The 115,343-nt window shown below is 62.3% G+C and carries 82 protein-coding genes, 1 tRNA gene and 2 pseudogenes (2 of these 85 cut by a window edge); 47 read left to right on the top strand and 38 right to left on the bottom strand.

Annotated features, from left to right (window positions below):
* The 3 genes and pseudogenes from BM338_RS07410 to BM338_RS07395 form a co-directional block, all read left to right on the top strand.
* A protein-coding gene (locus BM338_RS07410; protein ID WP_090450259.1) for a BamJ family beta-barrel-assembly machinery protein crosses the window boundary here: on the top strand, nt 1-291 show its final stretch. It extends 429 nt beyond the left edge of the window; 291 of the gene's 720 nt are visible here — the last part of the coding sequence; the start codon falls outside the window, past its left edge; it ends in the stop codon at nt 289-291.
* A 60-nt stretch (nt 292-351) separates the two neighbouring features.
* Nucleotides 352-1,151 (top strand): annotated as a pseudogene (locus tag BM338_RS07400) (DUF1289 domain-containing protein).
* Nucleotides 1,148-2,008: a sulfurtransferase gene (locus BM338_RS07395; protein WP_090450256.1), complete on the top strand. Its 861-nt coding sequence runs from the start codon at nt 1,148-1,150 to the stop codon at nt 2,006-2,008. The pseudogene BM338_RS07400 and the gene BM338_RS07395 overlap by 4 nt, the downstream one beginning before the upstream one ends.
* Before the next feature lie 4 nt (nt 2,009-2,012).
* Here BM338_RS07395 and BM338_RS07390 read toward each other — a convergent pair whose 3' ends face one another.
* The 5 genes from BM338_RS07390 to uvrA form a co-directional block, all read right to left on the bottom strand.
* Entirely contained in the window at nt 2,013-2,765 is a 753-nt protein-coding gene (locus BM338_RS07390) for an enoyl-CoA hydratase/isomerase family protein (RefSeq protein WP_090450255.1), read from the bottom strand.
* Between the two features lie 78 nt (nt 2,766-2,843).
* Nucleotides 2,844-4,277, bottom strand: coding sequence for a DUF4139 domain-containing protein (locus tag BM338_RS07385; protein WP_255367285.1), 1,434 nt, complete (start codon nt 4,275-4,277; stop codon nt 2,844-2,846).
* A gap of 154 nt (nt 4,278-4,431) precedes the next feature.
* Complete coding sequence (locus BM338_RS07380) at nt 4,432-5,442, bottom strand: asparaginase (protein WP_090450253.1); 1,011 nt, start codon at nt 5,440-5,442, stop codon at nt 4,432-4,434.
* A gap of 52 nt (nt 5,443-5,494) precedes the next feature.
* On the bottom strand, nt 5,495-5,998 hold the full coding sequence (locus BM338_RS07375) for an acyl-CoA thioesterase (RefSeq protein WP_090450252.1): 504 nt from the start codon (nt 5,996-5,998) through the stop codon (nt 5,495-5,497).
* Nucleotides 5,995-8,886, bottom strand: coding sequence for an excinuclease ABC subunit UvrA (uvrA, locus tag BM338_RS07370; RefSeq protein ID WP_090450251.1), 2,892 nt, complete (start codon nt 8,884-8,886; stop codon nt 5,995-5,997). The genes BM338_RS07375 and uvrA overlap by 4 nt, the downstream gene beginning before the upstream one ends.
* Nucleotides 8,887-9,052: 166 nt before the next feature.
* On the opposite strand from uvrA, the gene BM338_RS21690 reads away from it, so the two are divergent.
* From BM338_RS21690 to BM338_RS07330, 8 genes and pseudogenes are all read left to right on the top strand, one after another.
* On the top strand, nt 9,053-9,805 hold the full coding sequence (locus BM338_RS21690; protein ID WP_090450250.1) for a DUF2059 domain-containing protein: 753 nt from the start codon (nt 9,053-9,055) through the stop codon (nt 9,803-9,805).
* A gap of 116 nt (nt 9,806-9,921) precedes the next feature.
* Nucleotides 9,922-10,236 carry a 50S ribosomal protein L21 gene (rplU, locus tag BM338_RS07360; RefSeq protein ID WP_090450249.1) on the top strand — a complete coding sequence of 105 codons (315 nt, stop codon included), beginning with the start codon at nt 9,922-9,924 and terminating at the stop codon, nt 10,234-10,236.
* Nucleotides 10,237-10,261: 25 nt separating this feature from the next.
* Nucleotides 10,262-10,519 carry a 50S ribosomal protein L27 gene (gene rpmA / locus BM338_RS07355; RefSeq protein ID WP_090450248.1) on the top strand — a complete coding sequence of 86 codons (258 nt, stop codon included), beginning with the start codon at nt 10,262-10,264 and terminating at the stop codon, nt 10,517-10,519.
* Nucleotides 10,520-10,625: 106 nt separating this feature from the next.
* Nucleotides 10,626-11,705, top strand: a complete 1,080-nt coding sequence (gene cgtA / locus BM338_RS07350) for an Obg family GTPase CgtA (protein WP_090450247.1) — start codon at nt 10,626-10,628, stop codon at nt 11,703-11,705.
* Nucleotides 11,706-11,757: 52 nt separating this feature from the next.
* Nucleotides 11,758-13,227: a DUF3375 domain-containing protein gene (locus BM338_RS07345; RefSeq protein WP_090450246.1), complete on the top strand. Its 1,470-nt coding sequence runs from the start codon at nt 11,758-11,760 to the stop codon at nt 13,225-13,227.
* Complete coding sequence (locus tag BM338_RS07340; RefSeq protein ID WP_090450245.1) at nt 13,214-13,888, top strand: DUF4194 domain-containing protein; 675 nt, start codon at nt 13,214-13,216, stop codon at nt 13,886-13,888. The genes BM338_RS07345 and BM338_RS07340 overlap by 14 nt, the downstream gene beginning before the upstream one ends.
* 301 nt (nt 13,889-14,189) lie before the next feature.
* Nucleotides 14,190-17,516: pseudogene (locus BM338_RS07335) on the top strand (SbcC/MukB-like Walker B domain-containing protein); the annotation flags it as partial.
* 94 nt (nt 17,517-17,610) lie between these two features.
* Nucleotides 17,611-19,380, top strand: coding sequence for a hypothetical protein (locus BM338_RS07330; RefSeq protein WP_090450243.1), 1,770 nt, complete (start codon nt 17,611-17,613; stop codon nt 19,378-19,380).
* 163 nt (nt 19,381-19,543) lie between these two features.
* On the opposite strand, the gene rpsT is transcribed toward BM338_RS07330, so the two are convergent.
* Nucleotides 19,544-19,807 (bottom strand): 30S ribosomal protein S20, encoded by a 264-nt coding sequence (gene rpsT, locus BM338_RS07325; RefSeq protein ID WP_090450242.1) that lies wholly within the window; start codon nt 19,805-19,807, stop codon nt 19,544-19,546.
* 271 nt (nt 19,808-20,078) lie between these two features.
* Between rpsT and murJ the strand changes: the two genes are divergently transcribed.
* The 5 genes from murJ to ispH all read left to right on the top strand — a co-directional run bounded on the left by murJ (nt 20,079) and on the right by ispH (nt 27,216).
* The gene (murJ, locus tag BM338_RS07320; RefSeq protein WP_090451201.1) at nt 20,079-21,686 is read left to right on the top strand and encodes a murein biosynthesis integral membrane protein MurJ; all 1,608 of its coding nucleotides are present in this window, start codon (nt 20,079-20,081) and stop codon (nt 21,684-21,686) included.
* Nucleotides 21,687-21,732: 46 nt separating this feature from the next.
* Nucleotides 21,733-22,686, top strand: coding sequence for a bifunctional riboflavin kinase/FAD synthetase (locus BM338_RS07315; protein WP_090451200.1), 954 nt, complete (start codon nt 21,733-21,735; stop codon nt 22,684-22,686).
* A 114-nt stretch (nt 22,687-22,800) separates the two neighbouring features.
* Nucleotides 22,801-25,662, top strand: coding sequence for an isoleucine--tRNA ligase (gene ileS / locus BM338_RS07310; protein WP_090450241.1), 2,862 nt, complete (start codon nt 22,801-22,803; stop codon nt 25,660-25,662).
* A gap of 15 nt (nt 25,663-25,677) precedes the next feature.
* Nucleotides 25,678-26,178: a signal peptidase II gene (gene lspA / locus BM338_RS07305; protein ID WP_090451199.1), complete on the top strand. Its 501-nt coding sequence runs from the start codon at nt 25,678-25,680 to the stop codon at nt 26,176-26,178.
* Between the two features lie 75 nt (nt 26,179-26,253).
* Nucleotides 26,254-27,216, top strand: a complete 963-nt coding sequence (gene ispH / locus BM338_RS07300) for a 4-hydroxy-3-methylbut-2-enyl diphosphate reductase (protein WP_090450240.1) — start codon at nt 26,254-26,256, stop codon at nt 27,214-27,216.
* A 60-nt stretch (nt 27,217-27,276) separates the two neighbouring features.
* Here ispH and BM338_RS07295 read toward each other — a convergent pair.
* Nucleotides 27,277-27,352, bottom strand: a tRNA-Thr gene (locus BM338_RS07295).
* Nucleotides 27,353-27,689: 337 nt separating this feature from the next.
* On the opposite strand from BM338_RS07295, the gene BM338_RS07290 reads away from it, so the two are divergent.
* From BM338_RS07290 to BM338_RS07280, 3 genes are all read left to right on the top strand, one after another.
* Nucleotides 27,690-29,696 (top strand): response regulator, encoded by a 2,007-nt coding sequence (locus BM338_RS07290; RefSeq protein ID WP_177229267.1) that lies wholly within the window; start codon nt 27,690-27,692, stop codon nt 29,694-29,696.
* A 227-nt stretch (nt 29,697-29,923) separates the two neighbouring features.
* The gene (locus BM338_RS07285) at nt 29,924-30,562 is read left to right on the top strand and encodes a response regulator (RefSeq protein WP_177229266.1); all 639 of its coding nucleotides are present in this window, start codon (nt 29,924-29,926) and stop codon (nt 30,560-30,562) included.
* Between the two features lie 90 nt (nt 30,563-30,652).
* Nucleotides 30,653-31,282 carry a response regulator transcription factor gene (locus BM338_RS07280; protein WP_090450237.1) on the top strand — a complete coding sequence of 210 codons (630 nt, stop codon included), beginning with the start codon at nt 30,653-30,655 and terminating at the stop codon, nt 31,280-31,282.
* 17 nt (nt 31,283-31,299) lie between these two features.
* Here BM338_RS07280 and BM338_RS07275 read toward each other — a convergent pair whose 3' ends face one another.
* The 3 genes from BM338_RS07275 to BM338_RS07265 form a co-directional block, all read right to left on the bottom strand.
* Nucleotides 31,300-32,448 carry a CHASE2 domain-containing protein gene (locus tag BM338_RS07275; protein WP_255367228.1) on the bottom strand — a complete coding sequence of 383 codons (1,149 nt, stop codon included), beginning with the start codon at nt 32,446-32,448 and terminating at the stop codon, nt 31,300-31,302.
* Nucleotides 32,449-32,511: 63 nt separating this feature from the next.
* A complete protein-coding gene (locus BM338_RS07270; protein ID WP_090450235.1) occupies nt 32,512-34,182 on the bottom strand; it encodes a FecR family protein in 1,671 nt (556 codons plus the stop codon).
* A 136-nt stretch (nt 34,183-34,318) separates the two neighbouring features.
* Nucleotides 34,319-37,204 (bottom strand): hybrid sensor histidine kinase/response regulator, encoded by a 2,886-nt coding sequence (locus BM338_RS07265; RefSeq protein ID WP_090450234.1) that lies wholly within the window; start codon nt 37,202-37,204, stop codon nt 34,319-34,321.
* Between the two features lie 210 nt (nt 37,205-37,414).
* On the opposite strand from BM338_RS07265, the gene BM338_RS07260 reads away from it, so the two are divergent.
* From BM338_RS07260 to BM338_RS07245, 4 genes are all read left to right on the top strand, one after another.
* The gene (locus tag BM338_RS07260; RefSeq protein ID WP_090450233.1) at nt 37,415-38,047 is read left to right on the top strand and encodes a response regulator; all 633 of its coding nucleotides are present in this window, start codon (nt 37,415-37,417) and stop codon (nt 38,045-38,047) included.
* Between the two features lie 532 nt (nt 38,048-38,579).
* Nucleotides 38,580-49,226, top strand: coding sequence for an ESPR-type extended signal peptide-containing protein (locus tag BM338_RS07255; protein ID WP_090450232.1), 10,647 nt, complete (start codon nt 38,580-38,582; stop codon nt 49,224-49,226).
* Nucleotides 49,227-49,243: 17 nt separating this feature from the next.
* Nucleotides 49,244-50,101, top strand: a complete 858-nt coding sequence (locus BM338_RS07250; RefSeq protein WP_090450231.1) for an OmpA family protein — start codon at nt 49,244-49,246, stop codon at nt 50,099-50,101.
* Nucleotides 50,102-50,124: 23 nt separating this feature from the next.
* Nucleotides 50,125-50,487: a hypothetical protein gene (locus BM338_RS07245; RefSeq protein ID WP_143109270.1), complete on the top strand. Its 363-nt coding sequence runs from the start codon at nt 50,125-50,127 to the stop codon at nt 50,485-50,487.
* A gap of 43 nt (nt 50,488-50,530) precedes the next feature.
* On the opposite strand, the gene BM338_RS07240 is transcribed toward BM338_RS07245, so the two are convergent.
* From BM338_RS07240 to ald, 6 genes are all read right to left on the bottom strand, one after another.
* Complete coding sequence (locus BM338_RS07240; RefSeq protein WP_090450229.1) at nt 50,531-50,980, bottom strand: SRPBCC family protein; 450 nt, start codon at nt 50,978-50,980, stop codon at nt 50,531-50,533.
* Nucleotides 50,981-51,058: 78 nt separating this feature from the next.
* The gene (locus BM338_RS07235) at nt 51,059-51,271 is read right to left on the bottom strand and encodes a hypothetical protein (protein ID WP_143109268.1); all 213 of its coding nucleotides are present in this window, start codon (nt 51,269-51,271) and stop codon (nt 51,059-51,061) included.
* 73 nt (nt 51,272-51,344) lie between these two features.
* The gene (locus BM338_RS07230; RefSeq protein WP_090450227.1) at nt 51,345-51,599 is read right to left on the bottom strand and encodes a GlsB/YeaQ/YmgE family stress response membrane protein; all 255 of its coding nucleotides are present in this window, start codon (nt 51,597-51,599) and stop codon (nt 51,345-51,347) included.
* Between the two features lie 158 nt (nt 51,600-51,757).
* On the bottom strand, nt 51,758-61,672 hold the full coding sequence (locus tag BM338_RS07225) for an autotransporter-associated beta strand repeat-containing protein (protein ID WP_090450226.1): 9,915 nt from the start codon (nt 61,670-61,672) through the stop codon (nt 51,758-51,760).
* Nucleotides 61,673-62,098: 426 nt separating this feature from the next.
* Entirely contained in the window at nt 62,099-63,334 is a 1,236-nt protein-coding gene (locus BM338_RS07220; protein ID WP_090450225.1) for a YXWGXW repeat-containing protein, read from the bottom strand.
* A gap of 228 nt (nt 63,335-63,562) precedes the next feature.
* Nucleotides 63,563-64,681, bottom strand: a complete 1,119-nt coding sequence (gene ald / locus BM338_RS07215; protein ID WP_090450224.1) for an alanine dehydrogenase — start codon at nt 64,679-64,681, stop codon at nt 63,563-63,565.
* A gap of 165 nt (nt 64,682-64,846) precedes the next feature.
* Between ald and BM338_RS07210 the strand changes: the two genes are divergently transcribed.
* Nucleotides 64,847-65,320: an Lrp/AsnC family transcriptional regulator gene (locus BM338_RS07210; protein WP_090450223.1), complete on the top strand. Its 474-nt coding sequence runs from the start codon at nt 64,847-64,849 to the stop codon at nt 65,318-65,320.
* Nucleotides 65,321-65,359: 39 nt separating this feature from the next.
* Here the strand turns inward: BM338_RS07210 and BM338_RS07205 are convergent, their stop codons facing one another.
* Both BM338_RS07205 and BM338_RS07200 read right to left on the bottom strand, forming a co-directional pair.
* Nucleotides 65,360-65,710 carry a YkgJ family cysteine cluster protein gene (locus BM338_RS07205; protein WP_090451198.1) on the bottom strand — a complete coding sequence of 117 codons (351 nt, stop codon included), beginning with the start codon at nt 65,708-65,710 and terminating at the stop codon, nt 65,360-65,362.
* A 207-nt stretch (nt 65,711-65,917) separates the two neighbouring features.
* Complete coding sequence (locus BM338_RS07200) at nt 65,918-66,799, bottom strand: LysR family transcriptional regulator (RefSeq protein ID WP_090450222.1); 882 nt, start codon at nt 66,797-66,799, stop codon at nt 65,918-65,920.
* 112 nt (nt 66,800-66,911) lie between these two features.
* Here BM338_RS07200 and BM338_RS07195 point away from each other — a divergent pair, with 112 nt between their 5' ends.
* The 5 genes from BM338_RS07195 (at nt 66,912) to BM338_RS07175 (ending at nt 70,649) form a co-directional block, all read left to right on the top strand.
* Nucleotides 66,912-67,511: an NADPH-dependent F420 reductase gene (locus BM338_RS07195; RefSeq protein ID WP_090450221.1), complete on the top strand. Its 600-nt coding sequence runs from the start codon at nt 66,912-66,914 to the stop codon at nt 67,509-67,511.
* A 42-nt stretch (nt 67,512-67,553) separates the two neighbouring features.
* Nucleotides 67,554-68,048 carry an SRPBCC domain-containing protein gene (locus BM338_RS07190; RefSeq protein WP_090450220.1) on the top strand — a complete coding sequence of 165 codons (495 nt, stop codon included), beginning with the start codon at nt 67,554-67,556 and terminating at the stop codon, nt 68,046-68,048.
* Nucleotides 68,049-68,065: 17 nt separating this feature from the next.
* On the top strand, nt 68,066-68,560 hold the full coding sequence (locus tag BM338_RS07185) for an SRPBCC domain-containing protein (RefSeq protein WP_090450219.1): 495 nt from the start codon (nt 68,066-68,068) through the stop codon (nt 68,558-68,560).
* 228 nt (nt 68,561-68,788) lie between these two features.
* On the top strand, nt 68,789-69,583 hold the full coding sequence (locus BM338_RS07180; protein WP_090450218.1) for an SDR family NAD(P)-dependent oxidoreductase: 795 nt from the start codon (nt 68,789-68,791) through the stop codon (nt 69,581-69,583).
* 823 nt (nt 69,584-70,406) lie between these two features.
* On the top strand, nt 70,407-70,649 hold the full coding sequence (locus BM338_RS07175; RefSeq protein ID WP_090450217.1) for an XAC0095 family protein: 243 nt from the start codon (nt 70,407-70,409) through the stop codon (nt 70,647-70,649).
* A gap of 136 nt (nt 70,650-70,785) precedes the next feature.
* On the opposite strand, the gene BM338_RS07170 is transcribed toward BM338_RS07175, so the two are convergent.
* On the bottom strand, nt 70,786-72,597 hold the full coding sequence (locus tag BM338_RS07170) for an alkaline phosphatase family protein (RefSeq protein WP_177229265.1): 1,812 nt from the start codon (nt 72,595-72,597) through the stop codon (nt 70,786-70,788).
* 96 nt (nt 72,598-72,693) lie between these two features.
* On the opposite strand from BM338_RS07170, the gene BM338_RS07165 reads away from it, so the two are divergent.
* A complete protein-coding gene (locus BM338_RS07165) occupies nt 72,694-73,629 on the top strand; it encodes a helix-turn-helix domain-containing protein (RefSeq protein ID WP_255367226.1) in 936 nt (311 codons plus the stop codon).
* Between the two features lie 4 nt (nt 73,630-73,633).
* Here BM338_RS07165 and BM338_RS07160 read toward each other — a convergent pair whose 3' ends face one another.
* The 11 genes from BM338_RS07160 to BM338_RS07110 all read right to left on the bottom strand — a co-directional run bounded on the left by BM338_RS07160 (nt 73,634) and on the right by BM338_RS07110 (nt 85,137).
* Nucleotides 73,634-74,635 carry a VOC family protein gene (locus BM338_RS07160; RefSeq protein ID WP_090450214.1) on the bottom strand — a complete coding sequence of 334 codons (1,002 nt, stop codon included), beginning with the start codon at nt 74,633-74,635 and terminating at the stop codon, nt 73,634-73,636.
* 129 nt (nt 74,636-74,764) lie between these two features.
* On the bottom strand, nt 74,765-75,193 hold the full coding sequence (locus BM338_RS07155; protein ID WP_177229264.1) for a DUF302 domain-containing protein: 429 nt from the start codon (nt 75,191-75,193) through the stop codon (nt 74,765-74,767).
* A 43-nt stretch (nt 75,194-75,236) separates the two neighbouring features.
* Nucleotides 75,237-76,154: a pirin family protein gene (locus BM338_RS07150; protein ID WP_090450212.1), complete on the bottom strand. Its 918-nt coding sequence runs from the start codon at nt 76,152-76,154 to the stop codon at nt 75,237-75,239.
* A gap of 320 nt (nt 76,155-76,474) precedes the next feature.
* Nucleotides 76,475-77,263, bottom strand: coding sequence for a 3-keto-disaccharide hydrolase (locus BM338_RS07145; protein WP_090450211.1), 789 nt, complete (start codon nt 77,261-77,263; stop codon nt 76,475-76,477).
* 204 nt (nt 77,264-77,467) lie between these two features.
* Nucleotides 77,468-78,385, bottom strand: a complete 918-nt coding sequence (locus BM338_RS07140; RefSeq protein ID WP_090450210.1) for a hydroxypyruvate isomerase family protein — start codon at nt 78,383-78,385, stop codon at nt 77,468-77,470.
* A gap of 2 nt (nt 78,386-78,387) precedes the next feature.
* Nucleotides 78,388-79,443 carry a sugar phosphate isomerase/epimerase family protein gene (locus BM338_RS07135; RefSeq protein ID WP_090450209.1) on the bottom strand — a complete coding sequence of 352 codons (1,056 nt, stop codon included), beginning with the start codon at nt 79,441-79,443 and terminating at the stop codon, nt 78,388-78,390.
* A 3-nt stretch (nt 79,444-79,446) separates the two neighbouring features.
* On the bottom strand, nt 79,447-80,037 hold the full coding sequence (locus BM338_RS07130) for a gluconate 2-dehydrogenase subunit 3 family protein (RefSeq protein WP_090450208.1): 591 nt from the start codon (nt 80,035-80,037) through the stop codon (nt 79,447-79,449).
* Between the two features lie 11 nt (nt 80,038-80,048).
* Complete coding sequence (locus tag BM338_RS07125) at nt 80,049-81,743, bottom strand: GMC oxidoreductase (RefSeq protein ID WP_090450207.1); 1,695 nt, start codon at nt 81,741-81,743, stop codon at nt 80,049-80,051.
* Nucleotides 81,744-81,789: 46 nt separating this feature from the next.
* Nucleotides 81,790-82,683: a sugar phosphate isomerase/epimerase family protein gene (locus tag BM338_RS07120; RefSeq protein ID WP_255367225.1), complete on the bottom strand. Its 894-nt coding sequence runs from the start codon at nt 82,681-82,683 to the stop codon at nt 81,790-81,792.
* 46 nt (nt 82,684-82,729) lie between these two features.
* Nucleotides 82,730-83,932, bottom strand: a complete 1,203-nt coding sequence (locus BM338_RS07115) for a nucleoside permease (RefSeq protein WP_090450206.1) — start codon at nt 83,930-83,932, stop codon at nt 82,730-82,732.
* Nucleotides 83,929-85,137, bottom strand: coding sequence for a Gfo/Idh/MocA family protein (locus BM338_RS07110; RefSeq protein WP_090450205.1), 1,209 nt, complete (start codon nt 85,135-85,137; stop codon nt 83,929-83,931). The genes BM338_RS07115 and BM338_RS07110 overlap by 4 nt, the downstream gene beginning before the upstream one ends.
* Before the next feature lie 451 nt (nt 85,138-85,588).
* On the opposite strand from BM338_RS07110, the gene BM338_RS07105 reads away from it, so the two are divergent.
* Nucleotides 85,589-86,671 (top strand): LacI family DNA-binding transcriptional regulator, encoded by a 1,083-nt coding sequence (locus tag BM338_RS07105; protein ID WP_255367224.1) that lies wholly within the window; start codon nt 85,589-85,591, stop codon nt 86,669-86,671.
* A 70-nt stretch (nt 86,672-86,741) separates the two neighbouring features.
* Here BM338_RS07105 and BM338_RS07100 read toward each other — a convergent pair whose 3' ends face one another.
* From BM338_RS07100 to BM338_RS07090, 3 genes are all read right to left on the bottom strand, one after another.
* Entirely contained in the window at nt 86,742-90,101 is a 3,360-nt protein-coding gene (locus BM338_RS07100) for a polysaccharide deacetylase family protein (protein WP_255367223.1), read from the bottom strand.
* Nucleotides 90,102-90,357: 256 nt separating this feature from the next.
* Complete coding sequence (locus BM338_RS07095; RefSeq protein WP_090450203.1) at nt 90,358-91,725, bottom strand: hypothetical protein; 1,368 nt, start codon at nt 91,723-91,725, stop codon at nt 90,358-90,360.
* 1,286 nt (nt 91,726-93,011) lie between these two features.
* A complete protein-coding gene (locus BM338_RS07090; protein ID WP_090450202.1) occupies nt 93,012-93,536 on the bottom strand; it encodes a hypothetical protein in 525 nt (174 codons plus the stop codon).
* A gap of 563 nt (nt 93,537-94,099) precedes the next feature.
* On the opposite strand from BM338_RS07090, the gene BM338_RS07085 reads away from it, so the two are divergent.
* Nucleotides 94,100-94,534 (top strand): H-NS histone family protein, encoded by a 435-nt coding sequence (locus BM338_RS07085; RefSeq protein ID WP_090450201.1) that lies wholly within the window; start codon nt 94,100-94,102, stop codon nt 94,532-94,534.
* Between the two features lie 328 nt (nt 94,535-94,862).
* Here BM338_RS07085 and BM338_RS07080 read toward each other — a convergent pair whose 3' ends face one another.
* Complete coding sequence (locus BM338_RS07080) at nt 94,863-95,747, bottom strand: LysR family transcriptional regulator (protein WP_090450200.1); 885 nt, start codon at nt 95,745-95,747, stop codon at nt 94,863-94,865.
* A gap of 96 nt (nt 95,748-95,843) precedes the next feature.
* On the opposite strand from BM338_RS07080, the gene BM338_RS07075 reads away from it, so the two are divergent.
* Genes BM338_RS07075 through BM338_RS07065 form a run of 3 tightly spaced genes read left to right on the top strand, consistent with a single transcriptional unit; the run spans nt 95,844 to nt 97,851 of the window.
* The gene (locus BM338_RS07075; protein ID WP_090450199.1) at nt 95,844-96,716 is read left to right on the top strand and encodes a pirin family protein; all 873 of its coding nucleotides are present in this window, start codon (nt 95,844-95,846) and stop codon (nt 96,714-96,716) included.
* A gap of 48 nt (nt 96,717-96,764) precedes the next feature.
* A complete protein-coding gene (locus BM338_RS07070) occupies nt 96,765-97,211 on the top strand; it encodes a DoxX family protein (RefSeq protein WP_090450198.1) in 447 nt (148 codons plus the stop codon).
* 43 nt (nt 97,212-97,254) lie between these two features.
* Nucleotides 97,255-97,851: an NADPH-dependent F420 reductase gene (locus BM338_RS07065; protein ID WP_090450197.1), complete on the top strand. Its 597-nt coding sequence runs from the start codon at nt 97,255-97,257 to the stop codon at nt 97,849-97,851.
* A gap of 59 nt (nt 97,852-97,910) precedes the next feature.
* Here the strand turns inward: BM338_RS07065 and BM338_RS07060 are convergent, their stop codons facing one another.
* Nucleotides 97,911-100,955 (bottom strand): sensor histidine kinase, encoded by a 3,045-nt coding sequence (locus tag BM338_RS07060; RefSeq protein ID WP_090450196.1) that lies wholly within the window; start codon nt 100,953-100,955, stop codon nt 97,911-97,913.
* 183 nt (nt 100,956-101,138) lie between these two features.
* Between BM338_RS07060 and BM338_RS07055 the strand changes: the two genes are divergently transcribed.
* From BM338_RS07055 to BM338_RS07010, 10 genes are all read left to right on the top strand, one after another.
* Complete coding sequence (locus tag BM338_RS07055; RefSeq protein ID WP_090451195.1) at nt 101,139-101,771, top strand: response regulator transcription factor; 633 nt, start codon at nt 101,139-101,141, stop codon at nt 101,769-101,771.
* 350 nt (nt 101,772-102,121) lie between these two features.
* Nucleotides 102,122-102,775: a hydrolase gene (locus BM338_RS07050; protein ID WP_090450195.1), complete on the top strand. Its 654-nt coding sequence runs from the start codon at nt 102,122-102,124 to the stop codon at nt 102,773-102,775.
* Between the two features lie 62 nt (nt 102,776-102,837).
* Nucleotides 102,838-103,116: a XapX domain-containing protein gene (locus BM338_RS07045; protein ID WP_090450194.1), complete on the top strand. Its 279-nt coding sequence runs from the start codon at nt 102,838-102,840 to the stop codon at nt 103,114-103,116.
* Nucleotides 103,113-105,002, top strand: a complete 1,890-nt coding sequence (locus tag BM338_RS07040; protein WP_090450193.1) for an amidohydrolase — start codon at nt 103,113-103,115, stop codon at nt 105,000-105,002. Before BM338_RS07045 ends, BM338_RS07040 begins: the two co-directional genes overlap by 4 nt.
* A gap of 2 nt (nt 105,003-105,004) precedes the next feature.
* Nucleotides 105,005-105,409 (top strand): DoxX family protein, encoded by a 405-nt coding sequence (locus BM338_RS07035; protein WP_090451194.1) that lies wholly within the window; start codon nt 105,005-105,007, stop codon nt 105,407-105,409.
* Nucleotides 105,410-105,460: 51 nt separating this feature from the next.
* Nucleotides 105,461-106,372, top strand: a complete 912-nt coding sequence (locus tag BM338_RS07030; protein WP_177229263.1) for a glyoxalase — start codon at nt 105,461-105,463, stop codon at nt 106,370-106,372.
* Nucleotides 106,373-106,377: 5 nt separating this feature from the next.
* Nucleotides 106,378-107,772, top strand: coding sequence for an alginate export family protein (locus BM338_RS07025; protein ID WP_090450192.1), 1,395 nt, complete (start codon nt 106,378-106,380; stop codon nt 107,770-107,772).
* Nucleotides 107,773-107,799: 27 nt separating this feature from the next.
* Nucleotides 107,800-108,474 carry a YoaK family protein gene (locus tag BM338_RS07020; protein WP_090450191.1) on the top strand — a complete coding sequence of 225 codons (675 nt, stop codon included), beginning with the start codon at nt 107,800-107,802 and terminating at the stop codon, nt 108,472-108,474.
* A 41-nt stretch (nt 108,475-108,515) separates the two neighbouring features.
* A complete protein-coding gene (locus BM338_RS07015) occupies nt 108,516-109,034 on the top strand; it encodes a Dps family protein (RefSeq protein ID WP_090450190.1) in 519 nt (172 codons plus the stop codon).
* Between the two features lie 405 nt (nt 109,035-109,439).
* Nucleotides 109,440-110,261 (top strand): alpha/beta fold hydrolase, encoded by an 822-nt coding sequence (locus BM338_RS07010; RefSeq protein WP_090450189.1) that lies wholly within the window; start codon nt 109,440-109,442, stop codon nt 110,259-110,261.
* A 54-nt stretch (nt 110,262-110,315) separates the two neighbouring features.
* Here the strand turns inward: BM338_RS07010 and BM338_RS07005 are convergent, their stop codons facing one another.
* Together BM338_RS07005 and BM338_RS07000 are read right to left on the bottom strand one after the other, a co-directional pair.
* On the bottom strand, nt 110,316-110,804 hold the full coding sequence (locus BM338_RS07005) for a hypothetical protein (RefSeq protein WP_090450188.1): 489 nt from the start codon (nt 110,802-110,804) through the stop codon (nt 110,316-110,318).
* Nucleotides 110,805-110,933: 129 nt separating this feature from the next.
* Nucleotides 110,934-111,848, bottom strand: coding sequence for an AraC family transcriptional regulator (locus BM338_RS07000; RefSeq protein WP_090450187.1), 915 nt, complete (start codon nt 111,846-111,848; stop codon nt 110,934-110,936).
* A 100-nt stretch (nt 111,849-111,948) separates the two neighbouring features.
* Between BM338_RS07000 and BM338_RS06995 the strand changes: the two genes are divergently transcribed.
* Nucleotides 111,949-112,683, top strand: coding sequence for an SDR family oxidoreductase (locus BM338_RS06995; protein ID WP_090451192.1), 735 nt, complete (start codon nt 111,949-111,951; stop codon nt 112,681-112,683).
* 438 nt (nt 112,684-113,121) lie between these two features.
* On the opposite strand, the gene BM338_RS06990 is transcribed toward BM338_RS06995, so the two are convergent.
* Nucleotides 113,122-113,907 carry an alpha/beta hydrolase gene (locus tag BM338_RS06990; protein WP_090450186.1) on the bottom strand — a complete coding sequence of 262 codons (786 nt, stop codon included), beginning with the start codon at nt 113,905-113,907 and terminating at the stop codon, nt 113,122-113,124.
* A 179-nt stretch (nt 113,908-114,086) separates the two neighbouring features.
* Here BM338_RS06990 and BM338_RS06985 point away from each other — a divergent pair, with 179 nt between their 5' ends.
* On the top strand, nt 114,087-115,343 hold the 5' portion of the coding sequence (locus BM338_RS06985) for an HD domain-containing phosphohydrolase (protein WP_090450185.1). It continues 207 nt past the right edge of the window; 1,257 of the gene's 1,464 nt are visible here — the first part of the coding sequence; it begins with the start codon at nt 114,087-114,089; the stop codon falls past the right edge of the window.

The following is a 115,343-nucleotide window of genomic DNA, read 5'->3' as shown; positions in this document are numbered from 1 at the left end:
GGCAAAGACCAGCCCAGCGCCAACAGCACGGTGACGGTGAATTTCCGCGCCATGCTGATCGACGGCACCGAGTTCGACAGCTCGTGGGCGCACGGTTCGCCGGTGAGCTTCATCGTCAACAACAAGGTCATCCCCGGCTGGCAGGACGTGATCCAGCGCATGCACACCGGTGACAAATGGCGTGTGGTGATCCCGCCGGCACTGGCTTATGGCGAGCGCGGCGATCTGCCGCGTATCGGCCCGAATGAGGCGCTGGTGTTCGACATCGAATTGCTGGAAATCAAGCAGTAACAAGAAACGCGGCGGCAGCTTTTGAACAGGCTCCGCCGCTTCGGCTAGCATGTCGGTTCCATGCCGAACGATCCCGCCGCCGTTTACCTCGCTCCCATACTCAGCCCGTGCATCGGCATCTGCCGGCTGGACGCGCGTGGCTATTGTGAGGGCTGTTTCCGCACCGGCGACGAAATCGCCCGCTGGCGCGGCATGAGCGACGCAGAGCGTGCGCGCTATATGGACGAGGTCCTGCCCGGGCGCGAGTCGCCATGACCGACAGCGACCCGCTGTCGGTACTTTTCTCGGCCCTGCGGCCCCTGTCGTCCCCACCCGAAGGCCCAGGCTGGAACCATCGCGAGATGGCGGATCTGATCGGCGCGACGCCGCGTCGTCCTGCCGCTGTGCTGCTGGGGTGGCGCGAGGGTGTGCAGCCCCGGCTGGTACTCACCGTGCGCACCGACAATCTGCAGGCGCATGCCGGGCAGGTGGCGTTCCCTGGCGGGCGCACGGATCCGGAGGATGCGGATGCGGTCGCCACGGCGTTGCGCGAGAGCGAGGAAGAGGTCGGTCTCGATCGTTCACTGGTGACGCCGGTGGGCTTTCTGGACGGCTTTGAAACGATCAGCGGCTACCGCATTACGCCCGTCGTAGCGCGCATCGCACCGCAGGCGCGGCTGTATCCGGCGCCGGCCGAAGTGGCGGAAGTATTTGAAGTACCGCTGGGCTTTTTCCTGGATCCGGCCAATATGCGCCGCTACACCATGGAGTTTCGCGGCCATCGCCGCGAGATGGTGGAATTTGTGCATGGCGGGCATCGCATCTGGGGTGCCACCGCCGCGATGCTGTTCAATCTGTTGCAGAGAATGGGGCGCACATGAGCCTGCATACGACTTTGATCACTGTCGACGAACTGACCGCCTTGCCGGCGCAGGACGTCCTGATCGTGGACTGCCGCTTCGAGCTGGCGGCGCCGGGCAGGGACAGCACGAAAGGCGAACAGGATTATCGCGAGGGCCATATTCCCGGCGCGGTTTACGCCAGCCTGGATCGCGATCTCTCCGATCTGTCACGCCAGGCCGAAGGCCTCGGACGACATCCGCTACCGCTGGAACAAGCGTTCTCCGCGGTGCTGTCCCGCTGGGGCTGGCGCCCCGGTTTACAGGTGGTGTGCTACGACACCGCGGGCGGTGCACTGGCTGCCGCACGCCTGTGGTGGTTGTTGCGTCTGGTCGGCATAAGCGATGTCGCAGTGCTCGATGGTGGTTTCCAGGCATGGCAGGCGGCCGGTTTGCCGCTGGAGTCGGGCGACGTGCAGCGCGCCGCCACTGCTGTGTCTTTGCGCTATGACGCTTCACGATTCACTACCGACCATCAGGCGGTGTTCCAGCAACCGGCGCAGTTGCTGATCGACGCACGCGCCGCGCCGCGCTATCGCGGCGAGGTGGAACCGATCGATCGCGCCGGTGGCCACGTGCCGGGGGCGGTCAATCATCCGTTCTCCGAGAATCTCGATGCGCAAGGGCGCTTCAAATCACCTGACGAGTTGCGGCGCGATTTCACCGAGCTGCTGGGCGCATTCGCACCCGCGCAGGTCGTACATATGTGCGGGTCAGGCGTGACGGCTTGTCACAATCTGCTGGCGATGGAATACGCCGGCCTGAGCGGCTCGCGCCTGTATGCACCGTCGTGGAGCGGCTGGGTCAGCGACCCGGCGCGCCCCATCGAGAAGGCATAAACGCCTACTTCTTCTTCAGGCGCGCTACCAGCTGCTGCAAGACGGCCTGGGTTTCTTCGCTGAAGAACGCATCGACGAACTGGTCAATCGGTAATGCATCCGGGTCGGCCCAGGCCGAGGTGAGATCGGCGCGTGCCAGTTTGCGCGTCGCCAGCATGGCGCCCGGCGGCAAAGCGACCAGCTCGTTGATCCAGTGCAGTGCACGCGTGGTGACCTGATCCACGGCGGTCAGCTCATCCACGAAACCGTAGGCCAGTGCCTGCCGCGATTCGATCATGGCGCCGGCTACTAGCAGGCGCTCGGCGCGATAGGTGCCCACCACCCGGCGCAGTGCCAGCTGGATGCATTCCGGCACGATCAGCCCGACCTGCACTTCGTTGAGGCCGATGCGGAACGGACCTTCCGCCATCACCCGGTAATCGCAAAACAGCGACAGCACCGCGCCGCCTGCCGGCGCATGACCGGTGAGCGAGGCGACTACCGGCACAGGTGACATGGCAAGAGCGGAGCAGGTCGCAAAGAACGTACGCCAGTACTCGCGCACTCCAGCGCGATCCTGACCCAGCAGCGCCGGCACATCGACGCCCGCCGAGAACATGCCCGGCGCACCGGACAGCACGATGCCGCGGGCACCGTCCTTCACCGCCTGCGCGATGGCGCCCTGGATGGCGTGCAGCAAGTCTAGGTTGAGCGCGTTGACCGGCGGCCGTGCGAGGTTGATCTCGGTGATCGCATCATGGGTGACGAGGTTGAGCATGGCGCCGGCCTTCGGGGAAAAGAATGCCCGCGAGAGTATCAAACTCGCGGGCAGGTACAGGGGCCAACCGGGTAGGAATTACTGCGGCTGTTCGGCCTCGGACCAGCGATAGCGCACGGCGTAGTCGAGCACGGTTTTGCCGCCTGCAGGCACTTCGATGCGGAATTCCAGCAAGTCCGGTTTCTGTTCGCTCGGCTTGCTGGAGGACGACAGCAAGTTCCATTCGCGCCAGCGGCTGGGATGTTCGCGCACCGTCACGGTACGCGCCGTGTCGCCGGCGTTGGTCAGGGTGATGCGGAAGCCTTCTTCCATGCTGCGGCCCGCCTTGTCCAGCTTGAACTCGGTACGCTCGCGCGTCGCACGCAGATCAAATGCCGTACCCAGCGTGATGCTGGCATCGCTGCCCTTGGGCGTGTCAGCGATACGGCCCTCGCCGATGAACTGCGGTGTGCCGTTGCGATCGGCCGCGAGCACGCGCAGATAGCCGGCGGGCAGGCTGTCGAAGGCGCGCAGACGCAGCGTGCTGGTCACCGTGCTGCCGCCGCCCGGGCTCCAGTCGCGGCCGATCATTGGCTGCGGCGGCGTCCAGTTGCCGCCCGTTTCGTAAAGCAGGGTGCGTTCGCAATCGATGCTGTGAGTGGTGTAGAGCGGTACCTGGCTGACGCTGCCGTCGGGCAGGTCGACGGCGCCAGGCAAGGTGTAAGTGCGGTAGTCGGCGAGGCTGGACTGTTGCGGCATGTCGGCGCTTTCCGCCGCCTTACCGCGATAGCTTGCCGCCATCATCATCGGTCGCGGAGCGGAAGCTTTGGCAAACTGCGGCTCACCCGCGACCAGGGTGAGCTGGGTGTTGCTCCAGTCGCGCCCGCTGCGGTTGGCGATGCTGGCCCGCGATTCGAACTGCAGCTTGCAGCTGTTGCCCGGCTGCAGGGTGCCCACGTAGGCCGCCCGCCAGCCGAGGCCGGCCGTCGGGTAGCTGAGCGTTGCCCTGGCCGAGCCGGCGCGCACCGCATCCACGCGCAGCTCCAGGCTGGAGCCGGTGTTGAAATTGCCGTGCGCGCGCACCGCTGCGTATTCGCGGATCAAGGTGGTGTTGCCTGCCGCATCGCTGACCAGCAGGCCGTTGCCGGCACGCAGCAAGGTACCGCTCGCCAGCGGCTGGCCGTTGTTGCCGATGACATCGATCGGCTGGCCGACAAGGCTGCCGAGCGCGGCATCCTGTCCTTGCCCCAGCCGCAGGCGCTGCGACAGCACCTTGGCCGCGCCGCCATCGACGCTCAAGGCCAGCGCTTCGGTATCGAGATAGGCGGGCAGGCCGCCCAGGCTCAGGTCCTGCACGCCAGCCTTCAGCTCCAGGCGGCGTGGCTCGCGCGCAACGGCATAGCCGGCATCCACGCTGGCGCCGTCGCCAGCGTTGAACAGCGAGGCATCATCACTGCGATAGAGCGTGAGTTCGGTGCGCTCGCCGGAGGGCGCGGCGGCAACCGTAGTAACCATGGCAGCGGCACAGGCCATGGCGAGGGTGCTAAAGGGAAACTTGCTCACGGGCGAACTCCTTTCGTTAGGCGCTGCCGATCTTACGCACCTCGTATGAAGGCGCGGCATCCGTGGTCGCGCGGTCGTTAACCCCGAATACGCCAGGCCGCGTTCAAGCCGAAAAGCCTTCTACCTAGTGCGACTGGAAGTAGCTGCGCAGCGCGTTGATGTCACGCGTCTGCGTCAGCCCGAGCGCAAGCAGGATGCGCGCCTTCTGTGGCGTGAAATCCTCGCCGGGAATGTAGCCTGCGTCACGCAGATAACGCCGGTGCGCCACGCGACCCAGCGGAGCGCGCGTGCACTGGACCACGGCGATGCCGTTGTCGATGGCAGCTTCCAGTGCCAGCTTTTCCGTGCGGGTGGTGAGACCCGGCGCGAGTCCGGCGGAGACTAGGCCACGCGCGCCTTTCGCCAGTGCCGCCTCAATGAACGTGTCGTCGGCACCGACATACGAGTAGACGATGTCCACACGCGGCAGTTGCGTACCGTCAGGCAGGTGTTTGAACGCGCCATCGGGAGCGTGGCGCCGAGCCGGCAGGCGGTAGTACTGGATGCCATCGGGATCGATCACGCCCAGCGCGCCGAAATCTGCGGAGCGGAAGGTATCGAGCCGGAGATTGGAGACTTTCACTACATCGCGTGCGGCAAGGATCGCGTCGTTGAACGTCACCAGCACGCCGCGTCCACGGGAATCCGCCGAAGCCGCTACGCGGATGGCGCCGATCAGGTTCATCGGCGCATCGGAGCCGATGGCGCTGATCGGCCGTTGTGCACCCGTCAGCACGACGGTCTGCGGGATATCCAGAGTGAGGTTGAGGAAGAACGCCGTCTCTTCCAGCGTCGCCGTGCCGTGTAGGATCACGCAGCCAGCGAGGTCCGGCTGCTCACGCGACAGACGCGCCAGCGTTGCACGCAACTCGAACCAGTCCGCATACGTGATGTTGTTGCTGCCGATGGAGCGAAACGGCACGGCGACGAGTTCAGCGGCCATGGCGGCCTCCGGCACGCGTTCCAGAATCTGCTCGACGCTGAGCTTGGTGCCGTGTTCCGGGTAGTCCATCAGATCGAGGCTGGACGTACCCAATGAAGCGATGGTGCCGCCGCAGCCAATGATGGCGACGCGTGGCCGGGACGTTTGCGTCATGGATTCCAGTCTCCTTGCGTACGCGTTGGCTCGCCTGATGCAGCGGCCGGAATCAGGCAGCCTCGACGGCGTCGCGGATAGCCTGCGGCAGCGGCACTGGTTTGCCCGTGGCCGGATTCATCCACACCATCACCACGCGACCGTCGCTGTAAAGGCGCTCGGGTTGTTCGGCGTCGACGATCCGATGGCCGATGGTGATCGAGCTGTTGCCCAGGCGTTCGCAACTGAGTTCAACGTGCAACTGCGCTGGCCATTCGATCGGCATGCGGTAGTTGATGTCGCTGGCCGCCAGCACCGGCATTGACTGCTCGTCGAACCAGGGGCCTGGCACATGCCTGAGCCACTGCAGACGGGCCTCTTCCAGATAAGTGAGGTAGTTCGAGTTGTTGACGTGATTGAACGCGTCGAGATCGCGCCAGCGCACACCGATGGAGGCGACGAACAGCGGATGGATTTCCGCTGCCGGTGTTGGCGCGGAAACCGGCGTGACTTGCTCCGCACCGGCCGCCTTGTGGCGGCCCGGAGCAGCGGGTGTATCGGTGGTGCTGGAACTCATGCCGTCTTTTTCCGTGCCGCCGTTTTTTCGCGGTTGTTGTTCTTGGCGGCCTTGGCCGGTGCGATCTTGAGATGCGGTGCGAGGAAGCGGCCAGTATGGGAGCCAGGCGCTTGCGCGACGGTCTCCGGCGTGCCGGTGACCAGAATGCGCCCGCCGCCCGCGCCGCCCTCGGGTCCGAGGTCCACGATCCAGTCGGCGGTCTTGATCACATCGAGGTTGTGTTCGATCACCACCACGGTGTTGCCCTGGTCTACCAGCTGATGCAGTACGTCGAGCAGTTGCTCGATGTCATGGAAGTGCAGGCCGGTGGTGGGCTCGTCGAGGATGTACAGCGTGCGGCCGGTATCGCGCTTGGACAGCTCCTTGGAGAGCTTCACGCGCTGCGCTTCGCCACCGGACAGCGTGGTCGCGCTCTGGCCTAGCTTGATGTAGTCCAGGCCCACGGCGCGCAGCGTGTCGAGCTTGCGTGCGATGGTCGGCACGTTCTCGAACAGCTTCAGCGCATCCTCCACCGTCATGTTGAGCACGTCGGCGATGGTGTGGCCCTTGTACAGAATTTCCAGCGTCTCGCGGTTGTAGCGCTTGCCGTGGCAGACATCGCAAGGCACGTACACGTCCGGTAGAAAATGCATTTCTACCTTGATCATGCCGTCACCTTCGCAGGCCTCGCAGCGGCCGCCGCGCACATTGAAGCTGAAGCGGCCGGCGGTGTAGCCGCGCGAGCGTGCCTCGGGCACCTGCGCAAACAGTTCGCGTAGCGGCGTAAACAGGCCCGTATAGGTGGCCGGGTTGGAACGCGGCGTGCGGCCGATCGGCGACTGGTCGATATCGACCACTTTGTCGAACAGTTCCAGGCCTTCCACTGACTTGTGCGGCGCGGGTTGTTCGCTGGAGCCATTGAGTTCGGCGGCGGCAAGGCGGAACAGTGTGTCGTTGATCAACGTCGACTTGCCCGAGCCGGAGACGCCGGTGACGCAGGTAAACAGGCCGGCCGGAATCTCCAGGTCGACGTTTTTCAGGTTGTTACCGCTGGCGCCGCGCAGATGCAGCCACGAATCCTTGTCTTCCTGCTCGCGGCGCTCGGTCGGCACTTCGATGGCGCGCCTGCCGGAGAGGAACTGGCCCGTGACGGAGCGCTTCGACGCAAGGATGTCCTTGACCGTACCCTGCGCGACGATCTCGCCACCGTGCACGCCGGCACCGGGGCCGATATCCAGCACATGGTCGGCGAGACGGATGGCATCTTCGTCATGCTCCACCACGATCACGGTGTTGCCGAGGTCGCGCAGGCGCGTGAGTGTGCCCAGCAGGCGCTCGTTGTCGCGCTGGTGCAGGCCGATCGAAGGCTCGTCTAGCACATACATCACACCGACCAGACCCGCACCGATCTGCGAGGCAAGGCGGATGCGCTGCGCCTCACCGCCGGAGAGCGAGTCAGCCTGGCGATCGAGCGTGAGGTAATTAAGGCCTACGTCGTTGAGGAACGTCAGGCGCTCGCGGATTTCCTTGACGATCTTCACCGCGATCTCGCCGCGCCAGCCGGTGAGCGTCAGCGCTTCGAAGAAGGCGAGTGCATCGTCGATCGAGCGTGAGGTGAGCGAGGGCAGGGCGTGGTCGGCGACGAACACGTTGCGCGCCGAGCGATTCAGGCGCTGGCCGTGGCAATCGGGGCAGGGTTGGTCGCTGATGTACTTCGCCAGCTCTTCGCGCACGGCGGGTGATTCGGTTTCTTTGTAGCGACGCTCCAGGTTCGGCAGGATGCCTTCGAAGCTGTGCTCGCGCGTCACTTTGCCGCCGCGTTCGGTGAGGTAGCGGAACTGGATCTTCTCGTTACCGCTGCCCTGCAGGACGGCCTTCTGCACATTGGCGGGCAGCTTCTGCCAGGGTGTATCCACGTCGAAGCCGTAGTGCGCCGCCAGCGAGAGAATCAGTTGGAAGTAATGCGCGTTGCGCCGGTCCCAGCCGCGCACCGCGCCGCCGGAGAGCGGCAGCTCGGGATGACCAACCACGCGCGAGGCATCGAATACCTGCGTCACGCCCAGGCCGTCGCAGGTCGGGCAGGCGCCTACCGGGGAGTTGAAGGAGAACAGGCGTGGTTCCAACTCAGGTAGCGAGTAATCGCAGACCGGGCAGGAATAGCGTGAGGACAGCAATTGTTCCTGCGCTTTCGGGTCGTCCATGTCGACCACGATCACCAGACCATCGCCCAGACGCAGCGCGGTCTCGAACGACTCGGCCAGACGCTGCTTGATGTCATCGCGCGGACGGAAGCGGTCGATCACCGCTTCGATGGTGTGCTTCTGGCGCAGGGTCAGCGGCGGCACGGCGTCGAGGTCGTACACGGTGCCGTCGACGCGGGCACGCACGAAACCTTGCGCACGCAGCTGCTCGAACACCTGCACATGCTCGCCCTTGCGCTCGCGGATCACCGGGGCCAGCAGCATGAAGCGCTTTTCCGGATTCAGCGCCAGGGTGGCGTCCACCATCTGGCTCACTGTCTGTGCTTCGAGCGGAATGCCATGGTCCGGGCAGCGCGGCGTACCGACGCGCGCGTAAAGCAGGCGCAGATAGTCGTAGACCTCGGTGATGGTGCCTACGGTCGAGCGCGGGTTGTGCGAAGTGGACTTCTGTTCGATCGAGATCGCCGGCGACAGGCCTTCGATATGGTCGACGTCCGGCTTCTCCATCATGGAGAGGAATTGGCGGGCGTAGGCCGACAGCGATTCCACGTAGCGGCGCTGACCTTCCGCATAGATGGTGTCGAAAGCCAGCGACGACTTGCCGGAGCCGGACAGGCCGGTGATCACGATCAGCCGGTCGCGAGGCAGGTCCAGGTCGATGTTTTTGAGATTGTGCGTGCGCGCACCGCGTATGCGGATGGTGTCCATGACGCCGGGGGATTTGGGAAAAACTGCACTATACCAAACTAATCAGGTTAGTTATTGCCTGGCCCTATGGAAAACTCGGAGCGATGGGGCATCAAAGTGTTAACAGGCAGTTTGGCTAAATACCCGTTTTGGCCGTTTTCGGCCGATCCAGCGAGAGACACAACGAATGCACAAGTGGAAAGGATGGGGGGCCGTCCTGGCACTGGCGCTGTGTGTGGGCCCGGCGACGGCCGCCACCCAGCCCAGCGAAGAGCAGGTGCGCCAGCTGATGGAAGTGGTCGGGGTGGGCAAGATGCTCAGCCAGATGAACAGCCAGGCTGTCGGGGTGATGCAGCAGTCGTTGCCCTGTGTGCCGGCCAATTACTGGCAGAACTACATCGACGCCAATGGCACCCAGCAGTTCATCGGTCGCCTGGTGCCGATCTACCAGCGCCATTTCAGTGCCGATGAGATCGAGGGGATGCTGAAGTTCTATCGCTCCCCACTGGGCCAGAAAGTGATCACCGAGATGCCCACCACCATGGGCGAGGCCAACCAGGCCGGCCTGCAGTGGAGCAAGGAGCGCAGCGACCAGCTTATCGCCGAGCTGAAACAGAAGGGTAGCCTGGACGCCAACGGACGTTGCCCGGCCACCAATAAGGCCGGGCCGGCCATCGCCGGTGGCACCTCGGCTGCCGGTCTGGCTACCGGAGCAGCAGCCGGGGGTGATGATGAGGACGAGGCCCAGGACGCCGCGCCAGCTGCCAAGCCGGCGGTAAAGAAGGCGGCCACACACACCAAGGCCAAATCCAAAACGCCAGCCAAGAGCGCGACCAAGGGCAAGAAGGCGCCAGCTAAGACCCCTGCCGCGAAGCCGCAGGCTGACAGCAAGTCGAAGCCTGCCGCCCCAGCGCCAGCCAAGCCGGCCACCTCGTCCTGAGTGAGGGGTGGTTAGGAATTGACCAGTGGCGCGGCGGCTCGCTATAATTCCGAGTTCGCCGCCCCGGAAGGGGTCAGAGCGAAACCCAAGAGAATAACGACAGAAGGGATATTCCCATGAGTTATGCAGTCATCAAGACCGGTGGCAAGCAGTACCGCGTCCAGCAGGGCGATGTCCTGCGCGTGGAGCTGCTGAACGCCGAAGAAGGCGCCGCTGTGAATTTCGACCAGGTGCTGCTGGTCGGCGCCGGCGAGACCATCACCGTCGGTGCCCCGACCGTGGCAGGCGCCACCGTCAGCGCCACCGTGCGCAAGCACGGCCGCGCCGATAAAGTCCGCATCATCAAGTTCCGCCGCCGCAAGCACCACAAGAAGCAGCAGGGACATCGTCAGCACTTCACCGAAATCGAGATCACGGGCATCAACGCCTGATCCGCCAATTCTGGAGTAATCAGTCATGGCACATAAAAAAGGCGTAGGTTCGTCCCGCAACGGTCGCGATTCGAACCCGAAGTATCTCGGCGTGAAGGTGTACGGCGGCCAGGCCATCGAGGCCGGCAATATCATCGTGCGTCAGCGCGGCACCAAGTTCCATGCCGGCACCGGCGTGGGTCTGGGTCGTGACCACACCTTGTTCGCGCTGGTCGACGGTACCGTCGAGTTCAAGACCCGCGGCGAGAACAACCGCAAGTTCGTCAACGTCGTTAAGGGTTAATTCCCTTCGGCGTTGCAGCGAAGGCCCCGCTTCGGCGGGGCTTTTCGTTTGTGAGAATAGCCTCCGCTATCCTGCCCCCGATTCCACTCTGCTCGCCGGACTCCTTATGAAATTTGTCGACGAAGCCATCATCAAGGTCCTGGCCGGTGACGGCGGCAACGGATGCATCAGCTTCCGTCGCGAAAAATTCATCCCCTTTGGCGGCCCCGATGGCGGCGATGGCGGCAGTGGCGGTTCCGTGTGGCTGGTGGCCGACGAAGGCCTCAACACGCTGATCGACTTCCGTCATCAGCGCAGCTTCAAGGCGCAGCGCGGCCAGAACGGCATGGGCAGCGACATGTATGGCAAGGGAGGCGATGACACCGAGGTCCGCGTGCCGATTGGTACGGTGGTGACCAACGTCGACACCGACGAGATCATCGGTGACCTTACCGTGCATGGTCAGCGCCTGCTGGTGGCACAGGGCGGCAAGGGCGGCCTGGGCAATATCCATTTCAAGAGCTCAGTGAACCGCGCTCCGCGCAAATCGACACCGGGCACGCCGGGCGATGCGCGCGAGTTGAAGCTGGAGCTGAAGCTGCTTGCCGATGTGGGCCTGCTGGGCTTTCCCAACGCCGGCAAGTCCACCTTCATCCGCGCCGTCTCCGCGGCGACACCGCGCGTGGCTGATTACCCGTTCACCACGCTGCATCCCAACCTGGGCGTGGTCAGCCTGGGCACCGACCAGAGCTTCGTCATCGCAGATATTCCGGGCCTGATCGAGGGCGCCGCCGAAGGCACTGGCCTAGGTATCCAGTTCCTGCGCCATGTGTCGCGCACGCGTCTGTTGCTGCATCTGGTGGACATTGCGCCGATTGACGGTTCCGACGTGGTCGAGCAGGTGCATACCATCGAGCACGAACTGGAGAAGTTCGATCCCGAACTGCTGCAGCGTCCGCGCTGGCTGGTACTGAACAAGGCCGACGTGCTGCCGGAAGACGAGCGCCAGGCGGTGGCCGAAGACATCGTCAAGCGCCTCGGCTGGACTCAGCCTTGGTTCCTGGTCTCGGCTATTGCCCGTGACAACACCATGGCCGTGTGTCAGCAGGTGCAGCGCTTCTTTGAGTCGCAGCGCGCTGAGCGCGGAGGACGCAACGACATGTTGCCGGGTGATGTGCGCCTGCGTGGGGAAGCACCGCGCGATTGAGTTCGCGGTACGCCGTTCCTTCTTTCCCGTATCGCAGGAGCATCACCCACGCATGAAGCTGCAAGCACGCGTTGCCGGCTACCGTCAGCTGCGCGATCAAGCCCTGTGGCGGCTGCTGGCCGCCGACCATGCCCCTGAACTGATCGGCTTGCTGCAGACGCTGCTGCAAGATGGCGAGCGGCGGCTTCCCGCCTCCGTTCTGCACGAACGCCTGCAGGACCATCTGGATGCGATCAACGCGTCCGATCTCCCGCGCGAGCTGCCGCGCACGGCGCCTGCCTATGTGGCGCACTGGCTCTCGCAAGGTTTCCTTGAGCGCCGGCTCCCCGAAGGTGCCAGCGAGGAAGAGTACGAGCTGTCGGCGCAGGCTGCGCAAGCGGTGCGTTTTATCGCCGGCCTGACTACGCCACGCTATGCGGCGACGGAAAGCCGCCTGTCGCTGGTGATCCAGCAACTGGTGCACCTGGCCGAGCAGACTGAATCCGATCCCGCGGCGCGCCTGGACGTGCTGCAGGCAGAACGCGACCGCCTGGATGCAGAGATCGAACGCGTCAAGAGCGGCAAAGTGGATGCCCTTGGTGGACACCGGGCGCTGGAGCGCACGCGCGAGATCATCCAGCTGGCCGACGATCTTGCGGAGGATTTCCGCCGAGTGCGCGACGATTTTGAGCGCCTCAATCGCGATTTCCGCGAACGCATCATCGACGACGAAGGCCATCGTGGCGAACTGCTCGACCGCTTGTTCGGTGGCGTGGATGTGATCGCTGAAAGCGAGGCGGGGCGAAGCTTTCAAGCGTTCTGGAAGCTGCTCAACAATATGGAGCAGAGCCATCAGTTCGATACGGCCATGGAGACGGTGCTGTCGCGCGGCTTTGCCCGCCGCCTGCAACGTGAGGAGCGTCGGCTGTTGCGTGGCTTCACCAGCGTCATGCTGGAGCGCGGCAGCCAGGTACACGACGTCATGCAGCACTTTGCCCGCAGCTTGCGCGGCTTCGTGCAGAGCCGTGGCTATCTGGAGCAGCGGCGCCTCAATCAGCTACTGAAACAGGCGCAGGCGGAGGCGCTTCAGCTGCGCGACGAAGTGAGCGCCCATCAACGCACCCCGTTTGTATTGCCTCTCACCAGTTCCCGCTTACGCTCGCTGTCACAATGGCGATTGCATGACCCGCGCCATACTTGCGTGGACGGACGCATCGATCTGAGCGGCGGCGCCGCCATTTCGCTGGACAGCGTAGGTGAGCTGGTGGCGCAGTCCGAGATCAATTTCCGCGGCCTCCGCCGCGATATCCACGAGCTGCTGCAGACATACGATCAGCTCTCCATTCGCGAAGTGCTGACGCAGCGTCCGGCCGAGCAGGGCCTGGGCAGCATCATCGGCTTCCTGTCGCTCGCGACGCGTCACGGCGTGGTCGCCGAAGGCGAGCTGGAAGAAGTCGCGTGGCAGGGCAGCGATGGCCAATGGCGCCATGCCCGTATTCCCCTCGTATGGTTCCTCAAAGAGAAGCGCGATGAACTTGCTTGAGACCGAGACACTCGGCGCCCCTCACGAATCTGCGCCCACAGGCGCAAAGGGTTTGTTCGAAGGAGATACCGGCGTGTTGCCGCTGGAGGCGCGCCGTGTGCTGTGCCAGCTGCTGGCTGGCCCTAGCGTGGACATGGGGCGCCACGGTTTGTTGTGGCCCGCGTTGCTTCGCTATGAAACGACACTGCGTTCGCAGTTGTGCGAGCTTTTCCTGGAACTGGTAGTGGATCGCGAGGCCGGCGTGGCTTTTGCGCGCCAAGCCGATACCGGTGAGCTGGATACGCCGGTACTGCTGCGTTCCTCTGCCTTGACCTTTATCGACACGGTGCTCCTGCTTCATTTGCGCCAGCAACTTGTCGAAGCCGAAGCACACGGGCTGCGTGCCGTAGTCGAAGAGGGTGCTCTGGTGGATGCGCTTTCCGTCTACGAAAAGAACCTGTCGACCGACCGCGCCGGTTTCGCCAAGCGTGTATCGGCCGCGATCGGCAAGATGAAAGACAACCACGTGCTGGATCGCCTGCGCGGCAGCGAAGACCGTTTCGAGGTTTCACCTACCTTGAAACTGCTGTTTTCGGCGGAAGACGTGCAGGCCTTGACGCAGGTCTATCGCGAACTTCGCGGCGCGGAGGCGGTGGTCGAGGAGTGCGTGGATGAGCGTTAAGAGCAAGGCTGCAAAGAAGTCGGCGAAGAGTGCAGGTAACAAGGCTGCGCCGGTGGAAGCCAAGGCATCTGGCAAAGCTGCGAAGCCGCTCAAGTCAGCGAAGCCCGCGGACGTTACGAAGAAAAGCGGGCAGGTTGTTGGCTCAGAGAAAGCATCCAGGCCGGCCAAAACGAAGGTTTCTACCAACGCAGAGGCTCCCGTAATAGCGGCATCCACGGCTGTAACTGCCGCTCCCACTGAAACGTCTGCGCCGCTGAAGCGCGCCAAGCCAGCCAAGGCCGTTCAAGCGGCAACTCCCTCGTTGTTCCTTTCCGATCTGCCCGATCCCAGGGACGAGCAGTTCCGCATGCGTCGCCTGCAGGTTTTCAACTGGGGTACGTTCAGCGGTCTGGTCGATATCCCCATCGCCAAGCGGGGCTTCCTGTTTGTGGGTCGCTCTGGTTCCGGCAAGTCCACATTGCTCGATGCCATGTCAGCGTTGTTGGTGCCACCCAGCCTGGTGGATTTCAATGCAGCGGCGCGCGAAGCCGATCGCAGTGGCCGCGACCGCAGCCTGGCTTCCTATGTGCGTGGCGCGTGGGCTGATCAGCACGATAGCGACTCCGGCGAAATTGCCACGCAATACCTGCGTAAAGGCACGACCTGGTCCGCACTGGCGCAGGAATACCGCAATGCGCTCGGCGCCACGGTCACCTTGATTCGCCTGTTCTGGATCAGCGGCAATGGCTCGGCCGCCGCCGATGTGCGCAAGCATTACATGGTGGCTGAGCGCGCCTTCGATATCGCCAAGGATATGGACGGTTTCGATCTCGACCTGCGCCGGCTCAAGACGCGGCTAGGCGATGAGGTACATCACTTCGACGCGTTTGCCGGTTACGCGGAGCGTTTCCGACGCCTGCTCGGCATCCAGAACGAGATGGCGCTGAAGCTGCTGCACAAGACGCAGTCCGCGAAGAACTTGGGCGACCTCAATCACTTTCTGCGCAGCTTCATGCTGGACGAGCCGGAGACATTCGCCGCAGCGGATCGACTGGTGGGCGATTTTGGCGAGCTCGATGCGGCTCACAAAGCCGTGGTAGTGGCCCGCGAACAGGTCAACGTTCTCGCGCCGGCGCGTCAGGCCTATGACGAGCTGATGGATCTGCGCCGCGAGACCAGCGCCCTGCGCGAGCAACAGCAGGGTGTCGATCTGTTTCGGGAGCAACGCCGGCTTATGTTGCTGGACGGGCGTCTGGCCGAGCTGCAGGTGCAGCAGCAGGCGCTGGAAGGTGAGCTGGTGCAGCGCAAGGCGTTGCTGGACAACCACGACCAGCACCTGGCTGATCTGGAGCGGCGCCGGCGTGAGCAGGGTGGTGGCGCGATCGATCAGTTGGAGCGTGACCGCGAGCAAATGGTGCGCGAGCGCGACGAGCGTCTGCGACGACGGGGCAAGATCGAAGCTGCTTGCCAGGAGTTGGGCTGGACGCTCCCTTCAAGTGCGCGCGGCTTTGCCGAGCTGGCAGGGCAGGCGCGGGAGCTTGTCGACGGTGTGCGTGGACAAGCCTCGGCACTCGAAGAAAAAATGGATGCGCTCAAGCGCGACGGCGGTGTGGCAGCACAGCGCTTCGCGACGGTGCGAGCAGAGATTGATGCACTCAAGCGTCATCCATCCAATATCCCGGCGCCAATCCAGGCCATGCGTGCGCGTCTGTGTCAGGAGCTGGGTTGGTCGGAGAATGTTTTGCCTTTCGTGGGCGAGCTGCTTCAGGTCAAGGATGAGCATCCTGCCTGGCGCGGCGCCATCGAGCGCGTGCTGCATGGTTTCGCCTTGTCGTTGCTGGTGGATGAGCGCCAGTACAGCGAGGTCGCTGCGTGGGTCAACAAGACCCACCTGGGTGGCAAGCTGGTGTACTACCGCGTGAATCGCGTGGAGAACTTCGGCCAACGCAAACCCGAATCGCGTTCGCTGGTGCATCGGCTGGATAGTCGCGATCACGCGCATCAAACATGGCTCCAGGCCGAACTGGCGCGCCGTTTCGACTATGCCTGCGTGGATACGGCCGCGGCCTTGCGTCAGGCTGATCGCGCGATCACGCGAGAGGGCCAGGTCAAGCATCCCGGCGATCGCTATGAGAAGGACGATCGGCGCGGGGTGGATGACCGTCGGCACTGGGTGCTCGGTTTCGACAATCGCGACAAGCTGGTGTTGTTCGAGAAAGAAGGTGGCGAGCTGGCTCAGGCGATTGCGCGTAGCGGCGACGCATTGACTGCACTCAAGCAGCAGCGCGACCAGGAAGGCGATCGTCGCCTGGCCGCTGCCGCATTGCTGGGCGTGGAATGGGAAGAAATCGATGTGGCGCCCAAGCTGCAGCGTCTGGGCGATATCGAGACCCAGCTACTTCAGTTAGGCGAGGGCGATGCCAATCTGCAGGCACTGGCCCAACAGATTGAATCGGAACGCGGCCAGCGTCAGCGTTCGGCGAAGTCCTATGAAGATGTCGCTGCGGAGCGTATTGCTGCGGGGCGCGAGCACCGCGGCCTTGCGTCACAGCGTGAGGCTTGTGCGGCAAGAGCGGGAATGGCGGCGCTCACACCGGTGCAATCAGAAGGCTTGGAGGCACGGCTGCCGTCGCAGCCTGCTCTCTCCCTGGACAATATCGACAGTCAATTCCGCACACTCGAACGCGCGCTGCACGATGTGCTCAATGGGCAGGCAGCGCAGGACCATCAATGGGTGCAGGCGATAGAGGAGTGCTTCCACGCTTTCTGCCGCCGCTGGCCACAGGATGGCGCGGATTTCACGCCGACCCTTGAAGCTGCCGAAGGCTTCATGGCCCGCCTGCGACGCCTGGAGCTGGATGGCCTGCCCAAACACGAGGCGCGCTTCTTCGAGTTGCTGCAGAACCAGAGCAAACAGGATCTGCTGGTACTTCAGAAGCATATGACCGAAGCGCGCAAATCGATCGGTCAGCGCATGGAAGAGGTTAACGAGAGCCTGGAGCGTGTGCCCTTCAATCGGGGCACACTGCTGCAGATTGAGATGACGGATCGTGGCTTGCAGGAGGTGCGCGATTTCCAGGGCCAGCTACGCGATGTGCTGATGCAGAACCAGACGGAAGATCGCGAACGTGCGGAGGTGCGGTTCGCCGTGCTGCGCCAACTGGTGGCGCGCCTCGGCGCACAGGACCCGGAGCAGCGCCGCTGGCGCGAGCAGGTGCTGGACGTGCGCCAGCACGTGGAGTTTGTCGGCGTGGAAGTGGAGGTGGATACGCGCCGACAGGTAGAGGTGTATCGCAGCGGTGCTGGCAAGTCGGGCGGCCAACGCCAGAAGCTGGCGACCACCTGCCTTGCCGCCGCCTTGCGCTACCAGCTCGGCGGCGAAGATGGCCATTTGCCGCGTTATGCGCCGGTGGTGCTCGACGAGGCCTTTGACAAGGCCGATAACGAATTCACCGCGCTGGCGATGAATATCTTTGAGAACTTCGGCTTCCAGATGGTGGTGGCGACACCGTTGAAATCAGTGATGACGCTGGAGCCGTTCATTGGCGGGGCGTGCTTCGTGGATATCAACGGCCGCCATGATTCGGGCGTATTGCTGATTGAGTACGACGAGGTGAAGCAGAAGCTCGAGTTACCGGAACCTGCACGTAAGTCATAGACGGGAGCTGGGCGGTTTAGTGGTGGACTTCCCGCTATGCTAATTCCTCACCTGCGGAATAACTTGATTTTTCGGAACGGGGTTTATGGAATTCATCTATGCGTTTCTGGCCGGAATGGCGCTGCCATTGGCCATTGGATTGCCCATTGCCGCCCTACTGGGCTTCGGGCCAAATTTGCGCACGGTGGGCGTGGCTGCTGCTTGCGGTCTTTCGATCATTCTTATCGTTTGCAGGGCGATACAGATGGTTGTTCCCATAGCCCCGGCGGCACTTTGGTTGCTTCTCGCTTACGCCGTGGCACTCGTGGCGCTGTGGTCGCCTCGTCGTGTTCGTGAGACCGTTTCCATCCTTGTTCGTGAGCATGGCGCTCAGCTGGTGATACTTGGTGTCGTGATCGTGGGGATCGCCGCACTGTTGAATGCGCCCATCCTGTTTGATGGTGCAATTCAGTTCGAAGGAACGCGAAATGCCGATTCGCTGATCTTCACCAGCATTGCCAGACATATGCTCGGCCACCCCTTCAACGGGGCGCCGGACTTCAGCCCTGAGCACCCGATCTATCAGATTACTCAGGGTTACTTTGTTGTGCGCTCGGCATCGGAGGGGTTTCTTGCGTGGTTGAGCGCGCTACGGGGCATCGACCCCATGTATTTCTATAACGCCGTGCAGACGGCGGGAGTGCTCTTGGCTGGCTTGGCTGTATTGATGTTTATGCCGGTGCAGCGTATTGCGAGCACGAAAGGAAGATTCGTCATCGTAGCGCTTATTGTGTTGGCGTGCCCAACGCTGCTTTACGTCGCGATGAACTCCAATTTTCCAAATAGCCTCACGCTGGCAGCTGCAACGGGTTATGTCGGTTTGAGTGCCGTGCCACGATCCCGTTCTACATTTATCGCAGCCATACTTTTTATTGGGTGCCTTCTGTCGGGTTATCCGGAGATACTGGTTTTCGTGGGAGCTATGCGTTTCTTCGCTGTAGCGTGCGGTATGTTGAGCGTGCGACAGATGAAGGGCGGGTTGCGGGAGATCGGCATGCTGCTCGCAGAAGTGGTCGCGGCTTGTGCGCTGGTGCCGTGGAGTGCGCTGGGGACTTTTACCGTATACAAGGCCACACTTGAAGTTAGTCAGGGTGCCGCTTCGGGGCAGATTGGTTATATGTATGCTGGTCTGCCGTTGGCTGGGGCTGCTGCTCTGACTCTATTGGTGGCGTGGCGCGCATTGGCTCGAATCGATGCGTCGAACCTACGCCCACTATTTGTAGGCATTCTGATTGCGTTCGGTTTAGCGCTAGCGGCTATGGTCGTTCGCAATTATGACTACGGTGGATTCAAACTCAGCGAATACTTTGTGACCTCGTTTCAAGGCATTCTCGTTGTCTGCGTGGCTGCGTTGTTGGCAAAAGGCAACGAGCAGCCCTTACGGCTAGCGATCCGAGCGGTAATCGTGACATGCATCATTGTGGTCGTTGCTGGCATGGTGGTGCGTGACGGCAGGATGATCCGGCGCTCCTGGAGCTTCGCTGAGGAGCGGCGTGTGTCGCCGGATCTCGTGTCCATGGGGAGATGGCTGGCGAAATCACTCCCCGGTGAAGCCGTCTTGTTGGGGCAGACGCCCGCATCGTTCTATTACGGGCACTGGGTGCCGTACGTGACGGATGCTCATGTGGTTTTCGATTTCACGGATCCTGATGCGGCGGGCTACCTGTCACCGTACCTAAGAGATCAGGCTGCTGCCCATGCATCCGGTACCAATTACGTATTGACCATTGATGAAAAGCAGGTGCCTCGGTTACAGGGTGCCGCTGATGTTGTGACCTTTGGCTCAGTTCACTTGGTCAGGCGTACAGGCCTTTAAGCTTTGAGTACGGTGGAGCGATGGGTGCTGCTCTGGATTCTGGTTGGTCAGTGGTTACCTGAATAACAGAGTCAGCTTTCGCTGGCCGGGTTTTCCACAGCAAAACAAAAAGGCCGGCTTTCGCCGGCCTTTTCGCCAATTCGAATCGCGTAGGACGGCTGGCTTATGCCAGCTCGTGGATCTTCGCGTTGAGGCGGCTCTTGTGGCGAGCGGCCTTGTTCTTGTGGATCAGGCCACGCGCGGCGTAGCGATCCATCAGCGGCTGGGCAGTGGCAAAAGCTTCGACGGCGGCAGCCTTGTCCTTGGCCTCAATGGCCTTGACGACCTTCCTGAGGGCGGTGCGCACCATGGAACGGGCGCTGACATTGCGCAGGCGGCGCTGCTCGGACTGGCGCGCGCGCTTCTTCGCGGACTTGATGTTGGCCAAGGTAGAACTCCGAAATCGCTGAGTAGGGTGGAAAAAGGGGGTAATTATGCGGCCAATGCACCGCTGCGTCAACAGCTTAGCTCCGCTCCCGGGCTTGGCCGGGGAGCGATGAGGCTGAATCGGGACCGGTGGCGTCCACCGGAAAGTCGCCATTATGCCACGTCAGCGCTGTCTCTGGTCCGAAACGGCTGTCAAACTATGCGCTTTGTGGGTGCCGGATCGGCTCCACGGCTTTATTCCAGACCATAAAAACCAAGGTGCCAACGCGCGCATGAAGTCCCCCAGCATGTTCCGAGGGCTGCTCTCTTTCAGCAGCATGACCATGATTTCGCGCATCCTCGGTCTGGTCCGGGATATGTCGATCAACGCAGCCTTCGGTGCCAATGCGGCGACCGATGCGTTCTGGGTGGCCTTCCGCATTCCCAATTTCATGCGTCGGCTGTTCGCAGAAGGTTCGTTCTCCACTGCGTTCGTGCCGGTGTTCACCGAGGTCAAGGAGAAGCGCGACCACGCGGATCTGAAGGATCTGATGTCGCGCGTATCCGGCACGCTGGGCGGCGTGTTGCTGCTTGTCACCGCACTGGGTGTGATCTTCGCGCCCGAGGTCACCGCGCTGTTCTCTCCGGGAGCGATCGAGACTCCGGAGAAGTTCGCGCTGACGGTGAACCTGCTGCGACTAACCTTTCCGTTCCTTCTGTTTGTTTCCCTGACGGCGTTGTCTGGCGGCGCGCTCAACAGCTTTCATCGCTTCGGTCTGCCGGCGTTGACGCCGGTGATCCTCAACCTGTGCATGATCGCCGGTGCATTGTGGCTGGCGCCGCGCCTGCATACGCCGATCATGGCGATGGGCTGGGCGATCCTGGCCGCAGGCATCTTGCAGTTACTGTTTCAGTTGCCGGCATTACGTCAGCTCGATCTGCTGACTTTGCCGCGCTGGGGCTGGAGTCAGCCCGATGTGCGCCGGATCATGAGGTTGATGGTGCCGACGCTGTTCGGTTCATCGGTAGCGCAGATCAACCTGTTGCTGGATACGGTCATCGCCTCGCTGCTGTTCACCGGGTCGCAGAGCTGGCTTTCGCAGGCGGATCGCTTTCTGGAGTTGCCGCTCGGTGTGTTTGGCGTGGCACTGGGCACGGTGATCTTGCCATCGCTGTCGCGACATCACGTGGCGACGGACGGCGCGGGTTTCTCCAAGGCGCTGGACTGGGGCCTGCGCACGACCCTGTTGATCGCCGTGCCGGCCATGTTCGGCCTGATGCTGCTGGCCGAGCCGCTGGTAGCGACACTGTTCCAGCACGGCCGCTTTACGCCGTTCGATACGCATATGGCCACATTGTCGATTTCGGCGCTGAGTTTCGGGTTGCCGGCTTTTGCACTAGTGAAGGTGGTGCTGCCGGCGTTCTATGCGCGGCAGGACACGCGCACGCCGGTGCGTGCAGGCGTGGCCTCGCTGGTGTCCAACATGGCCTTGAATGTGGTGTTCCTGGTGCTTCTGTTCGAGCTGTGGGCGCCGACTGAACTAAAGCAGGGTTCCTGGCTGGAAGGGCTGGCCAAGGTACCGGGGTTGCATATGGCGCTGGGCATGGCGAGCGCGCTGGCCAGTTACATCAATCTCGCCTTGCTCTGGCATTGGCTGCGCAAGGCGGGGGTCTATCAGCGCCAGCCGGGCTGGGCGCGTCATCTGTTGCGCTTGGTGCTTTCCTGCGCAGTGATGATTGCCGTGCTGTTGCTCGGCTTGTGGCTGTGGCCGGATTGGACTGAGGTGTCCAAGTGGACGCGCGGCTGGCATCTGGCCGTGCTGGTTATGGCCGGAGGCGGAGCTTACGTCGCGACCCTGTTCGCCACCGGCTTCCGCCTGCGCGATCTGCGTGGTGTGTGACGAGCCGTCGCGGCGGTGGATGCAGCGCAGCCGTTATACTCACGCGATGATGAGACTTTCCAGGGATATCGCCGGTCCGTGCCTGGCGCCCGGCGGTAGCGTGGTAGCCGTTGGTGCATTTGACGGCCTGCATCTTGGCCACCAGGCACTGCTTGCCGAGGTGCGCGAGCGTGCGCAGACGCTGGGTTGTACGCCGATGGTGGTGAGCTTCGAGCCATTGCCGCGCGCCTTTTTTTCCAAGGAGCCGGTGCCGCGCCTGTCCAGCGTGCGGGAAAAGCTCCGCGGCTTCGACGCGTCGGGCATGGAGCAGGCCCTATTGCTGCGCTTTAATGCGACGCTCACCGCCATGCCCGCCGAGGATTTCGTGCGCCGCGTGCTGGTGGAGCGGCTGGCTGCGCGGGAGGTGTGGGTCGGCAGCGATTTCCGCTTCGGTCACAAGCGAGGCGGCGACGTCGCATTGTTGGAGACAATGGGCGCCAACCATGGCTTCAACGCGCGCACCATGCCGTCGGTTTTGCTGGACGGCACGAGGGTGTCCGCCAGCCGTGTACGCATGCTGCTCGCGGCCGGTGAGTTTGCCGGAGCGACGCCGTTGCTTGGCCGTCCTTTCGTGATCGAGGGCAAGGTTGAGTACGGCAATCAGCTCGGCCGCACGCTGGGCTTTCCCACGGCCAACATCCATCTGCGCGAGCGGGTAAGTCCGGTACACGGGATCTTCGCGGTGCGGGTCGGGCTGGGCGAAAGCGAATGCAGCTGGCCCGGCGTCGCCAGCCTTGGCATCCGCCCGACCGTGAACGAGGTGGCCGAGCCGCTGCTGGAAGTCCATCTGTTCGACTTCGAGGGCGATCTCTACGGTCAGCGCATGGCGGTGGAATTCGTCGCCAAACTGCGTGACGAAATGAAGTTCGACGGGCTGGATGCCCTCACCGAGCAGATGCACCGCGATGCCCGCATGGCGCGCGAAGTGCTCGGCATGAATCCACGCCTGGCCGAGGCGTAACACGCCGGAATCCGGTAACGTTCCAACTTTCGCCCGGCGCTCGGCCCGCGCCGGCAAGACCAAGACGGCGACGGCCCTGCGGCCGAGCCCTGCAACCCCGACGGCACCCAGGCAATGACTCAGGATTACAAGAGCACCATCAATCTGCCGCAGACGGATTTTCCGATGCGCGGCGACCTGCCCAAGCGCGAACCAGGTTGGTTGGCAGAGTGGGAGAAGGTCGGCCGCTACGCGCAGATCCAGGAGCACACCGCCGGCCGCGACAAAGTGTTCGTGCTGCATGACGGCCCGCCGTATGCAAACGGCGCCATTCACTTGGGCCATGCGGTGAACAAGGTGCTTAAGGATGTGGTGGTTAAGTCGCGCCTGATGGCCGGCTACCGCTCGCCTTACGTGCCTGGGTGGGATTGCCACGGCCTGCCGATCGAGATCGCGGTGGAGAAGAAGCACGGCAAGGCGGGCGACAAGCTCGACGCTGTGGCTTTCCGTCAAAAGTGCCGCGAGTATGCGCAACAGCAAATCGATCTGCAGCGTGGCGATTTCAAGCGCCTGGGCGTGCTGGGCGACTGGGAGCGTCCGTACCGCACCATGGATTACAAGTTTGAGGCCGACATGATCCGCGCGCTGGCGCGCATCGTCGCCAACGGGCATGTGGTGCGTGGCGCCAAGCCGGTGTACTGGTGTTTCGATTGCGGTTCGGCGCTAGCCGAGGCGGAGATCGAGTATGGCGACAAGACCTCGCCGGCCATCGATGTTGCCTACGACGCGGTGGACGCGAAGGCGCTGGCCGCGAAGTTTGGTGTGGATGCCGGAGATGCCATCGTTGCCGTGCCGATCTGGACCACTACGCCGTGGACGCTGCCGGAAAGCCAGGCGGTGGCATTGGGTGCGGAGCTGGAGTACGCGTTGGTCGAGGGACCGGCGCGTAACGGTCGCCGCGTGTTGTTGGTCATCGCTGCTGCCCTAGCGGAAAAAGCGTTGCATCGCTACGGCGTAGAGCAGCCGGTCGTGCTGGGCCACGCCGTCGGCCAGGCACTAGAAGGGACGTTGCTGCAGCATCCGTTCTATGCGCGGCAGGTTCCGGTGCTGCTCGGTGAGCATGTGTCGGCGGAGGATGGTACCGGCGCAGTTCACACCTCGCCCGATCATGGCGTGGAAGACTTTGTGGTCGGCCGTCGCTACGGTCTCGGCACGCTCAATTTCATCGAGTCGCGCGGCACCTATCGCGCTGACACGCCGGCGGTCGACGGCGTGCAACTGGCCGGCATGCATGTATGGAAGGCCAACGACGCCATCGTCGAACTGCTGCGCGGACGCGGCGTGTTGCTGGCCCATCACAAGATCGAGCACAGCTATCCCAATTGTTGGCGCCACAAGACGCCGGTGATCTTCCGCGCCACGCCGCAGTGGTTCATCAGCATGGAGCAGGCCAAGCTGCGCGAGACCGCGCTGGCTTCGATCAAGGATGTCCGCTGGGTGCCGGGCTGGGGAGAAGAGCGCATCGCCGGCATGGTCGGGGACCGCCCGGACTGGTGCATCTCGCGTCAGCGCACCTGGGGCGTGCCTATCGCTTTGTTCGTGCATAAGGCAACGCAGGAGCCGCATCCGGATTCTGTTGCACTGCTGGAAAAGGTAGCCAAGCACGTGGAGCAGGGCAGTATCGATGCGTGGTATGCGCTCGATCCCGCCGAGCTGCTCGGTGACCAGGCCGCAGACTACGAGAAAGTCACCGATGTGCTGGACGTGTGGTTTGACTCTGGCGTCACGCACTTCGGTGTGATCGGTCAGCGTCCGGAGCTGCAGCAGGGCGATGCCAAGTCGTACAAGGTGATGTACCTGGAAGGCTCGGACCAGCATCGCGGCTGGTTCCAGTCCTCGCTGCTTACTTCTGCCGCCATCCATGGTCGCGCGCCCTATAACGACGTGCTCACCCACGGGTTCACTGTGGACGCGCAGGGACGCAAGATGTCCAAGTCGCTGGGCAACGGTATAGAGCCGCAGGACATCATGAAGACCCTGGGCGCGGATATCTTGCGCCTGTGGATCTGCTCCACCGATTACCGCAACGAGATGTCGCTATCGGACGAGATCCTCAAGCGCGTTTCCGATATGTACCGCCGCATCCGTAATACCGCGCGCTTCTTGTTGGGCAACCTCGACGGCTTCGATCCCGCGAAGCATCTGCTGCCGGTGGAGCAGTGTCTGTTGTTAGACCAGTGGGCGGTGCAGCAGGCGTACGATGTGCAGCAGTCGGTGGCGGCAGCATATGAGCGCTACGATTTCCCGGAGATCGTGCAGCGTGTGCAGAACTACTGCACCACCGAGCTGGGTGCGCTGTATCTCGACATCACCAAGGATCGCCTCTACACCATGCCGACCGACAGCCACGGTCGACGCAGCGCGCAGAGTGCGATGTACCGCATCGCCGAGGCGTTGGTGCGCTGGCTGGCACCGGTGCTGAGCTTCACTGCCGAGGAAATCTGGAAGTCCTTGCCGGGCGAGCGCGGCGAGAGTGTGCTGTTCGAGACCTGGTACCAGGGCCTCACTGCTACTCAGAGTTCGCCGGAGCAGCGCCGCTACTGGTCGGACCTGCTGGCGATCCGCGATACCGCGTCACGCGTGCTCGAGGGCATGCGCAAGGGCGGGCAGATCGGCGCCTCGCTGGAGGCCAAGCTAGCCATCCATGCGGATCCGGCCGTGGTGTCGCGCTACGCTCCTACGGCGGAGGAGTTGCGCTTCTTCTTCATTGCTTCTGATGTGCGCCTGGACGTTGCTGGTGGTCAGCCGGAAACGGCGGTGCTTTCCGAACTTGAAGGTGCCGATGTATGGGTCTCGGCCACGGTAAGTGATGCGGCGAAGTGCGTGCGCTGCTGGCATCGTCGCGACGATGTGGGTCACCACGCCAACCATCCTGAGTTGTGTGGCCGCTGTATCAGCAACGTGGAAGGGCCGGGCGAAGATCGTCGCTGGTTCTGAGTGCCGAAGGACATCATGAGTAACTCTCCCAATGCACTCCGCTGGCTGTGGCTTTCCGCCGTGGTCATCGTGCTGGACCAGGTCAGCAAGTTCTGGGCGCTGGATGCGCTGCAGCCCGCGGGCGTGCCGCATCCAGTGATTCCGGGTTTCCTGAACTGGACGCTGGCATTCAACACCGGCGCCGCATTCAGTTTCCTCGCCAATAGCGCCGGCTGGCAGCGCTGGTTTTTCGTGCTGCTGGCGGTGGTGATCAGCGGCGTGCTGGTGGTGTGGCTCAAGCGCACCGCCCGCAGCGACTGGCGTACGGCGCTGCCGCTGGGCCTGATCGTGGGCGGCGCGCTGGGTAATTTGATCGACCGTTTGCATGCCGCGCAGGTAACGGATTTCATCCAGGTTTACTACCGCGACTGGTACTATCCGGTGTTCAACGTGGCCGACTGCGGGATTACCGTCGGTGCGGCGCTGTTGATCGCGTTTGGCCTGTTTGCCGGCAAGCCGGCTGGCACCGTGCGATAATTATGTGGTTCAGCGCCGCCCTGTCACAGGGCAGCGGCGCAGCCCTGACCGGGCACCAGACAGCCGAGGCCTCCTTTGGATATTCTGCTCGCCAACCCCCGCGGATTTTGTGCCGGCGTGGATCGCGCCATTGCCATCGTCGAGCGTGCGCTCGAATCCTATGGCGCGCCGATCTATGTGCGGCACGAAGTAGTGCATAACCGCTACGTGGTGGACAAGCTGCGTGCCGATGGCGCGGTGTTCGTCGAAGAGTTGGACGAGGTGCCGGACGGCGCCACCGTCATCTTCAGCGCACACGGTGTTTCCAAGGCGGTGCGCGAAGAAGCTGATCGCCGCCACCTCAATGTGTTCGACGCCACCTGTCCACTGGTGACCAAGGTGCACATGGAGGTCGCGCGGCTGGGTCGCACCGGTCGTAGCGTGGTGCTGATCGGCCATGCCGGACATCCAGAAGTGGAAGGCACCATGGGGCAGTGGAATCCGGTCAATGAGGGCGAGATCCTGCTAGTCGAATCGGTGGAATGCGTGCAGACGCTGCAACCGAAATTTCCGCATTCGCTTTCTTATGTCACCCAGACCACGCTGTCGGTGGATGACACCAGGGCGATCATCGCCGCGTTGCGCGAGAAATTCCCTGATGTGGAAGGGCCTCGTAAGGACGACATTTGCTACGCCACCCAGAACCGCCAGGATGCCGTGCGACGGTTAGCCGATGCAGTGGATCTGGTGCTGGTGGTCGGTTCTGTCAACAGCTCCAATTCCAATCGCCTGCGCGAGCTGGCGGAGAAGCAGGGCGTGCGTTCCTTCCTGATCGACGGCGCCGAGCATATCGAGCGCAGCTGGCTGGACGGCGTCCGGCACATCGGTTTGACCGCCGGCGCCTCCGCCCCTGAAAAACTGGTGCGTGACGTCATTGCGCGACTGCAATCCTGGGGAGCTGGCGAGGTCCGCGAGCTGGACGGCGAAGCCGAGACGATTACCTTCGCCTTGCCGAAGGAGCTGCGGATCGCCGGTAGCAGCACCCCCGCCAGTCTCTGAGGCGGGTTCAAGGCTTCAATAAGCAAAAAGCCCGCATCGCTGCGGGCTTTTTGCTTTGACTGGTGCCGGAAACAGGAGTCGAACCTGCGACCTACGCATTACGAATGCGCCGCTCTACCAACTGAGCTATTCCGGCAGAGAGCCGCGAATTCTACGTGCCGACCGTTTGCGGCGCAAGCTGTGGCGAAGCGAAGGTCGGTGTCTGGGCAGTTATTCCAAGTAACGGAAGACCCTGTCCAGCCAAGGCAAAGCGCCATGAGGTTTGAGACGTATCTGGCCGGCTTTAAGACGCATCCCATATCTTCCGCGTGTAACCAAACCCGACAATGCGCCCCTCTGGCGTCAGGGCATATGTCAGGCCTCCACCCAGGAAACCGCGCCGTTGGCGTGACGGGGCATCAGGGATCGCATACGTCCCCTGTGCCCCATTCAGGCCTCCCGCATGGGGGCTGATGGAAGAGGGAGGTGCCGGCATGCGTTTTGTGGCTTCCGGGTGGGGACGCGAGTTATGGTCCAGATGGTGGGTGGGACTGCGCGGATGGATGGGAGGCGGCCGCGGATCGGACTTCGCCACCGAACCGCCTTCGCCGAACGAGATTTGCCAAGTGATTGTGGATGCACTGCCGTATCCCGTTTTTTGCAAAGACACGCAGGGCAGTTATCTGGCGGTCAATGATGCTTACGAATCCCGGTTTGGCGTTCAGCGAGCGCAATTGCTAGGACGCAGCCTGCTGCAGACCCGGCATATCGATGTCGATTGGGAGCAGACGCATCAGGCGCACTTGCGGGTACTGAGAAGTCAGGCGGCTGAGCAGGATGAGCGCTTCCTGCCAGCCATTGACGGTGAGCGCCTTTGTCGTGTGCACCGCATACCCGTGCTGCTACCTAATGGCCAGATGGGATTGCTGGTGGCGATTGCTGACATAAGCGGGCTCGCTGCATCGAAGTCGCAGGACAGCGGCGCCGGGCCAAAACTGTCAGCCAATTGGGACTCAAATCTCCTATCGCTGATGAGCCACGAGATCCGTACACCGATGAGCGGTCTATTGGGCACCCTGGAGTTGCTCGATCATCCTCACCTGAGCGAACGCCAGCGGACACTTTTGCGGATAGCTGGTGAGGCCGCTCACTCCCTGTTGCATATCATTGATGACGTCCTGGACTTCGCCAGGATCGAAGCCGGCAAACTGGCGATTGCCTGGGAGCCATTCGATCTGCGCCGGGTGATCGGCGACGTCATGCAGGCGCGGCTATCTCAAGCGGCCATTAACGGCGTGAAGATTGACGCTAGGGTTGACTCTGGTGTGGCGAAATATTTGAGGGGTGACGGTGAACGCCTGCAGCAGTTGCTCGAAGATCTGCTCCGCCACGCATTCAAGTTCACCTTTGATGGAGATGTTCACATTGAGGTGCGAGTGACCGAGAGTGCAGAAGAGTGGCAAGACATCGAGATCGGCGTCATCGGCACTGGCAACGAGATGAGTGCGGAACACTGGGAAAATCCATCTGATCCGTCGGTGGAAATTGCCAGGTCGATCGACAAGAGCGGTGCGGCCGACGGTCTGGAATTGGTCATTGTTCATCGCCTCTGCAGGTTGATGGATTTGTCGATCAATCATCAGAGCGAGCCGGGTCAAGGTGCTCGTGTCGTGCTGCACGGCCGGTTCGCGATGACCGGGACAAGTGAAGGCGAGGATGCCGCACGTGTTCTTAGGCCTGACTCGGATACTTCAAGCTCTTCTGAAGTGCGCAGAATTCTGGTGGCTGAGGATCACGCTATCGTCCGCGAGGTTCTTCATCGGCAACTGGAAACCCTGGGCCGGTTTTGTGATGTCGTCGCCGATGGCGAGGAAGCCCTGGCTGCCCTCTCGGCGCGGCCGTACGCTTTGCTGATCACCGACTGCCATATGCCGAAGATGGATGGCTTCGAACTGACACGGCGAATACGTGCCAGCGAAACCGATAGTCGTCTCCCCGTTATTGCTTTGACCGCCAATGTCATGGCGGATCAGGAGAAGCGATGCGTGGAGGCAGGCATGGACGACATGCTCGCCAAGCCCCTGCGATTGGCGGCGCTGGCCGATAAACTCGATCACTGGATTGGCCGGTCAATGCCAGCTACTGCAAACATATCCGATGCCATCCCCCCGCAGACTGACGGCTCCGATATCGCTCAGGTGAAAGCCTGCCTGAGCAAAGTGTTTGGCGATGGCTATGTTGCATTGCTCAAGGATTATGTCGAACTCGCCCAGTCCGAGCTGGAGCGGTTGAACGCGGCATTAAGAGTCATGGACATCGATAAATTACGCGAGGTGGCGCACTCCGTACGCGGTATCGCGGCGTTCTTCGGTGCCAGTCAGCTTGCGGAGTCGGCATCATTGGTCGAGTCAGATCAGCCGACGTCGGACATGCTTCTCAATGCCCGCCAACTCGAATCCGACCTGAGCGGATTCGCACTGGCCCTGAAGCAATCTCAGTAGATGCGGCTAATTTTCCGACAAGTACGAGGCGATTTTCGGAATGTTCGTATAGATCGATGCGGGGTCGCAAGGAGAAAATCCGACTGCTGCCGTAACAGTCCGAAGGGCCCCGAGTGGTTGATGCTGCTGGTCGACGTGCTCAACCTTCATTCGCGGATAGTCATCTGCTTCGCAGTCGTCGAACCGCCGAAGCCCCTTCACGTGCGCGACAAGAGGAGATGCATCCCATGAACGCATCAGCCGATCAGAACATTCGAATCATCCTTGCGGATGACCATCCCATCATTCGCAAGGGTGTCATGGCTGTGCTCAATGGCAGCGATATCCAGATAGTTGGAGAGGCCTCTTGCCCGACCGAGCTGCTCTCGCTCGTGGAGCGTGTGGATTGCGACGTGGTGGTGACAGACTACGTCATGCCTAGCGATGGCTCGCCAGATGGCATCCGACTCATTGAGCGGTTGCGCACAAGTCACCCTGGTCTTCCAATCGTCGTGCTCACCATGCTCCGCAATGTGGGCCTGCTACAGGCGCTGCTCGCGGGAGGCGTCAAGGCCATCGTGGACAAAACTACGGCCATGGCCGAAGTCCATACTGCAGTTCGTCTCGCCATGCTCGGGCACGTTTTTGTCAGCGCCACCTTCGAGGGTCGGCTGGCTCGTTTTGGAGCCCATTCCGTTAGCAAGCTGACCGATCGCGAAGGTGAAGTCATCCGCCTTCTCGTCGCCGGCATGAGCGTCACCGAGATTGCGCGCAAACTGGAGCGCAGTGTGAAGACGGTGAGCAAGCAGAAGACGGACGCCATGAAGAAACTCGGTCTCCGTTCCGACATGGAAATCTACGCGTACGCGATGGAAGTCGGCTACTGAGCGCTTAACGTTCCACTTCTTTCGTTGCATGTCTGGAGGCATTGGAACGAAAAATGCCGACTCGTGACTTCTTCACATGGATGCAGTGTCATGTTCACCGCCGTAATCGTGGACGATCACCCCATGATCAATGGGGCGGTTCGCGCCTTGCTCGAAAGGTCAGGCGAGTTCCAGGTCCTGGCTGAATGTATCAATGGCACCATCGGACTATCGGTAACGCGCGAACTGCATCCGGACCTGCTAATCATTGATCTGGATATTCCGCAGCTGGGTGGTGTCGAAGTCATTCATCGGCTACGTCAGACCGCCGAGCCTATCGCTATTTTGATGATCTCCGCAGCCGACGAAGTCGTTGCCGGTGTGCGTGCGTTTCGCGCAGGAGCAGATGGCTTCGTGCATAAGAGTTCTGCTATGGACGATATCGTCACGGCGGCGCAGCTCGTGGTGCGTGGCAAGATCTATTTTGGCCGTGAGGTCATTGTTGCCGCTTCCAGCGTGGTCGCGACGGAACAGGACAGTCCGCTCGGCTCCCTGGGCAAGCGTGAGTTCGAAGTGTTCCGCTGTCTGGCGCTCGGCATGACCAATATCGATATCGCGCACCATATGTTGATTAGCAACAAAACCGTCAGTGCACACAAGCGCAATGTGATGGACAAGCTTGGCCTGGCCAATATCCGTGACCTGATCGAGCTGGCCCGCAACAACCGGATTATTAGCTGACGCAAGTGGTGCGGAATTCAGCGCCGCCAGCCGATCCGCTGCAATCCGGAAACGACCACCGCGCCGACTACAATCACCATCACGCTATCGACCGGCGGCCACCACCAACCCGTCCATCGCAAGAGCCCGATGCTCATAGCGAAACTGACGCAGAGTGATATCAAGGCGACCGGCCACACCCGGCGCAAGCCGGGCAAGCCATAGAGCAGCATCGGTAGAACGAGCAATGCGGCACCAAGCAGAAACTGGCTGGTAAAATTCAACGGCGTCAGGATGCTGGCGTTCTTGATGGATTCCAGCAAATTGGCCTGATATTCCACACCGGGCATACGCTCGCCACCACCGGAAGCGGATGTGTCGAGCAAATCGCCAAGGCCAGCGGCGGTAGCGCCGATCAGCACCCAGCGGCCCTTGAGTCGCGCCGCTGGCACCTGGCCTTCCAGCACATCGATATAGGAAACCTGCTCGAAGCTGCCCACAGGCCCGGCAAAGTGCAGCATGACGTAGTCGTCGCGCATCCACTCATAAGGCGATTCGGCTCCCGGGTCGGGCCGGTGCAGGCTGGGCAGCGCCGGTTCCATGGTCTTCTGCCCGATCTCGTAGACGGCGAGCGCCAGCGCAGACCATTGCGGATGTCCCAGCCCCGCCTTGAGGTAAGCGCCACGGATGACGCCATCATCATCCTTTGCCGCATCGACGTGGCCGAAGCCGGCTGCCGCGCTGGCGATCTCCGGTGTCGGCAGCATCTCTTCCAATGTGCCGCCCAATTCGGTGGCTTCGGCGAACACCGGCATGATTACGTGCCCATTACGGCGTATCGCCTGCGCCAGTGTGTGGTCATTCTCGGGGTGGTTGACGTCGGGATCTGCCATGGTGATATCGACGCCGACACCGCGGACGTCGGCGGCGGTCAGGCGATCAAGCAATTGCGCGTGCACCGTTCTTGGCCAGGGCCAGTTGCCCAACTTGGAAAGGCTCTTGGGATCGATCGCCACGATCGTCACAGCGTCACTGGTCTGGTAAGGCCAGTAACGCATGTGCAGATCATAGAAAGCATTGTCCAGCCGCGCCGCCATGCCACTGGCGAGCACCAGGGTGAGCAACGCCACTCCGATCATCCACGCCAGGGCGCGCCCGAGTATTCGTAACGGGTCAAGATGCATCATCGGTGGTCGCGCTGCCTGGGTGACCGATTCCTTTCGTCAGCGCAGCCACGGCCACCCATGGTTTCAGAGCACCAGCCAGAGCAGCGCCGCGCCGCCACCGGCGGCTGCCCAGCGACAGGCGACGCAGGAGATGCGGGTTTTCTGCACCGAACTCCACGGGCCGGCATAGCCGTCAGGTTCGATGGTCTGCACGCGCACGTACCATTTGCCCGAGGACAGCTTCTTGAGATCGAGCTCCGGCTTATCGACGGTGGCATCCACCTCCGGCTTGGCGAACGCAGGATCGCGCGCGAGCTGCACGTGATACTTCTGGCCAGGCACGCCCTCGGGCCAGCTCAAGACCAGATCACCATGCGAACGCTTCGGTTCGCCGGGCGTCGGTGAGGGCGGCTCAGCTACCAGATCGAACGGCAGTGCATGGGTGTAAGGGCCTACCTTGCCGGTCTTGTCGCGGCTGGCGACACGCCAGTAGTAGCGGCCAAGGGGCAGGGCGTGTGGAGCCCGCACGTCGCTGCCGGTGATCTGCGCCTGTTCGGACAGCAACTGCTGGAACGCCGGATCGCTGGATAGCTGCCAAGTATAGGACGCCGCCTGCTCGCTTTCGGTCCATCGGAATGACGGACGTGTATCGCGCACCTTGGTATCCGGCTGTGGCGATACGATTAAAGGTGGTTGCGGCTGGCCATTGATGGTCACTGTCGGGCAAGTAGCGTCCAGGCCTTCGAGATCACCCGCGCCAATACCGCGTACACGCACCGCATAGGTGCCATCGCTGAGTTCCGGCAGCGTCAGCTTGGTGTCATCGACCACGCGATCGAGCAACAGCGCCTCGAACTTCGCATTGGGTGCCAACTGCACACGGTAGTGCTGCGCGCCAGCCAGTGCCTGCCATTGGAAGTCATAAGGAGACTGGTTGACCGGGTCCTTCGGGCACTGCACTGCCGGCGCCGCCAGCAGCGATTGTGGCTGCCCCGGCGAGGCGCCATCGGCCGTCGCTACGCCCGAACCGGTCTTTACCAGTACATGCTTTTTGTCGTTGCCGACATCGACCTTGCCGGACGTGACTTCAGTTCGCGCAGCGCCGGCCTGCGAGTCGGCGACCACGCGGAAGTGCGTACCGCGCACGCTGGAAATGGTGCCCGGCGTCGACACGCTGAAGCGCGCGGCGCTGCCGCTCAAAGGGATGACGTCACTATTTAGCCGGCCACGTTGCAGGCGCACGCGCGTATCGACCATGCCTGTGTTGCCGTAAGCGGTGAGTCGGTCGAACGCCAGCTCGCTATTGCTCTGCACCAGGATGCGCGAACCATCTGCGAATTCCAGAGTGAGGCTCGCATCGTCCTCCGTCACTAACCGCGTGCCGTAACCAAACGTCATGCCCTGGGTGATCGGCACTGGTTGGGCGGCGTCGGGCAGCGTCGCCGAGGCCTTGCCGATAACGGCAACGACCTTGGCCTTCGCCGGTTCCAGGCGCAGCCACGCAACCGGGATGTGCAAGGTCATGCCCGGCGGCAGGTTCAACGGATCCGTGACTTTGTTGTAGTCCTGCAGCTTCTGCCAGGGAATGCCCGGCTTCATGTAGTGGCCGGCCAAATCCCAGATGGTGTCCTTGGGGCGTACCCGGTAGCTCCAGTCGGCAGACGGCGCGGCAAACGCCGGTGCGACGACCACGATAAGCAACGCAGCAAACCATTGACGGCCGAAGAAGAGCCGTCTCCATACCCTGTGTGTCATGGGAAAACCTCGACGATCCTAGTGCGCCCCCTGACGCTTATCCGCGCGATCCTTCCAGCCCCCGTTTCATCCGGATCCGATGGCCTTAGTGCGGACTACAGACAATTCCTATTGTCGCGGAGCCACAAGGAAATAGCTAATTCACCGGCTTATCAGCCGGTTGGCCGTTCAGGTTCGAGAGGAGGAGTTCTACGTCCTGGGCGAAACCGGGCAGATGGGGCAGGGTTTCCCGAGCCTGCCCGCTATGTAGGGCTTCCAGCAGCCGCCGTCCCTGGTCCAGCAGGGCGCCGTTGCTAAACAGCTGGAGGGCGCCGAGCAGGCGGTGCAGGCTCAGGGCCGCCGCCGCCGTATCGCCGCTTTCCACACAATGGCGGAGTTCGAGCAGGTCGTCATGGCTGGCGCTGGAAAAGGCCTGCAGCATCTTGTCGTACAGGCCCGGTGCCTCATCGCCGCCGACCAGGCCGGTCAACAGGCCGAGGTCTTGCAGCCCCGATGGCGGCGGGCTTGCGGAAGCCGGCTGTTCGGGCAGCCACTGGCTGATCTTCTGGCTGAGCGGCAGCAGCTGCAGTGGCTTGCTTAGTACGTCATCCATGCCAGCGTTGCGTACACGCACGGCTTCGCCAGCCAGCGCGTTGGCGGTCATCGCGATGATTGGCAGTCGCCGCGGGTTGCGGTTTTCCGCTTCGTGCTTGCGCCAGGCGGTGGCCAGTTCGTAACCGCTCATCAGCGGCATATTGCAGTCGGTGAGCAGCATGGCGTAATCGCTGCCGCTGAGGGCTTCGAAAGCATCGCGCCCATTGTCGACCACATCGCAGCTCAAGCCCAGAATCGCCAGTTGACGAAGGATCAGCTTCTGACTGACCGGGTGGTCTTCGGCCACCAGGACATGCCCGCGATGGGTGGGCAGATCCGCCAACGATGAAGGCAACGGATCGGCGTCTGTTACCGTCATTTCGGATGAGGGATGCGAACCGGGCGTCTCGGCGACATCGTCGCGCAGCTCCAGCGCATTGAGGCAAGCCCGCACCAGCGATTGCCACTTCAGAGGATTGGCACTGAGAAACAGCCGGTCCTGGCGCAGCTCGATGCCAGTGGACAGCAGGGGCTCGTCCGTCACGGCAACCACATGGGCACTGATCCGCGTTTCGCTGTCCGTATCCGCAGGTTCGACAAACAAGAGGCTCGCGGCCATGCCTTCACGCAAAGGCACGGTGCTGTCCGCCAACTCCACCGTCATGCTTAGTGATTTGAGATGTTCGCTCAGGGCAGTGCCGGTATCGGTCGAACCCAGCCGAACCACCGCGTGTCGGCCACGCAACCCAGGAGGTGCCGCGGCTTCCCGCCGTTCGACCGGAAGACGCACTTCGAAACCCACGGTAGTTCCACGCCCGGGTTCGCTGCTCAGTTCTACCGAGCCCTCCATGAGCTGCACCAAGTGACGGCAAATGGCCAACCCTAATCCGGTGCCGCCATAACGCCGGCTGGTCGACGCCTCGGCCTGGGTGAATGGGTTGAACAGAGTGGCCTGCTTTTCGCGAGGGATACCGATGCCGGTGTCACTCACACTCACGCGCAGATGCTGCTGCGCACCGTCGTCAGCCAGCACCACCACACGCACGGCAATGCTGCCGCGTTCGGTGAACTTGGTGGCATTGCTCAATAGATTCAGCAGAATTTGGCGCAAACGCACACTGTCGCCAAGCAGGCTGCCGGCAACCGTGGCATCGATAGCCACATGCACGCCCAGGCCCTTCGCCTGCGCGCGCGATGCCATCACGCTGACCACATTGTCGACCAGCACGCGCGGATCGAACGGCGTTTCGTCCAGCCGCAGATCGCCCGCCTCGAGCTTGGAGAAATCCAGGATGTCGTTGAGTATCTGCAACAACACGCTCGCCGAATCTTCGACAGCGCGCAACAACTCTCGCTGCTCCGCGTTGACCGGCGTACGGCCGAGCAATTCGAGCATGCCGATCACGCCATTCATCGGTGTGCGTATTTCATGGCTCATGGTCGCCAGGAAATCCGCCTTCGCCTTCGAGGCTCGTTCGGCAACGTCGCGTGCGATGCGCAGCGCTTCATTGCGCGCATTGAGTTCGGTGGTGTCGATGAAATAGCCGATCAGGCGCAGGCTGCCATCGGGTAGGGCTTGTGGCGTCAGCGTGCCGTGAATCCAGCGCAGTCCTTCGCGGCCGAAGGCGCGGAAATCCAGCGAGCGGGGTTTCAGGTCGGTGGTGACGGGAGAAATCAGGCGGCCGAAGGCAGCAACATCGTCGGGATGGATGCGGCCCTGCAAGGGGCGCTCCTGCAGTACATCCCCCGTGTCCAATAGATCCGTCAACTCCAGTCCGAACAAGGCGCGTATGTCACCCGCGGCAAAGGTGACATGGCGGATGCCATGCGTGTCCTTCAGGATGGAAAAGACCGCCACCGGAACGCGCTGCACGATCTCGCGCAAGCCGCGTTCGGTGACTCTGGCCGCCTGTTCGGCATCGCGAAATGCAGTGATATCGAACAGGAAACTGATCGAGCCCGTCCGTTCACCGGAGACCGCAAGCAGCGGCTGGTTCCACAGCATGCCCTGTCGAGGCATGCCGTCATCGTCGGTGTAATCGATCTCATAAGGCTGGGGCTCGCCATCATGCGCAACGGTGAGTTCGTTCGACTTGACCGCCGCGAGCATGGCTTCGGCAGCGGCCGGATGCTGGCGCCCGTAGATATTCGTATCGAGCACGTCGCCATCGGGGCCATGCATCAACACCAGCGCCGGCAACGCATCCATCGCGCTCTTTGACCAAGTGCGCTGCGCGAGCAGCTCCGCCTGAAGCCGCTTGGTCTTGCTGGCCTGCGCCTGCAGCAGCCAGGCGAGTCCTAGCGCTGCCACCGCCACCAGAATCAGCAGGGCGGCCAGCATCAAGGTGGTCGCGGAAACGGGAATCGCCTGGTTGTCGACCCAGGCCATGCCAAGCAAGGGACTCAGGGCAGCCGGCCGTAAAGACGAAGGGTGCAGCGTGGTCGGCATATCGCTCCCTGGCGATGCTGTGCTGGCAGGGCTTCTGTGCAGGCCTTGTGAGCCGCTGGCCGGCTCAGGCGCAGAGCCGCCGCAGTCAATGCCTTGTTACTCGTTCATGTTACTGTTGCCGCCGCTCCGGTACAAACCAGCCCCAGGCACGAATATCGTCGCGCCTGGGTAGGCTTGGGCGGTATGCAACGGAAGTTATGAGGTGGTGCAGTGCGGATCATTATTTCCGACGATCATCCTGTCGTCCTGATGGGCTTGAAGGCCTCTTTGCAGAGTTACGGTGACCGGTTCCGTGTGGTTGGCGAGGCGCGCAACGGCAAGGAGCTGATCCAGTTGTTGGCGCAGGAATCCTGCGATCTGCTCATCACGGATTTCTCCATGCCTGGGGACCCGCCCGCGGAAGACGGGCTGGCTATGCTCAGCCGTCTGCGGGAAAGCTATCCGCAGCTACCCATCCTTGTGCTCACCATGCTCAGCAATCCCGCCCTGGTGCAGGGCATGCTCGCGACCGGTGTGCGCGGGGTAGTCGACAAGATGTCGATGACCAAGGAATTGATGCTCGCCATCGATGTGATTCGCGCGGGCCGTACCTACCTTAGCGAGCGCACCCGCAAGCAGATCGAAAGCGTGTCGATAGCCGGCGAGGAAGTTAGCACCCTGTCGCCGCGCGAGGCTGAAGTCGTGCGTTTTCTCGCCCAGGGCCTGACCGTTTCCGAGATCGCTCGCCGCACCGAACGCAGCGTGAAAACCGTGAGCCAGCAGAAGCGCGATGCCATGCGCAAACTTGGGCTGGACGGTGACAAACAATTGTTCGAATACGCGCGTTCCAGCGGCTTGCTCTAGCCGCGTATCCAAAGATCTGACCATGGAACGGGGCCTTTTGGCCCCGTTCTGCTATCTGGCGCCCACTTCCCGGGGCGCCCCAATGGCGCTCGTTCGGCTATCACGCATATGAATCAATAAATATGCCTTGGGTCACATTTTTCGACTCATAGGACTTTTCTGATTCAAAGCGTGCTCCCCGTCACCGAAATTACGCACACCAAGCGTGACGGACATCACATTCGCTCCCCAGAGATGAGCGACCAAGCCCGCCACACGACGGTTTCCCGCATACCAAGGATGTGTATGTGTCGGCGAATAACGCTGGCGGCAGTTGAGCCCTGGCCCCCTGGGGCTTGGCTGCCGGGATCTGCTTCGAGTTGAGGGGGTGGCAGGGGGCGCCAATGGGATGTTTCGCATCCGGTCGCTAGGGCACATGCCTGGCGAATATCGATCCGAATCCATGGCACGCCCTCGTTTTGCGAGTAGGGCGTGCGTGCTCGTTTTCAGCACCAAGCCCAGGCGTATCCCTTTGGCAGTGTGAGAAACGGCGATGAACAGAATCTTCAGCAAGGTGTGGAATCGGTCGTTGGGCCAGGTCGTGGTGGCTTCCGAGCTGGCCAAACTAAACAGCGGCACCACGACGGGCAGCACGGCACCCCATGGATGGAAGCTCGGCACGCTAGCGGTGACCCTGGCCACTGCAGTGCAGTTTTGGCCTTCGGCCGCATTTGCTAATACCTATACCTCTGGTCAGAGCTGCACCACTGGCAGCAGCGGCGTAGTCGGAAGAACCAACCCGGGCGGAACTTCGGCCCAGGCGACGGACGGTAGCGGCACCTACTCCAACGTGGCTGGTTGCAATGCGGCTGGCAACGGTTACACAGGAGTGACGGTCTACGGTTCGTTCGCTCAGGCCAATGGCAATGGCGCTTCGGCTTTCGGCATCCTCAGTTCTGCGTCCACTTGGGGCACAGGTATCGGTATCGAGGCGGCAGCTTCCGGCACAGGCAGCACAGCGCTCGGCTTCGGTAGCAATGCCACCGCACTCAATACGGTAGCTATCGGCGGTGCCGGTGGCGATGGCACAACGCCACTCTCCGTGGCCAACTCCACCACCGCATCCGGTTCGGGTGCGATCGCTATTGGCAGTAACGCCACCAAGGGCGCACAGGCAACAGCCACAGATGCGATCGCTATTGGTGGTCAATCGTCCGTGTCGTCAGCCGGTACTTCCGGCATCGCGCTCGGCCGCGGCTCGACCGTTAGTGCAGCCTATGGCATCGCGCAGGGGGATGGCGCCACCTCGACCAACCAGGGGGACATCGCTATAGGTCGTCAGGCTTTGGCGAATACGCCTGCTGGTGGCTTGGTCCCGAGCATTGCCATTGGCGTTAGTGCAAAGGCAACAGGTGGAGCCGGCGACGTCGCGCTTGGTGCCTCTGCACAGGTCACTTCCACCACCGCCAATAAGAACGGTGGCGTGGCGATTGGCAATAATTCGCGGTCGATCGTCACTGGCGCCTCAGGTGCATCGCCAACCGCCATTGGCAACAACGCAAGCGCGATCGGTGCCGGTTCACAGACCGCCATTGGTGATTTCGCGAATGCCACAGGCACCGACGCGATCTCTATCGGCGGTCACGCGGGGGCATCAGGTTCGAGTGCAACCGGCAACCAGTCCACGGCGATTGGCCAGTCGGCCAATGCGGTCGGCCAATCGGCGGTGGCCATCGGCAACGGAGTTAATGCCTACAACACCGGTTCGCTGGCGCTCGGGGGTACCGCTCTGGCGGGCGTGTCCGGCTCCGGCACCGTAGCCAACGATACGGCGATCGGCAATCAGACCTCGGCAACGGGTGGCCAGTCGCAAGCGATTGGTTATAACTCCAAGGCGTCTGCCGCGAACGCGACGGCGATCGGCTCCTCAGCCACAGCCTCAGCGGCAGGCGCCACGGCGATTGGCGGTAACGCTACCGCTGGCGCCAGTGCGCAGGCTTCAGACGCGATCGCCATCGGCGGCCAGACCTCGGTTGCCTCTGCCGCGACATCGGGCGTGGCTTTTGGCCGCGGCGCCTCCGTTACGGCCGCTTTCGGCCTTGCCGCTGGCGACGCCGCCAGCGCCGCCGGCAGTGCCATCGCTATCGGCAAGAGCGCCAAGGCCACCGGTTCGCAGAGCATCAGCATCGGCACCGGTAACACGGTCAGTGGCAACAACTCGGGCGCCATAGGCGATCCCACCGTCATCACCGGCACGGGCTCCTACTCGCTGGGCAATAACAACACCATCAACGCCAACAATGCGTTCGTGGTGGGCAGCAACGTCACCGTCGCCACCGGTCTGGATGGCGCCGTCGTGCTGGGCAACAGCTCCACTGTGGCTGCATCGAACCCGACAGCCAGCACCACGATCAACGGCACGACCTACAACTTCGCTGGTGCCACACCGGCTGCTGGTGGCGTAGTGAGTGTCGGCGCCTCCGGCACGGAGCGGCAGATCACCAATGTGGCTGCGGGCCGCATCAGCGGCACCAGCACGGATGCGATCAATGGCAGCCAGCTGTATGGGACGAACCAGGCCGTTACCAGCCTCGGTACAACGGTGACCAACCTGGGTAATTCCGCCGCGAGCACCCTCGGCGGAAGCGCGGCCTACAACACCAGCACCGGCACGATCAGCGGCTTCAGTCAGCCGATCAACGGTGTCAGCACCACCGGTGCCGTGGGCAGTCCGACCACGCAGACCACGGTGGCCGGTGCTTTGAGCGCGCTCAATAACAACACCGCCAACCTCGCCAATATCGCGGTGAAATATGACGCTCCGAACGGCAACACCGTTACCTTGGGCGCGACGGGTGGTACCGGCGCTACCGGTACGGTGAAGATCACTAACCTGACTCCGGCAACGCTGAGCGCGAGCAGCACCGACGCAGTGAATGGTTCGCAGCTGTACGCAACCAATCAACAGGTCACGACGAACACCACCAACATCGCCAACAACACCACGTCGATCAACAACATCAACAACGGTACGGCCGGTCTGGTGCAGCAAGTCGGTGGCATCAGTCCCAGCAACACCAACCCGATCACGGTGGGTGCGGCCACCGGCGGCACGACGGTGAATTTTTCCAACGCCAGCGGCGGTACGCGCACGCTGACCAGCGTGTCGGCCGGTGCGCTTAACGCCACTAGTACCGATGCAGTGAATGGTTCGCAGTTGTATGCCACCAACCAGCAGGTGGCCGGCAATACCACCTCGATCACCAACCTGGGCAATCAGGTCAATAACATCTACGCGACTGGCACCAAGTACTTCCACGCCAATTCCACTGGCACGGATAGCACGGCGACCGGCGCGAACAGCGTAGCCATCGGTCAGAGCGCCGTAGCGAACAACGCCAACGACGTGGCGTTGGGTGCGAACAGCACGACGGCAGCTCCGCACGCGGGTACCACGGCGGTGTACGGCGGTACCGCGGCAGGCATCGCCAGTGCGGCCAATGGTGTGGTCTCGGTGGGTACCATGGGTACGGAACGCCAGATCCAGAACCTGGCAGCAGGCGTGATCTCCGCCAGCAGCACCGACGCGATCAACGGCTCGCAGTTGAATTCCGTAGTAACCGGTGTCAACAGCCTGGGCAGCTCCACCGCGAGCGCGCTGGGTGGCGGCGCCAGCTACAGCGCCAGCACTGGCGCGATCAGCGGCTTCAACCAGCCGATCAATGGGGTCAGCACAACGGGCGCGGTGGGCAGTCCTGCCACGCAGACCACGGTGGCCGGTGCTCTGAGCGCCCTGAACAACAATGTCGCCAACACGGCCAACATCGCGGTGAAATACGACGCTGCCGGCGGCAACACCATTACGTTGGGTGCCACGGGTGGCGCGGGCGCGCCGGCGAGCGGTGTGACCATCACCAATCTGACAGCAGGCGTAAACCCAACCGATGCGGTGAATGTCAGCCAGCTGACCACGTCGACTACGGCAGCGGCGAACAAATGGATCATCGGTAATCCCAGCACCTATACGGCACCAGTCGCCACCGGTGTGAACAGCACGGCGGTGGGTTCGGGCGCGGTGGCCGGCAAAGCCGGCGACGTGGCCTTGGGTACTGGCACAACCAGCAACGGCGCGGACGCGACCACCAACTACACCACAGCAAATGCTGTGGTGAACGGTAAGACCTTCGCTGTGAATCAGGCGTCGGCCATTGGCGCAGTGGCGGTGGGTAAGCGCCAGATCACTCAGATGGCCGACGGTGAAGTCAGCGCTACCAGCACTGACGCGGTAAACGGCAGCCAGCTCTACAACGTCGGCAATACGCTGAGCGGTCAGGTCACCAGTCTTGGCACCAGCACGGCAAGCAATTTGGGCGGTGGTTCGACCTACAACGCAGCAACGGGCACCGTCTCCGCACCGAGCTACAGCATCAATAACATCAGCACGACGGGTGCGAACACCGGCGCTACCCCACAGAACAATGCGGGTGCAGCGCTGACAGCACTGAATACTGACGTGACCAATACTGCTGCGATCGCCGTGAAGTACGACGCGGCTGGTGGCAATACCATCACGCTGGGGGCGACCGGTGGCAGTGGCGCAGCGGGTACGGTGAAGATCACCAATCTCACGCCGGCCACCTTGAATGCGACCAGCACCGACGCGGTGAACGGCTCGCAGCTGTACGCGACCAACCAACAGGTGAGCACCAACACCACTAACATCGCCAACAACACCACGTCGATCAACAACATCAACAACGGTACGGCCGGTCTAGTGCAGCAGGTGGGCGGCATCAGTCCGAGCAACACCAATCCGATCACGGTGGGCGCGGCTACTGGCGGCACCACGGTGAACTTCGCCAATGCCGGTGGTGCCACCCGCACACTGACCAGCGTATCGGCCGGCGCACTCAATGCGACCAGCACCGACGCGGTGAACGGTTCGCAGTTGTATGCGACCAATCAGCAGGTGGCGGGCAATACCACGTCGATCACCAACCTGGGTAACCAGGTCAACAACATCTACGCGACTGGCACCAAGTACTTCCACGCCAACTCCACCGGCACGGACAGCACGGCAACCGGCGCCAACAGCGTAGCCATCGGTCAGAGTGCCGTGGCGAACAATGCGAATGACGTGGCGCTGGGCGCCAACAGCACCACGTCAGCACCGCATACAGGCACGACGGCGGCCTTCGGCGGCACGGCGGCGGGTATCGCCAATGCGGCCAACGGTGTGGTTTCAGTCGGCGCGGCTGGCGCGGAACGCCAGATCCAGAACGTGGCGGCAGGTGTGATCTCGTCGGCCAGCACGGATGCGATCAATGGTTCGCAGCTGTACGCAACCAACCAGCAGGTGAGCACCAATACCACCAACATCGCCAACAACACCACGTCGATCACCAATCTCGGCACTCAAGTCACCAGCAATACCAATAACATCACGGCGCTGCAGCAAGATGCCTTGCAGTGGAATTCGTCGCTGGGCGCCTATGACGCCAGCCACGGTAGCGGCTCGGCTCAGAAGATCACCAACGTCGCTGCGGGCACGCTGTCATCGACCAGCACGGACGCGGTGAACGGTTCGCAGCTCAACGCGACCAACCAGCAGGTGGCGGGCAATACGACCTCGATCACCAACCTGGGCAATCAGGTCAACAACATCTACGCCACGGGCACCAAGTACTTCCACGCCAATTCGACCGGCACCGATTCGAGCGCCGTTGGCACCGATAGCGTGGCGATCGGCACCAGCGCCAGCTCCGGTGGTACCAACAGTGTGGCCATGGGCAATGGCGCCAAGACCACTTTCGCCAACGACGTCGCTCTGGGTGCCGGTTCGGCCGATACCCGCGGTGCGCAAAGCAACTACACGGCTTATGGCTTGACCGCACCGCAGACCTCGGCGGGCGAAGTCAACGTCGGCAATCGCCAGATCACCGGCGTGGCAGCGGGCAGTGCGGCGAGCGATGCAGTCAATGTCAGCCAGCTGCAAGCGGTGGTGGGCGCCGCGACGGGCAATGCCGTGCAGTACGACAGCAGCGCCAAGACCAGCGTGACGCTGGGTGGAGTGGGTTCGACCACGCCGGTAACGGTGACCAACCTGGCGCCGGGCAACTTGTCTTCGACCAGCACGGATGCGGTGAATGGTTCACAGCTATACGCCACCAACCAACAAGTCACGACGAACACCAACAACATCGCCAACAACACCACGTCGATTACTAACCTGGGTAGTCAGGTCAACAACATCTACGCCACCGGCACCAAGTACTTCCATGCCAATTCGACCGGCACGGACAGCACGGCGACTGGTGCGAACAGCGTAGCGATCGGCCAGAGTGCCGTGGCGAACAACGCCAACGATGTGGCTCTGGGCGCGAACTCGACCACGGCCGCCGCTGTAGGCACGGCCGGCACCACCATCAACGGCACCAGCTACAGCTTCGCGGGCACCAACCCCGGCAGCACGGTGAGCGTGGGTGCGGTGGGTAGCGAGCGCACCGTCACCAACGTTGCCGCCGGTCGTCTGAGTGGCACCAGTACTGATGCGGTGAACGGTTCGCAGCTGTATGCGACCAATCAGGCGGTGGACAGCCTCGGTACGCAGATCGGCACGCTGTCCGGTAACGCGGTGCAGTACGACAACACCGGCAAGACCAGTGTGACGCTGGGCGGCGCGGGCTCCACCACGCCGGTTAATCTGACCAACGTGGCGGCAGGCAACCTCACCTCGACCAGCACGGATGCAGTCAACGGCTCGCAGTTGTACGCGACCAATCAGCAGGTGAGCCAGAACACCACCAACATCGCCAACAACACTACGTCGATCACCAATCTGGGCAACCAGGTCAACAACATCTACGCCACAGGCACCAAGTATTTCCACGCCAACTCGACGGCGGCGGATAGCCAGCCCGTCGGCGCGGAGTCGGTGGCTGTCGGTCCGCAGTCAGTCGCCAATGGCGGGTCGTCCATCGCCATGGGCAACACCGCGACGGCCAACGACACCAATAGCGTGGCCCTGGGCGTGTTCACGAAAGCCACGGGAACCAGCAGCGTCGCTATCGGCGATTCGTCCAAGACGAATGGCGCGAACGGCGTGGCACTCGGTGCCAATACACAGGCTAATGCGGTGAGCAGCGCGGCGGTCGGCGACAAGGCCGCGGCGAGCGGCATCAACTCGGCGGCGATCGGCGCCAACACTCAGGCCACAGCCACCAGCTCCTTTGCAGCGGGTGACAGTGCGCAAGCCACAGCAGCCAATGCGACCGGCATCGGCGCCAATACCAAGGCATTGGGCGTGAGCAGCTTCGCGGGTGGCGACGGCGCCACAGCAAACGGCGCGAATGGCATCGCCATCGGTGCCAGTGCGACCACCGCAGCGGTGGATGACGCGATCGCCATCGGCAAGAAAACGCTCGCAGGCGGAGCCAACTCCATCGCCATCGGCGGCAACATCAACACCGGCGCGCAGGCCACGGGCGCCAACGCGATTGCGCTTGGTGCGACCAGCACGGCCTCGCAGACAGGTGCGATCGCCCTGGGCCAAGGTGCCACTGCTGGCGCGAGCGCCGGTGATGTGGCGCTGGGTGCGGGTTCGGCCACGGCGGCTGCCGTGGGCACCAGCGGCACCACGATCAACGGCACCAGCTACAGCTTCGCGGGCACCAGCCCGACCAGCACGGTCAGCGTAGGTACAGTGGGCGGTGAGCGCACCGTCACCAACGTCGCCGCCGGTCGTCTGAGCGGCACCAGCACCGATGCGGTGAATGGTTCGCAGCTGTACGCCACCAACCAGGCAGTGGACAGCCTCGGTACGCAGATCGGCACGCTGTCCGGTAACGCGGTGCAGTACGACAACACTGGCAAGACCAGCGTGACGCTGGGCGGTGCGGGCTCCACCACGCCGGTCAATCTGACCAACGTGGCGGCAGGCAACCTCACCTCGACCAGCACGGATGCCGTCAACGGCTCGCAGCTGTATGCCACCAACCAGCAGGTGTCCAACAACACCACGTCGATCACCAATCTCGGTAATCAGGTCACCAGCAACACCACCAACATCACAGCGCTGCAGCAGGACGCCTTGCAGTGGAACTCGTCGCTGAATGCCTATGACGCTAGCCACGGCAGCGGCTCGCCGCAGTCGATCACCAACGTCGCACCCGCCACGCTCAGCGCAACCAGCACCAATGCGGTGAACGGCTCGCAGCTGTACACCACCAACCAGCAGGTGAGCAGCAACACCACCAACATCGCCAACAACACCACGTCGATCAATAATCTGGGCAGCCAGGTCAACAACATCTACGCGACGGGTACGAAGTACTTCCACGCCAACTCGACCGGCACGGATTCCAGCGCCGTCGGTACGGACAGCGTGGCCATCGGCCAGGGTGCGGTAGCGAACAATGCCAACGATGTGGCGCTGGGTGCCAATAGCACGACCTCTGCGACCACCGCAGTAAGTGGCGCAACTATCAATGGCACCAGCTACACCTTTGCCGGCGCCACACCGACAGCAGCGCTGAGCGTAGGCGGCAGGCAGATCCAGAATGTCGCGGCGGGGCAGTTGAGCAGGACCAGCACCGATGCCGTCAATGGTTCGCAGCTGTATGCGACCAATCAGGCGGTGGATAGCCTCGGCACGCAGATCGGCACACTGTCCGGTAACGCGGTGCAGTACGACAACGCCGGCAAGACCAGCGTGACGCTGGGCGGCGCGGGTTCCACCACGCCGGTCACCCTGACCAATGTCGCGCCGGGGAATCTGTCATCCACCAGCACCGATGCGGTGAACGGTTCGCAGCTGTACACGACCAATCAGCAGGTGGCCGGCAACACCACGGCGATCACCAATCTGGGTAACCAGGTCAACAACATCTACGCCACCGGCACCAAGTACTTCCATGCCAATTCGACGGGCACGGATTCCAGCGCCGTCGGCACGGATAGCGTGGCCATCGGCCAGGGTGCGGTAGCGAACAATGCCGATGATGTGGCGCTGGGTGCGAACTCGGTGACGGCTTCGGCATCGACCGGCCCGTACACGATCAACGGCGGCACGGTTGCCGGTGCTTCGGCCAGCTCGGTGGTGTCAGTGGGCGCCGCCGGCAAGGAGCGCCAGATCACCAACGTAGCGGCCGGCACGGTTACCTCGTCTTCAACCGACGCGGTGAACGGCTCGCAGCTCTACGCGGTGGGCAATGCGCTGAACAACCTCGGCAGTTCGACCGCGACCTCGCTGGGCGGCGGCAGCAGCTATGACCCGACCACCGGCACGGTGACGACCAGCCTCAACTACGGCGGCAACACCTACAACTCCGTACAGAACGTGTTGAACCAGATCAGCGGTTCGATCAACGGCGGCGGCATCAAGTATTTCCATGCCAACTCCACATTGGCCGACAGCAATGCAGCCGGCACCGACAGCATCGCTGTGGGTCCTGCCGCGAACGCCTACGGCAACGGCTCGATCGCGCAGGGTGCGAGCGCGGTCGCTGGCGTCAGCGGCAGTCCGACGACGGCCAACGACATCGCGCTCGGTAACGGTGCGCAGGCGACGGGCGGTAACTCCATCGCGCAGGGTACCGGTGCGGTCGCCAGCTCGGCGGGCGCGGTAGCTATCGGCCAATCAGCCACGGCTACCGGCGGCAAGGCAGTGTCGATCGGTGTTGGCAATACCGCGTCGGGCGACGGCGCGGTGGCCATTGGCGATCCGAACACCGCCACCGGTACCGGTGCGGTGGCGATGGGCGCCAACAATACGGCTACCGGACAAGGTGCGGTGGCTTTGGGTAACCAGAGCACGGCCAACGGCCAGGGTGCGGTCGCGCTCGGCAATACCTCGACCGCGAACGGTGCGGGTGCGGTGGCAATGGGCGATACCGCCAGCGCGGCGGCACAGAATGCTGTGGCGCTGGGTTCGGGGGCGAAGGCCTCCAACGCAGGTGATGTGGCGCTCGGTGCGGGTTCCACGACGTCGGCGGCGGTCGCGACCACCAGTACTACGATCAATGGCACGCAGTATCAGTTCGCGGGTGCAGCGCCGACCAGCACGGTCAGCGTGGGTAGCGCCGGCAGCGAGCGTACGGTCACCAACGTAGCGGCGGGTCGGGTGAGCAGCACCAGCACCGATGCGGTGAATGGTTCGCAGCTCAATGCGACTAATCAGGCGGTGAACAACATCGGCTCGCAGGTCAATACGCTGAGCAGCAACGCCGTGCAGTACGACAACAGCGGCAAGGGCAGCGTGACACTGGGCGGCACCACCTCGACCGACGGCGGTGTGACTGGTGGCACCACCATTAGCAACGTGCATCAGGGTGCCGTCTCGGCGACCAGCACGGATGTGGTGAACGGTTCGCAGCTGTACACCACTAATCAGCAGGTGAGCCAGAACACCACCAACGTCACCAATCTGCAGAACGGCAAAGACGGCTATTTCCAGGTCAACGACACGTCGGCCAAGGGCAAGCCGCAGGCATCCGGCACGGATGCCACGGCAGGCGGTGCGGGGGCGGTGGCTTCCGGCAGCACCAGCACGGCGGTCGGTTCCGGCGCGCAGGCGACAGCCAGCAACAGCGTGGCCGTGGGCAGCGGCTCGGTGGCCGATCGTGCCAACAGTGTGTCGGTGGGTGCGGCCGGTAGCGAGCGGCAGGTCACCAATGTGGCGGCCGGCACAGCGGCCACCGATGCGGTGAACGTGAGCCAGCTCAAGGCCGCGCAGTCCGGTGTGGTGAAGTACGACACCACGGTCAACGGCAGCGCCGACTACAACAGTGTCACGTTGAATTCGGGTGGCTCGGCCACGGTAGTCCACAACGTGGCTGCGGGCACCGCCACCACGGACGCGGCGAACGTGGGGCAGTTGAACGAGGCGCTCAACCAGGCCAAGGACTGGTCCAAGAGCTACACCGATCAGCGCTTCCAGACGGTCGATAAGAACATCAACGAGATCGGCAATCGCGCCAATGCGGGCACCGCGTCGGCGATGGCCATGGCGGCACTGCCGCAGGCCTACCAGCCGAACCAGAACTCGGCGGGTGTCGCGGTGGGCAGCTTCCATGGCGAGAGCGGCGTCGCCGTCGGCGTATCGACCATCTCCGAGAGCGGTCGCTACATCTTCAAGCTCAACGCAAGCACCAACACACGCGGCGACGCTGGTGTGGGCGTGGGCGCGGCCATGGTCTGGTAAGGCAGGAGAGCAACGACATGCATAGTTCGATCAAGCAACTGCTTATGACGCTCGCCGTGCTGGGGGCACTGGGTTCGCTCAGCGCCTGCGGCAACCTCAGTCGTGGCGTGGCGCCGGATGGTCACGCCGCCGACACCCTAGTGTGGCCGGCCCCCGGCGACACCACACCGATGCACAAGGGTGGCAGTTTTCCCAACGTGAGCGATATGCGGCGGGTCAAAGCCGGACTCAACAAACAGCAGCTGGCCGCACTCGTCGGCTTCCCGCATTTCAGCGAAGGCGTGGTGGGCGTGCGCGAGTGGAACTATCTGTTCAACTTCCGCGACGCCAACAACAAAGTCAGTACCTGCCAGTTCAAGGTGCTGTTCGACCAGGACAAGCTCGCGCAGAGTTTTTATTGGAAGCCGGAGTCCTGCGCCAAATATCAGCAAGCAGATGCATTGGCTGAGAGCGCTCCGTCGAGCGAGCAATTCATCCTGTCCAGCGACGCACTCTTCACCTTCGACCGGGCCACCGTGGCGGACATCACCGACGATGGGAAAGCACAACTGGATCAGCTGGCGCGCAATCTACTGACGCATAAAACGCGCGTCGAGAACATCCACATCATGGGTTACACCGACCGGCTCGGCAGTGACACCCATAACGACAGCCTGTCGGGTCGTCGCGCGTATGCCGTGATGAATTACCTGGTGGAGCAGGGCGTGCCATCTGAGCTGATTCAGGCGGAAGGCTTGGGCAAGTCCGATGCGGTGAAAGATTGCACCGACTCGGAGCGCGACAGCCTGATCGCATGTCTCGCTCCGAATCGCCGCGTAGTGGTACTGGTGAGCCTGACCGGTATCGGCGGCGATTCTCAGCGCGGCGTGAACTGAACTACCACCACCCAGCCACTCCTATGAGCCCGCCTACTCATCGCATCTCGCCGCTCGACGTGCTGCGGCATATCGCCAGTCACGGGGGCGCTGTCCCTGCCGGCATGGATGGCTCCGCCGTCTCTGCCGCAGAGGCGAGGCAAGTTGCCATGCAGCGGGATCTCGGTGTCATGGTGTCGGCGATCGATCCGGAAGATCCGGCTTCGCTGGCCAAGGTCCGTCTGCCCTTGCTGCGCCGGATCGTTCTGGCCGAATGGGGCGAGGGTGCGCTGGGCGATCAGGCGTCGCTCGCGATGTTGCGTGCAGTGGATCGCCTGGTTGCGATCGATCCCGAGAAAAGCGACCTGTTGCGCCGGGCCGTGGCGATGTTGAAACAATCGGCCTGATACCACGTAGCAGGCACCGCATGGGTGGCGGTGCGCCGATTGCTCAGTGATGCAACGGGCTGCGCAGCAGGCAACTGCGCAGCCGAGCCATTGCGGTGCTCGTTTGCCCAGGCAAGGTACGCCGGATCAGCGGCGCCATCAGCCGGGTCAACCCCCTGGGTACGATGTCGATGCAATGGGTGAGGTAGGTGCCGTTGCCGTGTGGACGCATGTGGAACGCGATCTGCACAGTCATCTTGCGGCCGGTGTACCGGCAACTCAGATACTCCGCGCGGCTGCGCGCGATGATCTTTCCTTCCATCACGCCGTTGCGCAGCCCGTCCAGATACACATAGCTCAACGAGTCGCCGACTTCGTTGGGGCCGGGCTGGTGCTTCTGCACGCGAATGCATCGCTCCAGCCATCGCGGCGTGACGGAGAAATCATCGATCACATCGAAGACCTGCTCCGGCGAACGGGGCACGAACATGCTTTGTTCGAAAGAGATGCTCATGTTGGATACCGGTGGCCGGGACTTCGTCGTGCCGCCAGGAAGGATGTGAAGGAGATAGAGGGTAAGGCGGTTAGTCATCTACGTGGATGGTGTTACGTCGATGGTGTGCCCGCAGCTGACCAACTCGACCTTTGGCTCGATGCCATGGCCTTCGCGATGCTCGCGCGCCAGCAGACGTGCCAGCTTGATCGCCTGGCCTAGACGCAGTCCGGCCGATATCACCAAGTCTCCCGACCAGATCGCCCAGAGCCCGTTATGCCCCTCGCGGATGCTGTAGATCCCTGTGCTCATGCGCGTCGAGCCCGGCACCACGCACGGGAAAGCGCCGGCAAGAATGCCGGCGCTTCCGTCACCGCGTGTTGCGTCACGCTCGCTTGAACAGACGAACGACAAACAGCAACACCACTGCGCCGATGGTGGCCGTGATGATCGAGCCCAGCAGGCCGCCACCCAGGCTGAGGCCGACCATGCCAGCCAGCCAGCCGCCGATAAAGGCGCCGACGATACCGACGATGATGTCGACAATCAGTCCGAAGCCGCCCCCCTTGACCACAAGCCCAGCCAGCCAGCCGGCGACTGCGCCGATGATCAGCCATACCAAAATGCCATGTGATGCCATTGCTCGAGACTCCGTGAAGACGTTGGTGAGCCGGATCGTGACCATCAGTCACGACCTTGGGCGCCGCTAGTCTAGGCCCGCGATGGCGGCGGCTCTCTCAGACAATTCCTAGTCAAGTCACGAATCGGCCATCGCGCCCGGGAAAACAGTTGAAAAGATCAGCCATCGCATGACGGATCCTGTGCGGTTGGCACGAGGTGTGCTTTCCGTTTGGCAACCGTGGCCGGACCTTTTCCGGTGACAGTGCGCCGGTGCACGGGTTGCTGTTTGTTGTGCGCCACCTTTTTCGCCGCAGTAGCCGCATGCCGTTTGCATTGCGAGAATGGGATGCCTTCCGCCGCTGCCGGCTGGGCGCTTTGCGCTGCGGCGGCACCGATTGCTCCCGCCGCGGCCGCGGTGATTGCATCGCCAGAACGGTTTGCAGATGCCTGGCTGCCTGGCGCCATGGCCACCGCCGCCGCAGTTGCCGCCGGCGCCGCGATAGCGGTCGCCGGTTCCTCATGATGCGGACGGAAGGCGATAGGTGCTGACGGCTTGTCGAAATCCCAGCGCACGCCGAGGTTCGCGGCGTTGCTGGTGCTGCGGCTGGCAAAGTCCGCGGTGTAGTACACGTACGCGCTTGCCTGCGGTGAGATGTCGAAGCTGAAGCCGGCGCCGGCTTGCCAGTGGTTGCGCACCCCTGGCGTGCCGCTGACCGCAAAGCCCGTATCGGCCGCACCGGCGAATGCGGTGGCTGCTGACGTCGCGCTGCTCCGGGTGTTGTGCAGATAGCGCACTAGCAAAATGGGATGCAGCTGCGTGCCATCCGGATTCTTGGCGAAGTCACCGATCAGGCGGGCACCGGCACCGTATTCGAGACTGCTCGAGCGCATGCGGCCTACTTGAAGATTGGCGTCGCCTGCACCCTGTTCGGTGAAGGCGTCGTATTTGACCTTGGCGTAATAGGCGCCGACGAACGGCTCCAAATGCCACTGTCCGGTATTGAACCGATAGCCGCCTTCCAGGCCCGCGTTGAGCGTCTTGCCGTTGTAGCGCGCCGATGCACGCGAATCGAATAGCGGGCCTACCTGGATCAGGCGATCGCTGTTCGCGTGCTGCCAGCCATACGAAGCAGCGCCTTCCGCCCACCATTGCTGTTGCGGGTCGTAGAGTGCGTGCACGCCGATGGCGTACTGATCGACATCCACGGAATCGTTACGCCGATCCACCTGCGTGCGCGAGTTGGCGAAGCTGGCATGCGCACCCACGCGGAAGTCGGGCGCCACCGTGGTGTCCGCGCCCACGATCAGTCCGCGGATGCGGTAATCCGTCGCCGCCACGCCGCGTACCTCATCGAAGCTGGAGGTGTAGTTATACGGTTCGGCCCATACCGCCGGCCCTTGCTCGCCGGTGTCGCGCGCCAGCTTCAGGCGATGGAACACGGTGTCGAGGAACTGGCTCTGCCCATTCAATTCATAGCGCGCGGCGGAGGCATACGTTTCGCCGGTGAGGCTGTCGAACGCGCTGATCACCTGATCGGCGGTCAGGCCACGCGCGGCGCCGAGCAGCGTGGGTAGACGAGCGGGCGTCTGCGTCGCGATGGTCTGCAGTGCTGTCGCCATCGCGTGCTGGTTCGGGCTCAGTCCCGCGAACTGGTTGAACGGGATGCCGCCCGTGCCAGGGCCACCGCTGCCGGCCTGGGTCAGGGTGAGCAACACGTTGTTGCCTTGCGTGGTCACGCTGGCGTTGAGGAAGGGCAGCACATTCTGCGTCACACCGGCGTAGCTACCGCTGAGACCGCCCGTGGCATTGATGATGGTGTAGGTGGTGCTGGTCCCGTACGAGCCCGCTGCAGGCAGCGCTACCAACTGACCGCCCAGCGATGCGGCACCGTTGACTTGGATATGGTCGCTGGTGCCGCTGGCGGTAGTGCGGATATCCGTGGTCGATCCCGCATTGCTGGTCAGGCCACCCACGGTCAGCGTTGTGCCGGCAGTGCCGCTGCCTGCCGCGGCACCGGTAGCGCCGCTCACGCCGCTCGGTGCCAGCGTGCCGCTGACGGTAACCGGTCCCGTGATGGTGCCGCCGCCAATGAGTGCGCCGCCGCTGCCAATGGTGGCGGGACCGCCCAAGCTGCCGCTCACTACAAGGTTGCCGCCGACGTTGGTGCCACCGGTAAAGCTGGCGGAAGTGCCGCTGCCGATGGTCAGTGTGCCCGCGCCGACATTGAGGTTGGCGATGTTGGTGAACGACGCGCCGGGCAGGGTGGCTTCACCCGTTCCCGTGATGTTGAGCGTGCTGCCGCCACCCACGCCATTGACCGTACCGGTGACGCCGGGCAGTGCGCCGTAGCCGATATTCACGCTGCTACCGCTGCCCACATTCAACGTGCCGGCCAGTGCACCGTTCACGGTCGTGTTGTTGCCGCTGCCATTGAGGTTGGCCGTGGCACCGGTACCCACCGCGATGCCGCCGGTATACGGCGACGTGGCATTGAGCACCCCGGCGTCGACCGCAAGGTTGCCGTTGAAGCCGGCTAGCGAACCGCCGAGCGTCAGCGCGCCGCCGCCCTGCATGGTCACGGTGCCGCTGCCCGCGAGACTGCCATTGAGGCTGAGGTTCTGGTTGCCCTGCACGGTCAACCCGTTCGCGCCGACGCTGACGTTGTTGCCCAGCGCCACGGTGGTATCGGCCTGCAGGCTGCCACCGTTGACGGTCAGCGCACCGGTGCCAAGCGCCGTGTTGTTGCCGACGATGAGGCTACCGCCGGTGAGTGTGGTGCCGCCGCTGAACGTGCTCGCGCCGTTCAAGGTCAGCGGCGACGGGCCGCTCACCGACAAACTACCCGTGCCGGACAACGCACCGCCCAAGGTGAGCGCCTGCGCGCCGGTAGACGTGAGCGCGGCATTGAGCGTGATGTTGTTCGCCACATTGATCGGCGCCGTTGCATCCAGCGTGGTGGCGCCGGCGACCGTCAACACACCGGTGCCCAGTGCGCTACCGTTGCCCAGCAGCAGTCCGCCACCGTTCGTAGTAACGCCGCCGCTGAAGGTATTGGCACCGGTGAGTGTGAGTGTCGACGCGCCATCCTTCACCAGTGCACCGCTGCCGGCGATCGTGCCGGCAAGATCCAGCGCACCGCCGGCACCCGGCAAGGTGAGGCTGGTGCCTGCAGCGAGATTCACGTTGTTGGCCAGGGTGGCCGGACCACGGGTGTCCAGCGTGGCCGAGCCGCCTACGGTGAGTGCACCCGTGCCTAGCGCGCCGCTATTGCCAAGCACCAGACCGCCGCCGTTCACGGTGACGCCGCCGCTGAAGGTGTTGGTGCCGGTCAGCGTTAACGTCGACGCGCCATCTTTGATCAAGCCACCTGCGCCCGCGATGGTGCCGCCGAGGCTCAACGCGCCACCGGCGCCGGGCAGGGTGAGATTGGCCCCCGCGGCGAGGTTCACGTTGTTGGCGAGGCTCAGCGGTGTGGTCGCATCCAAGGTGGCCGCGCCATTTACGCTCAGCGCACCGGTGCCCAGCGCCGTATTGTTGTCGAGCAGCAGTCCGCCCGCATTCAACGCGACGCCACCACTGAAGGCGCTGCTACCGCTCAGCGTCTCGATGCCGCTGCCGGTTTTCACCAAGCCACCTGTACCGGTAATGGCACCGGCAAACGTCTGATTGGTGGCATCGCCGAAGGTCAGCGTATTCGCACCAAGATTCACGCCACCGCCGGCACCCGCGAGTGCGCCGATAGTCTGGCCGCCGCTCGCCGCCGAGAGGTCCAGTGTGCCGGACCCGCCCAGCGTCACCGCGCCGGTAGCGGAGAGACTGCCGCCCGCACCGACTGTCAGCGTGCCCGCGTTGATCGCGGTGCCACCGCTATAGGTATTGGCTCCGGTCAAGGTCAGCGTGGCATTGCCATCTTTGATCAGGCTGCCGCTACCGCTGACTGCGCCGCCGAGTGTGAGTGCGCTGCCGCCGAGCACATCGAGCGACGTGCCCGCATTCAACGCGATGGTGTTGGCGAGCGCGACCGGCCCGCTGGCGTCGAGCGTGGCGTTCGCGCCGACAGTCAACGCGCCGCTGCCCAGCGCCGTGTTGTTGCCGATCACTAAGCCGCCGCCATTCAAGGCCACGCCGCCGCTGAACGTGTTGGCGCCAGTCAGCGTCTCCACACCGCCACCGGTCTTGACCAGTCCGCCGGTGCCGCCGATGGTGCCGCCGAAGCTGGTGCTGCCCACGCCACCCAAGGTCAGCGTATTCGCACCGAGATTCACGCTGCCGGAGGCGCCGGCCAACGAACCGATAGTCTGATTGCCTGCCGCCGCGATATCGAACGCGCCGCTGCCCGTCAATGTCACCGCACCAGTCGCGGCAAGGCTGCCACCCGCGCCAAGCGCCAAACTGCCCGCGTTGATGATGGTGCCGCCAGTGAACGTGTTCGCGCCGGTCAAGGTCAAGGTGGACGCGCCATCCTTGCTCAGGCTGCCGGTGCCGGCGACTGCGCCGGACAACGTCAGCGCATTCGAGCCGAGCACATCGAGGCCGGCACTGCCGTTCAACGTGATGTTGTTGGCGAGGTTCACTGCAGCGCCTGCATCCAGCGTGGCCGCGCCGCCGACGGTGAGTGCGCCCGTGCCCAAGGCTGCGTTGTTGCCGACCATCAGGCCACCGGCGTTGAGTGCCACGCCACCACTGAATGTGCTCGCACCATTCAACGTTTGCGTACCCGCACCATCTTTGATCAGGCCGCCGGTGCCGGCGATCGCGCCGCTGAAAACCCCAGCGCCGACGCCGTTGAGCGTCAATGCATTGCCGCCGAGGTTCACCTGGCTGCCCGCAACACCGCTAAGCGCACCAATGGATTGGTTGCCACCGGCGGAAATGTCGAAACCGGTGCCTGCGTTGATGAGATTAACCGCGCCATTCGCCGACAGACTGCCACCGACACCGAGTGCCAATGTGCCCGCACTGATCGTGGTGCCGCCGGTGAACGTGTTGGCGCCGGTCAGCGTTTCGGTGCCGGTGCCTACCTTGACCAAGTTGCCGGTGCCGGCGATCGCACCACTGAAGGTGCCGTTAGTGGCTCCGCCGAGCTGGAGAGTGTTCGCCCCGAGGTTGATGGCGCCGCCGCCCAGCAGCGTGCCGAAGGTCTGCGTGCCGCTGCCTGCAGAGAGGTCGAGCGTGGCGCCGGTCGCCAAATTGACCGTGCCGCTACCCGCGAGGCTCGCGCCTGCACCGAGTGCGAGCGTGCCAGCGTTGATGTTGGTACCGCCCGTATACGTGTTCGCGCCGTTCAAGGTCAGCGTGGCCAATCCATTCTTGGTGAGGCTGCCTGCACCGGAAAGCGCACCGTTGAAAGTCAACGCGTTGGAGCCGGCCACAGTCAGGCCTGAGTTCAGAGCGATGTTGTTGGCCAGCGTAATCGCACTGTTCGAATCCAGCGTCGCATTGCCGCTTACCGTCAGCGTGCCTGTGCCTAGCGCGGCATTGTTTCCGACGACGAGCGTGCCGTTGTTCAACGTCACACCGCCGCTGAAGGTATTGGCGCCGCTCAGGATCTGAGTACCTGCGCCGGTCAAGGCAAGTCCGCCGGTGCCGCCGATCACACCGCCGAAATCGGTACTGCCTGTGTTGTTCAAGGTCAGCGTATTCGCACCGAGATTCACATTGCCCGAGGCACCCGCCAACGAGCCGATGCTTTGATTGCTGCCTGCGGAAATATCGAAGGTTCCCGTGCCGCCCAAGGCCACCGCGCCGCTCGACGCAAGACTGCCGCCGGCACCGATCGCCAGCACGCCGGACAAGATATTGGTGCCGCCGGTATAGGTGTTGGCACCGGTGAGGGTGAGCGTCGACGCGCCATTCATCGTGAGGCTGCCGCCGCCGGAAACCACGCCGCCCAGCGTGAGCGCGCCGCTGCCTTGCACGGTGAGTCCCGCGCCTGTGTTGAGGCTCACATTGTTGGCGAGCGAGACATTGCCGTTGGCGCCCAGCGTGGCGGTGCCGGTCACGTTCAATGCACCCGTACCCAGTGCGCCGTTGTTACCGACCACCAGGCCGCCTTGATTGAGCGCGACGCCACCGCTGAAAGTGTTAGCGCCGTTCAAGATCTGCGTACCCGAGCCGGTCTTGATCAAGCCGCCGGTGCCGCCGATCACACCGTCGAAGCTGGTGTTGCCCACGCCGTTCAATGTCAGCGTGTTGGCGCCGAGCGACACGAGACTGCCCGCGATGCCGTTCAATGCCCCGATGGACTGATTGCCACCCGCGGCAATATTGAAGCCCGCACCAGCACTGGTCAGATCCACCAAACCATTCGCCGACAAGCTTCCGCCTGCGCCGAGCGCCAATGTGCCGGCGTTGATGGTGGTGCCGCCGCTGAAAGTGTTGGCGCCGGTGAGGGTTTCAGTACCGCTACCTGCCTTGGTAAGGCTGCCGGTGCCGCTGATGCTGCCGCCGAAACTCAGGTTGGCGCTGCCGCCGAAGGTCAGGTTGTTTCCGCCGAGCAGGAGATTGGTACCAGCGACACCGGTGAGATCGCCGATGGTCTGCGGACCACTGGCTGCCGACAGATCGAAGGCCGCGCCGATCGCACTCAGATTCACCGCACCGGACGCGGCGAGACTGCCGCCCGCGCCTAGCGCGACCGTACCGGCCGCGATATTGAGACCGCCGGTGAAAGTATTCGCGCCAGTCAGTGTCAGTGTGGAAGCGCCGTTCTTGAGTAGCGCCCCCGTACCGGACACCACGCCGCCGAAGGTGAGTGGCTGACCGCCGAGCACATTGAGCGGCGCACCGTTCAAGTTGATGTTGTTGCTCAGGCTCAACGCCGCGCTGGCATCCAGTGTGACGGGGCCGTTGATAGTGAGTGCGCCAGTGCCAAGCGCTGCCGCATTGCCTAACAACAGTCCGCCGGCATTCGCAGTAAGTCCGCCGCTGAAGGTGTTGGCGCCATTCAAGGTGAGCAGGGAAGCACCGTTCTTCACCAGGTTGCCGCCGCCCGCAAGCACTCCATTGAAGGTGAGCGGTTGTCCGCCGGTCAGACTCAGCGATGCGCCGGCGTTGAGGTTGACGTTGTTGGCGAGATTCAGCGCCACCGTGCTGTCGAGGCTCACGGCGCCGCCGACAGTCAGCGCGCCGGTGCCCAGCGCACTCGCATTGCCCAGCGACAGGCTGCCGGCATTTGCGGTGAGTCCGCCGCTGAAGGTGTTGGCACCATTCAAGGTGAGCAGCGACGCACCGTTCTTCACCAGGCCGCCGTTGCCGGAAAGCACACCATTGACTGTCAGCGGTTGGCCGCCGAGCAGATTCAACGAGGCGCCCGCGTTGAGGTTCACGTTATTGGTGAGGGCGAGCGGCAACGTGCCATCCAGCGTGACGTTGCCGCCGACGCTCAGCGCGCCCGTGCCGAGCGCGCCGGCATTACCTAGCAGCAGTCCGCCCGCGTTGAGCGCAACACCACCGCTGAAGGTATTCGCGCCGGTAAGTGTCTCGACGCCGCTGCCGAGTTTGACGAGGCCACCGGTACCTCCGATGTTGCCGTCGAAACTCAAATTGGCGCTGCCGCCGAAACTCAGGCTATTCGCGCCAAGCGAAAGGTTGGTGCCGGCGACACCGGAGAGATCGCCGATGGTCTGATTGCCGCTGGCTGCCGACAGATCGAAGGTCGCGCCGGGTGCCGTCAGACTCACTGCGCCGTTCGCAGCGAGACTGCCACCCGCGCCCAGCGCGACGGTACCGGCAGCGATGTTGAGGCCGCCGGTGAACGTGTTTGCGCCGGTCAATGTCAGCGTAGAGGCGCCGCTCTTGAGCAGCTGTCCTGCACCCGAAAGCACACCGCCGAAGGTAAGCGGCTGTCCACCGAGCACATTGAGCGGCCCGCCGTTCAAGTTGATGTTGTTGCTCAGGCTCAATGCCGCACTGGCATCCAGCGTAAGCGGGCCACCGACGGTGAGCGCGCCAGTGCCAAGCGCGCCCGCATTACCCAGCAGCAAGCCGCCGGCATTCGCGCTAAGGCCGCCGCTGAACGTGTTGGCACCGTTCAAGGTGAGCAGTGCCGCACCGGTCTTCACGAGGCTGCCGGCGCCGGACAACACGCCGTCGAAAATCAGCGGCTGCCCGCCGAGCAGATTCAGCGATGCGCCTGCGTTGAGGTTCACGTTATTGGTGAGCGCGAGCGACAGCGTGCCATCCAGTGTGACATTGCCGCCGACGCTCAATGCGCCGGTACCGAGCGCGCCCGCGTTGCCGAGCAACAATCCACCCGCATTGAGCGCGAGACCGCCGCTGAAAATATTCGCACCGCCAAGTGTCTGGATGCCGGTGCCTAGTTTGATCAGCCCACCCGTACCCGCGATGGTGCCGCCGTAGCTGGTATTCCCCAGTCCGCCGAGCGTCAGCGTATGCGTGCCCAGGTTGACCGCACCGCCCAGGCCGGCCAGTGAGCCGACGGTCTGGTTCGCGGCACCCGAAAGATCCAGGTTGGTGCCGGCCGAAAGATTGAGCGCGCCGGTGGCCGAAAGCGTGCCGCTTGCCCCAAGTGCCAAGGTACCGCCAGCGATCGACAGATTGCCGCTTAGCGTGTTCGTGCCATTCAAGGTGAGGGTGCCTACACCGCTCTTGGTCAGATTGCCCACGCCGGAAACGCTGCCGTTGAGGCTGAGCGTATTGGTGCCTAATAGATTCAGCGTGCCGCCCGCGTTGACGGTGACATTGTTGGCGAGGCTATAAGCCCCGAGCGTATCGAGCGTGGCGGCGCCACCCACGGTCAGGTTGCCGCTGCCTAGTGCGCCGGCGTTGCCCAGCAGCAAGCCGCCCGCATTAAGCGCCACACCACCGTTGAAGGTATTGGCGCCGCTCAGCGTGATCGGCGCGGTGGTATTGACGGCAAGTCCGCCAGCGCCCGACAGCACGCCACCCAGCGCGAATGCGTTGGTGCCACCGAGCGTGAGGCTGCCGGTGTTGAGCGACACATTGTTCGCCAGCGATAACCCTATCGTCGATGCGGCGATCGCGCCGCCATTGACGTTCAGCAGGCCGCTGCCGAACACACCTGCATTGTTGAAATTGACCAGGCCGTCGTTGAGCGTGGCACTACCGCTGACCAGCGCGCCTTGCAGATTCCAGGTGCCGCTGTTGACGGTAAGGTTCTGGAAATTGAGATACGACGCGCTGCTTATCGTCGTCACCGCACCGCCGGTACCCGAGCCGGGGCCCGCCGCGGAATTCTGCAGCGCCAGGATATTGCCAACGCCCGTGCCAGCATCGACCGTACCCGCCGCGGCCAGCTTTACGCCGGTAACGCCGGTCATGACGCCGGCCGCCGCGATGCCGCCACTAGCGTTCACGCTCGAACCGGACACCGCAGTGAAGGTGTTGCCGGCGGCGGTGTCGCCGAGATGCACACTGCCGTTGATGGTGCCGGCGTTGAGAAAGGTGTTGTGGGTACCGCCAGTGCCCGATGCGGTAAAGCCGATGCGGCCGCCAATCGTGCCGCCGACCGCGTTAGTGAAATTCACCTGGCTGCCACCATAGGCCACAACGGCGGCGGCGTCGGCGGTATTGCCGACGCCCAGAAGCGACATGCCAATCGCGCCGCTGTTCTGGATCGTCGTGGTGCCGCTGGTACCGTTCTGCACCGCCAGCGCCTGGCCGCCGAAGCCGAACAGCGACGCAATATTGAACATGCCCTTGAGTGAGCCGCCGCTCAGATTGTTGACACTGATCGCATTGCCGGAGGCATTGCCAATCACCGCGCCGGCCATCACCAGACTGAGTCCGCCGCTATTGAGCGTGGGATCGATCGAGCCCTGATTGTTCAGCGTGATGCCATTGCCGCTCAGCGTCATCGCGGTGCCGCCGATAAGGGGCGGCGCGCTAACCACGGCACCGGTCTGCACATTGACGATCACGCCATTGGTGCTGTCGGCGAGATTGTTGGTGCTGGAGCCGGTGGCGCAGGTGATGGTGGTACCCGCCGTCGTACACGCCGCATGGGCGGTACCGCTTAGCAGGGACAGGGCGAGTATCGGCGCCAGGGCGAGAAAAATGCTTTTCGCCAGCGGGCGGCGATCCATACGGTCAAGACGACGCTGATGCATGACATCCTCCGGATGCGTCAGTCCGCCGGGCCTTCAGTGCTCCAGGGAAAAAGCGTGCACCCTACTAAGCCGTCGTTTCTGGACGACGGCGTCAGAAGTGCTTTTCGGAATCCCTGTAAGCGGCGTATGGCTAGCGGATGCAAACCCTTTGCACTGTGTTCAAGCCTGCCCTTTCTCACTCCTATGCGAAAAAGGGGCCCCTGTTTGCGCGCCGAGTTCTTGCGGCGGCAAATCTGTGCGATCCGTTGTCAATGGAACGCGAAGAATGGCGCCGATTAGCGAAAGCGCCGCAAAGGTCTTTGACCTGAAGGGGCGGCTGGATTGGCCCCGTGCACAACAGGTGAACGCATGACGATGCGTCGGGCGCTGCGCCCGATAAAACAAAGCCCGCCTATCGGCGGGCTTTGCAGCACATGCGCTTCGTTATCAATGCATGCCGTGATCGCCATGATTATGCTGCGGCGCGGGAGCGTGAGCTGCCGGTTGCCCCTGCGGTGCGGGTCGTCCACCGCCTTGTGGATGGTGGGGCGATGGCATCGGCGGAGCCGGTCGATAAGCAGGTCGCGGCATCGACGCATGCATGGGCGGCGCTGCGACGGTGCGGTTGCCCGCATGTCCACCTTGATAAGGATTGCGCGGACTCATCGCTTCGCCACGGTAGGTGTTTGGCTGCGGACGCGGTGCCATGTTGGATGCGTGGCTCGCGGCAGGCGAATACGCAGCGTGAGGCGCCGCCGGTGCAGCAGCGTTCGCACCCATGTTGTTATGCGGCGCGTTGTTATGCGGCGCGAAGCTGGCGGAACGCAGCGCACCGCGCTCGTTCATGGGCGAGGCTGTTGGCGCAGCGGCATGTGCCGGCCCTTGCATGGCGGCGGGGCGCGCGTTGGCGGCCATGGGCGTCGCCGCGACCACATCGTGTCCGCTGAAAACGCCGGGCTTCGGTGTGGCGGCGATGGCCGGCACACCATGATTCACCGATGCATGCATCGCACGATTCTGGCTGGCCATCGTCATCTGCTGGCGCTGCGCGGCCACCGGTCCGGCATGCTGCTCGCGCTGTGCCTGCAATTGTTGTGGCGTCGGTCGCGCCGAGATACCGCCCGGGCCACCATTGAAGCTGGTGTGGTTGATGGTGGTGTTATTGATCGTCGTGTTGTTGATCACCGTCTTGTTGTAGACGTTGGTGATGTTGTTGGTGATGTGATTGACGCTGCGGTTGTAATAGAAGCGGTCGCGGTCCCAGTAACCGCCCGCATAACCGATGCCGGTGTAGCCGAAGCCGTAGTTGATGCCGCCGTAAAAGCCGACGTGCCGACCCCAGTAACCGGTATGGAAGACGTATACGCCGTCGCCCCAGCCCCAATAACCTGGCGTCCATAGCGCGCCGGAGTAGGGCGGAAGTATCCAGGTGCCGGGCACCCAGTAATAGTCGCCGTCATCGTAGGCCCAGTAGCCGGGCACCCAGATATAGCCAGGCGCGGGAATCACGGGCTGCACGTAAACCGGCAGCGGCGGCGGCGCGACCGTCACCGAGACGAAGACACCCGCGGTGGCCGGCTGCGGCAGACCGGCGAAACCGGCCGTCAGCAACGTGATCGCGAACAGTCCGCGCACCAGTCGAGTACGCGTCTTTCTGCTTGAGGGGCGAGAGAGCAATGACATGGGGAATCCTCGTTGGTGGCGTCGGATGCCAATAACGAGAACGAGCCATGTCGGGCGTCGATGACGCAGGAAGTGTCATCGAGCAGAAGGGGTTCAGTGCGATTTCATGCTTACGCGAAGCTTGCGTTCACGTGAGTGCCGTTCGCAGAAGCCATCCGAGGCGAAGTGGGCGTCTGACTTGCCACAACCTCCCTGCCGTCAAAGGCAGGGAGGTCGCGTTTGCGAGGCTTACAGGCCGATCGCGGTTTCCGCCTTCACGTACGGCAGGTTGTGCGCCTGGGCCACCGGCTCGCAGGTCACCTGGCCTTCTGACACGTTGAGGCCGTTGCGCAGATGGACGTCCTGCGCCAGCGCCTTCTTCCAGCCGTTATTGGCCAGCGCGAGCGTGAAGGGCAGGGTCACGCTGTTCAGCGCAAAGGTCGAGGTGCGTGCCACGGCGCCCGGCATGTTGGCGACGCAGTAATGCACCACGCCGTCCACCACGTAGGTCGGATCGGAGTGCGTGGTGGCGTGCGAGGTCTCCACGCAACCGCCCTGGTCGATGGCCACGTCCACGATCACCGAACCCGGCTTCATCGTGCGCACCATGTCGTGCGTCACCAGCTTCGGCGCTGCGGCGCCCGGCACCAGCACGGTGCCAATCAGCAGGTCGGCGCGGCGCACCAGCTCTTCGATGGCCGAGCGAGTGGAGAACACGGTGGAGATCGAGGTGCCGAACTGCGTGGCAAGACGCTTGAGCGCGTCGGCCGAGCGATCCACCACGGTGACCTTGGCGCCCATGCCGACAGCAATCGTCGCCGCATGGGTGCCGGACACGCCACCACCGAGGATGACCACTTCAGCGGCCGGCACGCCCGGCACACCGCCGAGCAGCACGCCGCGGCCGCCCTGGGCCTTTTCCAGCGAATGCGCGCCGACCTGCGGAGCAAGACGGCCAGCGACTTCGGACATCGGGGTCAGCAGCGGCAGCGAACCGTTGGCGGCCGTGACCGTTTCGTACGCGATGCAGACCGCGCCGGAGGCGATCAGGTCCTTCGTCTGCTCCGCATCGGGGGCGAGATGCAGATAGGTGAAGAGGATCTGGCCCTTGCGGAGCTTCTTGCGCTCAACAGCCAGCGGCTCCTTCACCTTCACGATCATGTCGGCGTCGGCAAAGATCTGGTCGGCGTTGCCCACCATGGTGGCGCCGGCAGCAACGTAGTCAGCATCGGTGATGCCCGCACCCAGGCCAGCGCCTTCCTGCACCAGAACCTGGTGGCCGTGGTGCACCAACTCCTGCACGGACGACGGGATAAGGCCTACGCGGTACTCGTGGTTCTTGATTTCTTTCGGCACACCGATGCGCATGACTGGATTTCTCTCGCTAGTGGGAGGGTTGCAAAACCGGCGGCATAGGGTGCCGGAGACGCAGCAGTATGAACGGTGTGTTGAGCAATTTCTCGCTCATTTGGTGTCTATAGGCGCTCATGTGTAGAATTTTAACCACGACTAATCCTATTTCATTGGAATTTTATGCTGCGCGCCGATCCGTCCCTTGATGAGCGAGATCGGGCGATCCTCCAGCTGCTTCAGCAGGACGGGCGCCTGACCAATATGGAGCTTGCCCTGCAGATCAATCTGTCGCCCTCGGCCTGCCTGCGCCGGGTGAAGTTGCTCGAGGAGCGCGGCCTGATTTCGCGCTACGTGATGCTCCTGGATGAGAAGGCCGCCGGCCTGCCGGGCACCGCCTTCGTGCTGGTCACGCTGGACCAGCAAGGCCGCGCCGCACTCGACGCGTTCGAGGCGGCGATCCAGCGCCATCCTGAAGTCACCGAATGCTGTCTGCTCGCCGGTGCGGCGGATTACATGGTGCGCGTGGCCTACGCCGACTCCGCCGATTTCGAGCGCATCCACACCGACATCCTCACCCAGCTGCCTGGCGTGGTGCGCGTGCAATCGACGCTGGCGTTGCGCACGGTGAAGAAGACTACGGCGCTGCCGGTGTGAGTTTTCGGTAGCTGCTTCCCGCGATGACAGTCGCTGGTTCTACAACAGCACTTGCCGCGTTTGTTTGAGGAAGGCGTGGATCTCGTCCTCGGTCCTGGTATCGATCATGTACACCGGCCGCTTTCCATTCGGGCAAAGCAGGCGCGGCGTCGTTCCGAACAGACGGCAGATAGGCGGGCGTTCGTTGTAAACCTCGCAACCGTTCTTGCCCAGATAGGGACAACTCAGTTCGGCCAACGCCGTGGCATGTTCCTCTTCGGTTTTGATCGGCAGCCGCGCGACCTCTTCCGCGGAAGCCGTTACCGGTCCGCAACAATCGTGGCAACCGACGATGCAGGTGAATGACGGAATGCGTTGGCGCAACCTTTCAATTTTTCGATCGTAGGGGATCACAACATCCAACTCCTTTATTTACTCTCAAGATGCAAAAAGGGAATGGAGTGGACCATCCCACGCAAGGTGGCCTGGAAGTACCGTAGTTCAACGAAACCCGTCATAGATAGTCACGCGATCAGCAGCTGACACGTTTAGGGAGCGGGACGGAGGCAGTTAAATGCAATTAGCTACGTCTGGCATCGTGCTTGTTCAACTTCCCAACTAGACGCGTAGCGGAAGTGTCATCGCAAAGAAATCCGTTGCGCGTCGTACACGTGTAGGCACGAACCGGCGCTTCGGCCAGACAAGGCTGACGCCCCTGGGCTCGTTGACGAAGTCATCGAGAATCGTGATCACATCCGAATGCTGAAACTCTTTCACAAGCGAAGCCCGATGAAACATGCCGATGCCTACGCCGGCCAGTACGCCAGCCAGAATCGTTTCGACGCTGTTGGATGAAAGATTGCCGTTGACCGGCACGCTGAATCTACCTTCCGGTCCTGTGAATGGCCACTCCGTCATGTCGCCATAAACCAGGCAATTGTGATCAGCGAGTTCGGCAGGCGTCTTCGGGATGCGATGTTGCGCGAAGTAGCGGCGAGAGCCAGCGCAGACGAGTGAGGTATCGGCCACGTGCCGTACGACGGAATCGGGGTCGTTGATAGGGCTCACGCGGATGGCCAGGTCAATCCGGTCTTCCACCATGTCCCTTACGGCATCGGACAGCACCAGATCGACCCGCAGGCCGGGATGGCGCGACAACAGTTCGGGAATCAGCGGCAGCACGTGCAGGCGGCCAAACGTCGAGGGTGCAGCGATCCTGACAAGGCCCGAGACATCCAGCGTGCTGCTGGTCAGTTCGCTGTCTGCTACCTGGATCTCGTCAACCAGCGGTTTGGTGCGCTCGTAGTACCGCTGCCCCTGATCGGTAAGCGTCACTTTCCGCGTGCTGCGATGGAGCAGCGCCACCCCGAGGCGTTTTTCCAGCGCGCTCACCGCCTTGCTGACGGCAGACTGGGATTCGCCCGTTTTGCGCGCCGCCGCGGAAAAGCCGCCGGTTTCGACCACGGCAATGAAGGCGTTCAATTCGTGAAAACGATCCATTCTATTCTGGAATTAGTCTTATGAAGAATTTCATTATTATCATTCAATGACGCATTAATTAGCATCCTTCTCGCGCAAAATTTTTTCGCAAATTTTGAGAAGAATTGGTTTCATGAATTATTCGATCATCGGTTTCGGCGAAGTGGGCCAAGCCCTCGCTCGCGCCTTCGCACGTAAGGGCATCCAAGTGACCGTCGCTAGCCGGCGTCCGCCCGACGCACTGGCACCGCAAGCGCAGGCGATTGGCGAGACAGTCATCCCCAAGGCGTTGCAGGAAGCTCTCCAGGTCGACGTCATCATTCTCGCGGTGCCGTTTCGGGAACACCCAGCCGTCGCCAAGGCGCTGGCCCATTGGCAAGGCAAGACGGTCATCGACGCGACCAACGCGTATGGCGTGCCCGTCGAAGAACTGGGCGGCATGCCGTCCTCCTCCGTCATCGCCAAGGCGTTCTCTGGCGCCAAATTCGTGAAGGGCTTCAACCATCTGCCTGCTGGCTTGCTGGCCGCCGATCCGAACGTCGAAGGCGGGCGCCGCGTCGTGTTCCTCGCCAGCGACGACGACAGCGCAGTGCCGCCAGTGGCGGCTTTGGCCGAACACCTCGGCTTTGCGTCGGTATGGCTGGGCAAGCTCGCTGAAGGCGGCGCGCTCGTACAGGCACGCGGACGAAGTTGGGCGCCGCTCATTTTCCAGAATTTGGTCAAGCCCGACTAAAGCGAACCTGGCAATTCATCACACACCCTTCAAGAGAAAACCATGTACGAAACCATCAAATGGCCCGAAGCAATGAAACCTAGCCGCTCGCCGATTCACTTTACCAATGAGCTGGAAGTCGCCGCTTCGGTCGAGACGATCTGGTCGTTGCTCACCGATCCCAATGCGTGGCCGAGCTTCTATCCCGGCGTCCAGCATCTGCAGCTGCTGGACGGTCACAAGCGCTTCGGCGCAGGTACGCGCTTCGAGACGAATCTGGCAGGGCAGGACGTCTACGCATCGGTGCAGGAGTTCGAGCCGATGACGCGCATCGCCTGGGGTGGCTACCCGAAGGTCGCCGAGAACTCCAAGGCCTATCACGCCTGGATCATCACGCCCACGGCCAACGGCTGCCATCTGTGGACCGAAGAAACGATGCAAGGTCAGCACTGGATCGAATTGGCCAGGCAGGCGCCAGACATTTTCTGGCTCACTCACGAAAAGCTGCTCAAAGCCCTCTCCGAGGTTGCAGTCGCCCGCGAGAAGCCGCGCGCCTAGGTATCGGGATGATGAACATGATCGACAAAGTGATTTGGCCCGAGCGTTACGATCCGAAAATTTCGGCGATCTACGCGCTCAATGACATTGATGTGAAAGCGCCACCGGAAGTGGTGTGGAAGCTACTGGTCGATGCAGAGCGTTGGTCGCGTTACTTTCCCGCCGAAGATCAAGTGAAAATCCTGTCCGGGGAATCGGAATTGGCACTGGGCACGCGCTACCACCGAGTGACGGTCGGCTATCCCATGTCGTTGGTGGTGACCGAATGCGTACCGAATCGCCGGCTGGCGTGGACCACGACCGTCGATGGCGATGAAACCGGTTCGAGTGCCTACCATGGCTGGGTCATCACGCCCACGGACGACGGTTGCCACGTGTTGACCGAGGAAACGCAGCAAGGCGAGTTCTTTCTCGACGTGATCGGACGCCAGCATCCCGGCGCGCTGTATCGCTATCACCAAGACTGGGTTGAGCGCCTCGCCCGGGCGGCGGAAGCGCAAGCGGCGACCTGATTAGTGTCGAGTCTCAGCCGGGCGTTGTTAGCTCCTCCCCCTGCTCGCGACGCGAAGCTAGTCCCGTGGGACAGGGGGAGGTTGGGAGGGGTAAGCCCTTGCGAAAACCTCTCCTGGAAGCGCTTTCTCGCGAGCAGGGAAGGCAAGCATTCGCCCGGCTGAGACTCGACACTAATCAGGAGTGGCGAAGCAGGCGGGCTGACCATTCCTCAATCGGAGAGAAATTCCATGCATATCGAACTCAAGGGACGCAAGGCGATCGTGACGGGCTCCACCGCCGGCATTGGCCGCGCGATTGCCGAAGGGCTGGCGCGTGCAGGCGCGTCGGTGGTAGTCAACGGACGCACGCAGGAACGCGTCGATGCCGCGTTGCGCGAGATGCGCGCCTTGTTGCCGAAAGCCGAATTGACCGGCGTCGCCGCGGACGTCGCCACGGCAGAAGGCTGCGCGGCTCTGTTCGCGCAAGCGCCGGACGCGGACATTCTCGTCAACAACGCCGGCACCGCACGTCTGAACAATTTCTTTGATCAAGACGACGGCGAATGGCTCGACCTGTTCCAGCTCAATGTGATGAGTGGCGTGCGTACCGCACGCCATTACGTACCGAAAATGACGGCGAACGGCTGGGGACGCGTGGTGTTTATCAGCAGCGAATCCGGGCTGAACATCCCGAAGGAAATGATCGACTACGGCGTCACCAAGACGGCGATACTGGCCGTCTCGCGCGGGTTGGCCGAGCTCGTTGCGGGTACGGGTGTCACCGTCAATGCTGTGCTGCCGGGCCCAACCAACTCCGAGATTTTGTCCAACTGGATGAAGTCGACGGCGCAGGAGCAGGGCATCACGCAGGAGCAAGCTGAGCAACAGTTCCTGAACACCGCGCGCCCGACGACGCTGATCAACCGCTTCGCCACCACCGAAGAGGTCGCGAACATGGTGGTATATGCCTGCTCGGCACAGGCTTCTGCGACTACAGGTGCTGCACTGCGAGTCGATGGGGGCGTCGTTCGTTCGGTTGCCTGAAATACGTGGTGCGGCAACGACGTCAATGGAACTGCGTGCGCGGCCACCCTCACCCAGTCGTCTCATCCAGTTCCCGCAAGCGAATTTCGCCTTTTCATGTTCGTCTAGCCCACAGTTATCCAGGAACTGTCTCGCATCGTGACCCGGACGATACTGGTAAGGAAAGTCTGAGCAAAAGGGGGCGGAAGTAGTTAAGCGGGCGACCAGCGTTGCTTAGCTATCTATGGCGACCCGCAACTCAGCGAAACCCACGCCATAGATAGTCGCGCGATCAGCAGCTGACATGTTTTGCATATGCCATGCAGGCCAATCCCTACAGACGTCCATTTGATCTTTTGCTAGCTTCGTTCCGTTGCTTGCGGAGTCTGTTTCACGTCGACGCAAGCAACCATTGCAATGATGCAGTGTAGAAGCGCGAGCCAGAGGTGCTAGGAACACCCCTGACTCGCTAGCCAAACCAACTAACGTGGAGTTGATATGGCTAAGCCAGATCATACGGTACTTGCTCGCCCGCCAAACCCCTCGGCGGCACCCTCACCGATAAACCGGGCCGTTCGCGTTATCAGCGAACACGATTGAGGAACCGCGGCGCTGCCGTTTCCATGCGAATCCGCTGATGCCGATGCACCCGGCGCGTTGCCGTGTGCATCGATGGAAAGGGCCGTCGCTGCAATCCACTTCTTCAATCACACCGCGCCGATGCTCACGCATGAGCCGTTGGTGAGCCCTTGAGTCCTGTGATCGCCCTGCGGCACGTTGTGCGTTGCGCACGATGTGCCGCACCTGGGCGAAACGACTGTGCCTACATCGAGGAGATATCGCTATGGTCCGCACCACACGCAGCTCGCAACCCATCGCGTGGCACTACGTCCTACCCGAATCAGCGCATCACCAGTTGTGCGAGATACGTGATGCGCTACAACAGTTGGCCGATCTTGCGGCCCGTTCTGATCCGAAGGCGAAGCCGTTGAAGGTTGATCCCAAGCCTGCCTTTGCCTGCTTCGGTACTTTTGCGGGCGAGCTCACCGTCGTTATTGATAGTTGCCAGTGGCGATGGCCTGGCTGACCGAAATGCCGGAAAGCATTGCGGTCCACCAGAGATGTTCTCGGCAATCGCAACGAATGTGAGGTTAGACGTTACGTCATGAAGCAGGCGATGCGGTTGCCGGGACCACGGCGCGCCGCGATCCCGGCAAGACGGACTAGAGCGATACGGTAAAGCTGACCGGGCCGTTCAACACGCCGTAGCCATCGTTGTAGAGATACCAGGCGGTGTAGTTGCCGGGCGATAGCGCGGACGTGTCGAACGCCACGTTGCCGTTGGCGGTGGGCACGTATTGCCAGGTGATCGACGACTGCGACCCCGGCGTGTTGCCGGCGTTGTAGATGCCCACCCAGTTGGTGGTGCTTTGCTTGGCGCCGGTGGTCGCATAGTCGAACACGATGCGGCCACCTTGCGGCACGGTGACCGTCGTGGTGGACAGCGTCGGTGCCGGCGGTGGCGGTGCGGCGGGTGCAAAGGCGTCGTTGATCGGCGCGGCGTAGGTGTCGTTTGCGGTCAACGAGGCGAGACCAAGTGCCTGTTCGATGGTGCGGCCGACATGGAAGTGGTTGTAGCTGACGGAGCTGCCGTAGCCGGCTCGTACCGCGCCCCGCGAATCGACCAGGATGGTCGCGATGTGATTGCCGGAACTGTTGGACTTATCCGCGGACTCGTCCCAGGTCAGGATCAGCAGCGAACGTTGGCCGGTCCATGCCGGCGAGTTGAGAATCGGTTGCAGGGTCTGCTGCAGCCAGCCATCTTGTACTTTCAGGCTTGCCGAAGAGCCGTTGCCCGAGGCTTCGCCATCGTAATAATCATCGGCGGCCAGCCAGGCGAAGTTCGGCGTGGTTGCCGCGGTTTGCAGATCGCTGGTGAGCTGGCTCAGATCCACCAGGTGCGCCTGGCAACGCGCAGCGTCGTTGCTGATGTTGGTGAAGTTGATAAACGGTGCATCGTCGGGCGCGTAGTACGAGTCGTAGTTCTTGTTGGTATTGCACGGCGTGCCCATGCCTTGCTCGTACGCCTTCCAGGTCTTGCCCATGGCTTCCAGGCGATCGCCGAGATGCGGAGCAGCGACATGGATGTTCGGGTAATAGATCGCTCCCTGCACAAAATTATCGCCACCGGCGATGGCGAGATAGTTTTCGTCGCTGGGGTGATAGGTGCCGCTTGAATTCATAAGCAGCGTGCCGCGCTGGGCCAGGCTGTTGATGAAGGGCGCGTCGGTGGTGTCGCCGATGACCTGGCTGTAGGTGGTGTTCTCCATCATGACGATGAAGACATGGTCATACGCCGGTACGTTCGAGGCTGGAGAGGTGAGCGCCGGCGCCGGCACTGGCGTGGAAAGCGTCAATGACACGTTGTCGGCATAGCCGATGTTGTAGGAGGCGCTGGTATCCACAAAGCGCAGCAGCACAGAAATCGAACGCGTTCCTACCGGCACCGCATTGCTGATCGCTCGCTGCAAAAAGGCGTTCTTGTAACCGCGATCGGACGCCGTCACCGTGGGCACCGCTGCCGATGCGCCAATCGGCTGACCGTTGGCATCGAGAAAGGTCGCGCTCAGCACGGTATGGGCGCTGTAGATGCCGTATCCGCCCAGCCAGCCGGAAAGCGTATAGGTCGTGGTGCCCGTGTCGATCGCGGTGCTCGCGGCTGATACATCTACGCGCTGCTGCAGCGTGGAGTCGCCGTACGGACCATCGGCAAGAAAGGCCTTGCCTTGCGCCTGCGCGTTGGGCGTGGAAAAACTGGCCGCGGTGTAGCAGACAACGCTGGGGTTGCCATGAAGTACCGTCCAGCCAGGCACTGTAGTGACGGCGTTCCAGTCGGGCGAGCAGGCGGCCGCCTCGCCATCGCCACCGACGATCAGGTTCGCGCTGGTGTAGGTGGTGGCTACTGCGGCGCCCATGGGGCAGGTCGCAACAATCAGCAAAGCGGCACTCAATGCCGCGCGGTAAGTTCCCTTCATGGATGCATGGCCTGTCGGCGCCCGCCATTGGGCGCGGTGATGCTTGGCGCCTTTCATGACAGCCGTATTCGCACGGCACCGTAAAATCATGCATCTGTGATCCGTGTTGCGGTTTGCCGCACGGGTGCTCGCCGCGACATTCGAATTGCGGCTCGTGGGCAAACCCCGTCTAATGCGTCAAACCTTGCCTATGTCGCCGACATGAAATCCCCGAACCCTGTGAGTGAACGTTCGCCACCTCCACCGATCGGGGCTTTGCTCCGCGAATGGCGGGCTGCAAGGCGAATCAGCCAGCTCGAACTCGCCTTGCAGTCGGATATGTCGGCGCGGCATCTGAGCTACGTTGAAACAGGCAAGGCGCAGGCGAGCCGCGAGATGGTCTGCCGCATGGCCAAGGCGCTCAAGCTTCCGCTGCGCGAACGCAATACATTGCTGCTCGCTGGTGGCTACGCGCCCGAGTACGCCGAGAATCCGCTGGCTACGCCTGCGCTCGGCCGCATGCGGCAGGCGATTGAATTGATCCTGGCGCACCAGGAGCCGTATGCGGCCTTCGTGTTGGACCGGCACTGGAACGTGCTGATGACCAACCAGGCCGCCGTGAGGATCAACCGCCTGTTGATGCAAGGTCGCGAGAGTCCGCACGCCAATCTGCTGCATCAGGTGTTCGACCCGAAAGATTTCCGCTCCGTCATGGCCAACTGGCCGGAGGTGGCGGAGAAATTTATCCACCACCTTCATGAGCAGCTTGCTTCCGTTCCGTCCGATCAGCGGTCGCAGCAACTCTTGAACGAGATACTTCAGTATCCCGACGTACCGGCCAGCTGGCGCTTCCGCGATCTGAAGAACGAGCCCGACCCGGTGCTGACCATCGTCTTTCGCAGTGACGAAGGCGAACTGCGCTTCTTCGAAACCATCACCACATTTTCCATGCCACGCGACGTCACGCTCGACGAGTTGCGGATCGAATGCGCTTTTCCCGCGGACGACCACACCGCCGCCGTGTGTGCCCGGCTGGCGGCGTCCGAAGCCTGAGTCTTCAGTCGGTGTGCCCGGCGGCAATGCGGGCATGTTTGGTGATGTCATCGGGCAGGGCGTGGAATTCGATCAGAAGGCCAAGGTCGTCCTGCGTCGGCGCCAGGAATGAGCGGCCCAGCAATCCGTCGTACCCCGTGATGTACTTTTCGTAGCCGCGCTCGACCCATCGCTTGGCCCGGTCGATGTCCGCGACGCCAATGCTGACACCCAGCACCTGCGGCCCTCCGTTGCGCAGCGCGTCGGCAGCGCGCCCCGCGCCATCCGGTTGAAGTAGAAGGACACGCTTCTGCCCGACTGGTACCGCATACCCGCGCGCGGCTAACTGCGAGAGCCGTATCGGCGTAGCGCCCTTGAATCCCATCCGCTCGAATTGCTTGCGGTCCGCATCAGCATCCGACGACAGCAGCCAGAACTCGGATACTTCGCGCGCACTGTTGGGATGCTCGCGCAAAATCCGGTCATCTGCGATACGGGCCGGCGAGGTGGGGCTCAGCGGGTAATCGATAAAGAACAGACTGCTCGAGAGCGGCTGTTTATCGAATGCGAAAAGGCGCCAGCGCAGTGGCTTCGACGGACCTTCGCCATCGGGGTCTGTGGGCGATGACGTGAAGATGGCGGTAGGATTCAAGCCTTGTTGTTGCAGGAGCGTGCGGGCCTGTTCCAGTGTCGAGGAGCGCAGGCCAAAAGTCCGGGCACCAGGGCCGCCATGCAATGCGACCTGGTCCGCGCGGCTGCCGGGATCCATGTCGGCGTCTGGCCGAGTGATGCTTTCCAGTTCCAGATAGCTGCGGTCGGGCATCCGCACAAAACGGTTAATCACGCCAGAAGGATTTCTTCCTGGCCTGACCTGGAATCCGAGTTTGACCGCCATGACCGCCGTCGTCTGATCCATATCGCGGCCCCATAGCAGCACATGGTCGAGCGAACTGGTGGTGGCGAGTGATTCTGTGCCCGCTGCAGGCAGGCTCAGGCCGAAAGTCAGTAACAACATGGACAAAAGCATGGTCGGTCGCACAGCGCGTTTACTCCGTGGGTACATCGGGCCAGGGTGGGGCGTCGACATCAATGCATGCTTGCGTGTGCACGGCATGCGAGCAATAACCTCGGAGGTTATGGCCCGCATGCCGACGGATCAAAGGCCGGCACCGACCTTAGCGCTTATCGCCGTGTAAGTTTGGTCAAACTCGCGCCCGAGTTCGAGCAGGCCGCTCACGGCGTATTTCGAGAGCAACGCTTCTGGATCGAGCCAGCGCAAGGTGACCTTGCCCGCCTCGTCGGCCATCACGACGATCTTCAGCGGCGCCTCCAGCAAGGCTGAAGGATCGAGGCCGAGCAGCCGGACCATGTAGCGCGGATGGAAGAAGAGAATCTGCCATGTCTGATGGATCGCATAGCCGCCTTTCTTCAGCAGCATCTGCGGATCGATCTCGTGGATGATCCAAAAGTCGGCCTCCTGGAGTGCCTCGCGTACGAGCTGAAGCGTTTCCTCGAAGCCGTGGCCGGTGGTCACCGATCGCTGGAAGGCGTGGTGCTGGAGCTGGCCATAGTCAACGTCGTGCATGGTCTCTGTCGCGGTAGTCATATTGCGCCTCGGTCAGTCGAATTCACGGCGTGCCACTGGTAAAAGGCTTCACGGTACCGAACCGCCCGGCGTGATAGTCGGCGGTCACTTGTTCTATCTCGTCGTGGCTGTTCATCACGAAGGGTCCCTTCTGCACGATAGGTTCGTTGATCGCAGGACCCGCGATGGCCACGAACTTGACGCCAAGCTTCACTTCACTCGCCGAAGCGCGCACCTGCACTGTCCCTGTGCTCTCGGCCGTGATGACGGTGGCTGCGCCGGAGGGCAGCACCACTGCCTTGTCACCTTCCGCTGCGCCGAGTCCCAGCGCGGTCAGATCGCCGTCTCTGGCATACAGCCAAAGACTCCAGCCTGCTGGCAGCGGGAGATTGACGCAGGCATCGGCATCGAGCCGACCATCCACGATCAGAATGGGCTCGGGGGTCGGAAGAGGGGATGTCCTGCCACCCAGCGAGCCGGCTAGCACGCGCATGCGCACACCTGGTGCCTCGATAACGGGTACATCGTTTGCCTGTATCAACATCGTGGCGGGTTCGATGCGCTTGAGCCGTTTTGGCAGGTTGACGAACAACTGCAAGCCATCGAGTCGGGCGTGCTCGCCTTCCGGCTGCTGGGTATGCACGATGCCCTTGCCTGCCAGCGTCCAGTGCAGGTCGCCTGGCTCGATGCGGTGATCGTTATGCACGCTGTCATGGCTGCTCATCCAGCCCTGGGTTTCCTCGAACAACACGGTTACTGCCGACATGCCCGCATGCGGATGCAGCTCGAACGTCGGCCCTGTCATCACGAAATGATCGGCCAACACCAGGGGACTCATGGCCTGTCCAAAGTCGGTGTGGCGAAACTGGCGGATATGGCAGTGCGCGCCAACGGCATGCGGTTCGCGCGTCACTACGCGAGAGAACCGCAGGCCGCTTGGCGTGAGGATAGAGGTCGACATGCATTTTCCGTGAAGAGGGGATGCGGGGGAGTGGGGTGCGGAAGGTATTACGGAATGCCATGCGTCGAGCACCCAACTAAAGGCAGGGTGATGTGCGGTTCATGGTGATCGATAGCACCTGCGGCGTTGCGCATCTGCTCTTGGAATGAGGGAAATCACCGCCTCCCGATGGCGGTGATTTTTTTCGACAGGTTGAAGCAAGTCAGCGGGAGTGTGAGAAGCGCCGCAAAAATGCCTGCGCTGCTTTCCAGTCGAGATACTTCCGCTTTAATCACGACATGAGAGCTGGTAATGGCCCTCATGCAATGGCGGCGATGCGCTCAGTCCAGCGGCCGCACCCAGATATTACGGAAGCTGATGGGCTTCGAGTGGTCGCCGTGCGCCTGGAGCTTGATGGGGGCGTCGGCGTACGCCACGTATTTCGGCTTGCCGATGTAGACGGTTTCCCCGGCAAGCTCGGTATGGTTCTGTACCAGCACGCCGTTGTGGAACAGCGTCACGTAGGCTGGTGATTTCAGCGTGCCGTCGGCGGCGAACACTGGTGCCGTCCAGATCACGTCATAGGTTTGCCATTCGCCCGGCGGGCGCATGGCATTGGCCAGGGGCGGCGTCTGTTTGTAGACGCTGGCGGCCTGTCCGTTGACGTAGGTCTTGTTGTTCCACGAATCGAGAATCTGGATTTCGTAGCCTTCGTCGGCCGGCCCGGTCGATGCCGCGAACAGGCCGCTGTTGCCACGTGCCTGGCCTTCGCCGGTGATGTCCTTGGGGACCTGCCATTCCAGGTGCAGCTGATAGTTCTTGAAGCGGCGCTTGGTCTGGATGTTTCCCGTAGCCTTGTCGACCGTCACTACGCCGTCATGCACTTTCCAGCGTGCGGGCGAATGGTCCTTGGAAGCTTCCCACTGATCGAGGCCGCGACCGTCGAATAGCACGACGGCATCAGCGGGCGGCGCACCATCCTGTTTGCCCGGCATCACGACCTTGGGCACTGGCTCCCACTGTTCGGTGGCTTTGGGGTCGGTGGGTTGCGCTGCGGTGGGGGCGGTCTGTGCCCATGTGGGCAATGCGAACACGAGTGGAACAAAGGCAATCGCGATTCGTCGTTTCATAAGCATCCCCAATGAGCTGATCAGTGCGGTCTGGGTAACAAGCGATTTGCTCCTCCCCCTGCTCGCAGGGGGAGGTTGGGAGGGGGTGAGCCCTTGCGAAAAGCTCACACGGAAGCGCTGTCTCAAGTACTTACCCCTCCCCAGCCCTCCCCTGCGAGCAGGGGAGGGAGCAAACAACCGGTGTTGCTGATATCCACTAGAACATCAGACCGTGCATATCTGGAACGCCTCGGCGAAGGAGGCGAATGGATCGGGCTGTGCCGGCATGAATTCGTGCGCGATGAAGCCCTGGTAATTCAGATCCGCGATCGCCTTGGCGACGGCGTGGTAGTTGAGCTCCTGGGTACCATCGATCTCGTGTCGCCCCGGCACGCCACCCGTATGGAAGTGCCCGATCCACTGGATGTTGTCGCGGATGGTGCGGATCACGTCGCCTTCCATGATCTGCATGTGATAGATGTCGTAGAGCAGTTTGACGTTGGGCGAGCCGATGCCCTTCATCACGGCAACGCCGAACGCAGTGTGATCACCCTGGTAGCCGTGGTGGTCGACCTTGCTGTTGAGCAATTCCACACAGAGGGTGATGCCGTTCTCGGCGGCATAAGGTGCGATTTTGGAAAGCCCCGCCACGCAGTTATCGACGGCTGCGCGCTCGTCGATGCCCGCCTTGCGGTTGCCGAACATGGTGATCAGGTTGGTCACGCCGGCGCGCTTGGCGAGCGGGATGGTCGCCTCCAATTCCTTCAGCAACGTGGCGTGGTTGGCCGGGTCGTTGAAGCCCATTGCGATGAAGCTCTCGCGACGATCGGGAGAGACCAGCTTGGGATAGCCCATGGAAACGGACAGGCCGCTGTCGTTCACCACCGACCATTCGTCCGGATACAGTAGGTCGACGCCGGCAAAGCCAATGGCCTGGAGGCGCTTGCATAATTCGGGAAGGGGCGCCTTGGAGGTCCAGCGGCTGAGGGATTGCTTGAGGCGGCCGGGCGTCGCCTTCGCCGATGCAGACTTGCCGGCAGTAGTTTCGGCGGACACCAGCAGCGATGTGGCGCCGAACGCTGCGGCGGCAGCGATCTGGCCAAGCGCTGCGCGGCGGGTGATGCCTCGGGAATCGGTGGACATAGTTATTCGAGCCCCAGCACTTGGCGATTGAACGTGCGATTGGAGCCGGTCGCGGCAAAATCGTCGAACGCGCGATCGGTGACCTTGATGATGTGGTCGCGGATAAAGGCCGCACCTTCTTTCGCGCCCTGCTGAGCATCCTTGATGCAGCATTCCCATTCGAGTACAGCCCAGCCCGGATAGTCGTACTGCGCCATTTTGCTGAAGACCGCGCCGAAATCGATCTGCCCGTCACCCAGTGAACGGAAGCGCCCGGGGCGGTCGATCCAGCTCTGATAGCCGCCGTAGACGCCGGAGCGTCCGTTCGGCCGGAACTCGGCGTCTTTCACGTGGAAGGCGCGGACGCGCTCGTGATAGAAGTCGATGAATTCGAGGTAGTCCAGCTGCTGGAGGACCATGTGGCTGGGGTCGTAAAGGATGTTCGCGCGCGGGTGGTGTCCGACGGCATCGAGAAAACGCTCGAAGGTAGCGCCGTCATGTAGGTCCTCACCGGGATGCAGTTCATAGCAGACATCGACACCGGCTTCGTCGAAGGCATCGAGGATCGGGCGCCAGCGTTTGCCGAGTTCGGCAAAAGCCTCTTCGATCAGCCCGGCCGGGCGTTGCGGCCAGGGGTAGAACAAGTGCCATGCCAGTGCGCCGGAGAAGGTCGCATGCGCGGACAACCCCAAATTTTTGCTCGCCGTTGCCGCAAGCTTAAGTTGCTGCACGGCCCAGGCTTGGCGTTCCTGTGTATGGCCGCGCAGCGCGGCGGGTGCAAAGCCGTCGAACAAGCGGTCATAAGCGGGGTGCGACGCTACCAACTGCCCTTGCAGATGCGTGGACAACTCAGTCACTGCGATCCCGTGTTCAGCCAGCATGCCGGCGATGTCGTCGCAATAGGTTTTGCTCGCCGCCGCCTGTTCGAGGTCGAACAGGCGCTTGTCGTTGGAGGGAATCTGCACGCCAACGAAACCCAACGACGCTGCCCAACGAGCGATGTCAGGCAGCGTGTTGAACGGCGCAGCGTCGCCCGCGTACTGGGCGAGGAAAATACCCGGCCCTTTGAGTGTCTTCATGCGTCAGATCCTCAGGACCGTTTCGACCGCCCAGGCCTTGCCGTTGCCCGCCTTCGACAGTGGAATATCGCCCTGGTAACCGCCGGGCACGGCCGCGTATTGCAGCACCTGCGTGCAGCCGGGCTCGGACATGAAGAAGCCCAGCATGGCCAGCTTCTTGGTCATCAGCACGAAGGCGGGTGCCGAGGCCGGTTCGAGATCCTTGCCCTTGGCCAGCGCCTGTTCGTGCAGTTTGACGACCAGCGCCTTGCGTCGCGCTGCATCAAGCTGGAGGAACGGCTTGCCGCTCTCCTTCTCGAATGCAGCCAGCGCGTGGAGGTAGCGCTGCTGCTCTTCGGGGGTATAGACGTCCTTGAACATCTGGTCGATGAAGCGCGGCACGCCCGCATCGACCGCGCCGGGCGTATCGGAGCGCGGGATGATGATGTCCACCACCGCGGCCACCAGGTCGCCCTGCGCTTTGCTGAAGAATTGCGGGGTGGCGCCGCCGTTCTGCGCGGCGGCGTGGGCGTCGAACACGGCCAGCAGCGACGGCGCGGCCACGGCGCCCACAGCCAGCGCGGACATGCATTTCAACCATTCGCGACGATTCATGGCGTCTCTCCTCAGATGTTGCCGCGCTTGAGTTCTTCCACGGCATGGGCGGCCGCGCGCGCGGTCATCGCCATGTAGGTGAGCGACGGGTTCTGGCAACCGGAGGAGGCCATGAACGAGCCGTCGGTGACGAAGACGTTCTTGCAGGCATGCATCTGGTTCCACCCATTGAGCACCGAGGTTTTCGGGTCGCGGCCCATGCGTGCGGTGCCCATTTCATGGATGCCGGCGCCGACGTTGGCCTCGATCTTGAACGATTTCACGTCGCGATAGCCGGCGGCGGTCAGCATCTCCATCGCATCGTTGATGATCTCCTTGCCGATCATCAGCTCATTCTCTTCATGCGCTGCGTCGAAGTTCAGCACCGGCATGCCGTATTTGTCCTTGCGGCTGGTGTCCAGGGTGACCTTGTTGCGATGGGAGGGCAGCATCTCGCCAAAGCCCATCATTGAGACGGTCCAGGGGCCGGGTGTTTGCGCGGCGCGCTTCAGCTCGTCGCCGAGCACGGGTGTATCCACCAGCCGCGTCCAGTCGCGGCGGCTCGCGCCGCCCTGATAGCCGTAGCCGCGCAGGTACTGGCGCTTATCGCCGCCGATGTTGCGGTAGCGCGGAATGTAGAAGCCGTTGGGCCTGCGGCCGGTGTAGTAGCGGTCCTCGTGGCCGTCGACCAGCGCGTGCGCACCGCTGCCGAACAGGTGGTCCATGATGTTGTGGCCGAGCTCGCCGCTGTCGTTGCCGAAGCCGTTGGGGAAGCGGCTGGAGGTGGAGTGCAGCAGGATATGCGTGCTACCGAAGGTCGACGCGCACATGAAAATGACTTTGGCGAAGTACTCGGTCTGGTGGCCGGTTTCGGCGTCCAGCACACGTACGCCAGTGGCCTTGCCTTTGGCGTTGTCGTAGATCAGCTCGTAGACGATGGCGTTGGTCACCATGGTCATGTTGCCGGTTTTCTCCGCTGCCGGCAGGGTAGAGGAGTTGCTGCTGAAGTAGGCGCCGTAGGGGCAGCCACGCATACATAGATTGCGATACTGGCAGGGCGCGCGCTGCGGGCTCTTGTCGTGCTTGAGCGGCCCGGAAAGGTTGGCTGTGCGGCCGATGATCAGCTTGCGGCCACCGAACTTGGCGGCAATCTTGTCGCGGAAATCCTTCTCTACGTTGGTCAGCTCCATCGGAGGCAGGAAATCACCATCCGGGAGCTGCGGCAGGTGTTCGATCGAGCCGCTGACGCCGATGAAGTTCTCGACGTAGTCGTACCAGGGCGCCACATCCTCGTAGCGGACGGGCCAGTCCACGCCGACGCCTTCTTTGCCGTTGGCCTCGAAATCCATCGGGCTGAGGCGATAGCTCTGCCGACCCCACATCAGCGAGCGACCGCCGACGTGATAGCCGCGGAACCAGTCGAACGGCCGGGTTTCCTCATAAGGATTATCGAGGTCGTCGACGAACCAATGCTTGGTGGACTGTGTGATGCCGTAGAAGGAGGGGCGCGTATGGATGGGGTGGCGCGCGATGTCCTCCCGCGTGGGTTCGTCGGCATAAGGCAGCTCCCACGGTGCCTTCATCGCCGTGGGGTAATCGCCGTGCTTGACCATGGGGCCGCGGTCGAGCACCAGGGTCTTGAGCCCCTTCTCGGTCAGTTCTTTAGCCGCCCAGCCGCCGCTGACGCCGGTGCCGACGACGATGGCGTCGTATGTGTTCTTTTCCATGCGGGTCCCTTGATGCAAGGTAACGATCAGTAGAAAGACGCGCCGTTCAGCGCAGTGGACGCAGGTAGGCGTAGTCGATACGCGCGGCGTCGAGCTGGCTCATGCGCGCGAAGGGGCCCTCCTGTTCGACGAAGCAGTGTTTCAGCCCGGCCTTGTCCGCCGCCGCCATGATCGGTTTGTAGTCGACCGTGCCGCGCCCGAGTTCGGCACCGGGGAAATCCTTGTCCGTATGGGAGGCCAGGAAATCCTTCGCGTGCATCAGCGGAATGCGGCCGGCATTGGCCTGGAAAATGTCGGCAGGATTCTTGCCGCCGATATGGACCCAGCCGCAATCGAGTTCGAACTTGACCAGGTGCGGATCGGTTTCCTTGAGCAGCACGTCGTAGAAGGTCTGCCCGTTGCCGACGTCGGTAAATTCCAGATGATGATTGTGGTAGGCGTACTGAAGTCCTGCCTTCTTGGCCTTCTCGCCGATCCGGTTGGCGTACTCCGCAGTGCGCTTGGCCTCGTCGAGGGAGTAGGTCGGTTCCGGTGCGTTCTGGCCCTTGGCGGCCTGCTCCTTCTGCATAATTGAAGGCAGCATGCTGCTGACGATGTACTTCGTGCCGAGCGTATGCGCGGCCTCAATGCCGGGATCGATGCCGAGGCTGTCGAAGTGCAAGCTGGGGCAGGCGAGGCCGGCGCCGTTTAATTGATCGCGCAGGGTCTTGGCCGTGCTGGTGACAATGGCTTCGATTTCCGTGTAGCCGATGGCCTTGAGCGTCTTGAGCGCGCCGTTCGGATCGTCCTGGTACGCCTTGAGCACCATATACAGCTGGATACCGAGCGGCTTGCCTTGGGCGGCGGCGGCGAGAATTTTTCCGGGCATGCTGGTGGCCAACCACGCGGCGCTGCCGCAAAGGGCGGATCGAGTCAGGAACTGCCTGCGAGTCATCATCATGTCGTTTTCTCTGGGGCGGTCAGGTTGAAGCAGGAGAAAGTTGGGATCAGTCGGTAACGGTGACGGGGTTGCCGACCGTGCCTTTGCGGTCCTTGAACATCAGTACGAACAGCACCAGGACGAGCGCGGCGCAGCCACCGGCGATCAGCCAGATCGCGTGCCAGTCGTGGGCGCCGGTCGTGGCATAGGTGTCTACAACCAACCCGGACATCCAGGAGCCGACAAACATGCCCAGGCCGTAAGTCAGGAAGGTGATCAGGCCTTGCGTCGCTGCGCGCAAAGCAGACGGCGCCTCGCGGTCGATATAGATCTGGCCGACGACGAAGAAGAAGTCGAAGCAGATGCCGTGCAGGATGATGCCTAGCCACAGCATCCACATCAGTTCGCCGGGCGCGCCGAAGGCAAACATCACATAGCGCAGCACCCAGGCCAGCATGCCGACGGCGAGCATGTACTTCACGCCCAGGCGCCGGAAGAACCAGGGGATAAGCAGCATGCAGAGAATCTCCGACATCTGCCCGCCGGTCATTTTGCCGGCGGCGTTGACCACGCCGACTTCATTGAGAAACAGATTGGTGAACGCGTAGTAGAACTGCAGCGGAATGCAGATCAGGAATGAAGCCAGGGCGAACACTGCCATCGAGCGATCGCGCAGCAGGTGCAGGGATTCGAGAGGCAGCGCATGGCGCAGTTCGAAACGCTGGTGGCGTGCGAGCGGTGGCGTCGAGGGCAGGGTGAAGCAATAGCCCGCCATAACGACCGAGAGCGCGGCGGCCAGGTGCAAGGGTGACGCGGTAGCTTCCACCCCCCAGGCACCGACGACCAGGCCCACTACGATCCAGCCGATGGTGCCGAACACGCGGATGGCGCCGAATTCTTCCTGCGGATCCTTGATGTGCCGCATCGCGAGCGAGGTGGTGAGCGCCAACGTCGGCATGTAGCAGAGGCTGTAAGCGAGCAACGCGGCATACAGCACCAGGAACGAACTTTGTTGTGCGGCGACCACCAGCAGTACGGCACCGAGGACGTGCAATGCGACCAGCACGCGGCGCGTATCAAACAGACGATCAGCGAGTAGTCCGACGAACAGCGGCGAAATCATCGCGCCGATCGCCGTGGTGCCCGCGATGGCGCCAATTTCCTGGCCGCTGAAATGCAGCGTCTTGCCCAGCCAGGTGCCGACCGTGACGTACCAGGCACCCCAGATCGCGTACTCGAACAGCATCATCAACCTAAGGCGCCATTTCATCCCCGCGTTCCCCTTTTACGTTTTGGTTCGAGCCGATTTTCGACGAGATGTTCTTCGATGCTCTGCCATACGCCGCCCGCGGCGTGACTCTTGAGCATGGCGTCGACCACAAGGCTGTTGCGATACCCGTCGGCGAAGGTCGGCAAGGCGGATGGCTTCGTCTCGGGTGTGCCGCCGTGGCGTATCCACGCATAGGCATCGGCCATCAGGTTGCGGAAGGCGTCGCTCCAGCCATCCGGATGACCGGCAGGCAGTTGCGTATAGCCGCGCACGGAGGGATCGAGCAACGCCGGATCTCTGGAAAGCAGTGTGTTCGGCTGCGCGTGATGACCGATCCACAGTTCGTTGGGTTGTTCCTGCCGCCACGCCACTGAGGCGAGGCGGCCGCTTACCTCCAGGCGCAGGTCGTTCTTGTGACCGGGCAGCACCTGCCCCACGGTGACGCAGCCACGGGCGCCGTTGTCGAAACGCAAGAGCACGCTGGCCAGATCTTCACTGGCGATCTTGACCTCGCGCCGTTGCGCCGATTTCGACTTGGCGAAGGCCTTGGTCGACTCGGCGGGCGCATGGCGGATCGGCACGGCCGTATGCAAGTCGGCCAGTACCGCCGTGATCCGTGCGCCGGTGACGTGTTCGGCAAGATCGCACCAGTGCGAGCCGATGTCGCCAAGCGCGGAACTGGCACCGCCCAGCTTCGGATCGAGGCGCCACGAATAGGTCTGCTCGTCAGTCAGCCAGTCCTGCAGATAGCAGCCATGCACGAATACCGGAGCACCGAGCTTGCCTTTGGCAATCATCGCGCGCGCTTGCTGCACAAGCGCGTGACCGCGGTAATTGAAAGTGACGACATGCGCCACGCCGGCTTCGCGTGCGGCTTCGTAGAGCTCGCGGCTTTCCTGCACGTTGCTCGCCAGCGGCTTGTCCGAAATCACGTGCTTGCCGGCACGCAGCGCCGCCAGGGAGACTTCCTTGTGCAAGTAATTGGGCGTGGTGTTGTGCACCACCTGCACGGCAGGGTCGGCGATCAGTTCCTGGTAACTCGCGTAGGCGTGGCCGGCGTTGAGTTCGCGTGCCCTTTTTTTGGCGGACGCGAGACTGGAGCCGGCGATGCCGATGATCTCGACATCACCCAGGCGGCGTACGGCATCGAGGTGATGCGCGGCGATGAAGCCGGGGCCGACGAGCCCCATGCCGAGTTTCTTCATGGACGCGTCCCCCGGAAGGGGCGCTTTGCGGAGCGTTCAAACGGGGAATACAGCGGGCCGTTGTGGCCGGGATGGAACGGAAACGCAGGTGCCGTGCGTGACGCTGCACTGACGCTGGTCGATACGGACTGGCCTGTCACTTCCCCTCCGATGCACTACTGTCATTGGAAAAATGTATTCGATTACATTCGCGTAAAAGCTGGGGTTTGCTGCTTGATCTGGAGATGGCGTGATGCCGCATGGCGATAGCCTGAGCGAATGACGCCTGAAAACGTGGCATGGTATGTAGCAGATGTACAAACGACGATGCAACGATTTCATGTAATCCATTACATTGCATTGCACAAATATGCATGGATGGACGGCCTGGAGATCTCGTTTGCAGGGCGCTTGCCGGCCGGGTGCGGGTGCTATTGTCCCGGCCACAGTAGTGATGTGGGAGGCGAAACTTGTGAGTGCGGTGGGATCCAAGGGCAAAGGGCAGGGCGCCAAAGGCAAGCGTTCTTCTAAAGACGCGCCGCAGCAGAACCGCGTCAGGACGGTCAAGGAGATTGCCGCCATCGCCAAGGTTTCGGTGGCGACTGTGTCACGTGCCTTGCAGCGGCCCGAGATCGTCAGCGAAGCGACGCGCCAACACATTCACGAGGTCGTCAAGCGCCTGGGCTACACACCCAACGCACTGGCGCGCAACTTGCGTACGGCACGTACGCGCCTGATCGTCGCCTTGCTTCCCGACATCGCCAACCCCTTCTTCTCCGAGGTGATCCGCGGCATCGAGCAGGTCGCGCACGAGAGTGGCTATTCGGTGCTGCTGGGCGAGACCCAGAGTAGTCTGGTGCGCGAGCAGGCTTACGCCGATATGGTCGCGGCGCGCCAGGCCGACGGCATCATCACCATGTCACATCGCGTACCGGCGATTCCGATCAATGGCCGTCTGCCTGTAGTCAACGCGTGCGAGTACGTCAAGGATCCGCAGATATCCAGTGTCTACGTCGACAACGTCGCCGCGGCAGGTGCCGCGGTCGACTATCTCGTCACACTGGGACATCGCGACATCGCCTTCATCGCCGGCCCGTCGTCGAGCCCGATCTGCGTGGACCGCGAACAAGGCTATCGGCTCGCCCTGCAGCGGGCGAAGATTCCCGCCAACTCCGCGCTGGCCACCGTCGGCGATTTTTCGATCGAAGCGGGTGAGCGCGCCATCGAACTGCTCCTGTCACAGGGGCAGTCGTTCAGTGCAGTGTTTTGTTCCAACGACGAAATGGCGATCGGTGCCATGCGCGCCCTGAGTTCGCATGGCTTGCGCGTGCCGGAGGATGTCTCGGTGGTCGGTTTCGACGACATCCGTTTCGCGCGCTATACGTCGCCATCGTTGACCACCATCGCCCAGCCAAAGAACGCGCTGGGGCGAGAAGCCATGACCATGCTCATCGAGCTGCTCAATGATCCGGAGGTGCCGCCGCGCAAGCGCGTGCTGTCGGCGGATCTGGTGGTGCGGGGTTCAACCGCGCCGCGTGTGTCCAGGCGTGGATAGTGAGTCTCACAGATTGCAGTTCAAAGGAGTCAGCTCCAACGGACGGTGATCGGACCTTATCGTCGAGTCGTCAAGGAAATCGTGCGATCGAGCTGCGCGTTTTGTGAAGGTGCGTCGTATCTCTCTTTAATACGGCTGAAGACCACCGCGTCCGCTCCGGCCGGTTTGCACGAGCCAGTCGATATCCACTTGAATCCGTCTCGTGGGAAAGCCCGGTCAGACGCACCGTAGCGCTTCGCTGTTGTCGCCCCCATGCAATCAACGAGCCACTCCATGCAGCGGCGATGGAGCGGATGGTCACGAAATACAGCAGCTGGCGATAGCAGAAGCGCTGTACCACAAGCCACAGCAGCAAATGCCACTGCTCTCTTTTCTCCAGCGCGAAAGCTATACCACCCGCCAACATATCGGTGGCCAGAAAGACGCCATAGAAAAGCATGATTTCGGACAACCCTTGGCTATCGAATTGATCCCGATGCGATGTGTAGTCGACCGCTGCGTTGACGATTTGCCATAGCAGAAGTACGTCAACGAGAGGTGCAAGTAGCGCAAGTCCATATTGAAATACCCACATCTGCGGCAGCGCCACCAGGCCAAGTGCTCCCTGGCTCTTTCTGAACAAAGCGTCGCGATGTTTCCATAAGCACTGCAAGGTGCCGAACGACCAACGGATCCTTTGACGGATAAGGGCACCCATGCGATCCGGCACCTCCGTCCAGGCGATCGCCTCGCTGTCGAAAAGCGCTCGGTATCCTGCCTTTTGCACAGCGATGGTCAGATCCTGGTCTTCGGCCAGCGTGTCGCAAGGAAAGCCGCCGAGCTCATTCAGTACGGATCGCCGCCACGCGCCTACAGCCCCCGGTACGACGGTAAGTGTCCCCAGCGCCGCGAGTGCGCGGCGCTCCAGATTCTGCGTCACGATGTATTCCAGTGCTTGCCATTGGGTGATGACATTGGTCCGATTGCCTACTTTGGCATTGCCGGCCACGGCACCTACCAGCGCATCGCCAAACCAGCGCACCAGACAGCTGATCGTGTTGCACTCGAACTGGGTGTCCGCATCAAGCGCAACCAAAACTTCGCCTTTCGCAAAGTGCAATCCAGCATTGAGTGCATGAGCCTTGCCGGCGTTGGGGCGGCTCATCAGAACCACTCTCGCGTCATGCGCGAAATGACGTCGAATCCTGGCGGCTGTGGCATCCGTCGAGCCGTCATCCACCACGATCACCTCGAGGGTGGCGTAGTCACTATTCAACACATGGCTAATGCAGTCGAGGACGACCTTTTCTTCGTTATAGGCAGGAATAATCACGCTTACCAGCGCATCGCCGTTTTCCATAGTTGGTGGCGATCGACGGGACTCACGAATGCGATCCACTAAGGCCAGTCCACAAAGCAGAACGACGCGGCCAATGCCAAGAAAGATCGCCAGACGGAGCAGCCAGTGCAACACGGATCCCGTCTGCTCCACGCCAAGAAAGCCTGCGCGAATGAATTTCAATGGCCAGGTGCCACCTGTCAGTTGCGGCATGCTTTGGTCGCGCGACAGGCCCGCGATGTTAGAAGATGTGACCAGCCGATAGCCTTTTGCGCGCAACGTATCGATCAATAGTGGGAGTGCGGCGACCGTCCGCGAGCGATCGCCGCCACCGTCATGCATCAGGATTACCTGTGCATGCCGGTCGGATGTGGCGGAGGAAAGTTGTTCCATGATCCTCTTTACTATCAGCGTTGGCGGAAGCTCCTCCCAGTCGTCGGAGTCCACATGCAGGCCCACGGTGAGGTACCCCAGAGACTGCGCTTGCTCCATGGGAGTCAGCTCGTCCGACGTCGTAGGCTCGGCATTGCCTAGATAGGGAGGGCGGAACAAACGCATGGAACGCCCGGTAAGCGCCTCGAACAGTCGCTGGGTCGACGCCAGCTGCCACCACATCGCTAACCCATGGCCTTCGGCATAGCCACGATGTGAGAAGGTGTGATTACCCACTTCATGACCTTCGTTCACCATGCGCTGCACGAGGCTGGGCGATGCCTGCATGTTTTGGCCAATCACGAAGAATGTCGCGGATGCCTTTTTAGCTTTAAGGATGTCGAGGACGCGAGGTGTCCACCGCACGTCGGGACCATCGTCGAAGGTGATCGCGACATTGCCGGGCGCTCCGGCGACACGCTGAATGGCATAGGGCTGGGGAAGTACGTCGTAGTGCTCGTCTTCAATTCCACCGTTCACTGTATTTACCCGTAGAGCACGGGATCCTGTCGTCGGTATGCTGGCGACTCGCAGAATCTCGCCGTCACCCAGCATCTGCACGTTCACCCCGCCATCGATCTGCCGTAAGCGTGGATTGGCGGGGGCTCCGTACTCATGCCGCATCACTGTCCAGATCGATGGATCCTCTGAGCCGATGCGCCAGACACCATAGGCGAACGGTCGATAGGCATCCGCATGACGCACCTGGTTGTAGGCTGTGACGCCGTCCAGAAACCACACTTGATGCCGGCTGCCGTCACTTTCGCTGTAAGCGAAATGAGGATTTTGCGCGGTCTTGTCGAAATTAATGGTTGCGTCTGACTGTCCTGCCCGGACCATAGTCTCCTCGAAGGTAACCGGCTTGCTGCCATGTTCTACCGACCAGTCGTAGCCATAGCTGCCGATGGCCACGATCGTATGTCTAGGATCAAGCTCGCTCATACGTCGGCGCAAAATCTCGTCATACCAGGGCATGCCGGCAACGCTTCCCGGTATCCGATCGGCCTCCGTATGCTCGTCGTAAGCCATCAAAAGTTCGAAGTCGACGACTTTCGCGTAGTCCGCATAATCCCAGTCGTCATCGTCGAATGGGACCGCCAGTACCAATCGGAGATGGTGGGGTGTCATAGAGGCCGAGAGCTCCGCTAAAAAACGGCGCAGATCGTCGTGGGCATCTTCGGGCACTCCCTCGAAATCCACGGTGACACCCTGAAATTGATTGCTTGTGAGAAACGACACGATCTGTGCGATGCGTTCGCGACGGATGGTCGGGTCCGCCAGGGCTCGGGCTAATCCTGGGCCATCCCAATGTCGCCCGGAGATGTTCTGTAGCGTGGGTAGTACGGACAGATCGGGTTTTTCACGATGGATGAGCGATACCACCTTGGCATCCACGCTCGTCTGCAAGGCCATGTCGGCGCCCTGCATGCGTAGCCAGGTCGGCATCAGCCAATCCAGTTGGGGAAGTGCATGTGAGAGACCACGGTAAGCGGTCTCGTCATCCTTGGTGAAGACGGTATAGAACCCTGCGACGAGGGGGCGGCCTGTTGTTGGAGAACTGGCTGTGGCAGTCGTTACATGAGGATCCACCAAGTTGACCACGTGGGACAGCATCGGCTCGGGCCTGGCAGCATCGTTTTTCGGGATGGACGGTGTGGCTGACTCGCGTCGATAAGGCATGTCGCGCTCCCTTAACTGCAAGGGCGGGACATAGGGACCAAGACAGAGGCTTGTTACGAAGGCGGCGAGAGAGAGCGCTGCGATGGCTGCGCAGATTCTGCCGACGCGCGATAGCCGACGTGCGCGCCGCCCCGAAGGATCGACAAACACCAGTTTCCTTTCCATGAGGCCCTCAACGCAGCGAGTCTTATCCGGCGACACCGGGCCCGCCCGGAAGGGCGGGCCCGGTCATGGATTTCCCGAAAAATGGAGAGCGTCAGAAGGCTGTAATCACTACGGAGTTTTCGTTGCCGAGGTTCCCTGGCGCTATGCCTGCCCCATAAACCCCATTGGGAGAAATGGCGTTGAACTCGCTGCTTGAGCCACCGTTATAAGTCCCGGCGTCGGTTGCTTGAGCGGCTCCAGGTGTCCAGTACGCGCCATGCTCCTCTACCAATCCGCCAACATTGATTTCGCTGTTGAAGACCACGCGGTTGGAGGTATCCGAGATATCCACTGGCCAGTCGCGCAGACCTCCACTCAACAACGGAATCGCCGTCGCCGAAGTGCTCGACGGCACCCAGTAAGCAATATTGGTAACGCCGGCCGACGTCTGGAACTCAACCAGAACATTGCCGTTGTTGTTAATACCGTCTGCCTCACTGCTCGGCGTGCCGCTTTGCCCAGTGACCGTCTGCAACAAGACCGGTTGGCTTGTCGGTGAAGCCCAGTAGGCAGCTTGCTCTTGTGCCTGTCCGACTGCCGGAGCTTGCGAGTGACAAGTACCGACTGCCTGTAGCGCATTGTTCATGGACTCCACCTCGCAATCGGCATAGCCCGCAGGAATCGGCAATACCGTTGCGTTGTAGCCGCAGAGCAGGCCCAAGGTGCACGTGTACTGGGCTACCTTGCCGTAGCTAGTGCCTGGATTGGCAGGATCGGGGCAATCCATCGCCACGTTGGGCTGGCCGCCACTGCCGTTGGAATCGGTGATGTCGACCGGATCGCAGTTGTCCCCATAGCTGGACACCTCGATCGGATTGCCGCTGCCCGCCGGCCAGATCACCACCGTGGAATCCTCGGCGCCTGCTGCACCGGTACTACCGCCCACCACAGCCCCGGACTGATTTTCACCGGCCTCGAACGTCGCTACATCGGGCGCTAGATTTAAGCCTGAAAGCAGAGGCAGCGGAGCGAGTTTAGTAGGCGCACTCGACGGACTAGCCCACGTGACCGCGTACTGCACGTCATGAGCGTCAAGGCAATAGCCGGAAATCATGCCATTGGCGGCAACGACGTCTGCCTGGCATCCCTTGTTGAGAGCTAATGGTGCCAGTTTGGTAGGTGCTCCCTGATTCAACGAGACCCACGCTACTTCCGGACCGTTGTCAGTGGCCGGAAGGCAATAACCCGCTTCTTCCCCCGAATTGTTGATGGAGTTTGTCTCACATTGCTTACCTGCCTGCGGTGCACCTGCGCTAACCCAACCTGATCCCGCCATGGCCGGCATCGTGTGCGTCATACCGACCACACCGACGACGGCGATGACCAAGGACAAGAGAGCACTGCATTTCGTATCGAATGCCATGTTGATCACCTCAATGGTCAACCACAAAGGAACGATCTGTTGGGCGTCCGCGGACATCTGGCCAACTCCGTGGGCGCGCCGACCTGCATAAAGGGCGACGTGGGAGGCAGCAACAACAGCACGATCATGTCGCGAGGAAATGAAGCGGTACGACAACGACCTGGCGTGTATTTGTCGATGGTCGAATGTCTCTTTTGAAAAAGACGTCCATCGATCTGAGGCCAGATCTTTGACGATAGATATGAAGCGTACTTTACGTGATGTGCGTCACGGTCTTATCGCAAGACGTTGCGATTGATGGATGTCCGAAAACAGTAGCGCGACAAAGACCCATCAGAGACGCGCACTTTCACTCATCGCAGACGGCACGGTCACGCACAAGCGACGTCGTGCCACCTAAGTTCACTAACGCGTTGCGCAAGGGGATGGACGGCCGGAGACATCGACGATCTATCCGCCGCGGTAGTGATCGGAATCACGCCGCTCGTCGTTGCCGTAGGTGTCGCAGTGGCGATCTGCGTCATCACATCAGGGGGCGCCATGGATGCCGCGAGGATCCAAGATGGATCGGGGGAGCGTCGAAGCAAGGCGAGGAAGCTCACGACTTCATCGCGAAAGCGATGGGATAAGGAAGAGCTTCGCTATCTGGAAGCGTGGGCCGGCGTTCGTTCAATCGCCGAACTGAGTTGGCGTATGCAGCGAACGGAGCGTGCGCTTCGCTGCAAGATGCATCGCCTGGGATTCAGCGCGAAGATCAAAGAAGGGTGGGGCCTTCAGGAACTAAAAACGTCACTGAAGCTCAGTAGGGCGGCAGTCTTGCATTACATCGAAGCAGGGCTGCTGCGGATCCACAGTGCACAGGTGTGTCTACGCCCAGGCACGTCACTGCCACCTTCTAAGAAGAACACCCTGTCGCCACTGGAGCGGATTCTACCCGCCAGGAAGTTTGCCCATGCGGCGCAGTGGTCTCTTCGACGTGTGGCGATCTATGTGCGAGAGGGGCGATACCTATTGACCCATCTTCGTTGTACCGACATCTCGGTACGGCGCATAGCCATGTTGCCGGCCAACCGTGCGCGTCTGAGTCGCGCTGTAGATTGCTGGTTGGCTAGGCCGCCCGGGGAACTGGGGCGCTCGTCAGCACCATGATGAGGCGCACGCATTAATCGAGCACGATGGCTTGTCGATGGCTGCAGGGATGATCGTTGCGATCATCCCTGCGTTATGCCTACGAGAGGCACGATTCGATTCGACGATGATTCGGACCAGGCGCTTCCTTCGTAGATACACGGTGGCGAGAAGTCCCAGAGTTAATTCGACACGTCGCTTGCCGCTTGTGTAAATCACTGCGGATTTGAGCAGCTCAAAACAAATGGGGAAGCTGCGGCAGCATATGGGAAGTAACTGTATTGGATGTCGATGATCGCGCCCGACGTAGTGACGCTGGAAATTTCAATTTGATAGTCGGAGGAGCCGCCGCCGATGAGCGTGGCGGTGCATTTAGGTGTGACTGTGAAGGCGGAATTGAATGTGACGTTGTAAATGTCATTGATATTGTCATAGCCGGCGTTACCGCTTAACGCTGACGATCCTGAGAGAGTCCCGTCGGCGTTGAATGCAGCGGTGAATACCGTTTGGCTCGGTTGACCTGGTTGAGATTTGAAGTAACCGATGGGTGGTGCGCAGGGCAGGGCAGCCTGCCAGTGAACGGAGGTCGGCAAGATAAGAGCCTCTGAGTCGACGCACGCGAAAACGGGTGGATTCGCGGGACCCTCAACGCTCGCTTGTGCATGGATGGGCATCGACATGCCGGCCATTCCCATAAGCATCGTGGCGGCAACGGAAAACCCTCTAAAAATGCGCTTCATGAAGACATTCCTCTCGATCATTTCGCCAACAACTGGTGGGCGCAGGCGCGACGACGTTTGCGGTCCCATCGAACGAGCAGCAACCTGACAACAGTCCGATCTATCGATGACGGACCGCATGGCGGTCGAACGTGGGCTACGTTATGTCGGCGCGATGGCTCCGCAAGTGGAATGGCGTATCGCTTGGGAGGAAATGACTTGTTAGTACTTGGCTTACCAGCGACGGGTGAGATGCCATATGTCTCATCGGGCTATGCGGCTCGAAACTGGCATGTCTTCGACAGGGTAGAGGCAGGTGCGGCGTCTAGTGTCGTGGTTGGCGGGGTGTACGCGCTAGCGATGGCGCGCCACGCTTGGTATGCGCTGATCGCCTGGACCACTGCGGTACCCGCTTGCCACGGTGCAGTGACCGTCCATCCATCAAAGCGAGCTTTTTGAGTTTGTGGCCTGCTTGCCATCTTGGTCAGCAAAGTCGCGGCGCAAATGCCAAATTTCATCGTGATCATGGCTTAGTGCTCTCGATGCCTTAGACTGACCTTGAAACTCCAACCTAGGCTTGTCTCATGGCAATCGATCTCAAAAACCTTTCACCGAAAGAACTCCAGGCGCTCATCGCAAACGCAAGCGCACAGATGCAGGAAGCCCATGCTGCTCAGATCCAGGCTGTCAGGCAGAAGATCGAGACCTTGTTGAGCAATAGTGGTCTCAGTTTGGAGGATATCTTTCCCTCGCGCGGTAAGAAGGCGCCGGCTAAGAAAGGCGGGGTGGGATCGGTGGCTCCCAAGTACCGCGACCCTTCCGATCCATCCCTAACCTGGTCCGGGCGCGGACGTCAGCCAGCGTGGTTTGCGAAGGCCCTTAGGCGCCGCGGTGTGACCAAGGAGGCTCTCCTGATTGGAGCCCCCGCAAAGCCCGCTGTGCCGGCTAAGAAGGCGAAGACTCTCAAGAAAGTCGCTAAGCGCGCAGGTAAAAAGGCAGTGGCGAAGAAGACGGCCTAAAGCTGGCTGGGGACCACGATGTGGCGATAGGTAAGGTATCCATCCCTTACTTTTGCTGCATCGCGGTCCTTGTAATTGGATGTGATTGATAACGCGCTCGAATGCCCAGAGAGCGCCGCGTGCAGGTTCTGGCACTGACAGATGCTGCAAGCATCACTGCAGCCGGCGCCGATGCACGCTCGGCTTTACGCCATTTCATGATCGCAGACAGTCTCTCTCAGGCTCCCGCAGGTTTGAGTCTACTCAAGGCGAACAGCGCCTTCTTCTTTGCATTCGCTATTCCGCCTTCTGGTGGGCAGGGCGATATCGTCAACAGATCGACACGTTGTCAAAAACGCAATTGCGAGATGAACGCGCGGCCAGTCGGCCCAGGCAGCAGGTCCTTTCGATAGACCACATGCATGGGGAGAAACACATCGCGCGCAACTCCCTCGACTTTGATCTTCACCAGGGTTCCCGCGTCGAGATCTTTCTTGACCATATGCAGGGGCATATGCCCCCAGCCCAATCCTGCGTTTAAAAACGCATGCTTCGCGCCAAGGTCGGCGAGACGCCATGTGAGTGGCGACAGCACGCCGAAGTTTCTGCCTTCGGACAGCGGCGTGCGATCGGTCAGCACCAGCTGTATCTGCTTCTCGACGAGCTTCTTGCTGATCGTGCCTTTGTGCTTTGCCAGCGGATGCGACGGCGCCACCACGGTGATAAAGGGAAGGTCGAGCAGCGGCTCTGATGCGATGTCGTCGGGTATCACCGGCAGCGAGCCCACGATCCCTATGCGGCACACGCCATCCATCACCGGCCGGATCACACCGCCCAGCGCTTCCACGTAGATGCGCAAGGGCGTGTTGGGGAAGAACTCGCGGCAATAGCCGGCGGCGCGTGTAAGTCCTTCCATGGGATACATCACGTCGACGGCCACGGAAAGCTCGGGCTCCAGGCCCTCTTTCATTGAGCGAGCGCGGGCCTTGAAGCCGTCCATCTGATCGGCCACGCCACGCGCTTCGGTCAACAGGGCCACGCCCGCTTCCGTCAGCTTGGGATAGCGCTCGCTGCGATCGAACAGCGTGATGCCCAATTGCGCTTCGAGATTCAGCAGCGTCTGGCTCACTACCGATTGCGCGCGATGCAGCTTTCGACCTGCCGCGGAAAAACTTCCTTCTTCCGCGGCGGCAATGAAGGTGCGGAGCTGGTCCAGGGTGACGGCGTCGAGCATATATCGTCCTAGCCGATGGATTTCATCGAAAAATATAGGCTACTCGGATGCATTGGCAAGGCCTAGCCTTTATCTATCGCAGACGAGGACGCCCCCATGAACGCAGTTGCTTCCTTCCTATCGCAGCCCGGACTGACCGCCGAGCTAGTGGCCACGCCGCGCAAGATCCGGACCGTCACCACCGGCTATCACAACGGCCCCATCACCCGCCTGGTCAGCCCTTCCGATCTCGGCCAGTGGATCAAGCCCTTTGTGTTCCTGGATGCCGGCGTGGTGCCGCCATCGAGTGAGCCCTTGTTCGGTATCCATCCGCATTCGGGCATCGCCACTTTGACGGTCGTGTTGGAAGGCCAGCTGGCCTACGAGGACACCACCGGCAAGCAAGGCGAAGTGCTGGCGGGTGGCCTGGAATGGATGAAGGCGGCGGGCGGGGTCTGGCACGACGGCTACGTCACCGGCGATACGCCCATGAAGCTTTTCCAGCTCTGGGTGGCCCTGCCGCCGGACCAGGAAAACGGCACCCCGGAAAGTCAGTACATCGCACCGGAGGATGTCCTCAGTGCGGGTCCGGCACGCGTACTGCTCGGGCACTACCAGGGCGTGAACAGCCCGATCCGCTCTCCCGCCGGCATCACCTATCTGCATGTCCAGCTTAAGGCAGGTGAGCACTGGCGCTTTCAGCCGAATCCAAACGAAACCGTGGCGTGGATGGCGTTGCACCAGGGTACGACCACGGTGCCCGAAGGCCTCAATGCCGGCGACATGGTCATCTTCGAGGAAACCGAGCACGCCATCGACATCGTGGCCCATGACGACGTGTCATTCGTACTCGGCGCCGCCGTGAAGCATCCGTATCCCTTAGTGACGGGCAAGTACTCCGTCCATACCAACGCTCACGCTCTCGCCAAAGGCGAAGCGGAGATCGCAAGCATCGGCCGCCAGCTGCGTGCAGTCGGCCGCCTGAAGTAAGTCCTACGCATCTATCCCAACCATTCCTTCCTGAAGAGAGAAACCATCATGAGCACTCAAACCCAAACCACCGCTTACACCTCGTCGATCGGCGATGCACAAGCCACATCGATCCTCACTTTCAAGAGCTCCACTGAACTGGTTGCTCGCGTACTGATCGTCAGCCTGTTCCTGCTCTCCGGCGTGGGCAAGATCGGCGCTTATACCGCCACCGCCGGTTACATGGCTTCCGTCGGTGTGCCCAGCGGTGTACTTCCGCTGGTGATCGCCACCGAAGTACTGGGTTCGCTCGCCATCATCCTTGGCTGGAAGACCCGCATCGTTTCGTTCCTGCTGGCGGGCTTCACCTTGCTGACTGGCATGCTGTTCCACAACAACTTCGCCGATCAGATGCAGATGATCATGTTCATGAAGAACGTGTCGATCGCCGGCGCCTTCCTGCTGCTGACCGTCAATGGCGCGGGCCCGATCAGCCTCGACCACAAGTCGCGCTGATCCCTCGCATCTATCCCATCGACTTTCCATCAGGAGACATGTCATGAGCTACGCCATCATTGGGTCGGGCGCCATCGGCGGCGCCCTCGCCAAACAGTTCGCCCGCAGCAAGATCAAAGCTGTCATTACCAATCGTCGCGGAGCCGCTTCGCTCGAAGATGCATCGCAAACGTTCGGCCCCACCGTGAGTGCCGCGGAAACCACCGACGCACTGAATGCGGAAGTGATCATCCTCGCCGTCCCGTTCGGGGCGGTGGAGGAGATCGCCAAGTTGCGTAGCGACTGGTCCGGCAAGATCGTGGTGGATGCCACCAACGCGATCGAGTTTCCCGCCTTCAGGCCACTGGATCTTGGAGGGCGGCCCTCCAGTCAGGTAGTGGCAGCACAGCTCAAAGGCGCCAAGATCGTCAAGGCGTTCAACACGCTGCCGGCCGCGGTACTTGCGGATGAGCCGCGCCGGAGTGAAGGCAATCGCACGATCTTCGTTTCAGGCAACCACGTTGATGCCAACGAGCAGGTGGCCAGCCTCGCCAGCTCGCTGGGCTTTGGCACCATCACCTTGGGTCGTCTGGAAGAAGGCGGTTTGCTGCAGCAGTTTGGTGGGCCGCTGGCGGTGCATAGCCTGATCAAGCAGCGCTAAGGCGGGCCGTTCCCATTCCTCACTTGGAACATGGTCATGGCGCAGCCATGGCCATCGGCTCAGCCAGCAGGACGTCTCCCAAACAAGCGCGGGTTAAACACCACATGTCCGGGAATGGCGAGCACCACGTCGGTACCGCTGGGCTCCCTGCGGCGAATGGTCAAAGTGGCGCCGAGTTTTTCCGCCCGCTCGTGCATGCCGACCAGGCCCCAGTGGCCGTCACGCCGGCCTTGCCGGATGGTGCTCGTCTGAATGCCACGGCCGTCGTCGCGAACCGCGATGCGCAAGCTTTGTGGCTGGTAGCTGATATCGATCTCGATCAACTTGGCGTTGGCATGGATGAAGGCGTTGCGCATGGCTTCGCGGACGATTTCGACCACCTCGTCGCAAGCCGGAGGGCACAGAGGTTTCTCGGTGCCGGTCATGGTCACCCGGAACGGTATGCCATAGGTGGATGCCAGCTCTTCGCCGATCGCGCGAATCGATTGGGTGAGCTGGCCCCGCACCTGGTCGGCACCGCGTAGCGCCACGATCTTGTCACGGCCTTCGACCAGCATGTCGCGCGCCTGCTCGATCGCCGCGTCCAGCGTGCCGCGCCGGTGATCGTCGGCAGGCAGTCCGGCAGCCAGCGCCTGCAGGCGAAGCAACAGGCCCTGCACACCTTGTAGCAAAGTGTCGTGCAGTTCCCGCGCAATGCGTTCGCGCTCGCGGGTGCGCTCTTCCAGTCGCAGGTGGAGTCGCTCGCTCATCAGGCGCAACCACCATAAATAGAGCGCTGCGACCAGCAGAAGGCCGGCGGCGGCGCATAGCAGGCGGAACCATGAGGTCTGATAGAACTGCGGCGCGATGCTGAAATCGATACTGGCGCCCTGATCGTTCCACACGCCGTCGTCATTCGCGGCGGTGACATGGAACTGGTACTTGCCCGGGCCGAGATTGGAATAGAACGCCTCGCGCCGGGTGCCGCTGTCCTGCCACTGCTCATCCACGCCGTCGAGCTTGTAGCGGAATCGCACACGGTCGGGAATGGCCAGGCTGGTGGCGGTGTAGTCCAGGCGCACATTGCTGGTGCGCTGGGGCAGATGCAGCGATTGCAGATCGGTATAGCGCTGGTCGCCGGCACTCAGCCCCTGGATAAATACCGATGGCGCGATGGCGTTGCGATGCAAGCTTGCGGGATCGATCCACGCAACGCCCTGATTGGTGTTGAACCAGATACGGCCCAGGGCATCCAGGATGGCGGTCGGTACCGGCGAGGCCTGCAGTGCAATGCCGGGCAAGCCGTCGTGATAGTCGAACAGCTCGTACGGCGCGCGGTAGCCACTACCGTCGAAGCCTTTATGGAACGCATCGGGATTGATATGCAGCACGCCCCGGCTGCCGTTGATCCAGACGTCGCCCTTGTCGGTGCGCACGATGCCGGATACGCCTGTCAGTACTTGCGGCTCATCAATGGCGAGCGACTCGAAGCGGCCCTCACGCAGTCGGGCGAGTCCGCCATCGCCACCCACCAGCAGGTCGCCGGCGTGGGCGTCTATCGTGGCGATATTACCGACATGCAGGCCTTGGGCCGGGCCGAACAGTTGCCGGGTCGCGCCATCGATCGACAGCACGCGGTTATCGGGATAGCCGGCCCACAAGCGGCCGCTGGCGTCGAGGGCTAGCGCGGTAGGTGTCATCGCATCCAGTTCGGAGCCCTGGTCGATGCGCGTCCAGCGATTTTGCTGCCAGTGATAGAGACCGTTGTTGGCGAGGCTGGCCCATAGCCCGCCTTGCCGGTCCGAGGCTATCGCCTGGACGATCACATGCTTGCTGGCCACCGGCAGTTCGAGCGGGACGAAGCGGCCGCTCACCATGCGGCCGAGGGAGTTGTACCCGACCACCCATAGGGTTTTGTCGGGCGCGTAGAGCGCGGCGCCGATATCGGGCAAGCCTTGTGAGACCACCTCCGCGTTTTGCGCGGCGGCACGCAAGAGCGAACCGCCGTTCGCCATCCAGACCTCGCCCAGGTCGCTGGCGGCGAGTGCCGAATTGGTCGCCGGCCCCACCTTGGTGTTGGCCGGCACCTGCACTTTGTTGAGATGAAAGCTGCTCAGCCCCAGGTTGGTGCCAGCCCATAGGTTGCCTTCGCGGCCTTCGAGCAGCGGTACGGCGACGTCGGACGGCAAGCCGTTGCCGCGATTGAACACACCATCGATGTCGGCAGGTTGCAGTGAGCGGCCATCCGCCCGTCGGGACGGGGACGACACCCGATAGACGCCGCCACGTGCGGCATCGGTACCCCACAGGTGGCCGTCGCGGTCGAACAGCAGCCGCTTGGATTGCACGAAGGATGTCTCGGCTGGCGCTTGCTTCGGATCGGCCGAAGGGTGTGCCGCGGACAGGCCGGGCAGGGCGCGGGTGCCGTGCAACCCATCCGATAACCACAGTGTGCCGTCGGGTGCCTGCGTCAGAATGGCGTCCTGATTCACGCGCTCGCCGGTGTTCTCGAAGCGGCGCGAACCTTTGCGCAGGAACAGCAACTGATCGCCGGTAGTTACCCACAGCGTGCCGTCGCGGTCGGTCATCACCCAATCGGCACGCTTCGCCGGATAGTTCCACTCACTACCTATCGTTTGCCAATGCCGACCGTCGAAGCGCGCAAGGCCGCCGCGGCTGGCCGCCCACAGGCTGCCGTCGCCGGCTTCGGCAAAGGCGATCACCATGCCGGCTGGAAGGCCGTTGCGATCGGTGTAGTGCGTCACGTGGCCGGCCTTGAGCACACTGGCGCCACCGTAGAAAAAACCGATCCACAGGGAGCCGTCGGGACGCATGGACAACGCCGTGATGTCCATGGAGCGAAAGCCTTCATCCGGCGCCGGCTCGTAGCGTTCGAATTTCACGCCGTCGAAGCGATAAAGCCCGGTGCCCGTGCCTAGCCACAGAAAACCATCATCCCCCTGAGCCAGCGCCCAGATATCCGCCGGCGCGGTGTGCTCGACGGTCCAGGAGGTCAGGCGAAACTGTTCGGTGCTACTGCTGGTTTGCGCGCCTGCGTACGAACACAGACCCAGCAGGCATACGCCCAGCAGGTTGCGCAGCGCGTTCCACTTACTCGACCTCATCCACGTTGCTCTGATAAGCGTGCCCCTGTCGCGACCTACGCCGTGTTCCGATCGGAACGGTCCTGGCGCCGGTTGTTGCTGCGCAGTGTATCGGTAACGCTCAAGCGCGTCGTGGCGGACTGACGGGTGTCTTCACCCGAATGGGCATTGAACCCTTCGCTGCCGCATCGGATAGTGCTTGGTGTGGAAAACCAGAATGGCAAGCTCAGGGTACTCATCGCCGACGACCATCCGGTCATGCGGGACGGTTTGCGTGCCGCGATCGACAGTGCCGCCGACATGACCGTGGTCGGCGAAGCGGCCGATGGCGCGCAAAGCGTGGTGCGTTTCCGCGAGCTGCAGCCTGACGTCACCTTGCTGGATCTGCAGATGCCGCAGATGGACGGCTTGCAGGCGATCGCCGCGATCCGCGCTGAATGGCCCGGCGCCCGGCTGGTGATTCTGACCACCTATCCCGGCGACGCCCGGGTGAAACAGGCGCTGGCTCTGGGCGCCACGGCCTACCTGCTCAAGACCTCCACCCGCGACGACATCCTGCAAGCGATTCGCGGCGCGGCGATAGGGCGCCGCACGATCGTCGGCGAGCTGGCCAGCGAGGTGGCCTCGCACGCCGTGGCGGACATGCTTACCGCCAAGGAGTTGAGCGCGCTGCGCCTGGTGGCCACCGGGCACGGCAACAAACGCATCGCCGAGATGCTGTGCATTTCCGAGGATACGGTGAAGGCGCGCCTCAAGAGCATCATGGCGAAGCTGGGCGCGTCGGACCGCACACATGCCGTGACCATCGCGATCCGGAGAGGCTTTCTCGACTCATAACCCCCCGCCTGTTGTAGGAGCCCCCCGGATCAAGTCCGGGGCAGGCTCTGTGGGCGATCCAGATGGGACTGCGCTTCATAGGTTTTTCGCGCACAGGGTGCGCTCCCACAGGGCTGGATGATCGGCCTGACTATCGCATCTAGCCTTTCTCCCGGACATCCCCGATCGGGTAGCCGCGACTTGCCCGTTCCGGGCTGTGCCCGGATGCGCGGCTCGGTGACATTGATGCCTTCCGCTCGCCATGCGTCCCCATCACCGGCATCGAGTCGCGGTACCCAGTCCTTCGTGAGCGTTTCACCGGATTGCTCCAGTGGTAACCGCTCCGCCTACGCCACCTCAAGGAGATCGATATGCCCATCACTGCCACGCCCACGCCCGGCAAGCTGCTACTTACGCCGAAGGATCATGCATTGATCATGATCGACTTCCAGTCACAGATGGCCTTCGCGACGCATTCCATCGACGCCATCACGCTGCGCAACAACGCCGGCCTGGTGGCGCACGCGGCGGCCAGCTTCAAGGTGCCGACGATCCTCACCACGGTGGCTGAGAAAAGTTTCTCTGGCCCGATGTTCACCGAGGTCACCGACCCGTTTCCGGGCCAAGCGCTGCTCGACCGCACTTCGATGAATACCTGGGAAGACGCCGCCGTCATCAAGAAGGTGAACGAGATCGGCAAGACGCGCCTGGTGCTGGCCGGTCTGTGGACTTCGGTCTGCATTGTTGGTCCGGCGTTGTCGGCGATCGACCAGGGCTTTGAGATCTACGTGATCACCGATGCCTGCGGCGATGTTTCGGCCGAGGCGCACCAACGCGGGGTCGAGCGTATGGTGCAGGCTGGTGCCCGTCCGATGACGGCGCTGCAGTATCTGCTTGAGCTGCAGCGCGACTGGGCGCGTACCGAGTCGTACGACAGCACCACCGGCGTCGCCAGGCAGTTCGGCGGATCGTACGGTCTAGGCATCACCTACGCCAAGTCGATGTTTGGCGCGCACGAAGGTTGAGTACCGTCATGAGTGGCGGCCAACCGCCGCCGCTTTCACGTTGTCGTTGAGTGGAGAGGCCGATGAAGCCCTATGTTTTTTCTCTCGCCGCAGGCTTGCTGGTGGGCATCGTCTACGCTTTGATCAAAGTCCGCTCACCCGCGCCACCGGTGATCGCACTAGTCGGACTCTTGGGTATTCTCGTCGGAGAACAGATTCCTCCTCTGATCAAGCATCTGCTGAACCGGGATGCCGCGGAGACCACCTGGCTCCGCGGACAGGTCAAGCCGCACGTGTTTGGCCAGTTGCCTGAGGGCAAGCACACCGCCAAGCCGGCACCGGACACGGAGGCCAACTCGTGAACTCCGCAACGGCCACTCCCGAGCTCATCCTGCATCGCGGCCAGTTCGCGACGCTCGACCGCGGCCAGCCCCATGCCTCGGCGGTGGCCATTGCCGGTGGTCGTTTCATCGCCGTGGGCAACGATGCCGAGATCATGGCGCTGGCTGGCGCCAACACGCGCGTGGTCGACCTCAAGGGCCGTCGCGTGCTGCCCGGCCTGATCGACAACCATCTGCACATCATCCGTGGTGGCCTGAACTACAACCTTGAACTGCGTTGGGATGGCGTGCGTTCGCTGTCCGATGCGATGAGCATGCTCAAGCAGCAGGTGGCGATCACGCCGCCGCCGCAATGGGTGCGCGTGGTCGGCGGGTTCACCGAACACCAGTTCGCCGAGAAACGCTTGCCGACCATCGACGAACTCAATGCCGTTGCGCCCGACACACCGGTGTTCCTGCTGCATCTTTACGATCGCGCGATACTCAACGCGGCCGCGCTGCGCGCCGTCGGCTATACCCGCGACACAGCGGAACCGCCGGGCGGCCAGATCGTGCGCGATAGCGATGGCAACCCGACGGGTTTGCTGCTGGCCAAGCCGAATGCCTCCATTCTTTATGCAACGCTCGGGCGCGGTCCGAAGCTGCCGTTCGATTACCAGCTCAATTCCACGCGGCATTTCATGCGCGAGCTCAATCGTCTTGGCGTCACCGGTGCCATCGATGCCGGCGGCGGTTCGCAGAACTACCCGGACGACTATGCGGTGATCCAGCAGCTGGCCGACGAGGGCCAGCTGACTATCCGTCTCGCCTACAACCTGTTCACGCAGAAGCCCAAGGCGGAGAAGGACGACTTTCTCAACTGGACGCGCACGTCCAAGTACAAGCAGGGCGACGATTACTTTCGTCACAACGGTGCCGGTGAGATGCTGGTGTTCTCCGCTGCGGATTTCGAGGATTTCCGTCAGCCCCGGCCGGACATGCCGCCCGAGATGGAAGGCGACCTTGAAGGTGTGGTGCGCATTCTTGCCGAGAACCGCTGGCCGTGGCGCATGCACGCCACCTACGACGAAACCATCAGCCGCGCGCTGGATGTGTTCGAGCGGGTGAACCAGGACATCCCGCTGGAAGGGTTGAACTGGTTCTTCGACCATGCCGAGACGATCTCCGAGCAGTCGATCGACCGCATCGCGGCGCTCGGCGGCGGCATCGCCGTGCAACACCGCATGGCCTACCAGGGCGAGTACTTCGTCGAGCGCTATGGCATGGGTGCGGCGGAAGCCACGCCGCCGGTGGCAAAAATCCTGGAGAAGGGCGTGCGGGTATCGGCTGGTACCGACGCGACCCGCGTGGCTTCGTATAACCCATGGGTATCGCTGGCGTGGCTGATTACCGGCCGCACCGTGGGCGGCTTGCGGCTCTATCCGCAGCGCAACTGTCTGGATCGCGAAACCGCATTGCGCATGTGGACCGAGAACGTCACATGGTTTTCCAACGAAGTGGGCAAGAAGGGCCAGATCAAGGTCGGCCAGTTCGCCGATCTGGTGGTGCCGGATCGCGATTTCTTCGCCTGCGCGGAGAGTGAGATCGCCGACACCACTTCGGAGCTGACCATGGTCGGCGGCAAGATCGTGTACGCCGCCGGCATGTTCACCGATCTGGACGAGGCGCCGGTTCCGCCGGCCATGCCGGACTGGTCGCCGGTGCGCCGCTTCGGCGGTTATGCCGCGTGGGGCGAGAACAAGGCGGACAGCGCAGCGATACGCCAGATGGCGATGCAGTCGTGCGGTTGCGCGCATGCTTGCGGCATCCATGGGCACGATCACGCCACGGCCTGGTCGAGCAAGCTGCCGATCGCCGATCTCAAATCCTTCTGGGGCGCGCTGGGCTGCGCCTGCTGGGCGATATGACCATGCGCGATCTGCTCGGATCACCGGTCATACGTTGGGTGGCGTTGCTGCTGCTTTGTGCGGCTTATCTACAAGGCGGCTTCGACAAGGCGGTGGATTTCACTGGCGCCATCGCCGAGATGGAGCATTTCGGCCTGACGCCGCCGAGGCTGTTCGCAGCGGCAACCATTGCCATGGAGTTCGGCGCTTCGTTGCTAATCCTCACCGGCTTCTATCGCTGGCTGGGTGCGCTGGCGCTCGCGGTCTTCACTTTGATGGCGACGTTCATGGCCGCGCGTTTCTGGGAACTGCCGCCGCCACAGCGGCTACCCGCGGCCAACACATTCTTCGAGCACCTTGGTTTGGTCGGCGGGTTTCTGCTGGTGGCATGGCACGACCTGCGCGAACGTCGCGCGGCGTCGACATGACGGCACCTGCGTTCACCGGTTTTCTGTTGTCATCCTGATAGGGAGCTTCCCATGCGCATCAAGTCTCTTGTACTCGCGGCGGTCTTCGGACTCGGCGCGGTTTCGTTAGCCACCATCGCCCCGCTGGAAGCGCGCACCGCGCAGGCCATCCCTGAAGTAGCGGTGGGCTCGCAGTACGACACCACTCACGTGTATGTCGATCCCGCCGCGGTCGACACGTTCGTGCAGAGCTTCCTCGCTACCTTCGGCGGACAAAGCACCAAGCAGGTGGTGGCGACCGTAACGCCTACTGCCAGCAGCACTACCTCGCAGTTGCTGCAGACACCGGTGGGTACGGTGTCGCTGTTCGGTTTCAAGACCCCGATTCCCCATCCGTTCGGCGCGGAGCGCACCGGTTATCTGGTGAAGGATATGGACGTGGCGATCCGCGCCGCGCGCGCGGCGGGCGCTGACGTCATCGTCGAGGCCTTTCCTGATCCGATCGGCCGCGATGCCGTGATCCAGTGGCCGGGCGGCGTGAACATGCAGTTGTATTGGCACACCACCGCGCCGAACTACGCGGCATTCCAGACCGTGCCGGAGAATCGCGTTTACGTGTCCAAGGACCGCGCGAACGCGTTCATCCACAGCTTCCTCGCTTTCTCCCACGGCAAGGTGGTCTCCGACGATGCGCATGCACCCGGCGTTGAGATCGGGCGCTCGGGCGATACCTATCGCCGGGTTCGTATCGAGTCGACCTTCGGCAAGATGTCGGTACAGGTGACGGACGGGCATCTGCCGTATCCCTACGGCCATGAGCTCACCGGCTACGAAGTCGCCAATCTCGGCGATACGTTGGTGAAGGCGAAAGCCAGCGGCGCGAAGGTGTTGGTGGAGCCTTACACGGCCGATGGGCGGCAGGTCGCGATGGTGGCGTTTCCGGGCAATTACGTCGCGGAGATTCACGCGGCGGCAGGCAAGTAAGCGCGATGCGATGGATCGCCCTCGCCGGTGCTTCCGTTTTCCTGTTTGCGCATGCGGTACGTGCACAGGATGCGAACGCGGCGCCGGTGAGGCCGGTGCCGCTGTTCAATCGGTGGCAGGAGAACTGGGCGCCGCTGGCCGATCCGGCGCTGCGCACCGAGCCAGGCGATTCGCTTAAGTACATCGCGCTTTCCGCCAGCAATCCGGCCAGCTATCTCTCGCTGGGTGTGAATCTGCGCGAGCGCGTGGAGCTCAACGATGCCGCGGGCTTTGGCGTGAATGGTGGCCGCGGCGACAGCTATCTGATCCAGCGCCTGCAAGTCCACGCGGATCTCCACTTTAACGAGCACTGGCAGCTTTTCACTCAGCTGGAAGACGCTCGCGACGCCAACAAGCGCACCACCACACCAGTCGACAAGAACCCGCTCGACCTGCGGCTGGCCTTTCTTGCATACACGCATACGTTCGATACAGGCACCTTCAAGGCACGCGTTGGGCGCCAGGAATTCGCCTTCGACCTGCAGCGTTTCGTGTCCTTGCGGGATGGGCCGAACGTGCGCCAGGCCTTTGATGCCGCGTGGGCGGATTGGGAAACCGGCCGCTGGCGTTTCATCGGCTTCATCAGCCAGCCGGTGCAGTATGCGGACGGGCATCCGTTCGACGACAGCTCCAACCGCCATCTGCGTTTCAGCATGCTGCGTGTGGAGCGCATGGTGTTCGGCAATCAGGAGTTGTCGGCTTACTACTCGTTATTCGCCCGCGACAATGCGAGATATATCGATGGCAGCGGTCGCGAATTGCGCCATGTCTTCGACACCCGCTATGCGGGCGCGGCGCGCGGCTTCGACTGGGACCTCGAAGCGATGGCTCAGCGCGGCTCAGTGGGCGCCAAGGACATTCGCGCCTGGGCGATCGGCACGCGCGCGGGCTACACCTTCACATCGGTCGGCTGGCGGCCTCGCATCGGCTTGCAGGTGGATGCGGCCTCGGGCGACAAGCATCGCGGCGACAACACCCTCGGCACCTTCAATCCGCTGTTTCCGAACGGCTACTACGTCACCCTGGCCGGTTACACCGGCTACACGAACTTCATCCATGTGAAACCGTCCATCACGGTGAAGCCGTCTTCGCGCCTGACTCTCATGGGCGCGCTCGGCCTGCAATGGCGCCAGACCACGGCCGACGCGGTGTACACGCAACCCAACGTCGCGGTACCCGGCACGGCGGGGAAAGGCGGTCGCTGGACCGGCATCTACGGACAACTACGCGCCGACTACGCCGTCAATGCCAATCTCGCCGCCGCGGTGGAGATGGTGCATTTCGACATCGGCGATGCCATCCGTCGTGCGGGCGGGCACAGCAGCGACTATCTGGGCGTCGAGCTCAAGTACATGTGGTGAGCCGTGAACCTCAAGGAACCAAAGACCATGAAACTGGCGATACCGACTTTACTCAGCTTCAATGCCGGCTACGTCGACACGGCGGGTTTCATGGCCTTGCACGGCCTGTTCACCGCTCACGTTACCGGCAACTTCGTCACCATCGGCGCGGCGCTGGTACTGGGCACCTCCGGCATCGTCACCAAGCTGCTGGCGCTGCCGACGTTCTGCGCGATGGTGGTGCTGGCGCGCTTGCTGCGCTATCGCCTGATCGATCGCGGTCGGCCGGTACTCAAGACTTTGCTGGGGGTGAAGCTGGTATTGCTGACCGTGGGCGGCATCCTCGCTATTTGCTATGGGCCTTTTCCGCGCGGCGATGACGTTTCGGAGATGCTCACCGGGCTCACGCTGGTAGCCGGTATGGCTGTGCAGAACGCCTTGCAGCGCGTGCACCTGGGCAACGCACCGCCCACCACACTGATGACCGGCACCACCACCCAGATCATGATCGACCTCGGCGACCTGCTGCAGGGCGTGCCCGCCGAGCAGAAAGAGGCCATCCATGGACGCCTGGCGCGGATGGGGCAGGCGGTGCTGGCGTTTGCGCTGGGCTGCGCGCTGGCCGCCTTGCTGTATGCCGGTGTGGGTACCTGGTGTTTCGCCTTGCCACCTGTGCTGGCGCTGGCCGCCTATCTCCATCGCGACGCGAGTGCCGAAGGCTGAGTTCATTCGATCGATCGGTCATACCCCCAAAGGAGACAACGATGAAAGACAACAGCAAGGTCAAACAGCGGCGCAAGGCTCCGCTGACGACACCCAGTGCACTGGGTGAGGACGCTCGGCGCGATATCGGTGGCGAGCTCAATGCGCTGCTCGCGGATTTCTTTGCGCTCTATCTGAAAACCAAGAACTTCCACTGGCACATGTCCGGTCCGCATTTCCGCGACTATCACCTGCTGCTGGACGAGCAGGCGGACCAGATCTACGCCACGCTGGATCCCATCGCCGAACGCGCGCGCAAGATCGGCGGCACCACTTTGCGCTCCATCGGGCATATCGCCCGGCTGCAGCGTCTCAGTGACAACGATGCGGATTTCGTTTCGCCAGCCGACATGCTGGCGGAGTTGCGCGAGGACAATGCTCGTATCACTTCGACCATGCGCCAGGTGCACAGCCTTTGCGACGAATACGGCGATGTGGCTACGGCCAGCTTGCTGGAGAATTGGGTGGACGAAGCAGAACGGCGCCTGTGGTTCTTGTTCGAGTCGGGGCGGAATGTCTGAGTCGATGGGAGGTTGTCTCTCTCGGCGTGGCGATTACCCGGAAGGGTAGGTAACGGTTACCTCGATAGGTCTTCGCATCTGCCTTGAGCGGAAGACAATGTGCGGTACGCCAGCATCGTGTTAACCCGCCAGATCTTTCCACTTATGCCGCCACGCGCCGGTTGGCTCGTCGACGCATGCATGGAATGTCACGCGCATGGTTCATGGGAAGCGACAAATCGAACCAGGAGAGCCCGTATGTCGTCGAAAGATTCAAACCACGAAGTCGATCCAGCACGCCGTGCTTTTCTCAGTACCACCGCCATGGTTTCAGCGGCACTGACATTGCCCATCGCCGGATTTGCAGCCAGCTCTCCCAGCCTGGGCAAAGCTGCACCCACCTCACCTCGACATGGACACTCTGACATGACCACGATTACCGCTAAAGACGGAACGCAGATCTATTACAAGGACTGGGGCAAGGGACAGCCTGTGGTGTTCTCGCACGGTTGGCCGCTGACCGCCGATGCCTGGGATGCGCAGATGCTTTTCCTGAGCTCGCACGGCTACCGTACCATCGCGCACGACCGTCGCGGCCACGGCCGTTCGGGCCAGCCATGGGACGGCAACGACATGGATACCTATGCCGACGATCTCGCCGCGCTGATCGAAAAGCTGGACCTGAAGAACGTTGTGCTCGTCGGCCACTCCACCGGCGGCGGCGAAGTAGCGCATTACATTGGACGCCACGGCAATGCACGCGTGGCCAAGTTGGTGTTGATCGGTGCGGTGCCGCCGATCATGGTCAAGACTGCCGCCAATCCTGGCGGGCTGCCGATCGAGGTTTTCGACGATATCCGCCAGAAGACGCTGGCTGATCGTTCGCAGTTCTTCAAGGACCTCTCCGGCCCGTTCTTCGGCGCGAACCGCACGGGATCCAAGGCGACGCAGGGCATGCGCGACTCGTTCTGGATGCAGGGCATGATGGGCAGCCTCAAGGGTCAATACGACTGCATCAAGCAGTTCTCCGAAGTCGACTACACGCCGGACCTGAAGAAGGTCGAAGTGCCGACGCTGGTGATTCACGGCGACGACGACCAGATCGTGCCGATCGACGATGCGGGCCGTCTTTCGGCCAAGATCGTCAAGCACGCCACGCTGAAGGTGTATCCGGGGGCGCCCCATGGCCTGACCGCCACCCATCAGGAGCAGGTCAATAAGGACTTGCTCGAGTTCATCCGCTCCTGAGCCATCCAGGCGCCGGTCGTGGTTTCCACGACCGGCTGCTCAGATGGGTTGGTTCTATACCGTAACGCGGGTCTTCGACGCCCGGGCCGCACGTATGGCGATCACCGTGAACGCAATGAGCACGATGAGTTGTACGGCACCGAAAAACGGCTGTTGAACGTTGGGAGCCAGTGCGTTCAATGCCGGGAGCTTGGCAAAGGTCTGCGCGACAAGTACGAAGACGAGAAAGTATTCGCTGACGACGATGGCGACCGCAAATTGAGCGCCCGACCCTGCGGAAAGTGCCGTGCGGCGCTGTGCAAGGAGAGCCCATGCCAGCACGAGTAATGCGATGACTCCGACGCCGATGGCCGGCGTAAAACCGTGATAAGGGAACATGAAGCCCGTTACGGTGGTGACGATGGCGGAGACCAGGAACGTGGCCATGGCAGCGGACCGGACGCGACCTAGAAACAAGCCACGCACGGCTCCGATGCCGGCAAGAATGGCCACCACGCTGATCACGGTGTGGAAGGCGGTGAATAAGCCGAGTGCTGAATTCATTACGTGCTCCTGGGCTACGACGCATCGATCTCGCAAAGGTACGCCCAATATGAACGCGGGAGTGTGATTGCCTCAATCCACAATCGTGTAATTTTTGAATGATGGGCTGAAGACGCCGCGCCGCCTGAGCTACGGGCCTTGCGCCGTCATCAGCTCCCGCGCATACCGCGTTGGCGGCAGTCCCACGTAGCGGGTGAAGGCAACGCTGAAGGTGCTTGCTGAGCTGTAGCCGACGCGTTCCGCCACTTCGGCGATGCCGCTTTCGTTCCGTCGCAGCAGGTTCTTTGCCAACGCCATGCGCCAGGCGAGCAGGTACTCCATCGGCGCGACGCCCACGGCGCGACTGAATCGCTCGAAGAATGCCGAGCGGGAAAGGGCTGCTTCTTTCGCCAACTGCGCTACTGTCCACGACCGGGTTGGGCTTTCGTGCATGTGCCGTATCGCGACTGCGAGGCGTGTGTCGGCGAGCCCGCGCAATAGGCCTGGCGATGCTGCCGTTCCTGCCGTTGACCGAAGGGCTTCGATAAGCAGCACTTCAAGAAGCCGGGCCAGGATGACATCACGCGCGGGCCGCAGCTCGCGAGATTCTTCTCCGACAAGTTGCACGAGGATGGCCAGCCTCCGCTCGCCGCGAACGTGCACGAGTTGTGGAAGTAATGAAACCAGCAAGGCCGCGTCTGGCGAACCAAACACACAGTAGCCAACCAGCAATCGAACCTCAGGCGGGCCGCTTTGCATGCCGAGTCTGAATTCGCCGTCAGGCAATGCGGTGGGTGGCCTATCGATGTCCTCCGATGTCATCGACTCCATACTCGACATGGTGAATCCGTAGACAGAGGGGATCAGGACGAAGTCACCTGTCTGGAGCGTAATCGGCGCGTGCCCGTCGACCGTGAGGCGGCACGAACCCTCAAGGATCACGCAGTAGAAGGGCCGTCCGGCCTCCGAGCGGCGAACGTTCCAGCGGCCAGCGCCGAAGACGATCTTCGAGAACGGGGCGCCGGGCTGGAGCAGCGTGACCACTTCGGCGAGCGGATCGACCATGGCCGGACTCCTGCAAACGAAACATGGACTCCTGATGGTAGTGGGTCCGGCCGAGGCGATCTATCGTTTCGGTAACGCCAACCACCACCGGGAGTCCCCCATGAAAACCGTCCTGATCACCGGCTGCTCGTCTGGCTTCGGCCTTGAAACCGCGCGGTATTTCCTTGATCGCGATTGGAAGGTCATCGCCACTATGCGTACGCCACGCGAGGACGTGCTGCCTCGCTCCGAGCACCTGCGCGTGCTTGCCCTTGATGTCACCGATTCGGAAAGCATTCGTCAGGCCGTCGCTGACGCAGGACCGATCGACGTGCTGGTCAACAACGCGGGGATTGGCGTACTGAACGCTCTCGAAGGCACATCGATAGACATCGCACGCCAGGTCTTCGAGACGAACACGCTTGGTACGATAGCGATGACGCAGGCGGTGCTACCTCAATTCAGGCAACGGAAGGCTGGTGTCATCGTGAACGTCACATCGAGCGTGACGTTGAAGTCGCTCCCTCTGCTCTCCGTATACACCGCGAGCAAGGCGGCGGTGAATGCGTTCACTGAGTCGCTTGCGCTGGAGCTTCAGCCGTTTAACGTGCGCGTGAACCTGGTGTTGCCGGGACGGGCACCGGAGACTCGCTTTGGTGAGAATGCACAGCCTCGAATGCAGAATGGCTTCCCCGAGGCGTACACCGACTTGGCGCAGCATGTCTTCGCGGCATGGGCGCAGTCATCCGAGGTTACGCGGGCGCAGGATGTGGCAGAAGCGGTGTGGCGTGCGGCGAACGACTCGTCGTGTCCGATTCGCATGACGGCTGGCGCTGACGCTTTGGCACTGGCCTGATCACACTAAGCGCGGGGGCTATGCATCGCCCCGGCGCTTAAAAAGTCATGAGCGTCCCATCTCGGGGAGTCTTGCGAAGCGCCATCCATGGCGCGGCGTAAGCCTGCATATATCGGTTGCTGCCAGCTCAGGCACCGCCAAAGATCGCAAGCGCCTGGTCGTTGAAGCCATTGACGAGGTGATGCTCGTTCGGACCCACGTTGGAGCGGAACTGCTTGGCGGCATCGACCACGATCTCGTCCGCGTCCGCTGACCGATTTGATCGCCGAGCGCATCGATCTGGCCTTGCGCATGGGCATCAAGACAGGCAGCGGTTTTTTAAAGGTACGTCGGCTGGCACCGAATGCCATGATCATCGCGGCGAGCCATAGACTGGTCATTCAGCGGGGCGATCAAAAGAGAAGGCCCCTTACGGGGCCTTCGGCGCGCGGCGAGTACTTATTTCGAAGCAGTTCCTGCGTTCTTGGCGGCTTCTTCAATCAATGCCGCAACGACTTTCGGGTTCGACACATAGATGGCGTGGCTGCCCTTGGTGTTCATGACTGTCGCGTTTGCGCGCTTCGCCATGGCTCGTTGCGCTTCCACTGGAATCATGTGGTCGCCATCAACGACCAGATAGAAGCTCGGCTTGGATTTCCATGCCGGTGTTGAGATCGTGCCGCCAAGCGCAGCGACATTCCACGGAACCTGAGAGTCGGCCATGAATTGGGCTGTCTTTGGCGGCAGGTCACCGGCAAACGCGGCGGCGAACTTGGCGCTGTCCAGCATCAGCCAGCCGTCCTTCGGGGGAAGGATTGGCGGTACGGGTGCGCCAGGTGCCGGGTGAGAGATCAGCGTCTGCACGGATTCGCCGGCGTCAGGAGCGAACGCCGTGATGTAGACAAGTGCCTTTACGTTGTCGGCGCCGCCCGCCTCAGTGATGACGGCGCCGCCATAGGAGTGGCCCACCAACACGACCGGGCCGGTCTGCTTCTCGAGCACTCGACGGGTAAAGGCCACGTCGTCGGCAAGCGAGCTCGTCGGATTCTGCACGATGCTGACGTTATAGCCGTCCTTGGTGAGCAGGCTGTAGACCTGCTGCCAGCCGGAACCGTCGACGAAACCACCGTGGACGAGCACGACATTCTTGATGGGAGTAGAGGTCGGGGTGGGGGTGGCGGCATGAGCGGCAGAGGCCAGGGACAGGGCGGCAACCGCAGCGAACGAGAGCGTCTTCAGTTTCATGGGATTCTCCAGAAGCGGGTAGTGGTGCGGGTCGGTGTTTCGTCGGAGGGGCTGGCGGGCCAGCCTTGGAGCACAGATTGCCGTCGGCCTCTCGCGCGCACCATCGGTTGAATGACCGAGGCCCGCGCGGGAGTGGCGGCGCTAGACTCCCCCTTCCTTGTCAACAGGCCACGAAATCCATGGATGACTCCACCGTCGCCCTCCTGGATGTGATCCGGTCGCTGGCCTTCGTTGGCGATCTCGCTATGGGCCAGCCCACCGATCACTCGCCGCGGGCCGCGTGGATTGCCGGGCAACTCGCCCGTGAAGCCGGCGCGGATGACGCGACGTGCACACGCGCTACGGCGGTCGCATTGCTGCGCTGGTCGGGCTGCACCGCCAATGCGCCGGAGTTCGCCCAGTTGTTTGGCGACGACGTGAGTGGCCGCAAGGCACTGCTCGCCATCCAGTCTCCCAGCAGCGGCTTTCGTTCCGGCACCCGCGGCAAAGGATCGGCGTTCCTCTCGCTGTCGCGCATCCATTGCGAAGTGTCGGGCGACATTGCGGCACAGCTAGGGCTGGATGATGAAACCCAGTTCGCGTTGCATCATCTCTTCGAAAGCCATGACGGCACGGGCGCGCCGGATGGCCTGCGCGGCGATCAGGTTCCCGTGGCTGTCTACATGGCATCGCTTGCCGGTGATCTCGATATCTTCAACCGTCTGTACGGCATGGAGCGGGCATGCAAGCTCATCGGTGAGCGGGCGGAAGTGCTGTATCCGCGAGAGCTGGCGAACTTGTTGTTGGTGCACGCTCAGCAGTGGCTATCAGCACTCGACCAAGACCCGACGTTGTCCGGCCCGTGCTCGCTGGATGCGACGCTCGCAGGCCGCACGACTTCGCTGGAGATTCTGGCGCACGTCATCGACTTGAAGCTGCCCTGGATGACTGGGTATTCGCGAGACGTGGCGCAGATTGCGCGCCATGCCGCGCGCCAGCTGGGGCTAAACGAAGCAAGCCAACAGAAGGTGTATCGGGCCGCGCTGATCCACGGCATGGGGCGGGCCTCGGTACCTAACATGGTCTGGGACACACCGGGCCGACTGGCGGAGTCGGCGTGGGAGCGCGTGCGGCTGGTGCCGTACTGGACCGGCCGCGCCGCGCGACAGATCGGCTCGCTGGCCGGCGAAGCCGAAGTCGCGTCGTATGCCTATGAGCGGCCGGATGGATCGGGCTACTTCCGCGAGGTGAAAGAAGTCAGCATCCCTTTCGAAGGCCGCATTCTCGCAGCGGCCGCCGCGCTGGTTTCGCTTCGTGCAGCGCGGCCATGGCGCGAAGCGCACATGGAACACGCTGCAAACGAACTGCTGATGGCCGAAGCTGCTGCAGGCCGCTATGACGTTGGAGTCGTCCGTGCGCCTCTCGACAAGCCACGTTCTTCGGGTGCCAGGCTGCAG

Source organism: Dyella sp. OK004 (assembly GCF_900114495.1).
Taxonomy (GTDB): Bacteria; Pseudomonadota; Gammaproteobacteria; order Xanthomonadales; family Rhodanobacteraceae; genus Dyella_D.
This window is presented reverse-complemented; position numbering and strand designations above follow the sequence as displayed.

Excerpts from the sequence above, each read along its gene's own strand:
- ald (WP_090450224.1), bottom strand. The coding sequence starts at position 64,681 with ATGCGCATCGGTGTGCCGAAAGAAATCAAGAACCACGAGTACCGCGTA.
- BM338_RS07250 (WP_090450231.1), top strand. The coding sequence starts at position 49,244 with ATGCATAGTTCGATCAAGCAACTGCTTATGACGCTCGCCGTGCTGGGG.
- BM338_RS07085 (WP_090450201.1), top strand. The coding sequence starts at position 94,100 with ATGGCAATCGATCTCAAAAACCTTTCACCGAAAGAACTCCAGGCGCTC.
- BM338_RS07385 (WP_255367285.1), bottom strand. The coding sequence starts at position 4,277 with ATGGCCTGTGCCGCTGCCATGGTTACTACGGTTGCCGCCGCGCCCTCC.
- BM338_RS06995 (WP_090451192.1), top strand. The coding sequence starts at position 111,949 with ATGAAAACCGTCCTGATCACCGGCTGCTCGTCTGGCTTCGGCCTTGAA.
- BM338_RS07270 (WP_090450235.1), bottom strand. The coding sequence starts at position 34,182 with ATGACACACAGGGTATGGAGACGGCTCTTCTTCGGCCGTCAATGGTTT.
- BM338_RS07280 (WP_090450237.1), top strand. The coding sequence starts at position 30,653 with ATGTTCACCGCCGTAATCGTGGACGATCACCCCATGATCAATGGGGCG.
- BM338_RS07050 (WP_090450195.1), top strand. The coding sequence starts at position 102,122 with ATGCCCATCACTGCCACGCCCACGCCCGGCAAGCTGCTACTTACGCCG.
- BM338_RS07245 (WP_143109270.1), top strand. The coding sequence starts at position 50,125 with ATGAGCCCGCCTACTCATCGCATCTCGCCGCTCGACGTGCTGCGGCAT.
- BM338_RS07390 (WP_090450255.1), bottom strand. The coding sequence starts at position 2,765 with ATGCTCAACCTCGTCACCCATGATGCGATCACCGAGATCAACCTCGCA.
- BM338_RS07235 (WP_143109268.1), bottom strand. The coding sequence starts at position 51,271 with ATGAGCACAGGGATCTACAGCATCCGCGAGGGGCATAACGGGCTCTGG.
- BM338_RS07375 (WP_090450252.1), bottom strand. The coding sequence starts at position 5,998 with ATGAGTTCCAGCACCACCGATACACCCGCTGCTCCGGGCCGCCACAAG.
- BM338_RS07210 (WP_090450223.1), top strand. The coding sequence starts at position 64,847 with ATGCTGCGCGCCGATCCGTCCCTTGATGAGCGAGATCGGGCGATCCTC.
- BM338_RS07175 (WP_090450217.1), top strand. The coding sequence starts at position 70,407 with ATGGTCCGCACCACACGCAGCTCGCAACCCATCGCGTGGCACTACGTC.
- BM338_RS07180 (WP_090450218.1), top strand. The coding sequence starts at position 68,789 with ATGCATATCGAACTCAAGGGACGCAAGGCGATCGTGACGGGCTCCACC.
- BM338_RS07330 (WP_090450243.1), top strand. The coding sequence starts at position 17,611 with ATGGAATTCATCTATGCGTTTCTGGCCGGAATGGCGCTGCCATTGGCC.
- BM338_RS07000 (WP_090450187.1), bottom strand. The coding sequence starts at position 111,848 with ATGGTCGATCCGCTCGCCGAAGTGGTCACGCTGCTCCAGCCCGGCGCC.
- BM338_RS07025 (WP_090450192.1), top strand. The coding sequence starts at position 106,378 with ATGCGATGGATCGCCCTCGCCGGTGCTTCCGTTTTCCTGTTTGCGCAT.
- BM338_RS07060 (WP_090450196.1), bottom strand. The coding sequence starts at position 100,955 with ATGAGGTCGAGTAAGTGGAACGCGCTGCGCAACCTGCTGGGCGTATGC.
- BM338_RS07155 (WP_177229264.1), bottom strand. The coding sequence starts at position 75,193 with ATGCACGACGTTGACTATGGCCAGCTCCAGCACCACGCCTTCCAGCGA.
- BM338_RS07395 (WP_090450256.1), top strand. The coding sequence starts at position 1,148 with ATGAGCCTGCATACGACTTTGATCACTGTCGACGAACTGACCGCCTTG.
- BM338_RS07130 (WP_090450208.1), bottom strand. The coding sequence starts at position 80,037 with ATGAATCGTCGCGAATGGTTGAAATGCATGTCCGCGCTGGCTGTGGGC.
- BM338_RS07315 (WP_090451200.1), top strand. The coding sequence starts at position 21,733 with ATGATGAGACTTTCCAGGGATATCGCCGGTCCGTGCCTGGCGCCCGGC.
- BM338_RS07010 (WP_090450189.1), top strand. The coding sequence starts at position 109,440 with ATGACCACGATTACCGCTAAAGACGGAACGCAGATCTATTACAAGGAC.
- uvrA (WP_090450251.1), bottom strand. The coding sequence starts at position 8,886 with ATGGACACCATCCGCATACGCGGTGCGCGCACGCACAATCTCAAAAAC.
- BM338_RS07115 (WP_090450206.1), bottom strand. The coding sequence starts at position 83,932 with ATGAAATGGCGCCTTAGGTTGATGATGCTGTTCGAGTACGCGATCTGG.
- BM338_RS07120 (WP_255367225.1), bottom strand. The coding sequence starts at position 82,683 with ATGATGATGACTCGCAGGCAGTTCCTGACTCGATCCGCCCTTTGCGGC.
- BM338_RS07020 (WP_090450191.1), top strand. The coding sequence starts at position 107,800 with ATGAAACTGGCGATACCGACTTTACTCAGCTTCAATGCCGGCTACGTC.
- ileS (WP_090450241.1), top strand. The coding sequence starts at position 22,801 with ATGACTCAGGATTACAAGAGCACCATCAATCTGCCGCAGACGGATTTT.
- BM338_RS07185 (WP_090450219.1), top strand. The coding sequence starts at position 68,066 with ATGATCGACAAAGTGATTTGGCCCGAGCGTTACGATCCGAAAATTTCG.
- BM338_RS07275 (WP_255367228.1), bottom strand. The coding sequence starts at position 32,448 with ATGATGCATCTTGACCCGTTACGAATACTCGGGCGCGCCCTGGCGTGG.
- BM338_RS07145 (WP_090450211.1), bottom strand. The coding sequence starts at position 77,263 with ATGAAACGACGAATCGCGATTGCCTTTGTTCCACTCGTGTTCGCATTG.
- BM338_RS07095 (WP_090450203.1), bottom strand. The coding sequence starts at position 91,725 with ATGTCCGCGGACGCCCAACAGATCGTTCCTTTGTGGTTGACCATTGAG.
- BM338_RS07080 (WP_090450200.1), bottom strand. The coding sequence starts at position 95,747 with ATGCTCGACGCCGTCACCCTGGACCAGCTCCGCACCTTCATTGCCGCC.
- murJ (WP_090451201.1), top strand. The coding sequence starts at position 20,079 with ATGAAGTCCCCCAGCATGTTCCGAGGGCTGCTCTCTTTCAGCAGCATG.
- rpmA (WP_090450248.1), top strand. The coding sequence starts at position 10,262 with ATGGCACATAAAAAAGGCGTAGGTTCGTCCCGCAACGGTCGCGATTCG.
- BM338_RS21690 (WP_090450250.1), top strand. The coding sequence starts at position 9,053 with ATGCACAAGTGGAAAGGATGGGGGGCCGTCCTGGCACTGGCGCTGTGT.
- BM338_RS07075 (WP_090450199.1), top strand. The coding sequence starts at position 95,844 with ATGAACGCAGTTGCTTCCTTCCTATCGCAGCCCGGACTGACCGCCGAG.
- BM338_RS07230 (WP_090450227.1), bottom strand. The coding sequence starts at position 51,599 with ATGGCATCACATGGCATTTTGGTATGGCTGATCATCGGCGCAGTCGCC.
- BM338_RS07285 (WP_177229266.1), top strand. The coding sequence starts at position 29,924 with ATGAACGCATCAGCCGATCAGAACATTCGAATCATCCTTGCGGATGAC.
- BM338_RS07340 (WP_090450245.1), top strand. The coding sequence starts at position 13,214 with ATGAACTTGCTTGAGACCGAGACACTCGGCGCCCCTCACGAATCTGCG.
- cgtA (WP_090450247.1), top strand. The coding sequence starts at position 10,626 with ATGAAATTTGTCGACGAAGCCATCATCAAGGTCCTGGCCGGTGACGGC.
- BM338_RS07170 (WP_177229265.1), bottom strand. The coding sequence starts at position 72,597 with ATGAAGGGAACTTACCGCGCGGCATTGAGTGCCGCTTTGCTGATTGTT.
- BM338_RS07070 (WP_090450198.1), top strand. The coding sequence starts at position 96,765 with ATGAGCACTCAAACCCAAACCACCGCTTACACCTCGTCGATCGGCGAT.
- BM338_RS07380 (WP_090450253.1), bottom strand. The coding sequence starts at position 5,442 with ATGACGCAAACGTCCCGGCCACGCGTCGCCATCATTGGCTGCGGCGGC.
- BM338_RS07225 (WP_090450226.1), bottom strand. The coding sequence starts at position 61,672 with ATGCATCAGCGTCGTCTTGACCGTATGGATCGCCGCCCGCTGGCGAAA.
- BM338_RS07290 (WP_177229267.1), top strand. The coding sequence starts at position 27,690 with ATGCGTTTTGTGGCTTCCGGGTGGGGACGCGAGTTATGGTCCAGATGG.
- BM338_RS07240 (WP_090450229.1), bottom strand. The coding sequence starts at position 50,980 with ATGAGCATCTCTTTCGAACAAAGCATGTTCGTGCCCCGTTCGCCGGAG.
- BM338_RS07125 (WP_090450207.1), bottom strand. The coding sequence starts at position 81,743 with ATGGAAAAGAACACATACGACGCCATCGTCGTCGGCACCGGCGTCAGC.
- BM338_RS07135 (WP_090450209.1), bottom strand. The coding sequence starts at position 79,443 with ATGAAGACACTCAAAGGGCCGGGTATTTTCCTCGCCCAGTACGCGGGC.
- BM338_RS06990 (WP_090450186.1), bottom strand. The coding sequence starts at position 113,907 with ATGAAACTGAAGACGCTCTCGTTCGCTGCGGTTGCCGCCCTGTCCCTG.
- BM338_RS07100 (WP_255367223.1), bottom strand. The coding sequence starts at position 90,101 with ATGCCTTATCGACGCGAGTCAGCCACACCGTCCATCCCGAAAAACGAT.
- BM338_RS07035 (WP_090451194.1), top strand. The coding sequence starts at position 105,005 with ATGCGCGATCTGCTCGGATCACCGGTCATACGTTGGGTGGCGTTGCTG.
- BM338_RS07265 (WP_090450234.1), bottom strand. The coding sequence starts at position 37,204 with ATGCCGACCACGCTGCACCCTTCGTCTTTACGGCCGGCTGCCCTGAGT.
- BM338_RS07110 (WP_090450205.1), bottom strand. The coding sequence starts at position 85,137 with ATGAAGAAACTCGGCATGGGGCTCGTCGGCCCCGGCTTCATCGCCGCG.
- lspA (WP_090451199.1), top strand. The coding sequence starts at position 25,678 with ATGAGTAACTCTCCCAATGCACTCCGCTGGCTGTGGCTTTCCGCCGTG.
- BM338_RS07065 (WP_090450197.1), top strand. The coding sequence starts at position 97,255 with ATGAGCTACGCCATCATTGGGTCGGGCGCCATCGGCGGCGCCCTCGCC.
- BM338_RS07045 (WP_090450194.1), top strand. The coding sequence starts at position 102,838 with ATGAAGCCCTATGTTTTTTCTCTCGCCGCAGGCTTGCTGGTGGGCATC.
- BM338_RS07190 (WP_090450220.1), top strand. The coding sequence starts at position 67,554 with ATGTACGAAACCATCAAATGGCCCGAAGCAATGAAACCTAGCCGCTCG.
- BM338_RS07150 (WP_090450212.1), bottom strand. The coding sequence starts at position 76,154 with ATGTCGACCTCTATCCTCACGCCAAGCGGCCTGCGGTTCTCTCGCGTA.
- BM338_RS07015 (WP_090450190.1), top strand. The coding sequence starts at position 108,516 with ATGAAAGACAACAGCAAGGTCAAACAGCGGCGCAAGGCTCCGCTGACG.
- BM338_RS07195 (WP_090450221.1), top strand. The coding sequence starts at position 66,912 with ATGAATTATTCGATCATCGGTTTCGGCGAAGTGGGCCAAGCCCTCGCT.
- BM338_RS07160 (WP_090450214.1), bottom strand. The coding sequence starts at position 74,635 with ATGCTTTTGTCCATGTTGTTACTGACTTTCGGCCTGAGCCTGCCTGCA.
- BM338_RS07220 (WP_090450225.1), bottom strand. The coding sequence starts at position 63,334 with ATGTCATTGCTCTCTCGCCCCTCAAGCAGAAAGACGCGTACTCGACTG.
- BM338_RS07200 (WP_090450222.1), bottom strand. The coding sequence starts at position 66,799 with ATGGATCGTTTTCACGAATTGAACGCCTTCATTGCCGTGGTCGAAACC.
- BM338_RS07090 (WP_090450202.1), bottom strand. The coding sequence starts at position 93,536 with ATGAAGCGCATTTTTAGAGGGTTTTCCGTTGCCGCCACGATGCTTATG.
- BM338_RS07255 (WP_090450232.1), top strand. The coding sequence starts at position 38,580 with ATGAACAGAATCTTCAGCAAGGTGTGGAATCGGTCGTTGGGCCAGGTC.
- rplU (WP_090450249.1), top strand. The coding sequence starts at position 9,922 with ATGAGTTATGCAGTCATCAAGACCGGTGGCAAGCAGTACCGCGTCCAG.
- BM338_RS07030 (WP_177229263.1), top strand. The coding sequence starts at position 105,461 with ATGCGCATCAAGTCTCTTGTACTCGCGGCGGTCTTCGGACTCGGCGCG.
- BM338_RS07345 (WP_090450246.1), top strand. The coding sequence starts at position 11,758 with ATGAAGCTGCAAGCACGCGTTGCCGGCTACCGTCAGCTGCGCGATCAA.
- BM338_RS07005 (WP_090450188.1), bottom strand. The coding sequence starts at position 110,804 with ATGAATTCAGCACTCGGCTTATTCACCGCCTTCCACACCGTGATCAGC.
- BM338_RS07140 (WP_090450210.1), bottom strand. The coding sequence starts at position 78,385 with ATGTCCACCGATTCCCGAGGCATCACCCGCCGCGCAGCGCTTGGCCAG.